General features: G+C 40.1%; 104 protein-coding genes, 1 tRNA gene and 3 pseudogenes (2 of these 108 only partly in view). 81 read left to right on the top strand and 27 right to left on the bottom strand.

Annotation, left to right across the window (positions count from 1 at the left end; translation table 11 throughout):
- A protein-coding gene (ffh, locus tag SM12261_RS05675) for a signal recognition particle protein (protein WP_000863620.1) crosses the window boundary here: on the top strand, positions 1-1,017 show its 3' portion. Its footprint begins 555 nt before the window's first position; only the last 1,017 of its 1,572 coding nucleotides appear in the window; its start codon lies beyond the left edge, outside the window; it ends in the stop codon at positions 1,015-1,017.
- Between the two features lie 201 nt (positions 1,018-1,218).
- On the opposite strand, the gene SM12261_RS05665 is transcribed toward ffh, so the two are convergent.
- Both SM12261_RS05665 and rsmG read right to left on the bottom strand, forming a co-directional pair.
- Positions 1,219-2,502 (bottom strand): uracil-xanthine permease family protein, encoded by a 1,284-nt coding sequence (locus tag SM12261_RS05665; protein WP_004239507.1) that lies wholly within the window; start codon positions 2,500-2,502, stop codon positions 1,219-1,221.
- Between the two features lie 203 nt (positions 2,503-2,705).
- Positions 2,706-3,419, bottom strand: coding sequence for a 16S rRNA (guanine(527)-N(7))-methyltransferase RsmG (rsmG, locus tag SM12261_RS05660; RefSeq protein ID WP_000801936.1), 714 nt, complete (start codon positions 3,417-3,419; stop codon positions 2,706-2,708).
- Between the two features lie 93 nt (positions 3,420-3,512).
- Here rsmG and SM12261_RS05655 point away from each other — a divergent pair, with 93 nt between their 5' ends.
- Complete coding sequence (locus tag SM12261_RS05655) at positions 3,513-4,073, top strand: LemA family protein (RefSeq protein ID WP_000219823.1); 561 nt, start codon at positions 3,513-3,515, stop codon at positions 4,071-4,073.
- Between the two features lies 1 nt (position 4,074).
- The gene (gene htpX / locus SM12261_RS05650; protein ID WP_000895765.1) at positions 4,075-4,974 is read left to right on the top strand and encodes a zinc metalloprotease HtpX; all 900 of its coding nucleotides are present in this window, start codon (positions 4,075-4,077) and stop codon (positions 4,972-4,974) included.
- Between the two features lie 45 nt (positions 4,975-5,019).
- Here the strand turns inward: htpX and SM12261_RS05645 are convergent, their stop codons facing one another.
- Positions 5,020-6,579 carry an ATP-binding cassette domain-containing protein gene (locus SM12261_RS05645; RefSeq protein ID WP_025169773.1) on the bottom strand — a complete coding sequence of 520 codons (1,560 nt, stop codon included), beginning with the start codon at positions 6,577-6,579 and terminating at the stop codon, positions 5,020-5,022.
- A gap of 330 nt (positions 6,580-6,909) precedes the next feature.
- A complete protein-coding gene (locus SM12261_RS05640; RefSeq protein WP_223339921.1) occupies positions 6,910-7,221 on the bottom strand; it encodes a helicase BlpT in 312 nt (103 codons plus the stop codon).
- Between the two features lie 186 nt (positions 7,222-7,407).
- Here SM12261_RS05640 and SM12261_RS05635 point away from each other — a divergent pair, with 186 nt between their 5' ends.
- The 6 genes from SM12261_RS05635 to carB all read left to right on the top strand — a co-directional run bounded on the left by SM12261_RS05635 (position 7,408) and on the right by carB (position 14,870).
- A complete protein-coding gene (locus SM12261_RS05635; RefSeq protein WP_000773209.1) occupies positions 7,408-7,950 on the top strand; it encodes a YceD family protein in 543 nt (180 codons plus the stop codon).
- Positions 7,950-8,579, top strand: coding sequence for an endonuclease III (gene nth / locus SM12261_RS05630; protein WP_000244445.1), 630 nt, complete (start codon positions 7,950-7,952; stop codon positions 8,577-8,579). Before SM12261_RS05635 ends, nth begins: the two co-directional genes overlap by 1 nt.
- A 210-nt stretch (positions 8,580-8,789) precedes the next feature.
- Positions 8,790-9,311: a bifunctional pyr operon transcriptional regulator/uracil phosphoribosyltransferase PyrR gene (gene pyrR / locus SM12261_RS05625; protein ID WP_000644747.1), complete on the top strand. Its 522-nt coding sequence runs from the start codon at positions 8,790-8,792 to the stop codon at positions 9,309-9,311.
- Positions 9,312-9,329: 18 nt separating this feature from the next.
- Positions 9,330-10,253 carry an aspartate carbamoyltransferase catalytic subunit gene (locus SM12261_RS05620; RefSeq protein ID WP_001293839.1) on the top strand — a complete coding sequence of 308 codons (924 nt, stop codon included), beginning with the start codon at positions 9,330-9,332 and terminating at the stop codon, positions 10,251-10,253.
- Between the two features lie 49 nt (positions 10,254-10,302).
- Entirely contained in the window at positions 10,303-11,382 is a 1,080-nt protein-coding gene (locus SM12261_RS05615; RefSeq protein ID WP_050278219.1) for a carbamoyl phosphate synthase small subunit, read from the top strand.
- A 311-nt stretch (positions 11,383-11,693) separates the two neighbouring features.
- Positions 11,694-14,870 (top strand): carbamoyl-phosphate synthase large subunit, encoded by a 3,177-nt coding sequence (carB, locus tag SM12261_RS05610; RefSeq protein ID WP_001126417.1) that lies wholly within the window; start codon positions 11,694-11,696, stop codon positions 14,868-14,870.
- 69 nt (positions 14,871-14,939) lie between these two features.
- Here carB and SM12261_RS05605 read toward each other — a convergent pair whose 3' ends face one another.
- From SM12261_RS05605 to tacF, 3 genes are read right to left on the bottom strand one after another with little or no spacing between them, the layout of a single operon-like run.
- A complete protein-coding gene (locus tag SM12261_RS05605) occupies positions 14,940-15,749 on the bottom strand; it encodes a LicD family protein (protein ID WP_001199635.1) in 810 nt (269 codons plus the stop codon).
- Position 15,750: 1 nt separating this feature from the next.
- Entirely contained in the window at positions 15,751-16,554 is an 804-nt protein-coding gene (locus SM12261_RS05600; protein WP_000811882.1) for a LicD family protein, read from the bottom strand.
- Between the two features lie 9 nt (positions 16,555-16,563).
- Positions 16,564-18,051 (bottom strand): type IV teichoic acid flippase TacF, encoded by a 1,488-nt coding sequence (tacF, locus tag SM12261_RS05595; RefSeq protein WP_000835911.1) that lies wholly within the window; start codon positions 18,049-18,051, stop codon positions 16,564-16,566.
- Between the two features lie 334 nt (positions 18,052-18,385).
- Between tacF and SM12261_RS05590 the strand changes: the two genes are divergently transcribed.
- The 23 genes from SM12261_RS05590 to ftsY all read left to right on the top strand — a co-directional run bounded on the left by SM12261_RS05590 (position 18,386) and on the right by ftsY (position 42,532).
- Positions 18,386-19,093, top strand: a complete 708-nt coding sequence (locus SM12261_RS05590) for an IspD/TarI family cytidylyltransferase (RefSeq protein WP_000638494.1) — start codon at positions 18,386-18,388, stop codon at positions 19,091-19,093.
- Between the two features lie 4 nt (positions 19,094-19,097).
- Positions 19,098-20,120 carry a ribitol-5-phosphate dehydrogenase gene (locus SM12261_RS05585; RefSeq protein WP_000609878.1) on the top strand — a complete coding sequence of 341 codons (1,023 nt, stop codon included), beginning with the start codon at positions 19,098-19,100 and terminating at the stop codon, positions 20,118-20,120.
- Positions 20,121-20,136: 16 nt separating this feature from the next.
- Complete coding sequence (licA, locus tag SM12261_RS05580) at positions 20,137-21,006, top strand: choline kinase LicA (RefSeq protein WP_000411223.1); 870 nt, start codon at positions 20,137-20,139, stop codon at positions 21,004-21,006.
- The gene (locus tag SM12261_RS05575; protein ID WP_049500425.1) at positions 20,996-21,874 is read left to right on the top strand and encodes a DMT family transporter; all 879 of its coding nucleotides are present in this window, start codon (positions 20,996-20,998) and stop codon (positions 21,872-21,874) included. Before licA ends, SM12261_RS05575 begins: the two co-directional genes overlap by 11 nt.
- Before the next feature lie 11 nt (positions 21,875-21,885).
- Positions 21,886-22,575, top strand: coding sequence for a sugar phosphate nucleotidyltransferase (locus tag SM12261_RS05570; protein WP_000643976.1), 690 nt, complete (start codon positions 21,886-21,888; stop codon positions 22,573-22,575).
- 87 nt (positions 22,576-22,662) lie between these two features.
- Positions 22,663-23,511 carry a DNA-processing protein DprA gene (gene dprA / locus SM12261_RS05565; protein ID WP_000705318.1) on the top strand — a complete coding sequence of 283 codons (849 nt, stop codon included), beginning with the start codon at positions 22,663-22,665 and terminating at the stop codon, positions 23,509-23,511.
- A gap of 269 nt (positions 23,512-23,780) precedes the next feature.
- The gene (gene topA, locus SM12261_RS05560; RefSeq protein ID WP_000179664.1) at positions 23,781-25,868 is read left to right on the top strand and encodes a type I DNA topoisomerase; all 2,088 of its coding nucleotides are present in this window, start codon (positions 23,781-23,783) and stop codon (positions 25,866-25,868) included.
- 256 nt (positions 25,869-26,124) lie between these two features.
- A complete protein-coding gene (locus tag SM12261_RS05555; RefSeq protein ID WP_001220352.1) occupies positions 26,125-26,484 on the top strand; it encodes a YbaN family protein in 360 nt (119 codons plus the stop codon).
- Positions 26,485-26,576: 92 nt separating this feature from the next.
- Positions 26,577-27,209: a copper homeostasis protein CutC gene (locus tag SM12261_RS05550; RefSeq protein ID WP_000638813.1), complete on the top strand. Its 633-nt coding sequence runs from the start codon at positions 26,577-26,579 to the stop codon at positions 27,207-27,209.
- A gap of 42 nt (positions 27,210-27,251) precedes the next feature.
- Positions 27,252-27,908, top strand: a complete 657-nt coding sequence (locus SM12261_RS05545; RefSeq protein WP_000461578.1) for an MmcQ/YjbR family DNA-binding protein — start codon at positions 27,252-27,254, stop codon at positions 27,906-27,908.
- A 314-nt stretch (positions 27,909-28,222) separates the two neighbouring features.
- On the top strand, positions 28,223-29,785 hold the full coding sequence (locus SM12261_RS05540; RefSeq protein WP_001261087.1) for a 2-isopropylmalate synthase: 1,563 nt from the start codon (positions 28,223-28,225) through the stop codon (positions 29,783-29,785).
- Positions 29,786-29,796: 11 nt separating this feature from the next.
- Positions 29,797-30,834: a 3-isopropylmalate dehydrogenase gene (gene leuB, locus SM12261_RS05535; protein WP_000162564.1), complete on the top strand. Its 1,038-nt coding sequence runs from the start codon at positions 29,797-29,799 to the stop codon at positions 30,832-30,834.
- Positions 30,831-31,100 (top strand): DUF1294 domain-containing protein, encoded by a 270-nt coding sequence (locus tag SM12261_RS05530; protein ID WP_000762433.1) that lies wholly within the window; start codon positions 30,831-30,833, stop codon positions 31,098-31,100. The genes leuB and SM12261_RS05530 overlap by 4 nt, the downstream gene beginning before the upstream one ends.
- A gap of 3 nt (positions 31,101-31,103) precedes the next feature.
- Positions 31,104-32,486, top strand: a complete 1,383-nt coding sequence (leuC, locus tag SM12261_RS05525) for a 3-isopropylmalate dehydratase large subunit (RefSeq protein ID WP_000907579.1) — start codon at positions 31,104-31,106, stop codon at positions 32,484-32,486.
- Between the two features lie 9 nt (positions 32,487-32,495).
- Positions 32,496-33,089 (top strand): 3-isopropylmalate dehydratase small subunit, encoded by a 594-nt coding sequence (gene leuD / locus SM12261_RS05520; protein WP_000410618.1) that lies wholly within the window; start codon positions 32,496-32,498, stop codon positions 33,087-33,089.
- 27 nt (positions 33,090-33,116) lie between these two features.
- The gene (locus SM12261_RS05515) at positions 33,117-33,896 is read left to right on the top strand and encodes an L-threonylcarbamoyladenylate synthase (protein WP_000160498.1); all 780 of its coding nucleotides are present in this window, start codon (positions 33,117-33,119) and stop codon (positions 33,894-33,896) included.
- A 198-nt stretch (positions 33,897-34,094) separates the two neighbouring features.
- Positions 34,095-35,081: a GMP reductase gene (locus tag SM12261_RS05510; RefSeq protein ID WP_000931177.1), complete on the top strand. Its 987-nt coding sequence runs from the start codon at positions 34,095-34,097 to the stop codon at positions 35,079-35,081.
- A gap of 66 nt (positions 35,082-35,147) precedes the next feature.
- A tRNA-Arg gene (locus tag SM12261_RS05505) sits at positions 35,148-35,219 on the top strand.
- A gap of 182 nt (positions 35,220-35,401) precedes the next feature.
- Positions 35,402-36,100 carry a ribonuclease III gene (rnc, locus tag SM12261_RS05500; protein ID WP_000661488.1) on the top strand — a complete coding sequence of 233 codons (699 nt, stop codon included), beginning with the start codon at positions 35,402-35,404 and terminating at the stop codon, positions 36,098-36,100.
- Complete coding sequence (gene smc / locus SM12261_RS05495; RefSeq protein WP_000280915.1) at positions 36,091-39,630, top strand: chromosome segregation protein SMC; 3,540 nt, start codon at positions 36,091-36,093, stop codon at positions 39,628-39,630. The genes rnc and smc overlap by 10 nt, the downstream gene beginning before the upstream one ends.
- A complete protein-coding gene (locus SM12261_RS05490; protein WP_000153043.1) occupies positions 39,627-40,421 on the top strand; it encodes a Cof-type HAD-IIB family hydrolase in 795 nt (264 codons plus the stop codon). Before smc ends, SM12261_RS05490 begins: the two co-directional genes overlap by 4 nt.
- Positions 40,421-41,239: a Cof-type HAD-IIB family hydrolase gene (locus tag SM12261_RS05485; RefSeq protein ID WP_000763411.1), complete on the top strand. Its 819-nt coding sequence runs from the start codon at positions 40,421-40,423 to the stop codon at positions 41,237-41,239. The genes SM12261_RS05490 and SM12261_RS05485 overlap by 1 nt, the downstream gene beginning before the upstream one ends.
- Positions 41,240-41,242: 3 nt before the next feature.
- Positions 41,243-42,532 carry a signal recognition particle-docking protein FtsY gene (ftsY, locus tag SM12261_RS05480; RefSeq protein WP_000522340.1) on the top strand — a complete coding sequence of 430 codons (1,290 nt, stop codon included), beginning with the start codon at positions 41,243-41,245 and terminating at the stop codon, positions 42,530-42,532.
- 44 nt (positions 42,533-42,576) lie between these two features.
- Here the strand turns inward: ftsY and zwf are convergent, their stop codons facing one another.
- From zwf to SM12261_RS05465, 3 genes are all read right to left on the bottom strand, one after another.
- The gene (gene zwf / locus SM12261_RS05475; protein WP_000096121.1) at positions 42,577-44,064 is read right to left on the bottom strand and encodes a glucose-6-phosphate dehydrogenase; all 1,488 of its coding nucleotides are present in this window, start codon (positions 44,062-44,064) and stop codon (positions 42,577-42,579) included.
- 150 nt (positions 44,065-44,214) lie between these two features.
- Positions 44,215-44,955 carry an amino acid ABC transporter ATP-binding protein gene (locus SM12261_RS05470; RefSeq protein WP_001096315.1) on the bottom strand — a complete coding sequence of 247 codons (741 nt, stop codon included), beginning with the start codon at positions 44,953-44,955 and terminating at the stop codon, positions 44,215-44,217.
- Positions 44,955-47,120 (bottom strand): ABC transporter substrate-binding protein/permease, encoded by a 2,166-nt coding sequence (locus SM12261_RS05465; RefSeq protein WP_078228414.1) that lies wholly within the window; start codon positions 47,118-47,120, stop codon positions 44,955-44,957. The genes SM12261_RS05470 and SM12261_RS05465 overlap by 1 nt, the downstream gene beginning before the upstream one ends.
- A gap of 173 nt (positions 47,121-47,293) precedes the next feature.
- On the opposite strand from SM12261_RS05465, the gene SM12261_RS05460 reads away from it, so the two are divergent.
- The 3 genes from SM12261_RS05460 to SM12261_RS05450 all read left to right on the top strand — a co-directional run bounded on the left by SM12261_RS05460 (position 47,294) and on the right by SM12261_RS05450 (position 50,802).
- The gene (locus tag SM12261_RS05460; RefSeq protein WP_000791259.1) at positions 47,294-48,247 is read left to right on the top strand and encodes a CPBP family intramembrane glutamic endopeptidase; all 954 of its coding nucleotides are present in this window, start codon (positions 47,294-47,296) and stop codon (positions 48,245-48,247) included.
- Positions 48,248-48,323: 76 nt separating this feature from the next.
- A complete protein-coding gene (gene uvrB / locus SM12261_RS05455) occupies positions 48,324-50,312 on the top strand; it encodes an excinuclease ABC subunit UvrB (RefSeq protein WP_000632944.1) in 1,989 nt (662 codons plus the stop codon).
- A 22-nt stretch (positions 50,313-50,334) separates the two neighbouring features.
- Positions 50,335-50,802, top strand: a complete 468-nt coding sequence (locus SM12261_RS05450) for an 8-oxo-dGTP diphosphatase (RefSeq protein ID WP_000091556.1) — start codon at positions 50,335-50,337, stop codon at positions 50,800-50,802.
- Here SM12261_RS05450 and SM12261_RS05445 read toward each other — a convergent pair.
- Positions 50,799-50,876, bottom strand: a pseudogene (locus tag SM12261_RS05445) (DNA-binding transcriptional regulator); the annotation flags it as partial. The gene SM12261_RS05450 and the pseudogene SM12261_RS05445 overlap by 4 nt on opposite strands.
- 135 nt (positions 50,877-51,011) lie before the next feature.
- Between SM12261_RS05445 and SM12261_RS05440 the strand changes: the two are divergent.
- The 7 genes and pseudogenes from SM12261_RS05440 to SM12261_RS05410 form a co-directional block, all read left to right on the top strand.
- Positions 51,012-51,986: a LacI family DNA-binding transcriptional regulator gene (locus SM12261_RS05440; protein WP_000207599.1), complete on the top strand. Its 975-nt coding sequence runs from the start codon at positions 51,012-51,014 to the stop codon at positions 51,984-51,986.
- Positions 51,986-52,897: a ribokinase gene (rbsK, locus tag SM12261_RS05435; protein WP_000036807.1), complete on the top strand. Its 912-nt coding sequence runs from the start codon at positions 51,986-51,988 to the stop codon at positions 52,895-52,897. The genes SM12261_RS05440 and rbsK overlap by 1 nt, the downstream gene beginning before the upstream one ends.
- Entirely contained in the window at positions 52,872-53,270 is a 399-nt protein-coding gene (gene rbsD / locus SM12261_RS05430; protein ID WP_000759833.1) for a D-ribose pyranase, read from the top strand. Before rbsK ends, rbsD begins: the two co-directional genes overlap by 26 nt.
- Positions 53,271-53,283: 13 nt before the next feature.
- Positions 53,284-54,762, top strand: a complete 1,479-nt coding sequence (locus SM12261_RS05425; protein WP_000687783.1) for a sugar ABC transporter ATP-binding protein — start codon at positions 53,284-53,286, stop codon at positions 54,760-54,762.
- A 1-nt stretch (position 54,763) separates the two neighbouring features.
- On the top strand, positions 54,764-55,708 hold the full coding sequence (locus tag SM12261_RS05420; protein WP_004248623.1) for an ABC transporter permease subunit: 945 nt from the start codon (positions 54,764-54,766) through the stop codon (positions 55,706-55,708).
- 103 nt (positions 55,709-55,811) lie between these two features.
- Entirely contained in the window at positions 55,812-56,777 is a 966-nt protein-coding gene (locus SM12261_RS05415) for a substrate-binding domain-containing protein (RefSeq protein WP_000789621.1), read from the top strand.
- Between the two features lie 77 nt (positions 56,778-56,854).
- A pseudogene (locus SM12261_RS05410) lies at positions 56,855-56,995 on the top strand (8-oxo-dGTP diphosphatase); the annotation flags it as partial.
- Here SM12261_RS05410 and SM12261_RS05405 read toward each other — a convergent pair.
- The 5 genes from SM12261_RS05405 to coaB form a co-directional block, all read right to left on the bottom strand.
- A complete protein-coding gene (locus SM12261_RS05405) occupies positions 56,992-57,507 on the bottom strand; it encodes a transcription repressor NadR (RefSeq protein WP_000159184.1) in 516 nt (171 codons plus the stop codon). The pseudogene SM12261_RS05410 and the gene SM12261_RS05405 overlap by 4 nt on opposite strands.
- A gap of 11 nt (positions 57,508-57,518) precedes the next feature.
- Positions 57,519-58,046, bottom strand: coding sequence for an ECF transporter S component (locus SM12261_RS05400; RefSeq protein WP_001097395.1), 528 nt, complete (start codon positions 58,044-58,046; stop codon positions 57,519-57,521).
- Between the two features lie 176 nt (positions 58,047-58,222).
- Positions 58,223-58,786 carry an ECF transporter S component gene (locus SM12261_RS05395; RefSeq protein ID WP_000747412.1) on the bottom strand — a complete coding sequence of 188 codons (564 nt, stop codon included), beginning with the start codon at positions 58,784-58,786 and terminating at the stop codon, positions 58,223-58,225.
- The gene (gene coaC, locus SM12261_RS05390) at positions 58,770-59,321 is read right to left on the bottom strand and encodes a phosphopantothenoylcysteine decarboxylase (RefSeq protein ID WP_001284133.1); all 552 of its coding nucleotides are present in this window, start codon (positions 59,319-59,321) and stop codon (positions 58,770-58,772) included. The genes SM12261_RS05395 and coaC overlap by 17 nt, the downstream gene beginning before the upstream one ends.
- A gap of 11 nt (positions 59,322-59,332) precedes the next feature.
- Entirely contained in the window at positions 59,333-60,022 is a 690-nt protein-coding gene (gene coaB / locus SM12261_RS05385) for a phosphopantothenate--cysteine ligase (protein WP_000699520.1), read from the bottom strand.
- 229 nt (positions 60,023-60,251) lie between these two features.
- On the opposite strand from coaB, the gene SM12261_RS05380 reads away from it, so the two are divergent.
- The 3 genes from SM12261_RS05380 (at position 60,252) to radC (ending at position 65,121) form a co-directional block, all read left to right on the top strand.
- On the top strand, positions 60,252-61,922 hold the full coding sequence (locus SM12261_RS05380; protein WP_000845262.1) for a formate--tetrahydrofolate ligase: 1,671 nt from the start codon (positions 60,252-60,254) through the stop codon (positions 61,920-61,922).
- A gap of 184 nt (positions 61,923-62,106) precedes the next feature.
- On the top strand, positions 62,107-64,398 hold the full coding sequence (gene pcrA, locus SM12261_RS05375; RefSeq protein ID WP_000992841.1) for a DNA helicase PcrA: 2,292 nt from the start codon (positions 62,107-62,109) through the stop codon (positions 64,396-64,398).
- Positions 64,399-64,440: 42 nt separating this feature from the next.
- The gene (radC, locus tag SM12261_RS05370; protein ID WP_000286931.1) at positions 64,441-65,121 is read left to right on the top strand and encodes a RadC family protein; all 681 of its coding nucleotides are present in this window, start codon (positions 64,441-64,443) and stop codon (positions 65,119-65,121) included.
- Here radC and SM12261_RS05365 read toward each other — a convergent pair.
- The 7 genes from SM12261_RS05365 to SM12261_RS05335 form a co-directional block, all read right to left on the bottom strand.
- The gene (locus tag SM12261_RS05365; RefSeq protein ID WP_000743336.1) at positions 65,118-65,807 is read right to left on the bottom strand and encodes a gamma-glutamyl-gamma-aminobutyrate hydrolase family protein; all 690 of its coding nucleotides are present in this window, start codon (positions 65,805-65,807) and stop codon (positions 65,118-65,120) included. The two genes, radC and SM12261_RS05365, sit on opposite strands and share 4 nt — an antisense overlap.
- A 17-nt stretch (positions 65,808-65,824) precedes the next feature.
- Positions 65,825-66,466 (bottom strand): redox-sensing transcriptional repressor Rex, encoded by a 642-nt coding sequence (locus tag SM12261_RS05360; RefSeq protein ID WP_000653417.1) that lies wholly within the window; start codon positions 66,464-66,466, stop codon positions 65,825-65,827.
- A gap of 82 nt (positions 66,467-66,548) precedes the next feature.
- The gene (locus SM12261_RS05355) at positions 66,549-66,764 is read right to left on the bottom strand and encodes a DUF4649 family protein (RefSeq protein WP_000462491.1); all 216 of its coding nucleotides are present in this window, start codon (positions 66,762-66,764) and stop codon (positions 66,549-66,551) included.
- A gap of 7 nt (positions 66,765-66,771) precedes the next feature.
- Positions 66,772-67,119 (bottom strand): DUF1831 domain-containing protein, encoded by a 348-nt coding sequence (locus SM12261_RS05350; protein WP_000863539.1) that lies wholly within the window; start codon positions 67,117-67,119, stop codon positions 66,772-66,774.
- Between the two features lie 4 nt (positions 67,120-67,123).
- Positions 67,124-68,239 carry a cysteine desulfurase family protein gene (locus tag SM12261_RS05345; protein WP_000639688.1) on the bottom strand — a complete coding sequence of 372 codons (1,116 nt, stop codon included), beginning with the start codon at positions 68,237-68,239 and terminating at the stop codon, positions 67,124-67,126.
- 9 nt (positions 68,240-68,248) lie between these two features.
- A complete protein-coding gene (locus SM12261_RS05340) occupies positions 68,249-69,208 on the bottom strand; it encodes a ribose-phosphate diphosphokinase (RefSeq protein WP_001283818.1) in 960 nt (319 codons plus the stop codon).
- Between the two features lie 111 nt (positions 69,209-69,319).
- Positions 69,320-69,889 (bottom strand): CYTH domain-containing protein, encoded by a 570-nt coding sequence (locus tag SM12261_RS05335; protein ID WP_000681279.1) that lies wholly within the window; start codon positions 69,887-69,889, stop codon positions 69,320-69,322.
- Between the two features lie 128 nt (positions 69,890-70,017).
- Here SM12261_RS05335 and yjbM point away from each other — a divergent pair, with 128 nt between their 5' ends.
- The 11 genes from yjbM to SM12261_RS05275 all read left to right on the top strand — a co-directional run bounded on the left by yjbM (position 70,018) and on the right by SM12261_RS05275 (position 78,991).
- Positions 70,018-70,689 (top strand): GTP diphosphokinase, encoded by a 672-nt coding sequence (gene yjbM / locus SM12261_RS05330; RefSeq protein WP_000171692.1) that lies wholly within the window; start codon positions 70,018-70,020, stop codon positions 70,687-70,689.
- On the top strand, positions 70,673-71,491 hold the full coding sequence (locus tag SM12261_RS05325) for an NAD kinase (RefSeq protein ID WP_000799056.1): 819 nt from the start codon (positions 70,673-70,675) through the stop codon (positions 71,489-71,491). The genes yjbM and SM12261_RS05325 overlap by 17 nt, the downstream gene beginning before the upstream one ends.
- A complete protein-coding gene (locus SM12261_RS05320) occupies positions 71,488-72,384 on the top strand; it encodes an RluA family pseudouridine synthase (RefSeq protein ID WP_001209983.1) in 897 nt (298 codons plus the stop codon). Before SM12261_RS05325 ends, SM12261_RS05320 begins: the two co-directional genes overlap by 4 nt.
- A 43-nt stretch (positions 72,385-72,427) precedes the next feature.
- The gene (gene pta / locus SM12261_RS05315; protein ID WP_000451571.1) at positions 72,428-73,402 is read left to right on the top strand and encodes a phosphate acetyltransferase; all 975 of its coding nucleotides are present in this window, start codon (positions 72,428-72,430) and stop codon (positions 73,400-73,402) included.
- Positions 73,403-73,590: 188 nt separating this feature from the next.
- Positions 73,591-74,766, top strand: a complete 1,176-nt coding sequence (mutY, locus tag SM12261_RS05305) for an A/G-specific adenine glycosylase (protein ID WP_000886130.1) — start codon at positions 73,591-73,593, stop codon at positions 74,764-74,766.
- 55 nt (positions 74,767-74,821) lie between these two features.
- Positions 74,822-75,529: a response regulator YycF gene (gene yycF, locus SM12261_RS05300; RefSeq protein ID WP_000722072.1), complete on the top strand. Its 708-nt coding sequence runs from the start codon at positions 74,822-74,824 to the stop codon at positions 75,527-75,529.
- Positions 75,522-76,880 (top strand): cell wall metabolism sensor histidine kinase VicK, encoded by a 1,359-nt coding sequence (gene vicK / locus SM12261_RS05295; RefSeq protein ID WP_000571163.1) that lies wholly within the window; start codon positions 75,522-75,524, stop codon positions 76,878-76,880. Before yycF ends, vicK begins: the two co-directional genes overlap by 8 nt.
- Positions 76,873-77,682: an MBL fold metallo-hydrolase gene (locus SM12261_RS05290; RefSeq protein ID WP_000004960.1), complete on the top strand. Its 810-nt coding sequence runs from the start codon at positions 76,873-76,875 to the stop codon at positions 77,680-77,682. Before vicK ends, SM12261_RS05290 begins: the two co-directional genes overlap by 8 nt.
- A 90-nt stretch (positions 77,683-77,772) precedes the next feature.
- Entirely contained in the window at positions 77,773-78,015 is a 243-nt protein-coding gene (gene relB, locus SM12261_RS05285) for a type II toxin-antitoxin system RelB family antitoxin (RefSeq protein WP_000208079.1), read from the top strand.
- A gap of 1 nt (position 78,016) precedes the next feature.
- Positions 78,017-78,271 (top strand): type II toxin-antitoxin system RelE family toxin, encoded by a 255-nt coding sequence (locus SM12261_RS05280; protein WP_004239453.1) that lies wholly within the window; start codon positions 78,017-78,019, stop codon positions 78,269-78,271.
- Between the two features lie 42 nt (positions 78,272-78,313).
- On the top strand, positions 78,314-78,991 hold the full coding sequence (locus SM12261_RS05275) for a potassium channel family protein (RefSeq protein WP_000566125.1): 678 nt from the start codon (positions 78,314-78,316) through the stop codon (positions 78,989-78,991).
- 37 nt (positions 78,992-79,028) lie between these two features.
- On the opposite strand, the gene SM12261_RS05270 is transcribed toward SM12261_RS05275, so the two are convergent.
- Both SM12261_RS05270 and SM12261_RS05265 read right to left on the bottom strand, forming a co-directional pair.
- Positions 79,029-79,376 (bottom strand): DUF6568 family protein, encoded by a 348-nt coding sequence (locus tag SM12261_RS05270; protein WP_000434630.1) that lies wholly within the window; start codon positions 79,374-79,376, stop codon positions 79,029-79,031.
- 111 nt (positions 79,377-79,487) lie between these two features.
- Complete coding sequence (locus tag SM12261_RS05265) at positions 79,488-81,206, bottom strand: phospho-sugar mutase (protein ID WP_000121686.1); 1,719 nt, start codon at positions 81,204-81,206, stop codon at positions 79,488-79,490.
- A 153-nt stretch (positions 81,207-81,359) separates the two neighbouring features.
- Here SM12261_RS05265 and SM12261_RS05260 point away from each other — a divergent pair, with 153 nt between their 5' ends.
- From SM12261_RS05260 to SM12261_RS05205, 12 genes are all read left to right on the top strand, one after another.
- Positions 81,360-83,261, top strand: a complete 1,902-nt coding sequence (locus SM12261_RS05260; RefSeq protein WP_000584858.1) for an ABC transporter ATP-binding protein — start codon at positions 81,360-81,362, stop codon at positions 83,259-83,261.
- A 1-nt stretch (position 83,262) separates the two neighbouring features.
- A complete protein-coding gene (locus SM12261_RS05255) occupies positions 83,263-84,126 on the top strand; it encodes an Rgg family transcriptional regulator (protein WP_000400541.1) in 864 nt (287 codons plus the stop codon).
- Between the two features lie 76 nt (positions 84,127-84,202).
- Positions 84,203-85,381 carry an MFS transporter gene (locus SM12261_RS05250; protein ID WP_001083047.1) on the top strand — a complete coding sequence of 393 codons (1,179 nt, stop codon included), beginning with the start codon at positions 84,203-84,205 and terminating at the stop codon, positions 85,379-85,381.
- 92 nt (positions 85,382-85,473) lie between these two features.
- On the top strand, positions 85,474-87,432 hold the full coding sequence (gene ligA, locus SM12261_RS05245; protein ID WP_004239449.1) for an NAD-dependent DNA ligase LigA: 1,959 nt from the start codon (positions 85,474-85,476) through the stop codon (positions 87,430-87,432).
- A gap of 153 nt (positions 87,433-87,585) precedes the next feature.
- Entirely contained in the window at positions 87,586-89,871 is a 2,286-nt protein-coding gene (gene pulA / locus SM12261_RS05240; protein WP_000483702.1) for a type I pullulanase, read from the top strand.
- Between the two features lie 195 nt (positions 89,872-90,066).
- Positions 90,067-91,491 (top strand): NADP-dependent glyceraldehyde-3-phosphate dehydrogenase, encoded by a 1,425-nt coding sequence (locus SM12261_RS05235; RefSeq protein ID WP_000199366.1) that lies wholly within the window; start codon positions 90,067-90,069, stop codon positions 91,489-91,491.
- A 272-nt stretch (positions 91,492-91,763) separates the two neighbouring features.
- Positions 91,764-93,692 (top strand): 1,4-alpha-glucan branching protein GlgB, encoded by a 1,929-nt coding sequence (gene glgB / locus SM12261_RS05230; RefSeq protein WP_000360137.1) that lies wholly within the window; start codon positions 91,764-91,766, stop codon positions 93,690-93,692.
- Positions 93,682-94,824, top strand: coding sequence for a glucose-1-phosphate adenylyltransferase (locus SM12261_RS05225; RefSeq protein ID WP_000787285.1), 1,143 nt, complete (start codon positions 93,682-93,684; stop codon positions 94,822-94,824). Before glgB ends, SM12261_RS05225 begins: the two co-directional genes overlap by 11 nt.
- Positions 94,814-95,953: a glucose-1-phosphate adenylyltransferase subunit GlgD gene (gene glgD / locus SM12261_RS05220; protein ID WP_000687028.1), complete on the top strand. Its 1,140-nt coding sequence runs from the start codon at positions 94,814-94,816 to the stop codon at positions 95,951-95,953. The genes SM12261_RS05225 and glgD overlap by 11 nt, the downstream gene beginning before the upstream one ends.
- A complete protein-coding gene (glgA, locus tag SM12261_RS05215; RefSeq protein WP_000697311.1) occupies positions 95,950-97,383 on the top strand; it encodes a glycogen synthase GlgA in 1,434 nt (477 codons plus the stop codon). The genes glgD and glgA overlap by 4 nt, the downstream gene beginning before the upstream one ends.
- A 58-nt stretch (positions 97,384-97,441) precedes the next feature.
- A complete protein-coding gene (gene serB, locus SM12261_RS05210) occupies positions 97,442-98,086 on the top strand; it encodes a phosphoserine phosphatase SerB (protein WP_000084503.1) in 645 nt (214 codons plus the stop codon).
- A gap of 8 nt (positions 98,087-98,094) precedes the next feature.
- A complete protein-coding gene (locus SM12261_RS05205) occupies positions 98,095-99,210 on the top strand; it encodes a glycerate kinase (protein WP_000706386.1) in 1,116 nt (371 codons plus the stop codon).
- On the opposite strand, the gene SM12261_RS05200 is transcribed toward SM12261_RS05205, so the two are convergent.
- Positions 99,207-99,653, bottom strand: a complete 447-nt coding sequence (locus SM12261_RS05200; protein ID WP_000131089.1) for a DUF1694 domain-containing protein — start codon at positions 99,651-99,653, stop codon at positions 99,207-99,209. The two genes, SM12261_RS05205 and SM12261_RS05200, sit on opposite strands and share 4 nt — an antisense overlap.
- 163 nt (positions 99,654-99,816) lie before the next feature.
- On the opposite strand from SM12261_RS05200, the gene eno reads away from it, so the two are divergent.
- From eno to SM12261_RS05165, 6 genes and pseudogenes are all read left to right on the top strand, one after another.
- Positions 99,817-101,121, top strand: a complete 1,305-nt coding sequence (gene eno / locus SM12261_RS05195; protein ID WP_000022821.1) for a surface-displayed alpha-enolase — start codon at positions 99,817-99,819, stop codon at positions 101,119-101,121.
- 258 nt (positions 101,122-101,379) lie between these two features.
- Positions 101,380-102,639 (top strand): UDP-N-acetylglucosamine 1-carboxyvinyltransferase, encoded by a 1,260-nt coding sequence (locus SM12261_RS05185; protein WP_020902835.1) that lies wholly within the window; start codon positions 101,380-101,382, stop codon positions 102,637-102,639.
- Between the two features lie 15 nt (positions 102,640-102,654).
- Positions 102,655-103,206, top strand: a complete 552-nt coding sequence (locus SM12261_RS05180) for a GNAT family N-acetyltransferase (protein WP_078228410.1) — start codon at positions 102,655-102,657, stop codon at positions 103,204-103,206.
- Entirely contained in the window at positions 103,199-104,476 is a 1,278-nt protein-coding gene (gene spxR / locus SM12261_RS05175; protein WP_023947518.1) for a CBS-HotDog domain-containing transcription factor SpxR, read from the top strand. Before SM12261_RS05180 ends, spxR begins: the two co-directional genes overlap by 8 nt.
- 15 nt (positions 104,477-104,491) lie before the next feature.
- Entirely contained in the window at positions 104,492-105,352 is an 861-nt protein-coding gene (locus SM12261_RS05170; protein ID WP_000631544.1) for a methionyl aminopeptidase, read from the top strand.
- 254 nt (positions 105,353-105,606) lie between these two features.
- Positions 105,607-106,525: pseudogene (locus tag SM12261_RS05165) on the top strand (bifunctional riboflavin kinase/FAD synthetase).
- A gap of 86 nt (positions 106,526-106,611) precedes the next feature.
- Here the strand turns inward: SM12261_RS05165 and SM12261_RS05160 are convergent.
- Positions 106,612-107,460 (bottom strand): YitT family protein, encoded by an 849-nt coding sequence (locus tag SM12261_RS05160; protein WP_000592067.1) that lies wholly within the window; start codon positions 107,458-107,460, stop codon positions 106,612-106,614.
- A 140-nt stretch (positions 107,461-107,600) separates the two neighbouring features.
- Between SM12261_RS05160 and SM12261_RS05155 the strand changes: the two genes are divergently transcribed.
- From SM12261_RS05155 to SM12261_RS05125, 7 genes are all read left to right on the top strand, one after another.
- Positions 107,601-108,440, top strand: a complete 840-nt coding sequence (locus tag SM12261_RS05155; protein WP_000161409.1) for a DegV family protein — start codon at positions 107,601-107,603, stop codon at positions 108,438-108,440.
- A 107-nt stretch (positions 108,441-108,547) separates the two neighbouring features.
- On the top strand, positions 108,548-108,823 hold the full coding sequence (locus tag SM12261_RS05150; RefSeq protein ID WP_001284640.1) for an HU family DNA-binding protein: 276 nt from the start codon (positions 108,548-108,550) through the stop codon (positions 108,821-108,823).
- 212 nt (positions 108,824-109,035) lie between these two features.
- Positions 109,036-109,743: a thiol-disulfide oxidoreductase-associated membrane protein CcdA2 gene (gene ccdA2 / locus SM12261_RS05145; protein WP_004241755.1), complete on the top strand. Its 708-nt coding sequence runs from the start codon at positions 109,036-109,038 to the stop codon at positions 109,741-109,743.
- Between the two features lie 11 nt (positions 109,744-109,754).
- Positions 109,755-110,321, top strand: a complete 567-nt coding sequence (gene sdbB / locus SM12261_RS05140; protein WP_000757363.1) for a thiol-disulfide oxidoreductase-associated lipoprotein SdbB — start codon at positions 109,755-109,757, stop codon at positions 110,319-110,321.
- 122 nt (positions 110,322-110,443) lie between these two features.
- Complete coding sequence (locus SM12261_RS05135; RefSeq protein WP_001020317.1) at positions 110,444-111,835, top strand: APC family permease; 1,392 nt, start codon at positions 110,444-110,446, stop codon at positions 111,833-111,835.
- A gap of 296 nt (positions 111,836-112,131) precedes the next feature.
- On the top strand, positions 112,132-113,049 hold the full coding sequence (gene adcAII, locus SM12261_RS05130; RefSeq protein WP_000730403.1) for a zinc-binding lipoprotein AdcAII: 918 nt from the start codon (positions 112,132-112,134) through the stop codon (positions 113,047-113,049).
- 7 nt (positions 113,050-113,056) lie between these two features.
- A protein-coding gene (locus tag SM12261_RS05125; RefSeq protein ID WP_078228407.1) for a pneumococcal-type histidine triad protein crosses the window boundary here: on the top strand, positions 113,057-115,343 show its 5' portion. Its footprint extends 842 nt past the window's final position; the window shows 2,287 of its 3,129 coding nt (coding positions 1-2,287); the start codon lies at positions 113,057-113,059; its stop codon lies beyond the right edge, outside the window.

Here is a 115,343-nt window from a genome sequence, read left to right as displayed (position 1 = left end):
GACTATGTCTTGATTGATACTGCAGGTCGTTTGCAGATTGATGAGCTTTTGATGAATGAACTTCGTGACGTGAAAGCATTGGCTCAACCAAACGAAATTCTGCTCGTCGTTGATGCCATGATTGGTCAAGAAGCGGCCAATGTTGCGCGTGAGTTTAATACTCAGTTAGAAGTAACTGGGGTTATCCTTACCAAGATTGATGGCGATACTCGTGGTGGTGCTGCTCTATCTGTTCGTCACATTACTGGAAAACCAATCAAGTTCACTGGTACAGGTGAAAAGATTACGGACATTGAAACCTTCCACCCAGACCGCATGTCTAGCCGTATCCTTGGTATGGGGGATATGCTCACTTTGATTGAGAAAGCTTCTCAAGAATACGATGAGCAAAAAGCCCTTGAAATGGCTGAGAAAATGCGTGAGAATACCTTTGATTTCAATGATTTCATCGATCAGTTGGATCAGGTGCAAAATATGGGGCCGATGGAAGACTTGCTCAAGATGATTCCAGGTATGGCCAACAATCCAGCACTTCAAAACATGAAGGTAGATGAACGCCAGATTGCGCGCAAACGTGCCATTGTGTCTTCCATGACACCTGAAGAACGTGAAAATCCAGATTTGTTAAATCCAAGCCGTCGACGTCGTATCGCAGCTGGTTCTGGAAATACATTTGTCGAAGTCAATAAATTCATTAAAGATTTTAACCAGGCTAAACAACTCATGCAGGGTGTTATGTCTGGAGATATGAATAAGATGATGAAGCAAATGGGGATCAATCCAAACAACCTTCCTAAAAATATGCCAAATATGGGAGGGATGGACATGTCTGCCCTTGAAGGAATGATGGGACAAGGTGGTATGCCTGACTTATCAGCTCTCGGAGGAGCAGGAATGCCAGATATGAGCCAGATGTTTGGTGGTGGACTCAAAGGTAAAATCGGTGAATTTGCCATGAAACAGTCTATGAAACGCATGGCTAATAAAATGAAGAAAGCGAAGAAGAAACGCAAGTAAGACAAAGGAAGGCCGCAGGGCTTTCCTTTTTTAGAAAGAAGAAAAATGAGCACTTCCGTAATTGGAAATGCTCGTTTTTTGATGTATTTAGACTCTCATACTCAATGAAAATCAAAGAACAAACTAGGAAACTAGCCGCAGGCTGTACTTGAGTACGGCAAGGCGACGTTGACGTGGTTTGAATTTGATTTTCGAAGAGTATTAGTCTTTATTTTCGTATGGCAAGATCAAGTTCAAGATGATTCCTGTCATGGCTGATAGGGCAGTTCCTGAAAGGGTAACTGGACCAAGTTTAAGGATAGCTCCTCCAAGCCCAAGGACCAACATAGCACTTGCGATGATTAGGTTACGCATTTGAGCGAAATCAACACGTTCTTTGATCAAAACTTTCAAACCGTTGCTGGCGATAACCCCATAGAGAAGGATTGACATACCACCAAGTACAGCATTTGGAATGGTTGAAATCAAGGCAGTGAATTTACCAAGGAAGCTAAGGGCAATCGCGATGAAGGCAGCGTTACGGATAACTGATACAGAAGCGATACGAGTCATACCGATAACCCCTGTATTTTCTCCATAAGTTGTATTGGCTGGTCCACCAAGGAAGGCAGAAACAGAAGTTGCGATACCGTCACCAAGAAGAGTACGGTGAAGACCTGGTTCTTTCAAGAACTGACGTCCACAGATTTGACCCAAAACAGTATGGTCTCCGATATGTTCAGAAATTGTTACGATAGCGATTGGCAAGATAGCGATGGTTTCTGGACCGAAGTAAAGATTGTATTCTTTAAAGGCACCACCTGTGCTAAATGGCAAGTAGAAACCAGGGATTTCAAACCAGTTAGCTTTCAGAACTGGTGTAAAGTCAACCAAGCCAAGGGTTAGTGCGAAGAGGTAACCACCAATAATGGCAAAGAGGAATGGAATGATTCGTAGGAAGCCTTTTCCTTTTGTATTGATAAAGGCAGCAATCAAGAAAGTAACAACTGCTACAAGAGCATTTTTCCAATTTCCATCAGCTACAAGACCAGCGTTAGTAACAGCTGAACCTGCAAGTCCAAGACCGATAACGATGATCATAGGTCCGATGATGATTGGTGGCAAGAGTTTATCAATCCATTTTGTACCCGCAAAACGAACACTTGCAGCCACAAGGACATAGATAAAACCTGTAAGGATAACCCCTGTTTGTGCAGCTGATACATCCCCTCCTAGTTCCTTCATAGCTAGGGACATAGCTGTGATAAAGGCGAATGATGATCCTAGATAAACTGGAACTCTAAAACCAGTTGCGATCATGTAGATGAGTGTTCCAACACCTGAAGCAAAAAGGGCAACAGATACAGGCATTCCCAAAATCAAGGGTACCAAGATGGTCGCACCAAACATGGCGAAAACGTGTTGGAAGCTAAGGAGAATTCCTTTTCCCGCCGAAGGACGTTGGTCAACGTCTAGTAACAAATCAACAGTTGATTCTTGTTTCATATAAACCTCACTTTTGGGCATCAAAAAAGAGCCCATTATTTTACAGCAATAGGCCCTCAGAGTAAGACTTCTCTAAAATCTAGACTTTAAAGAGTTTCAAGTATTTCTGCGTCTTCGTCACCTCACGGGATGACATTAAAAACCTTTGCTTGTGATAGTATAGCAGAAATTCCGAACTTTGTAAATATTTTTTACTAAAAAATTTAAAGCGGGCGTTTGTTGGGCATGCCAGCCTTTCTTGGATATTTATTTGGTGTTTCTTTTTTCTTTTCCACCACTGTAATATAACGCGGATCTCCATTCGGTAGGGCGTAGCTGAGATTGTCTCCGACCTTACTAAAAAGGAGGTTGAGAGCATTCTTAGCTTCTAATAATTCCTCAGGCGCATTGCTGGCCTTTAGTGCCAATAGTTTTCCGCCAACTTTAAGGTAGGGAATAGTTAATTCAGATAAAACCTGCATGCGGGCAACCGCACGAGCTGTTACAAAATCATATTGAGCACGGAAGTTCTTGTCTTGTGCAAAATCTTCGGCACGTCCATGGTAGAAATGAACACCATCCAAATCCAGTTCTTGAGCCAAAAGTTGCAGGAAGTTGATACGCTTATTGAGTGAATCAATGATAGTTACATCTAACTGAGGATAGAGAATTTTCATCGGTAGACTAGGAAATCCTGCCCCGGCCCCGATATCAAGCAGTTTGATAGTTTCATTAGGAATCAAACCTTGAAGGATGGGTGCAATCGAATCGTAAAAATGTTTGAGATAAACTTCATCCTTGTCTGTAATAGCTGTTAGATTGATTTTTTCATTCCACTCGACCAAGAGTTCAAAATAACGTTCAAATTGTTTTTTTTGCTGGTCCGAAAGTGGAAGATTCTGCTCGGCAAGCAGGTTGTAAAATGTTTCTGGTTTCATAGTTATTTCCTTCTTTAGTATTATCTTATTTTACCACAATCATTAAAAATTTGATATACTGGTACTAATCTAAAAGTAGAAAGGACTTATATAATGACTTGGATTATTCTTGGAGTTATCGCTCTTATTGTTATTTTTGTAATTGTTAGCTATAACGGTTTGGTTAAGAATCGTATGCAAACAAAGGAGGCTTGGAGTCAGATTGATGTTCAGTTGAAACGTCGAAATGATCTCTTGCCAAACTTGATTGAGACTGTAAAAGGTTATGCCAAATATGAAGGTTCTACCCTTGAAAAGGTGGCAGAACTGCGTAACCAAGTGGCAGCAGCGACTTCACCAGCAGAAGCTATGAAAGCTAGTGATGCCCTCACTCGTCAGGTTTCAGGTATTTTTGCAGTTGCAGAAAGCTATCCAGATTTGAAAGCTAGTGCCAACTTTGTTAAATTGCAAGAGGAGTTGACAAACACAGAAAATAAAATTTCTTACTCCCGTCAACTCTACAACAGTGTTGTCAGCAACTACAATGTAAAATTAGAAACTTTCCCAAGCAATATTATCGCTGGAATGTTTGGATTTAAAGCAGCAGATTTCCTTCAAACACCAGAAGAGGAAAAGTCAGTTCCTAAAGTTGATTTTAGCGGTTTAGGTGACTAAGATGTTGTTTGATCAAATTGCAAGCAATAAACGAAGAACCTGGATTTTATTGTTGGTATTTTTCCTACTCTTAGCTCTTGTTGGCTATGCGGTTGGCTACCTCTTTATGCGATCTGGGCTTGGTGGTTTGGTTATCGCACTGATTATCGGCTTTATCTATGCCTTGTCCATGATTTTTCAATCGACAGAGATCGTCATGTCCATGAATGGAGCGCGTGAGGTGGATGAACAAACGGCACCAGACCTCTACCATGTAGTGGAAGATATGGCTATGGTGGCTCAGATTCCTATGCCTCGTGTTTTCATCATTGATGATCCAGCCTTAAATGCCTTTGCGACAGGTTCTAACCCTCAAAACGCAGCGGTTGCTGCGACGTCAGGTCTCCTCGCTATCATGAATCGTGAAGAACTAGAAGCTGTTATGGGACATGAAGTCAGTCATATTCGTAATTACGATATCCGTATTTCGACTATTGCTGTTGCCCTTGCTAGTGCTATCACCATGCTTTCTAGTATGGCCGGTCGTATGATGTGGTGGGGTGGAGCAGGTCGCAGACGAAGTGATGATGACCGAGATGGAAATGGCTTAGAAATCATTATGCTCGTAGTTTCTCTACTAGCTATTGTGCTGGCACCTCTTGCTGCCACCTTGGTACAACTAGCTATTTCTCGTCAGAGGGAATTCCTTGCTGATGCTTCCAGTGTCGAGTTGACTCGTAATCCTCAAGGGATGATTAATGCTCTATGTAAGTTGGATAATAGTAAACCGATGAGTCGTCCTGTCGATGATGCCAGCAGTGCACTTTATATCAATGATCCCAAGAAAGGGGGAGGGTTCCAAAAACTCTTTTATACCCACCCACCTATCTCAGAACGGATTGAACGTTTAAAACATATGTAAAAAAGAATCCAGAGGTTGTCTCTGGATTTTTGCTATGTTGCAAATTTATAAATCTTCTAAATTAACTACCTCTAAACCGTGTTCTGTTAAGCGATAGATGCTTGAACAGACCTCTTTTAAGAAACGACGGTCATGCGAAACAGTGATGAGACCACCAGGATAAGTGGCAAAGAGTTTTCTGAGTTCGGGTTGAGAAGTTGGAGAAAAGTTTCGTGTGGGTTCATCTAGCAGGAGAAAGTCTGGTTTGCGCAAGACTAAATCCAAAAGCAGAAGTTTCCCCTGTTGCCCGCCAGATAAGGAGCGAATTTGATGCTGCATTTCTTGATAACTGAAATTGAGACTGGCTAAGCGAGATTGGATTTTCTGCAGTTCCTCTTTTTCCCCAGTTTTGCTGAGATAGGCGATTGGGGATAACTCCAATTGCAGTTTTTGCTGGTAATCTTGTGGCATAAAACCAAGGGAAATCTCTTTTTTATCATTAAGAAGTTGCTGTAACTTGGCTAGCAGAGTTGATTTACCAACACCATTTTGGCCGATGATACCGATTTTTTCTTGGCCACGGACAGTTAGTTGTAGTTTTTGAACCAAAACTCGGCCGCCAATGGCCAAATTTTCCTTTTCCAGTTGGATTAAGACTTTAGAGGCCGGTAATGGTTGGATATCTGAGAAGAAAAGTCTGATTTCTTCCTCTTCAAGTGGCTTTTGGGTCATGGACTGAGCTGCCCTTTCGTAGCGTTTTTCTTGTGAGAGGACAGTTTTCATCTTTTTAGCCAATAGGCGACCGGCAGTACTGTCTTTGGTAGCTCGAAGCGTAGTTTCTACATTTTGCTTGACTCGCCGATGTTTTTCCATGGTTTTATCGTAGGCTCTTTGGTCGTTAGCAGCTTGCTGGCTTTGTCTGACAAAATTAGCCTTTCTCTGCTCACTATAGCGATCATAGTCTAAATGCTCTACTAGCGTTTCTGCTTCTTTCCGGTGCTTGACCAGTCGCAAGTGGACAATGGTATCAGCCGTTTCAGAAAGAAAGTCTTCATCATGGGAAATGAAAATAACGGTTTGCTGAATCTTTCGAATCTGACCTTTTAGCCAATCAACCGTCTCAAGGTCTAGGTCATTTGAAGGTTCATCTAAAAATAAAATCTCAAAGGGTTTGGCTAACTCATGGATGAGCTGAATTTTCAAAGCTTCGCCACCGGAGAGGCTCCCGATCTCTTGGTCGCTTGCGAAACGATCACTATCAAAATGCAACTCTTCAGCTAAGCGATAAAGGATACTGTAGTCTAAATCAATAGAATCTAAAAAGAAGTAGTCGTGTAGAGATTGTTTTTTCAGCTCCTCGGGGACTTTTTGAGGAATATAGGCCAGTGACTGATAGTCAGACTGGACGTCTCCCTTTATAGTGAAATCATACAAAGCTTCTCCCATTACAATTTTAAGTAAGGTTGATTTGCCATTTCCTTCTTCACCAATAATAGCAACCTTTTCCCCGTCTTGGATAGTGATGGTTAGGTCAGATACAAGATCTCGTAGATCTTTGTTTTGCGTGATGGTCAGGTGATTGATTTTTATCATATTGTTGCCCTTTCTAGAATGTCGATAGTGCATAACAAAAAGCTCTACTTTATCTAGTAGAGCCCAAAGTCACTGTCGAAACTCTATTATCCTCGTTGAAAAACTCGTCAAACTAGCTTGGAGCTGCCTACCCCAACCCAAGAGGAGCATAGCTTTCTAGTTTTTTTATTTTCAATGAGGACAAGATACTAGAAACCTAGTATAAAAAGAGCACACAAAAAGAGACAAAAACAAGATCTACTAAATAAAGTTTCTTTACTTGATAGACTTAGTTGTTCATGTCTCCCTTACCTCCGAGTATTAGTACCTCTATCCTATACCTTTCAGGATATTTTGTCAACAGAAAACCGACAATTCTAATCTCTAGAATCCAAAAACAGGTCCATAAAGAGTTAGTACGTGTTTGACATGATCGTAATGGAACTTGTCATAGTTGCGCCAAGCGGTACGTGCTTGGTCGTTCAGTTTTAGGCTACCGAGGCCTATCAGAAGACTGGTACGTTGGTAAAATTTCTCAAGGTCAATTAAGATACTGTTGTTCAACTTTTCCGCTTTTTTGAGCTCTTTTATAGTAGTGTTTAGCAGCTCTTGTAGTCGAGTATCATCTGCAGTACCCTGTTTGCAGCTTTGGAAACTTTTATTTAACTCGGATAAGAGTTGGGTTGCATTAGTAATGAGTTATTTATCTTCCATGTGAACATCCTCCTTGCTCGGATGTATTATTGCCTATAGTATAGCACTAAAAAACAAAAATGTCATAGTGAATATGTTAAAAAATTGAATTTCAATTATAAAGTTTGCTGTGCTGATTTGTAGCCTTTTCATGGTATAATCAAGAGAGTAAATCTTTATGGAGGAAGTATGAAATTAAATATTCAAGAAATTCGTAAGCAGTCTGAAGGCTTGCATTTTGAACAAACGTTAGACCTAGCCGCAGACCTGCGTGCACGCAATCAAGAAATTTTAGATGTAAAAGATATCCTTGCAGTTGGGAAAGTACAGTACGAAGACCGGATGTATTTTTTAGACTATCAGTTGTCATATACCATTGTTCTTGCTTCCAGCCGCAGTATGGAGCCAGTTGAGTTGGCTGAGTCTTATCCAGTCACAGAAGTTTTCATGGAAGGCGCAACCAACCAACTAGATCAGGAAGTTTTAGACGATGATTTGGTTTTGCCTATCGAAAATGGGGAACTTGATCTTGCTGAGAGCGTATCAGACAATATCCTACTAAACATTCCTATCAAGGTCTTGACGGCTGAAGAAGAAGCTGGTCAAGGATTTGTTTCAGGAAATGACTGGCAAATCATGACAGAAGAAGAATACCAAGCTCAACAAGCAGTCAAAAAAGAAGAAAACAGTCCTTTTGCTGGCTTACAAGGACTATTTGATGGAGACGAATAATGGTCTTGTCAAAAAAACGAGCACGAAAGGTGCTAGAAGAAATCATTGCTCTTTTTCCAGATGCCAAGCCCAGTCTTGATTTCACTAATCATTTTGAACTCTTGGTTGCGGTCATGTTGTCAGCTCAGACAACGGATGCAGCGGTAAATAAGGCCACACCAGGTCTCTTTGCTGCCTTTCCAACGCCACAAGCCATGTCTGTTGCAACAGAAAGTGAAATTGCCTCACACATTTCTCGCCTAGGACTGTATCGAAATAAGGCTAAATTTCTAAAAAAATGTGCCCAACAGTTACTAGACGATTTCGATGGTCAAGTCCCTCAAACACGAGAGGAATTGGAGAGTTTGTCAGGTGTTGGTCGCAAGACAGCCAATGTTGTCATGAGTGTGGGCTTTGGGATTCCAGCCTTTGCAGTGGACACTCATGTTGAGCGTATCTGCAAGCATCATGATATTGTCAAGAAATCTGCTACACCGCTTGAGGTGGAAAAGAGGGTTATGGATATCTTGCCGCCTGAGCAGTGGTTAGCAGCTCATCAGGCTATGATTTATTTTGGAAGAGCCATTTGTCATCCTAAAAATCCAGAGTGTGACCAGTACCCACAATTATATGATTTTAGCAATTTGTAAGATGGAACATCGAAAGTTTTTGCTTGATTTTAAGCATGCTTTGTGCTATAGTATTTGATAACTAAATATTCCTTTAAACCTGTCCCGTGAGGCAGGCAAGGAGAACGATTAAGTAGTAGGGTGAAGTCTATACTGTTTGCAGTAGGGCTCGCTTGGCTATACATTTCAAGTCTCCTTGTTTAAGGAGACTTTTCTTTTTGGAGGTTTGTCATGAAGGCAAAAGAAGTTGTAGACGAATTGACTGTCAAACGAGCGATTACGCGTATTACTTATGAGATTATCGAACGCAACAAAGATTTGAATAAAATCGTCTTGGCTGGTATTAAAACTCGTGGTGTCTTTATCGCCCACCGAATCCAAGAACGTTTGGAGCAACTAGAAAATCTTTCAGTTCCTGTTGTGGAATTGGATACTAAACCTTTCCGTGATGATGTAAAAAGTGGAGAAGATACTTCTTTGGTTTCTGTCGATGTGACAGACCGCGAAGTTATCTTGGTGGATGATGTGCTCTATACAGGTCGTACCATCCGTGCTGCTATTGATAATATTGTAGGTCATGGTCGTCCTGCGCGCGTGAGTTTAGCAGTTCTAGTCGATCGTGGACATAGAGAATTGCCAATCCGTCCAGATTACGTTGGAAAAAACATACCAACTAGTCGTTCTGAAGAAATCATCGTAGAGATGGCAGAACTTGATGGCCAAGATAGAGTTCTGATTACTGAAGAAGCTTAGAAAGCTAAAGGAGTAGCCATGTCAGAAAATCAACAAGCATTAAACCATGTGGTGTCCATGGAAGACCTCACTGTCGATCAAGTGATGAAATTGATCAAGCGAGGAATTGAGTTTAAAAATGGAGCTCAGCTTCCCTATGAGGACCATCCGATTGTTTCCAATCTTTTCTTTGAGGATTCTACACGAACGCATAAGTCCTTTGAAGTGGCAGAGATTAAACTGGGATTGGAGCGACTTGACTTTGATGTGAAGACTAGTTCAGTCAATAAGGGTGAGACACTTTATGATACCATTTTGACTCTGTCTGCTTTAGGAGTGGATGTTTGTGTGATTCGTCACCCAGAGGTTGACTACTACAGAGAGTTAATTGCAAGTCCGACGATTACGACTTCCATCATCAATGGTGGAGATGGTTCGGGACAACACCCTAGTCAGAGCTTGCTTGATTTGATGACTATTTATGAGGAATTTGGTCACTTTGAGGGTCTCAAGGTTGCGATTGCAGGTGACTTGGACCATTCACGTGTTGCCAAATCCAATATGCAGATTTTGAAACGCTTGGGAGCTGAACTCTTTTTTGCTGGACCTGAGGAATGGAGAAGTCAAGAGTTTGCAAACTATGGACAGTTTGTAACTATTGATGAAATCATTGATCAGGTGGATGTCATGATGTTTCTCCGTGTGCAACATGAACGCCATGATAGCGGTGCAGTCTTTTCCAAAGAAGACTACCATGCCCAACATGGCTTGACTCAAGAACGTTATGACCGTTTGAAAGAAACAGCAATCCTCATGCATCCAGCTCCAGTCAATCGTGATGTGGAAATCGCAGACCACTTGGTTGAAGCACCAAAATCACGGATTGTCCAACAAATGACCAATGGTGTCTTTGTTCGAATGGCAATCTTAGAATCCGTACTGGCGAGTAGAAACGCCAACTAAAACACAAGACGTTAAAAGACGCCAGTGAGCGTCCACGAGAGGTGAAAATATGACAAAAAGACTTCTAGTATTAGAAGATGGCACAGTTTTTGAAGGCAAGGCCTTCGGAGCAGATATTGATGTAACAGGCGAAATCGTCTTTAATACAGGTATGACTGGCTACCAAGAATCCATTACAGACCAGTCTTATAATGGACAAATCTTGACCTTTACTTATCCTTTGGTAGGAAATTACGGAATTAACCGTGATGACTATGAATCCATTATTCCTACTTGTAAGGGGGTTGTTGTTTTCGAAGAAGCACGTAGAGCAAGCAACTGGCGAAATCAAATGACCTTGGATGAATTTTTGAAAGCCAAGAAAATTCCTGGTATTTCAGGGATTGATACGCGTGCCCTTACCAAGATTATCCGTAAGCATGGTACTATGCGTGCAACTCTGACCCATGTTGGAGATAGCATGGATCATGTGACTGACCAGCTCCAGGCAACGGTATTGCCGACAGACAATATTAAGCAGGTTTCTACTAAAACATCCTATCCAGCTCCAGGAGTTGGTTTGAGCGTGGTGTTAGTGGACTTTGGCCTCAAGCACTCAATCCTACGTGAACTTTCGAAGCGCAACTGTAATGTGACCGTGGTTCCATACACGACAACGGCAGAAGAAATTCTTCATCTTAATCCTGACGGAGTTATGTTGTCAAATGGGCCAGGTAACCCAGAAGACGTTCCCCAAGCACTTGACATGATTCGCGGTGTGCAAGGAAAAATTCCAATCTTTGGTATTTGTATGGGGCATCAACTCTTTGCAATGGCAAATGGTGCTAAGACCTACAAGATGAAATTTGGACACCGTGGATTCAACCATGCGGTACGCGAAATTGCTACAGGACGTGTGGATTTTACAAGTCAAAACCATGGTTATGCAGTTAGCCGTGAGGATTTGCCAGAACACTTGATTATCACCCACGAAGAAATCAATGACAAGTCAGTTGAAGGCGTGCGTCACAGATACCAACCTGCTTTCTCTGTCCAATACCATCCAGATGCGGCCCCTGGTCCACACGACGCTAGCTACCTATTTGATGAGTTTATAGAGATGATGGAAGCTTTTAAACAATCAAACTAAGAACGAGTAAAAGCTCGTCGGAGAATTTATGTAACTGAACACGGACGGAAAGCTCGGAATTTAGATAAACCAACTGGGATTGTCAATCCTTCCTTGGTTTCCTAAAATTCAATCGCTTTCTATTCGTCCTTTGTATCTTATTTAATGTCGCCCTGTGAGGCGACGAATAGAAAGGAGAAGATACATTGTTCGCGGAAGTGAACACGCCCTAAGAACTGTGTGAAAAAGATAATCATCGTCTTGACGCTGAAGGCGTCTGCACCGAGTTTCCTATTTTCACTGTGTTCTTTATGGGCTTTGTATCATAAACTATGCCTAAACGTACTGATATTCAAAAAATTATGGTGATTGGTTCTGGTCCGATTATTATTGGTCAGGCTGCTGAGTTTGACTACGCTGGGACCCAGGCTTGCTTGTCTTTGAAAGAGGAAGGTTATGAGGTTGTCTTGGTTAACTCAAACCCTGCAACTATCATGACGGATAAGGAAATTGCTGATAAGGTTTATATTGAACCAATTACACTTGAGTTTGTGACACGTATTCTTCGTAAGGAGCGTCCAGATGCCTTGCTACCAACACTCGGTGGGCAAACTGGTCTTAATATGGCCATGGAATTGTCTAAAAATGGTATCCTTGATGAGCTTGGTGTTGAGCTTCTGGGAACTAAATTATCTGCCATTGACCAAGCGGAGGACCGTGACCTCTTTAAACAATTGATGGAAGAATTGGAGCAACCAATTCCAGAATCTGAAATTGTAAACACTGTTGAAGAAGCTGTTGCCTTTGCAGCGACAATTGGTTACCCAGTTATCGTTCGTCCAGCCTTTACACTTGGTGGTACTGGTGGTGGTATGTGTGCCAACGAGGAAGAATTGCGTGAAATCGCTGAAAATGGATTGAAATTGTCACCTGTGACCCAATGTTTGATTGAGCGTTCAATCGCAGGTTTCAAGGAAATCGAATACGAAGTGATGCGTGACTCAGCTGACAATGCTTTGGTTGTTTGTAACATGGAAAACTTTGACCCAGTTGGGATTCACACAGGAGATTCCATTGTATTTGCCCCTGCGCAAACCATGTCAGACTATGAAAACCAAATGCTACGTGATGCGAGCTTGAGCATTATTCGCGCCCTTAAGATTGAAGGGGGATGTAACGTTCAGCTAGCCCTTGATCCGCATAGCTTCAAATACTATGTCATCGAAGTAAACCCCCGTGTATCACGTTCTTCAGCCCTTGCTTCTAAGGCGACAGGTTACCCAATTGCCAAATTGGCTGCCAAGATTGCAGTTGGTTTGACTTTGGATGAGGTCATCAACCCAGTTACGGGTTCAACCTATGCCATGTTTGAACCAGCTCTTGACTACGTTGTTGCCAAGATTCCTCGTTTCCCATTTGACAAGTTTGAAAAGGGTGAGCGCCGTCTTGGGACACAGATGAAGGCCACTGGAGAAGTCATGGCAATCGGTCGAAACATCGAAGAATCACTTCTTAAGGCCTGTCGCTCACTTGAAATCGGTGTTCATCATAACGAGATTCCAGAACTTGCCAGTGTTTTAGATGATGACTTGATTGAAAAAGTAGTCAAAGCCCAAGACGATCGTCTTTTCTATGTCTCAGAAGCCATTCGCCGTGGCTACACACCAGAAGAAATTGCTGAATTGACCAAGATTGATATCTTTTATCTTGATAAACTCTTACATATCTTTGAAATTGAGCAAGAGTTAGGTGCCCATCCACAAGATCTAGAAGTCTTGAAAACTGCAAAATTGAATGGATTTTCAGACCGTAAGATTGCTGAACTCTGGAATACTACAGCTGACCAAGTTCGCCAGCTTCGTTTGGAAAACAAGATTGTTCCAGTTTATAAGATGGTAGATACTTGTGCGGCAGAATTTGACTCTGAAACACCATACTTCTATTCAACCTATGGTTGGGAAAACGAGTCTATCAAGTCTGATAAGGAATCCGTTCTAGTTCTAGGTTCTGGTCCAATCCGTATCGGTCAAGGGGTCGAGTTTGACTACGCAACTGTTCATTCAGTTAAGGCTATTCAGGCGGCTGGCTATGAAGCCATCATCATGAATTCAAACCCAGAGACCGTTTCTACAGACTTCTCTGTATCAGATAAGCTTTACTTTGAGCCATTGACATTTGAAGATGTTATGAACGTCATTGACTTGGAGCAACCAAAAGGTGTTATTGTTCAGTTCGGTGGTCAAACAGCTATCAACCTAGCTGAGCCATTGGCTAAAGCAGGTGTGACTATTCTTGGTACGCAAGTAGCTGACCTAGACCGTGCGGAAGACCGTGACCTCTTCGAGCAAGCTCTAAAAGATTTGGATATTCCACAGCCACCAGGACAAACGGCTACCAATGAAGAAGAAGCAGTTCTTGCAGCTCGCAAGATTGGCTTCCCAGTTCTTGTCCGCCCATCTTATGTACTTGGTGGACGTGCCATGGAAATCGTTGAAAACGAAGAAGACCTTCGCTCTTATATGCGTACTGCGGTTAAGGCTAGTCCAGACCACCCAGTTCTTGTTGACTCTTATATCGTCGGACAAGAGTGTGAAGTCGATGCCATTTCAGACGGACAAAATGTCCTCATCCCAGGTATCATGGAGCATATTGAACGTGCTGGTGTCCACTCAGGTGACTCAATGGCCGTTTACCCACCACAAACCTTGTCGCAAAAGGTGCAAGAAACAATCGCAGACTATACTAAACGCCTAGCAATCGGTCTTAACTGCCTTGGAATGATGAACATCCAGTTTGTCATCAAGGATGAAAAAGTCTACGTTATTGAGGTCAATCCACGTGCCAGCCGTACGGTTCCATTTCTTTCTAAAGTAACCAATATCCCTATGGCTCAAGTAGCAACCAAGCTCATTCTTGGTCAAAAACTTGAAGAACTTGGCTACCAAGATGGACTTTACCCTGAAAGTACCCGCGTTCATATCAAGGCACCTGTCTTCTCCTTTACCAAACTAGCTAAGGTAGACAGCTTACTTGGTCCTGAAATGAAGTCAACAGGGGAAGTTATGGGTTCTGATACGACTTTGGAAAAAGCTCTCTATAAGGCTTTTGAAGCTTCTTACTTACACTTGCCAACTTTTGGTAACGTTGTATTTACCATCGCTGATGATGCCAAAGAAGAAGCCTTGGACTTGGCTCGTCGTTTCCAAAATATTGGCTATGGAATCCTCGCGACAGAAGGAACAGCAGCCTTCTTTGCCAGTCATGGATTGCAAGCCCAACCTGTTGGTAAGATTGGTGATGACGATAAGGATATTCCAAGTTTTGTTCGCAAAGGAAGAATTCAAGCTATCATTAATACAGTTGGAACAAAACGAACTGCTGACGAAGATGGAGAGCAAATTCGCCGTTCAGCTATTGAACACGGAGTGCCCCTCTTCACAGCCCTAGATACAGCTAACGCCATGCTCAAAGTATTGGAAAGCCGTAGTTTTGTCACAGAAGCGATTTAAATAGAAAAAAGAGAAGGTATAACGATCTTCTCTTTTTTGTTATATTTTTTCTTGTAAACTACTGCTTAATCAGTTTTTGCGATAAGCTTTAATACTGTGGCTATACCACTCTTGCATTTCTTTTGATGGTGGTGTCATATAATCCCCATACATCTGGGTTAAAAATTGATCATATTTTTTAGGGACGGGCAGCATACGACCTTCAAACTCTGTTAAAATCAGTTCTTTAAAGGTATCAATTGGAAAGACTTCTTTCATTCCTTCCTTACCAATCCCAATTCCTCCTTCATATTGAGGAGTGTTAGTTGTGGCATTTTTGACTAGCTGATCAATTTTCTTGTAAAAGTAACGAGGATTGACAAATCTGAGAGCGTACCAGCTACATAATCTGAGAAAATCTTTTAATTTGCTATCACCGTGAACAGCGCGTGATTTTTTGATATAAGCTAGTTGACGAAGGGCTACATACTTATAACTCTTGTCGACAATGCTCAAGTCTGTAAAGCGATCAATTGGGAAGACATCTATGAAGAGACTGGTGTCATGACGCTTGTACTTAACATGGTCTTCGATAACAGTAGAAGTATCCAAAATCGATGCGAAATTATGGAAGTACCAAGAAGAAGTGTCGTAGGATAGAACCTTATAACGTGGATGGTCTTCTTCCTCAATAATTTTCAATAAGCGCTCATAATCTTCACGATAAAGGGAAATATCGATATCATCGTCCCAGGGAATCATACCTTTGTGGCGGATAGCTCCAAGCATGGTTCCATAACTTAGAAAATAAGGAATATCATGTTTCTTACAAGTCTCATCAATATAGTCTAGCAGAGCTAGTTGAATTTCTTTAATTTCTTCTTTTTCTAAATACTGCATCCTAATCCTCCAATTTATAAGCGTGAAATTCATGACTGTAGAAGCGTTTTTCTTCTGGTGGTAGGGTCATATAATCTCCATAAAATTGTGTCAAAATAGTATCAAATTTTTCAGGTGCTGGAAGGCTTAAATTTTCAAAGGGTAAATCAATTGTTTTATCGAAGGTACCACTTGGGAAGACTTCCTTCTCCTTAAATTTAGAAGGGATAAAAGCCATATACTGCCCATTATCACGACTATATTTTTGAATTTCTTTTTCGATTTTATGTGCAAAATAACGAGGAGAAACAGGTCGAAGGAGCAACCAAAAGGCTGTTCGTATCCAATCTTTTAAAAGGCTATCCTTATAGACAATATTTTTGTGTTTACTGAAAGACAGAAGTTTGAAGCTTTCCAGTTTATAACAAGTATCAATGACATTAGGATCATCAAAGCGATCCATAGGGAAAATATCGATAAAAACACCAGACTCATAGGTTTTTGTATTCCGAGTATCAATAATTTTAGTCGTACTGTCGGTTATTTTGATAAAGTTGTTAAAGTAATTTTTATCTGTTTCTAAGGATAAAAGTTTGTATTTACTTTCTTCCTTTTGAAAAATGTTAATAAATCGTTGGTAATCTTCTCGAGGCATGGACAGATCAATATCGTCGTCCCAAGGAATAAAGCCCTGATGTCGAACTGCCCCAATCAGAGTACCGTAGTTAATAATATAGTTGATATTGTGCTTTTTACAGAGAGTATCAATATAATCCAAAATTTCTAATTCAATCTGTTTGGCATCTTCAATGGTTAGTTGTTTCATTTTAAACTCCTATGATCTTTTGAATTTATTTTTTAAGGCTAGGACATGGTTTAAAAATTCATAGAAAATGCTATCTTTGGTGAAGGCAAGTAGACCAATATAAGAGATGGCTGATAGCAATACAATCAAACCAGTATTAATCAAAAATGGCAAATTAATGACCATATCCACAGGATACAAGAAATTAATCAGGAAATAAATTCCTACAAAGGAAAGTGAAAAGAGCGAGTATCGAACAGTATAGCTAAAGATATGTCCTAAGTGGATGAGTTGTTTTCTATGGATGAAAATGATATAGAAAACAAGTAGAGAGGCCTCTGATAGCATAGTTGTCAGTAAGTAGGATTCAGGAGCCACGATGTGGTTGAAAAAGAGGAGACTATTTAAGCCCAAATTGAGTAGCCCAGCAAAGACTGTGTAAACTGTGATACGTTTTTCATAGCCATTTGTAAAGAGAATTTGGGAACCAAGAATGGTATCTAAGGCCAGGATAATCGTACGAAAAGCGAAGAGAGAGGTTAAGATACCACCTCCGATATATTTTTCACTACCGTAAAGTAGAATGGCATTTGGTCCTAAAACCATGAGTCCAAAACTGAGTGGGATGATAAAGAAGTTAAAGATTCGACTTCCTCTGTTAACCAGAGAAACATAGGCTTCTTTGTCTCCTTTACCCAAATAGTAACTGAGACGAGGCACACTCACTCCGATAGCTCCTGTTACAACACCAGCTATAACGGTCACAATTCGTTGAGCCATGGTATAGTAACTAACGTTGACATCAATCCCTGTTTTAACGAGGAAGAGGCGATCCAAAAAAGTGAAGAGCATATTGGCATTGGCAAAGACCAACATGGCTGTTAGAGGGAGAAAGAGCGGTTTAAAATCACTTATGTGAATCTTAACAAGCTTAATGTCTCTTTTAATCCAAAAATAACTAATCAGATAGTTAATCAGTGTCGATAAACTCATCACAAGTGTATAGACAACAATATCATGTTCATTTTTGACAAACAGGAAAATAGAGACCAGCATCAGGATGCGGATGAAGGCAGTCTTGTAAAAAAGAAAACTGTAATTTTCCAGAGCTTCATTAACCCATTCGATTGAAAAAATCTGGGCAATGAGTTGAATCCCCATAACAAGGTAGACTTTTTTGACGATTGGATTATCTGTAAAGAAGAGAGGATAGGCAAGGATATAGACAGCGGTGGTCAAAATCGTACAAGCTATGCACAAATAAAAAAGACTGGAGAAGGTTCTATTCAGATCTTTTTTGTTATCCTTGACATTACTGATGGCCCGTAAACCGTAGTTATAGACTCCATAAGTTGCAAAGGGTAAGAAAAATGACAAAATTGTGTCGACAGAGTTGAAGTAACCATAGTCAGTTCGGTCTAAGACACGCGCGACGTAGGTACCAGTTAAGATGGGAAAAATAATATTCAAGACACGAATTCCCATATAAGATAGAGCATTTAATTTTATACTTTTCATTCAATTTACCTCGTTTTTCATTATATCATAAAGTTAGCTAATAAGAAATGAAGGGCAGTAAGTCAAGTAATCACTTTGAAGTTTCAAAGTTTGATTTTAAGCTTTCTTTAAGAAAACTATATTATTCTGAAGAACTCTAAAATTTCACAGCTATTTATTGGTAATGACTACAGAATTCCTAGTCATTACTAGAAATGGACTAGTTTCTTTGAATAATGGAACTGCATAATCCTCCTATTCTAGAACGGGACGACTAGTATTTCTTTTATGATAGGACTAGATTGTGGTATAATAGAGAGAATAAGTTTTTTTAGTAAGACAAAGGAGAAAATAGATGATTTATGCAGGAATTCTTGCTGGTGGAACTGGCACACGCATGGGAATCAGTAACTTGCCAAAACAATTTTTAGAGTTAGGTGATCGACCTATCTTGATTCATACAATTGAAAAATTTGTCTTGGAACCAAGTATCGAAAAAATTGTAGTTGGGGTTCATGGAGACTGGGTTTCTCATGCAGAAGATCTTGTAGATAAATATCTTCCTCTTCATAAGGAACGTATCATCATTACAAAAGGTGGTGCTGACCGCAATACAAGTATTGAGAAAATCATTGAAGCCATTGATGCTTATCGTCCGCTTACTCCAGAGGATATCGTTGTTACCCACGATTCTGTTCGTCCATTTATTACACTTCGCATGATTCAAGACAATATCCAACTTGCCCAAAATCATGATGCAGTGGACACAGTGGTAGAAGCGGTTGATACTATCGTTGAAAGTACCAATGGTCAATTTATTACAGATATTCCAAATCGTGCTCACCTTTATCAAGGACAAACACCTCAAACATTCCGTTGCAAGGATTTCCTGGACCTTTATGGCTCTCTTTCTGCTGAAGAGAAAGAAATCTTGACAGATGCATGTAAAATCTTTGTCATTAAAGGAAAAGATGTGGCCTTGGCCAAGGGTGAATATTCAAATCTGAAAATTACAACCGTAACAGATTTGAAGATTGCAAAAAGTATGATTGAGAAAGACTAGTAAAATGATTAATCAAATTTATCAACTAACTAAGCCTAAGTTTATCAATGTAAAATATCAAGAAGAGGCTATTGACCAAGAAAATCATATCCTTATCCGTCCCAACTACATGGCTGTCTGTCATGCGGATCAGCGTTACTACCAGGGAAAACGTGATCCAAAGATTTTGAATAAAAAACTTCCAATGGCAATGATTCACGAGTCATGTGGAACCGTTATTTCTGATCCGACAGGAACCTATGAAGTTGGACAAAAAGTTGTCATGATTCCTAATCAGCCACCTATGCAGAGTGATGAAGAATTCTATGAAAACTACATGACAGGGACCCATTTCTTGTCTAGTGGCTTTGATGGCTTTATGAGAGAGTTTGTTTCTCTCCCTAAAGATCGTGTGGTGGCTTATGATGCTATCGAAGATACGGTTGCAGCCATTACAGAGTTTGTCAGTGTCGGTATGCATGCCATGAATCGCCTATTGACCCTTGCTCATAGCAAGCGGGACCGAATCGCCGTTATCGGAGATGGAAGTTTAGCATTTGTGGTTGCCAATATTATCAACTATACTTTGCCAGAAGCAGAGATCGTGGTTATTGGTCGTCATTGGGAAAAGTTGGAACTCTTCTCTTTTGCCAAAGAATGCTATATTACTGATAATATTCCTGAAGATTTGGCCTTTGACCATGCTTTTGAGTGTTGTGGTGGTGATGGTACTGGACCAGCTATTAATGATTTGGTTCGCTATATTCGTCCTCAGGGAACGATTCTTATGATGGGAGTTAGTGAGTATAAAGTCAATCTCAATACACGCGATGCCTTAGAAAAAGGCTTGCTCTTGGTTGGTTCCTCTCGTTCTGGTCGCATTGATTTTGAAAATGCAATCCAAATGATGGAAGTCAAGAAATTTGCCAATCGTCTTAAAAATATCCTTTATCTAGAAGAACCTGTAAGAGAAATTAAAGATATTCACCGTGTCTTTGCAACCGATTTAAACACAGCCTTTAAAACCGTGTTTAAATGGGAAGTATAAGAACTGGAGGTTAATTGTGGAGAAAATCATTAAAGAGAAAATTTCTTCCTTACTTAGTCAAGAAGAGGAAGTCCTCAGTGTTGAACAATTGGGGGGAATGACCAATCAAAACTATTTGGTCAAAACAACAAATAAGCAATACATTGTTAAGTTCTTTGGTAAAGGGACAGAAAAGCTTATCAATCGTCAAGATGAAAAGTACAATCTTGAACTACTAAAGGATTTAGACTTAGATGTAAAAAATTATCTTTTTGATATTGAAGCTGGTATCAAAGTAAATGAGTATATCGAATCTGCGATTACGCTTGATTCAACGTCAATCAAGACTAAATTTGACAAAATTGCTCTAATATTACAAACCATTCATGCATCTGGTAAGGAATTAAGGGGAGAATTTGCTCCTTTTGAAGAAATCAAAAAATACGAATCCTTAATTGAAGAAAAAATCCCGTATGCTAACTATGAAGCAGTTCGAGAAGAAGTCTTCTCCTTAGAGAAAAGACTGGCTGACTTAGGTGTTGACAGAAAATCTTGTCACATCGATTTGGTGCCTGAAAACTTTATCGAATCACCTCAAGGACGTCTATATCTGATTGACTGGGAATATTCATCAATGAACGATCCAATGTGGGATTTAGCTGCCCTCTTTTTAGAGTCTGAATTCACTCCCCAAGAGGAAGAAGTCTTCTTGTCACATTATGAAAGTGACAAAACACCTGTCTCTCGAGAAAAGATTACTATTTATAAAATTTTACAAGATACTATTTGGAGTTTATGGACTGTCTATAAGGAAGAGCAAGGTGCAGATTTTGGTGACTATGGTGTAAGTCGTTACCAAAGAGCTGTTAAAGGTTTAGCTTATTATGGAGGTTCAGATGAAAAATAAAAATGGAGTTTCTTTTGGTCTACTCTCAGGTATTTTCTGGGGGTTGGGTCTAACGATTAGTGCTTATATCTTTTCGATTTTTACAGATTTGTCGCCCTTTGTGGTGGCTGCTGCTCACGATTTCTTGAGTATCTTTATCTTACTAGCTTTTCTTTTGATAAAAGAAGGGAAAGTTCGTCTCTCAATTTTCTTAAATATTCGCAATGTTAGTGTTATTATCGGAGCCTTATTAGCAGGCCCTATCGGTATGCAGGCCAATCTTTATGCGGTTAAGTATATCGGAAGTTCCTTAGCTTCATCTGTGTCGGCTATTTACCCTGCGATTTCGGTTTTATTGGCTTTCTTCTTTTTGAAGCACAAGATTTCAAAAAATACTGTATTTGGGATTGTCTTGATTATTGCAGGGATTATTGCTCAGACCTATAAGGTTGAACAGGTCAATTCCTTCTACATTGGGATTCTCTGTGCTTTGGTTTGTGCTATTGCATGGGGAAGTGAGAGTGTTCTTAGCTCTTTTGCCATGGAAAGTGAATTGAGTGAAATCGAAGCCCTCTTAATCCGTCAAGTAACTTCATTCTTGTCCTATCTTGTGATTGTGCTCTTCTCTCATCAGTCATTTGCAGAAGTGGCCAATGGACAATTGCTAGGTCTTATGATTGTCTTTGCAGCCTTTGATATGATTTCCTATTTGGCTTATTATATCGCTATCAATCGCTTGCAACCAGCCAAGGCTACAGGCTTGAACGTGAGTTATGTAGTTTGGACAGTCTTATTTGCAGTTGTTTTCTTGGGTGCACCGCTAGATATGCTGACAATTATTACGTCACTTGTCGTCATTGCTGGAGTTTATATTATTATTAAAGAATAAAGGAGATTCGTGTGAAAGCCATTATCTTAGCAGCGGGATTGGGAACTCGCTTGCGTCCTATGACTGAAAATACCCCTAAAGCCTTGGTTCAGGTTAATCAAAAACCCTTGATTGAATACCAAATTGAGTTTTTAAAAGAAAAAGGAATCAATGAAATCATCATCATTGTTGGTTACCTTAAAGAACAATTCGATTACTTGAAAGAAAAATATGGTGTTCGCCTCGTCTTCAATGATAAATACGCTGACTACAATAACTTTTACTCTCTCTATCTTGTAAAAGAAGAATTAGCTAACAGTTATGTTATTGATGCCGATAATTATCTCTTTAAAAATATGTTCCGCAATGATTTGACACGTTCGACTTATTTTAGTGTTTATCGTGAAGATTGTACCAACGAATGGTTCTTGGTCTATGGAGATGACTACAAGGTTCAAGACATTATTGTTGATAGCAAGGCGGGTCGCATCCTTAGTGGTGTATCCTTCTGGGATGCTCCAACTGCAGAAAAGATTGTCAGCTTTATCGATAAGGCCTATGCAAGTGGTGAATTTGTTGATCTCTACTGGGATAATATGGTTAAGGATAATATCAAAGAGCTGGATGTCTATGTTGAAGAATTAGAAGGCAATAGCATCTATGAAATCGATAGTGTCCAAGATTATCATAAATTAGAAGAAATTCTTAAAAACGAAAATTAAAGATTCCAACATCTGGCTGAAATAGTCGGATGTTTTTTGATTTTTTTACGAATAAATAGATGAGTAGAAAAAGAAATGGAGTTATTTATGAAAATCACAAACTATGAAATCTATAAATTGAAAAAATCAGGTTTGACCAATCAACAGGTTTTGGCAGTTCTAGAATACGGTGAAAATGTCGATCAAGAACTTTTGTTGGGTGATATTGCAGAAATATCAGGTTGCAGAAATCCAGCTGTTTTTATGGAACGTTACTTTCAGATAGACGATGCGCATTTGGAGAAGGAGTTTCAAAAATTTCCATCTTTCTCTATTTTAGATGACTGTTACCCTTGGGATTTGAGTGAAATATATGATGCGCCTGTACTTTTATTTTACAAGGGAAATCTTGACCTCTTGAAATTCCCGAAGGTAGCAGTCGTGGGCAGTCGTGCGTGTAGCAAACAGGGAGCTAAGTCAGTTGAAAAAGTCATTCAGGGCTTGGAAAATGAACTGGTTATCGTCAGTGGCTTAGCCAAGGGCATTGACACAGCAGCTCATATGGCAGCTCTTCAGAATGGCGGAAAAACCATTGCAGTGATTGGAACAGGACTGGATGTGTTTTATCCTAAAGCCAATAAACGCTTGCAAGACTACATCGGCAATGACCATCTGGTTCTAAGTGAATACGGACCTGGTGAACAACCTCTGAAATTTCATTTTCCTGCCCGTAATCGTATCATTGCTGGACTTTGTCGTGGTGTGATTGTAGCAGAGGCTAAGATGCGTTCAGGTAGTCTCATTACCTGTGAGAGAGCAATGGAAGAAGGGCGCGATGTCTTTGCTATTCCTGGTAGCATTTTAGATGGACTATCAGACGGTTGCCATCATTTGATTCAAGAAGGGGCAAAATTGGTCACCAGCGGGCAGGATGTTCTTGCGGAATTTGAATTTTAATACTCTTCGAAAATCTCTTCAAACCACGTCAGCATCACCTTGCCGTAGGTATGGTTACTGACTTCGTCAGTCTCATCTGCAACCTCAAAGCAGTGCTTTGAGCAACCTGCGGTTAGTTTCCTAGTTTGCTCTTTGATTTTCATTGAGTATAAGAAGAAAGTCCGCTTACTAGATAAACTTTTCTTCTATATATAGTAGCTAAGTCTTGACAGTTATGGCAAAATGGTTTACACTTTATAAAGTTTATTACTTTGAAAAGGTGTGATACTGTGGCTACGGCAACAAAAAAGAAAAAATCAACAGTTAAAAAAAATCTAGTAATCGTGGAGTCGCCTGCTAAGGCCAAGACGATTGAAAAATATCTAGGCAGAAACTACAAGGTTTTAGCCAGTGTCGGGCATATCCGTGATTTGAAGAAATCCAGTATGTCTGTCGATATTGAAAATAATTATGAACCGCAATATATCAATATTCGAGGAAAGGGCCCTCTCATCAATGACTTAAAAAAAGAAGCCAAAAAAGCTAATAAAGTCTTCCTGGCGAGTGACCCGGACCGTGAAGGAGAAGCGATTTCTTGGCATTTGGCCCATATTCTCAACTTAGATGAAAATGATGCCAACCGTGTGGTCTTCAATGAAATCACCAAGGATGCGGTCAAAAATGCTTTTAAAGAACCTCGTAAGATTGATATGGACTTGGTCGATGCCCAACAGGCTCGTCGTGTCCTAGACCGTTTGGTAGGCTATTCGATTTCGCCTATTTTGTGGAAGAAGGTCAAGAAGGGCTTATCAGCAGGGCGCGTTCAATCTATTGCGCTTAAGTTAATCATTGACCGTGAGAATGAAATTAATGTCTTTCAGCCTGAAGAATACTGGACAATTGATGGTGTCTTTAAAAAGGGAACCAAGCAATTTCAGGCATCCTTCTATGGAGTAGATGGCAAAAAGCTGAAACTGACTAGCAATGATGAGGTCAAGGAAGTCTTGTCTCGTCTGACTAGTAAAGACTTTTCAGTGGATCAGGTGGATAAGAAAGAGCGCAAACGCAATGCTCCATTACCTTATACTACTTCATCTATGCAGATGGATGCTGCCAATAAAATCAATTTCCGTACTCGAAAGACCATGATGGTTGCCCAACAGCTCTATGAAGGGATTAATATTGGTTCTGGTGTCCAAGGTTTGATTACTTATATGCGTACTGATTCGACCCGTATCAGTCCTGTAGCCCAAAATGAAGCTGCAAGTTTCATTACGGATCGTTTTGGTAGCAAGTATTCTAAGCATGGTAGCAAGGTTAAAAATGCTTCAGGTGCTCAGGATGCCCATGAGGCTATTCGCCCGTCTAGCGTTTTTAATACACCTGAAAGTATTGCTAAGTATCTGGACAAGGACCAGCTCAAGCTCTATACCCTTATCTGGAATCGTTTTGTGGCTAGCCAGATGACAGCTGCTGTCTTTGATACTATGGCTGTTAAATTGTCGCAAAATGGAGTTCAATTTGCTGCCAATGGTAGTCAGGTTAAGTTTGATGGTTATCTTGCCATTTATAATGATTCTGACAAGAATAAGATGTTACCGGACATGGCTGTTGGAGATGTAGTCAAGCAGGTAAATAGCAAACCAGAGCAACATTTCACTCAACCGCCTGCTCGCTATTCTGAAGCGACACTGATCAAGACCTTGGAGGAAAATGGGGTTGGCCGTCCGTCAACCTACGCACCAACAATTGAAACCATTCAGAAACGTTATTATGTTCGCCTTGCAGCCAAACGCTTTGAACCGACAGAGTTGGGAGAAATTGTTAATAAGCTCATCGTTGAATATTTCCCAGATATCGTAAACGTGACCTTTACAGCTGAAATGGAAGGCAAACTGGATGATGTCGAAGTCGGAAAAGAGCAGTGGCAACGTGTCATTGATGCCTTTTACAAACCATTCTCTAAAGAGGTTGCCAAGGCTGAAGAAGAAATGGAGAAAATCCAGATTAAGGATGAACCAGCTGGATTTGACTGTGAAGTGTGTGGCAGTCCAATGGTCATTAAACTTGGTCGTTTTGGTAAGTTCTACGCTTGTAGCAATTTCCCAGATTGCCGTCATACCCAAGCAATCGTGAAAGAGATTGGTGTTGAGTGTCCAAGTTGTCATCAGGGACAAATTATTGAACGTAAAACAAAACGTAACCGCCTCTTCTATGGTTGCAATCGCTATCCAGACTGTGAATTTACCTCTTGGGATAAGCCTGTTGGTCGTGACTGTCCAAAATGTGGCAACTTCCTTATGGAGAAAAAAGTCCGTGGTGGTGGTAAGCAGGTTGTATGTAGTAATGGCGACTACGAAGAAGAAAAGATTAAATAAGAGGAGGAGCCCGAAAGTAAATTTCAGGCTCTTTTGGTTAGAACTTGACAAAATTCACCATTGTATGCGAAACTAGAAGAAGATTATTTTATACTCAATGAAAATCAAAGAACAAACTAGGAAACTAGCTGCAGGTTGCTCAAAGCACTGCTTTGAGATTGCAGATAAGACTGACGAAGTCAGGAACCATACCTACGTCAAGGCGACGTTGACGCGGTTTGAAGAGATTTTCGAAGAGTATTAACTAGGAGTAGTTATGCGTATTATTTATCTTATTATTGGTTTTTTATCGCTGGCCTTGGCTATTGTTGGGGTCGTTTTACCCTTGTTGCCTACAACGCCTTTTCTTTTGTTGTCTATTGCTTGTTTCTCCAGAAGTTCTAAGCGCTTCGAAGATTGGCTTTACCATACCAAGCTCTATCAAGCATATGTTGCTGATTTTCGCGAGACTAAGTCTATTGCGCGTGAACGAAAGAAAAAAATCATCGTATCTATCTACATCTTAATGGGAATTTCCATTTATTTTGCCCCTCTTTTACCAGTCAAAATCGGTCTTGGTGCTTTGACCATCTTTATCACCTATTATCTTTTCAAGGTCATTCCAGACAAAGAATAGTTAAAATAGTAGTTATTTGCCTTGATAAAATTGAAAGCATATTCACAACAATATGATATAATAAATTCAAAGTAATACTCAAGGAGAATCAAATGATTTACGAATTTTGTGCTGAAAATGTGACCTTGCTTGAAAAAGCGATGCAGGCTGGAGCTCGTCGAATCGAACTCTGTGATAATCTTGCAGTTGGTGGGACAACACCAAGCTATGGAGTAACCAAGGCAGCGGTTGAATTGGCAGCTAACTACAATACGACCATCATGACCATGATTCGTCCACGTGGTGGCGACTTTGTCTATAATGACCTAGAAATTGCTATTATGCTAGAAGATATTCGTTTGACTGCTCAGTCTGGAAGTCAAGGAGTTGTATTTGGGGTTTTAACTGCTGATAAGAAGTTGGATAAACCTAATCTTGAAAAGTTAATTACTGCATCAAAAGGGATGGAAATTGTCTTTCACATGGCCTTTGATGAATTGAGCGATGAAGATCAACTGGAAGCTATTGACTGGCTCAGTCAAGCTGGAATCACTCGAATCCTGACTCGTGCGGGTGTGTCTGGAGACTCGCTAGAGAAACGCTTTGCTCGCTATCACAGAATTTTGGAGCGTGCTAAAGGTAAAATTGAAATTCTACCTGGTGGGGGGATTGACCTTGACAACCGTCAAACCTTTATCGATCAGCTAGGTGTGACACAATTGCACGGAACTAAGGTTGTCTTTTAAAAAATAGAAAGGAACTGCTGCTTAGGGTAGCAGTTTTCACTTATGTTTGAAATTTTTAAATCCTATCAGTTTAATCAAGAAAAAGCTCATGCTTATGGTTTTGTAGAAAATAGTGGAGTCTGGACCTATAGTTGCCAGATTTTGCAAGGTGACTTTGTCATGGTTTTGTCCATCACTGCTGATAATGTGAGTTTTCAAGTCTTTGACCAGGAGACTGGTGACCTCTATCCTCAAGTCTATATGGAAAGTTTTAAAGGAAGTTTTGTTGCAAGTGTCCGTGAGGCTTGTCTGGAGATTCTCTACCAGATTCGGAAGGCTTGTTTTGATGTGCAGGATTATATCTGTCCTCAGACTAAACGAATCATGACTCAAGTTCAGGAAAAGTATGGTAATCAGTTGGAGTATTTGTGGGAGAAATCGCCTGATACGGCAGTGTTAAGACATGAAGGCAATCAAAAGTGGTATGCCGTTTTGATGAAAATCTCTTGGGATAAGCTGGAAAAAGGAAGAGAGGGACAAATGGAAGCAGTCAACCTCAAGCATGACCAAGTAGCTGATTTGCTTTCACACAAGGGCATTTATCCAGCTTTTCATATGAATAAACGTTACTGGATTAGTGTGGCGCTTGATGATACTTTATCAGATGAAGAAGTACTGGAATTGATGGAAAAAAGTTGGAACTTAACCACTAAAAAATGAAACATTTCAAGATTTTTCAAGAACTTTCAATTAGCAAAATATTCTCTACTGAAGAAATTTTCAGAAAATATTGAATTTTTTTCTTGACAAGTACTTTTGCCTATGCTAAAATACTAAACAAGATATCAAACGAAGGAGAAAGTCAAACATGAAAACAGCTAAGTTTAATCAATTTGCTTTGTTGTTGAGGTACTCGGGCTAGTGCAAAAAGCATTAGTCCTGTTTGGCTTACCAAGCGGGAGTGAATCAACATCTCGCTTGGACTTCTGAGCGAGATGTTTTTTTAAAACCACATTTGGAAAAGGGGAAATCTTATGAGAACAGTTGAATTTCTAGATACCAGCCTTCGGGATGGAGAACAGACACCGGGTGTTAACTTTTCAATCAAGGAAAAAATTGCCATTGCAAGACAGCTGGAGAAATGGGGTATTTCAGCCATCGAAGCTGGTTTTCCAGCGGCGAGTCCTGATTCATTCACAGCAGTTCAGGAGATTGCCAAAGTCTTGAAGAAAACAGCGGTAACTGGTCTGGCACGCTCTGTCAAATCTGATATTGATGCTTGTTATGAAGCTCTCAAGGATGCCAAGTATCCACAGGTTCACGTCTTTATCGCTACCAGTCCGATTCACCGTAAGTATAAGCTCAATAAGAGCAAGGAAGAGATTTTGGAAGCAATCAGTGAGCATGTCTCTTATGCACGTTCCAAGTTTGAAGTGGTCGAATTCTCTCCTGAAGATGCGACCAGAACGGAGTTGGATTTCCTCCTGCAAGTTGTTCAAACAGCGGTCGATGCAGGTGCATCTTATATCAATATCCCTGATACGGTAGGATTTACCACACCAGAGGAATACGGAGCTATCTTCAAATACTTGATTGAGAATGTCAAGACGGAACGTCAGATTATCTATTCGCCTCACTGTCATGATGACCTTGGAATGGCAGTAGCTAATAGCCTTGCTGCTGTCAAGAACGGAGCAGGACGTGTTGAAGGGACTATCAATGGTATCGGGGAGCGAGCTGGTAATGCTGCTTTGGAAGAAATTGCAGTGGCCCTCAGTATTCGTCAAGATTACTATCAAGCAGAAACTAGTATTGTTTTAAATGAAACCATCAATACGTCAGAAATGGTTTCTCGCTTCTCAGGTATCCCAGTTCCTAAAAACAAGGCCGTTGTTGGTGGCAATGCCTTTTCTCATGAATCTGGTATTCACCAAGACGGAGTCCTTAAAAATCCTCTTACTTATGAGATTATCACCCCTGAATTGGTCGGTGTCAAGAGTAACAGCCTCCCACTTGGAAAATTGTCAGGTCGCCATGCCTTTGTTGAAAAACTAAGAGAACTGGCCTTAGACTTTACAGAAGAGGATATCAAACCACTCTTTGCTAAGTTCAAGGCATTGGCCGACAAGAAACAAGAAATCACAGATGCAGATATTCGTGCTCTGGTAGCTGGAACCATGGTTGAAAATCCAGAAGGCTTCCACTTTGATGATTTACAACTTCAAACTCATGCAGATAATGACATTGAAGCACTCGTTAGCCTAGCCAATATGGATGGTGAGAAAGTTGATTTCAATGCGTCAGGGCAAGGTTCTGTTGAAGCAATCTTTAACGCTATCGATAAGTTCTTTAACCAATCCGTCCGCTTGGTGTCCTATACTATTGACGCTGTGACAGATGGAATTGATGCCCAAGCTCGGGTTTTGGTCACTGTTGAAAACAGAGATACAGAAACCATCTTTAATGCAGCAGGGCTTGATTTCGATGTACTGAAAGCATCTGCTATTGCCTACATCAATGCTAATACCTTTGTTCAAAAAGAGAATGCTGGTGAGATGGGACGCAGTGTTTCCTATCGTGATATGCCTAGTGTGTAAAGGAGAAAGCTATGACAAAGAAAATAGTAGTTCTGGCAGGGGATGGAATCGGCCCAGAAATCATGGAGGCTGGTTTAGAAGTTTTGGAAGCTCTAGCTGAAAAAACAGGCTTTGACTATGAAATAGACAAACGACCTTTTGGAGGTGCAGGAATTGATGCAGCAGGCCATCCTTTACCTAGTGAAACCCTCAAAGCATGTAGAGAAACAGATGCCATTCTCCTAGCGGCTATCGGTAGTCCTCAGTATGATGGAGCAGCGGTTCGCCCTGAACAAGGCTTGCTAGCTCTCCGTAAGGAACTCAATCTCTATGCCAATATTCGCCCTGTAAAAATCTTTGACAGTCTCAAGCATTTGTCACCACTCAAACCGGAACGAATTGCTGGTGTAGACTTTGTTGTGGTACGGGAGTTGACAGGTGGGATTTATTTTGGGGATCATATTCTTGAAGAAAGAAAAGCGCGTGATATCAACGACTATAGCTATGAGGAAGTGGAGCGGATTATTCGCAAAGCCTTTGAAATCGCAAGAAGTCGGAGAAAAATCCTTACCAGTATTGATAAGCAAAACGTGTTGGCAACATCAAAACTCTGGCGGAAAGTAGCTGAGAAGGTCGCAAAGGATTTCCAAGATGTGACCTTGGAACACCAGCTAGTCGACTCAGCTTCCATGCTTATGATTACTAATCCTGCTAAGTTTGATGTCATCGTGACGGAGAATCTTTTCGGAGATATTCTATCTGATGAATCAAGCGTTCTATCTGGCACACTTGGGGTTATGCCATCAGCCAGTCATTCTGAAAATGGACCAAGTCTCTATGAACCTATTCACGGTTCAGCACCTGATATTGCAGGTCAAGGAATTGCCAATCCTATTTCCATGATTTTATCAGTGGCCATGATGCTGAGAGACAGCTTTGGACGTTATGAGGATGCAGAGCGTGTCGAGCGTGCTGTTGAGGCAAGTTTGGCAGCTGGTACATTAACGAGAGATATAGGAGGACAGGCTTCGACCAAGGAAATGACGGAAGCTATTATCGCAAGGTTATGAAGTTAGACGAAAAAATTACTCTAGTCCTTTTGATTTGGAATGTCATCATTTTCTTGATTTATGGCATTGACAAATCCAAGGCGAGGAGAAGAGCTTGGCGCATCCCTGAGAAAATCTTACTTATTTTAGCCTTTACTTGTGGTGGTTTTGGTGCTTGGTTAGCAGGAATCATCTTTCATCACAAGACTCGAAAATGGTACTTTAAAACAGTTTGGTTTCTTGGGATGGTGACCACACTAGTAGCCTTATATTTTATTTGGAGGTAATGGATGGCAGGAAAATCGATTTTTGATAAATTGTGGGACCGTCATGTCATCACAGGAGAAGAGGGGCAACCCCAACTCATGTATGTGGACCAGCACTATATTCATGAAGTGACCAGCCCTCAGGCATTTCAAGGATTACGAGACGCAGGTCGTAGATTGAGACGACCAGACTTGACATTTGGAACCTTTGACCACAATGTCCCGACAGTCAATATCTACGATATTCGAGATGTGATTTCTAAGGTACAAATTGATAAGCTTGCTGAAAATGTTGAGGAATTTGGGATCGAACATGCTGCCCACGGTTCTGAAAAGCAAGGAATCGTTCACATGGTTGGTCCAGAAACAGGAAGAACTCAACCAGGGAAATTCATCGTCTGTGGGGATAGCCATACAGCAACCCACGGGGCTTTCGGAGCAATCGCTTTTGGAATTGGGACCAGTGAGGTCGAACATGTCTTTGCGACACAGACCCTCTGGCAGGTCAAACCCAAGAAAATGCTGGTGGAATTCACTGGTGTTCCTCAAAAAGGAGTTTATTCCAAGGATTTCATTTTAGCTTTGATTGCCAAGTACGGCGTTGCTTGCGGCGTTGGCTACGTGGTGGAATATCGTGGACAAGCTATTGATGCACTGAGCATGGAAGAACGAATGACCATCTGCAATATGTCCATCGAGTTTGGATCCAAGATGGGAATCATGAATCCAGATCAAACCACCTATGATTATCTCAAAGGACGGGAATGTGTTCCAGAGGACTTTGAAGAGGCTGTGGCAGATTGGAAGACCCTTGTCAGTGATGAGAATGTCGTTTACGATAAGGTTATCCAGATGGATGTTTCAGACTTGGCTCCTATGGTGACCTGGGGAACCAACCCTGCTATGGGGGTTGACTTTGACAGTAGATTCCCAGAAATTAAGGATATGAATGATGAGCGAGCCTACAATTACATGGACTTGGAGCCTGGTCAAAAGCCAGCTGATATTGAACTAGGCTATATCTTTATCGGTTCTTGTACTAATGCTCGTCTCAGCGACTTGCAACTGGCTGCGCGATTTGTTAAAGGGAAGAAGATTGCTCCTAACTTAACGGCTATCGTAGTCCCAGGCTCTCGTCCTGTCAAACGAGCTGCTGAGAAGTTGGGCTTGGACAAGGTTTTCCTAGACGCTGGTTTTGAGTGGAGAGATCCAGGTTGTTCTATGTGCCTAGGGATGAATCCAGACAAGGTCCCTGATGGTGTTCACTGCGCCTCAACCAGCAATCGAAACTTTGAAGACAGACAAGGCTTTGGCGCTAAGACTCATCTCTGTAGTCCAGCTATGGCAGCTGCGGCAGCTATTGCAGGGCGTTTCGTAGATGTTCGGCAAATGCCAGAAGCCCAGTAAGGAGAGGATATGGAGAAATTTACAGTTTATACGGGAACGACCGTTCCTCTCATGAATGATAATATCGACACCGACCAAATCCTACCCAAGCAGTTTCTCAAGTTGATTGATAAAAAAGGCTTTGGTAAGTACCTCATGTATGCTTGGCGTTATCTGGACGACAAGTATACTGAGGATCCTGACTTTGTCTTTAATCAGCCTGAATATCGTAAAGCCAGTATTCTTATCTCAGGGGATAACTTTGGGGCAGGTTCTTCGAGGGAACATGCAGCTTGGGCCTTAGCAGACTATGGTTTTAAGGTCGTGATTGCAGGATCTTTTGGGGATATTCATTACAATAATGAACTCAATAATGGCATGTTGCCTATTGTTCAGCCTAGAGAGGTTAGAGAAAAGCTAGCCCAGCTCAAACCGACTGACCAGGTAACTGTGGACTTGGAACAACAGAAAATCATCTCACCGGTTGGAGAGTTCACTTTTGAAATTGATAGCGAGTGGAAACACAAGCTCTCAAATGGTTTGGATGATATCGGAATTACCTTGCAGTATGAAGATTTGATTGCTGCCTATGAAAAACAACGACCAGCCTACTGGCAGGATTAGAAGAAAATTAGAAAAGGAAATAGAACTATGACAAAACACATTCAATGGAACGGAACACTTTCACAAGAAGGCTATGACATTTTAAAAGGTGAGGGCGGATGTATCGTTTGCCCTACTAAAGTTGGTTACATTATCATGACCAGCGATAAGGCAGGACTTGAGCGTAAGTTCGCAGCCAAAGAGCGTAACCGTAACAAACCAGGTGTTGTTCTCTGCGGTAGCATGGATGAGCTTCGTGCTTTAGCACAACTTAACCCAGAAATTGAAGCCTTCTACCAAAAACATTGGGATGAAGATATTCTTCTTGGTTGTATCCTTCCTTGGAAACCAGAAGCTTTTGAAAAACTCAAAGCATACGGTGATGGTCGTGAAGAGCTGATGACTGACGTGCGTGGAACGAGCTGTTTTGTTATCAAATTTGGTAAAGCTGGTGAACAATTGGCTGCCAAACTTTGGGAAGAAGGCAAGATGGTTTATGCCTCATCAGCTAACCCATCTGGAAAAGGAAACCGTGGTAAAGTAGAAGGTATTGGAGAACGTATCGAAGGAGCAGTGGACCTTGTTATCGAGGCAGATGACTACGTTGCTTCTATCCAGCCTGACAAAACGATTGAAACTCGCTATGAGCAAGGTGTGATGGTGTCTATGGTCGATAAGGACGGCAAACTCATCCCAGAACAAGGAGGAGCTCGCTCAACTTCACCAGCACCAGTTGTGATTCGTAAAGGACTTGACATTGATAAAATCATGATGCACCTTTCAGACACCTTTAACTCATGGGACTACCGCCAGGGTGAGTATTATTAGAATAGAGAAGGAGTGGGGAGAAAACAATTTCCCCTCTTTTTTCTATTTACGCAAGAAAAATCCGAACATTATATTTTAATTTATAAAATTATTTGACAAAATCTGTACTTTGATTTATAATTAATTAAGGAAACGTCGGAAAAGGCGTAGAGATGCGCAAGCATAGGTAGGTCATTACAAAAGAAACGAGACATCGATATGTTAAATGAATTTCCAATTTTTGATTACGAAGATATTCAATTGATTCCAAATAAATGTGTCATTAAAAGCCGTGCAGAAGCGGATACAAGTGTCACTTTAGGAAATCACACCTTTAAACTACCTGTTGTGCCAGCTAATATGCAAACGATTTTGGATGAAAATGTAGCAGAGCAACTGGCTAAAGGTGGTTACTTCTACATTATGCACCGTTTTGATGAGGCAGGACGTATTCCTTTTATTAAGCGCATGCATGAGCAAGGGCTTATTGCTTCTATCTCTGTCGGTGTTAAGGATTATGAGTATGATTTCGTTAGCCAGCTCAAATCTGATGCTCCTGAGTACATCACGATTGACATTGCCCACGGTCATGCGGATAGCGTGATTTCTATGATTCAACACATCAAGAAAGAATTGCCAGATACCTTTGTCATTGCAGGAAATGTGGGAACACCAGAAGCTGTGCGTGAATTGGAAAATGCTGGTGCGGATGCTACTAAGGTCGGAATCGGTCCAGGTAAGGTTTGTATCACCAAGGTCAAGACAGGTTTTGGTACAGGTGGTTGGCAATTGGCTGCCCTTCGTTGGTGTGCCAAGGCTGCACGTAAACCGATTATTGCTGATGGAGGAATTCGTACTCACGGTGATATTGCCAAGTCTATCCGCTTCGGTGCTAGCATGGTCATGATTGGTTCCCTCTTTGCAGGACATATTGAAAGTCCAGGGAAAACGATTGAAGTCGATGGTGAACAGTTCAAAGAATATTATGGTTCAGCCTCACAATATCAAAAAGGTGCTTACAAAAATGTGGAAGGCAAACGTATCTTGCTTCCTGCTAAAGGTCATCTGCAAGACACTTTAACTGAGATGGAACAAGACCTTCAAAGTGCTATTTCTTATGCAGGTGGACGTCAGGTTGCTGACCTTAAACACGTTGATTATGTTATCGTGAAAAACTCCATCTGGAATGGGGATGCTTCCCACTAAGACGGGCTATCTCACTAGAAAAAAACTTGTTATTAGAGCAAATTTCTGTTATAATAAAACAAGTTTCCACCCTTAGTGTAATGGATATCACGTAAGATTCCGGTTCTTGAGATGGGGGTTCGATTCCCTCAGGGTGGATGTAAACATCCTAAAAAGCCTTTAATAGGGCTTTTTTCTTTACACAGCCCTAAATTGGCCCTTAAAACTGAAAATCTCTTTTTAAAGAATTCCCAAATGCTCTCCAGTCCCGTTTTAAAGTGACTCAGGGGGCTTTTTTTGATATAATAAAAAGGACTGTTATCAGTTAGAAAGAGGTTGGTATGAAAGAATTACAAACTGTACTAAAGAACCATTTTGCAATCGAATTTGCAGACAAAAATTTACTGGAGACTGCCTTTACTCATACGAGTTATGCCAATGAGCACCGCCTCTTAAAAATTTCACACAATGAACGCTTGGAATTTTTAGGAGACGCTGTTCTACAGCTATTGATTTCAGAATATCTGTATAAAAAATATCCTAAAAAGCCTGAGGGTGACTTATCTAAACTCCGTGCTATGATTGTCCGTGAGGAGAGTTTGGCTGGTTTTGCGCGTGATTGTCAGTTTGATCAGTTTATCAAGCTGGGTAAGGGGGAAGAAAAATCTGGTGGTCGCAATCGTGATACCATTCTTGGTGATGCCTTTGAGGCCTTTCTTGGTGCCCTCCTTTTGGACAAGGATGTGGCCAAAGTCAAGGAATTTATCTATCAAGTCATGATTCCTAAGGTTGAAGCAGGCGAATTTGAGATGATTACAGACTACAAAACCCATCTCCAAGAGTTGCTTCAGGTCAATGGGGATGTGGCTATTCGTTATCAGGTAATTTCTGAAACGGGTCCTGCCCACGATAAGGTTTTTGAAGTAGAAGTTCTTGTTGAAGGTAAGAGCATTGGTCAAGGTCAAGGTCGTTCTAAGAAACTAGCAGAGCAGGAAGCTGCCAAAAATGCCGTTGAGAAAGGGCTGGATTCATGTATTTAAAGGAAATCGAAATTCAGGGATTCAAGTCTTTTGCTGATAAGACTAAGGTAGTCTTTGACCAAGGTGTGACGGCAGTTGTTGGGCCCAATGGATCTGGAAAGTCGAATATTACAGAAAGTCTGCGTTGGGCTTTGGGGGAGTCTAGTGTCAAGAGTCTCCGTGGTGGCAAGATGCCGGATGTTATCTTTGCTGGAACAGAAAGTCGCAAACCGCTCAATTATGCTTCTGTAGTTGTGACTTTGGATAATCATGACGGATTTATCAAGGATGCAGGTCAAGAAATCAGGGTAGAACGTCATATCTATCGCAGTGGAGATAGCGAATACAAGATTGACGGCAAGAAAGTCCGTCTGCGTGATATTCATGACCTTTTCTTGGATACTGGATTGGGACGAGATTCCTTCTCTATCATTTCCCAAGGGAAGGTTGAGGAGATTTTCAACTCTAAGCCTGAGGAACGCCGAGCTATTTTTGAAGAAGCTGCTGGAGTTTTAAAATACAAGACTCGCAGAAAAGAAACTGAGAGTAAACTGCAGCAAACCCAGGATAATCTGGATCGTCTAGAAGACATTATCTATGAGTTGGACAATCAAATCAAGCCTCTTGAGAAGCAAGCTGAAAATGCTCGTAAGTTTCTAGATTTGGAAGGCCAACGTAAAGCTATTTACTTGGATGTTTTAGCTGCTCAAATCAAGGAAAATAAGGCTGAACTAGATTTGACAGAAGAAGAGTTGGCACAGGTTCAGGAACTATTGACTAGTTATTACCAAAAGCGTGAAAAATTAGAGGAAGAAAATCATACTCTTAAAAAGCAACGCCAAGATTTACAGGCTGAAATGGCCAAAGACCAAGGCAGTTTGATGGATTTGACCAGTCTGATTAGTGATTTAGAGAGAAAATTAGCCCTATCGAAATTAGAATCTGAACAAGTAGCCCTGAATCAACAGGAAGCACAAGCTCGTTTGGCTGCTTTGGAGGATAAGAGAAATTTACTCAGCCAAGAAAAATCTGATAAAGAAAGCTCATTAACTCTGTTAGAGGAAAATCTAGTCCAAAATAATCAAAAACTCAATCGTTTAGAAGCTGAATTGCTAGCTTTTTCAGATGATCCTGATCAGATGATTGAACTCTTACGTGAACGCTTTGTAGCTCTTCTACAAGAAGAAGCTGATGTCTCAAACCAACTGACTCGCATCGAGAATGAGTTGGAAAATAGTCGTCAGCTTTCTCAAAAACAAGCAGATCAATTAGAAAAGCTGAAAGAACAGCTGGCTACAGCTAAAGAGAAGGCTAGTCAGCAAAAAGACGAGCTTGAAGCTGCCAAGGAGCATGTTCAGAAATTATTGGCTGACTACCAAGCTATTGCCAAGGAGCAAGAGAATCAGAAATCTTCCTATCAGGCTCAACAAAATCAACTCTTTGCCCGTCTGGATAATCTCAAAAACAAGCAGGCTAGAGCCCAAAGTTTGGAAAATATCCTCAGAAATCATAGTAACTTTTATGCAGGTGTTAAGAGTGTTCTCCAAGAAAAAGCCCGCCTTGGTGGAATTATTGGTGCAGTTAGTGAGCATCTGACCTTTGATGTGCATTATCAAATTGCCCTAGAGATTGCGCTTGGAGCCAGCAGTCAGCATATCATCGTGGAAGATGAAAACGCGGCAACCAAGGCGATTGATTTCCTTAAACGAAACAGGGCTGGTCGTGCAACCTTCCTTCCGTTGACAACGATCAAGGCGCGTACGATTTCTAGTCAGAATCAAGATGCTATTGCTGCAAGCCCAGGTTTCCTTGGGATGGCAGATGAGTTGGTGACATTCGACACTAGACTGGAAGCTATTTTTAAGAATTTGCTAGCTACGACGGCTATTTTTGATACCGTGGAACATGCGCGTGCAGCAGCTCGTCACGTTCGTTATCAGGTTCGCATGGTGACACTGGATGGGACAGAGCTGCGCACAGGTGGTTCCTATGCAGGTGGAGCCAATCGCCAGAACAACAGTATTTTTATCAAGCCAGAACTGGAGCAATTACAAAAAGAAATTGCTGAAGAGGAAGCAAGTCTTCGTTCAGAAGAAGTGGCTTTGAAGACCTTGCAAGACCAGATGGCTAGATTGACAGAAAGATTAGAAGCTATTAAATCTCAGGGAGAACAGGCACGTATTCAGGAGCAGGGCTTATCCCTCTCTTACCAGCAGACCAGTCAGCAAGTTGATGAACTGGAAACTCTTTGGAAACTCCAAGAAGAGGAATTAAATCGTCTTTCTGAGGGAGATTGGCAAGCGGATAAGGAAAAATGCCAAGAGCGCCTTACTACAATCGCCAGTGACAAGCAAAATCTGGAAGCTGAGATTGAAGAGATTAAGTCTAACAAAAATGCCATCCAAGAACGCTATCAAAACTTGCAAGAACAGGTAGCGCAAGTTCGCTTGCTTAAGACAGAACTGCAAGGGCAAAAACGTTATGAAGTGGCTGATATTGACCGTCTAGGCAAGGAATTGAATAATCTAGATATCGAACAAGAGGAAATCCAGCGCCTTCTTCAAGAAAAGGTTGATAATCTGGAGAAGGTTGATACAGAATTGCTCAGTCAACAGGCTGAAGAAGCCAAAAACCAGAAAACAAATCTCCAACAAGGTTTGATTCGCAAGCAGTTTGAGTTGGATGATATTGAAGGTAAACTGGATGATATTGCTAGTCATTTGGACCAAGCTCGCCAACATAATGAGGAGTGGATTCGCAAGCAAACACGTGCTGAAGCTAAGAAAGAAAAGGTTAGCGAGCGCTTACGCCATTTACAAAGCCAATTAACAGATCAGTATCAGATTAGCTATACTGAAGCACTAGAAAAGGCTCATGAACTTGAAAATCTCAATCTGGCAGAGGAGGAAGTTAAGGATTTAGAGAAGGCTATTCGTTCACTGGGTCCGGTCAACTTGGAAGCTATTGACCAGTACGAAGAAGTTCACAATCGTCTGGATTTCCTAAATAGCCAGCGAGATGACATTTTGTCGGCGAAAAACTTGCTGCTTGAAACCATTACAGAGATGAATGATGAGGTCAAGGAACGCTTTAAATCAACCTTTGAAGCTATTCGTGAGTCCTTTAAAGTAACTTTCAAGCAGATGTTTGGTGGGGGTCAAGCAGACCTGATTTTGACTGAAGGAGACTTGCTGACAGCTGGGGTTGAGATTTCTGTTCAACCACCAGGCAAGAAAATCCAGTCCCTCAACCTCATGAGTGGTGGGGAAAAAGCCCTATCAGCTCTAGCCTTGCTTTTCTCTATTATTAGAGTTAAGACTATTCCATTTGTGATTTTGGATGAGGTAGAGGCTGCGCTTGACGAAGCCAATGTTAAACGTTTCGGGGATTACCTCAACCGCTTTGACAAGGACAGCCAGTTCATCGTCGTAACCCACCGTAAAGGAACCATGGCAGCGGCTGATTCTATCTATGGAGTGACCATGCAAGAATCAGGTGTCTCAAAAATTGTTTCGGTGAAGTTAAAAGATTTAGAAAGTATTGAAGGATGACAATTAAACTAGTAGCAACGGATATGGACGGAACCTTCCTAGATGGGAATGGACGCTTTGATATGGACCGCCTCAAGTCTCTCTTGGTTTCCTACAAGAAAAAAGGGATTTACTTTGCGGTAGCTTCGGGGCGCGGATTTTTATCTCTAGAAAAATTATTTGCTGATGTTCGTGATGACATCATTTTCATCGCGGAAAATGGCAGTTTGGTAGAGTATCGAGGTCAAGACTTGTATGAAGCGACCATGTCTCGTGAGTTTTATCTATCAACTTTTGAAAGGCTGAAAACGTCACCTTATGTAGATATCAATAAATTGCTCTTGACGGGTAAGAAGGGCTCTTATGTGCTAGATACGGTTGATGAGACCTATTTGAAAGAGAGCCAACATTATAATGAAAATATCCAAAAAGTAGCGAGTTTAGAAGATATCACAGATGATATTTTCAAATTTACAACCAACTTCACAGAAGAAACCCTTGAAGCTGGTGAAGCTTGGGTAAACGAAAACGTTCCTGGTGTTAAGGCCATGACAACTGGCTTTGAATCCATTGATATTGTTCTGGACTATGTCGATAAGGGAGTAGCCATTGTTGAATTAGCTAAAAAACTTAGCATCACGATGGATCAGGTCATGGCTTTTGGAGACAATCTAAATGACTTGCACATGATGCAGGTTGTGGGACATCCTGTAGCTCCTGAAAATGCACGACCAGAAATTTTAGAATTAGCAGAGACTGTGATTGGTCACCATAAAGACCAGTCGGTTATAGCTTATATGGAGGGCTTATAATGGCAGATATAAAATTGATTGCATTGGACTTGGACGGGACCTTGCTGACTACTGATAAAAAGCTGACGGATCGTACCAAGGCAACCTTGAAAGCTGCGCGTGATCGTGGTATTAAAGTTGTATTGACAACTGGTCGTCCCTTAAAAGCTATGGATTTCTTTCTCCATGAGTTGGGGACTGACGGTCATGAAGATGAGTATACCATTACCTTTAATGGTGGTTTGGTTCAGAAAAATACAGGTGAAATCCTTGATAAAACAGTCTTTTCATATGATGATGTGGCACGCTTGTATGAAGAAACAGAGAAATTGTCACTGCCTCTTGACGCCATCTCAGAAGGAACTGTTTATCAAATCCAATCGGACCAAGAAAGTCTTTATGCCAAATTCAATCCAGCTTTAACTTTTGTACCAGTTGACTTTGAAGACCTGTCTAGTCAAATGACCTACAATAAATGCGTGACTGCCTTTGCTCAAGAACCCTTGGATGCAGCCATTCAAAAGATTTCACCAGAATTGTTTGACCAATATGAAATCTTTAAATCACGTGAAATGTTGCTAGAGTGGTCACCAAAGAATGTACACAAAGCAACCGGTTTGGCTAAACTAATCAGTCATCTTGGAATTGACCAAAGCCAAGTGATGGCCTGTGGTGATGAAGCCAATGACCTTTCTATGATTGAATGGGCAGGGCTCGGTGTTGCCATGCAAAACGCTGTTCCTGAAGTCAAGGCAGTCGCAAATGTGGTGACCCCAATGACCAATGATGAGGAAGCTGTCGCCTGGGCTATCGAAGAATATGTGCTAAAGGAGAACTAAGATATGGGATTGTTTGACCGTCTATTCGGAAAAAAAGAAGAACCTAAAATCGAAGAAGTTGTAAAAGAAGCTCTGGAAAATCTTGATTTGTCTGAAGATGTTGAGCCAGCCTTAACAGAAGCTGAGGAACTTCCTCATGAAGAAGCAGAAGTTGAAAGTTCTGAAGAAGCTCTGCTCCAAGAAGAGGAAAATCAAGACACAGTTGAAGAAAGTCTGGATTCAGAACCAACTGTAGAAGTTTCTCAAGAAGAAATAGAAGAATTTCCAAACTCAGAAGAAGTCACAGAGGAAGAGAATACGGAGCTCCTAGAGACTGTAGAAGAAAATAATTCTGAAGTTCTTGAAGCAGAAACGACTCAAGTAGAAGAGACTGTTCAGGAAAAATATGACCGCAGTCTCAAGAAAACTCGTACAGGATTTGGTGCTCGTTTGAATGCCTTCTTTGCCAATTTCCGCTCTGTTGATGAAGAATTTTTCGAGGAACTGGAAGAACTGCTAATTATGAGTGATGTTGGTGTCCAGGTCGCTTCTAACTTAACAGAGGAGCTACGCTACGAAGCCAAGCTTGAAAACGCCAAGAAACCTGACGCACTTCGCCGTGTCATCATTGAGAAATTGGTTGAGCTTTATGAAAAGGATGGTAACTACGATGAAAGAATCCACTTCCAAGATGGCTTGACAGTCATGCTCTTTGTCGGGGTCAATGGTGTTGGGAAAACAACTTCTATCGGGAAACTAGCCCACCGCTACAAACAAGCTGGCAAGAAAGTCATGTTGGTTGCGGCAGATACCTTCCGTGCAGGGGCAGTAGCCCAGCTAGCAGAATGGGGCCGTCGTGTAGATGTTCCAGTAGTAACTGGAGCTGAAAAAGCTGACCCAGCCAGTGTGGTCTTTGATGGCATGGAACGTGCCGTATCTGAAGGTATCGATATTCTCATGATCGATACTGCAGGTCGTCTGCAAAATAAGGATAACCTTATGGCCGAGCTAGAAAAGATTGGTCGTATCATCAAACGTGTTGTGCCAGAAGCTCCGCATGAAACCTTCTTGGCACTTGATGCATCAACAGGTCAAAACGCTCTTGTACAGGCCAAAGAATTTTCAAAAATAACGCCATTAACTGGAATTGTCTTGACTAAGATTGATGGAACTGCTCGAGGTGGTGTTGTTTTAGCCATCCGTGAAGAACTCAATATTCCTGTAAAATTGATTGGTTTTGGTGAAAAAATCGATGATATTGGAGAGTTTAACTCAGAAAACTTTATGAAGGGTCTCTTAGAAGGCTTAATCTAATCAGAAGCAAAAATCCTGCAAGGCACAAACTTGCAGGATTTTTTTTATTCTAAACGACCATCTTGACGATAAGCGATATCTGGTTGCCAAGTCCATTTAGCACCGAATTTTTCAAGTAAGTCAAAGCTTGCTTGAGGTCCCATGCTTCCAGCTTTATAGTCATGAAGTGGGGCACCATTTTCAGCCCAGAGTTCTTCGATACGGTCAATCAATTTCCATGATGCACCAACCTCATCCCAGTGGCTAAAGTTAGTTGAGTTGTTATTTAAGACATCATAGATTAATTTCTCGTATGGTTCTGGGGAAGCACCAGTTGCAGTCGCATCTGTACGGTAATCAAGTGAGTTAGGAGCCAAGTTAAATTCTTCTCCTACTTGCTTCCCATTTAGGCTAAGAGAGAAGCCTTCTGTTGGTTGGATATAGATGGTCAAAATGTTTGGAGCAAGTGGTTCTCCAAAGATAGAATCCATTTGTTTAAAGACGATGTTGACATGAGTTCCTTTTTCAGTCAGACGTTTACCAGTACGGAAGAAGAAAGGAACGCCACGGAATCGATCGCTGTTTACAAAGAAGGCACCAGATGCAAAGGTTTCAGTTGTAGATTCTGGATTCACATTTGGTTCACTACGATAAGAGATATATTTCATGCCATCAATCTTACCAGAGCGGTATTGACCACGGATAAAGTATTCTTTAAGTTCTTCATCAGTTGGGTGATAGAGGTTTTTAAAGACCTTAATCTTCTCAGCACGAATCTCGTCTTTTGTGAAGCTTGCTGGCTTGTCCATGGCAAGGAGAGAAAGCAGTTGTAGTGTATGGTTTTGTACCATGTCGCGGAGGGCACCAGATTGGTCATAGTAGCCACCACGTTCTTCTACACCCAAGCGCTCTGCAAAAGTAATTTGAACATTGTCGATAAAATCCTTGTTCCAAACATTTTCAAAAATCAAGTTTGCAAAGCGAACTGCAAAGATACTTTGGATCATTTCCTTACCAAGATAATGGTCAATACGGAAAATTTGTTCTTCGTCAAATGTTGCTAGGAGCTCGTCATTCAACTTGCTTGCAGTTGCGTAATCTGTACCAAATGGTTTTTCAACGATTAAGCGCTCAAAACCTTTACCATCCACAATGTTTTCAGACTTGAGGTGTTTGGCGATAGTTCCAAAGAACTGAGGTGCCATAGACAAGAAGAAGAGCTTGTTGTGTTCAGCTTGGTATTTGTCATTTAGTTCAGCCTGCAATTGACGCAAAGCAATGTAGTGCTCTGTATCATTGACATCATGACTTTGATAGTAGAAGTGGCTAGCGAACTCCTGAGCCTGTTCGGTACTATCTGCCAAATCAAGGATCGATTCGACTACAACAGATTCAAAATATTCCTTGCTCCAAGAACGACGAGCAGTTCCAATGACTGCAAAGTGCTCGGAAAGATTGCCGGATTTATAAAGTCTAAAAAGGGAAGGGTAGAGCTTGCGTTTAGCCAGGTCTCCACTCGCACCGAAAATTGTAACAATAACCTTAGATGACATCTAGCTACCTAATTTCTATTTTTATTCCTAGTCTTGCTAGGTATGAGGAAACCTCATTTCATAAACTTAATTCTAACATAATTTTCCGAAAAATCAAAAAATCCAATACGAGATAGAAAAAAACTGTAAGGAAATCCTTACAGTTTGAGTTTAGACGTTTAAGACCTTGTCCAAGAACTCTTTCAGACGTGGGTGTTGTGGGTTATCAAAGATTTGATCAGGTGTTCCGTCTTCTAGGAATTCACCGTCTGCAGTAAAGATAACGCGGTTGGCAACTTGACGGGCAAATCCCATTTCATGGGTTACGATAATCATGGTCATACCTTGCTCAGCCAATTCCTTCATAACGTTCAGTACGTCTCCGACCATCTCAGGGTCAAGGGCTGAAGTTGGTTCATCAAAGAGCATGATATCTGGGTTCATTGCAAGTCCACGAGCGATGGCCACACGTTGTTTTTGACCACCTGATAGGCTATCTGGATTAGCATTAGCTTTATCTGCTAGCCCAACCTTGTCAAGCAACTCCATTCCCAATTTCTCAGCTTCTTCCTTAGTCATCAACTTGTGCTCGATAGGAGCAAAAGTAATGTTATCCAATACAGACATGTGTGGGAAGAGGTTGAAGTGTTGGAAAACCATTCCGATATTTTCACGGACGTGGTCAACGTTGGTTGTTTTTTCAGTTAAGTCATAACCGTTCACAGTGATGTGACCGCTAGTAACTTCTTCTAGAAGGTTGAGGCTACGAAGGAAGGTCGATTTACCAGAACCTGAAGGACCAATGATACAAACAACATCTCCTTCATAGAATTTAGTCGTAATTCCTTTTAAAACTTCATTTTTTCCATAGTGCTTGTGTAAATCATTTACATCAATTTTTAGTTTTGCCATTAACGAATCCTCTTTTCTAAGCGTTTCGCTAGTCTAGTCAAAAGTGTGATAATTACAAGATAGAAGATAGCAAGGATTGCATACATCTTGAAACTTTGGTAGTTACGGGCAATGATAATCTTACCAGTTTGGAAGAGTTCAACCAAACCGATAGCAGATACGATTGTTGTATCTTTAAGAGCGATAACGAATTGGTTAACAAAGTTTGGCAACATCAATTTAGTTGCTTGTGGCAAGATAATCTTACGCATGGTTTTTCCATAAGAGATACCCAAGCTTCGGCTGGCTTCCATTTGGCCAACTGGAACGGCCTGAATACCACCACGAACGATTTCAGCGATATAAGCCGCTGCATTGAGCGATAGGGCAATAGTACCAGCTACAAAGTCGTTAATTGGGCTTTGTTGGCCTGTGATAGACTCGATGAAGTTTGGAATTCCCCAGAAGATGAAGGCTGCAAGAATCATCAATGGAATACCACGAATAACGTCAACGAAAATCTCAGAGATCACACGAAGAGATTTGTAGGGGCTAACGCTAAACATACCGAAGATAATCCCGATGACAATGGCAATAGCAAACGAGATAAGAGCTAGAGCAAGAGTGATACCAAGACCACTAAGGAGTTGTTTGTAGTTGTTTTGAAGCAAGCCCCAGATAGTTGTTTCGTCAACAGTGCTTGTTGAAGCAGTTGATGATTCACTAGCTAGGTATTTATCAAGAATCTTTTGGAATTCACCGTTTGCTTTAAGGTTTGCAAGTCCGTTATTGAACATTTCAATCAATTCTGGATTTGCTCCTTTTTTAACAGCAAAGGCTGTTTCACCGATTGGAGTTCCAGCGATTGGAGTTTTCAATTTTTGTCCTTGGCTGATAGAATATTTGAGGACAGGCTCATCATCCATAACAGCATCGATGGCTCCAGTATTTAAACTGTCATACATTGAAGAACCATCAGCAAAGGTTTTAATTTTGTAACCGTATTTGCTTTGATTTTCTGTTAGGAAGGTTTGAGAAGCAGTTCCGTTTTTAACACCAACTGTCTTCCCTTTCAAGTCTTCATAGGAAGCAATGGTGCTTGATTCTTTGACACCAAGGATAGTATTAGCAGTGTAGTATGATTCTGAGAAGTCAAAAGTTGCCTTACGAGCATCTGTGACAGACATACCAGCAATGATACCATCGGCTTGACCAGCTTGAACAGCACTGATAGCGGCATCGAAACCAGGGTTGGTGATTTCAATTTCAAAACCTTGGTCTTTAGCGATTGCCTTAATCAATTCCATATCAATACCAGTAAATTGGTTACTTGAGTTTTGGAAAACAAAAGGTGCAAAAGAAGAATCGCTGGCAATGATATATTTAGCTTTAACAGGAATGGCTTTTAAGCCTGCTAGAGTAGTTGTAGTTGGCACTGCTGAAGATGATGAAGCAGTCCATTTCTTGATGATTTTATCAAGACTACCATCTTTTTTCATTTCAGCCAAGGCTTGGTTAAATTCAGTAACTAGGTGCTCGTATTTGCTACCTTTTTTAACACCGAAAGCAAAGCTACCTACAGCTTCACCATCCATTTCAATATGGAGGTCTTGCCCTTGGTTAATGGCATATTCGATAACAGGTTTGTCATCCATCATGGCATCGATGGCACCAGCACTCAAGCTGTTGTTCATCAAATCACTAGTGTCAAATGTTTTAATAGTAAAGCCGTATTTATCTTTGATTGTTTCAAGAAAACGTTGAGCAGCAGTTCCGTTTTTAACACCAACGGTTTTGCCAGTTAATTGGTCATATTTACTAATCTTGTGTGCCTTTGTAGTAGCAATGACAACTTTTGTATCATAGTAAGTATCAGACATGGTGAAGACTTTTTCACGTTCTTTAGTCTTTGTCATCCCTGCCATGATAGCGTCAGCTTGACCAGCTTGAACCGCATTTACCGCTGCGTCAAAACCAGGATAAGACATCTGAATGTTCCATCCTTTAATCTCAGCGACTTTGTTGATAATGTCAACATCAATTCCTTTATAAGTTTGATCTGAATCTTTAAACTCAAAAGGTGCATAGGCGGTATCAGACACAATCTTAATCGTTTCAGCTTTCGCGATACCTAATGAGAAAATTGGGAATAAAATTAGCAAAAATGCTAGAAATTTTTTCTTCATTTTTAGTCTCCTTTTCCGAATATTTTCCCATTATATCAGAAAAAACAAAAAAATGCAAATCTAGGGACTTTTATGTTAGAAGATATAACATAAAAGCTCTTTATTTCTTTCTTGAACTGCTACCACAAAGTGCTATAATAATAGTATATAATAGAAGGAAAGAGGACAGGGATATGAAGAACAAAAAAATATTTAAAGACTTCCAAGCTTCAAAAATGAGTTTATACATTTACACAAGTCTCTTGTTAGCCTTTGTTTTTGTCTTCGTAGGAGAGTTTGTGGCTTATACTTTGTATGGTATTAGTTTGTTAGCACTCATCGGACTTGCTAGAAATTTTGGAGAGAGTGGTCAAGCTTTTGCTGCCTTCTTACAAACCTTGCTTCAGAGCTTGACGGATAAAACAAGTGACTTTCGTTTAATTTTAGAATTGCTGTCCTTTGGTTTCGTTCTCAACACTGTGTTCAGATGGACTAGAAAAGTTGAGAAAAGACCTATTCGAACCTTGGGATTTTATAGAGAGAATTTCTTCAGCAATCTTCTTAAAGGATTTGGTATAGGTCTGGCACTTTTTCTTCTGACCTTGTTAGGTTTAGTAGCATTAGGGCAATATCGTTTTGAGTCCATTCACTTGAATCCTTATTCGCTAGCCTTTGTCATTTTTACCGTTCCATTTTGGATTTTACAGGGGACAACAGAAGAAGTGGTGGCCCGTGCTTGGCTCCTTCCTCAATTGGCCTCAAGAACCAATCTAAAACTAGCTGTTCTTATATCTAGCCTGTTCTTTACCCTGCTTCATGCGGGAAATTCTGGTCTCACCCCTCTATCTCTAGTGAATCTCTTTTTATTCGGAGTTGCCATGTCACTTTACCTCCTCAAAACAGATACAGTTTGGGGTGTAGCAGGTATTCATGGGGCTTGGAATTTTGCTCAGGGAAATCTTTTTGGGATTTTAGTTAGTGGTCAGCCGTCAGGAACGTCTTTGATGACCTTTTTACCACAAGGTAATCAAGATTGGCTATCAGGTGGCTCTTTTGGGATAGAAGGATCTATCATGACAAGTCTGATCTTGCTACTGCTGATTGTCTATCTCGCTTATCAATTAAAGAAAGAAAATGAAAGGATGTGACTTCGGTCCGTCCTTTTCTTCGTGAAAATGTTACAAGTATGCTAAAATAGGAATAGCACATCAAGAGAGGATTCTTATGATTACCCGCATTACTGACAATCAATTTAAACTAGTATCAAAATATGAACCATCAGGAGACCAACCCCAAGCTATCGAGCAGTTGGTTGATAATATCGAGGGGGGCGAAAAAGCTCAGATTCTGATGGGGGCGACTGGTACAGGGAAGACCTATACCATGAGTCAGGTCATTTCCAAAGTCAATAAACCCACTCTGGTCATCGCCCACAATAAGACTCTGGCAGGACAGCTCTATGGGGAGTTTAAGGAATTTTTCCCTGAGAATGCTGTTGAGTATTTTGTGTCTTACTATGATTATTACCAGCCAGAGGCCTATGTTCCTTCTAGTGATACCTATATTGAGAAGGACAGCTCTGTCAATGACGAGATTGATAAACTCCGCCACTCAGCGACTTCGGCTCTTTTGGAGCGTAATGATGTCATTGTTGTGGCTTCTGTCTCTTGTATCTATGGTTTGGGTTCGCCCAAGGAATACGCTGATAGTGTCGTTAGTCTCCGTCCAGGTCTTGAAATTTCTCGTGATAAACTCTTGAATGACTTGGTTGATATCCAGTTTGAACGTAATGATATTGATTTCCAACGGGGAAGATTTCGTGTGCGTGGGGATGTAGTGGAGATTTTCCCTGCTTCCCGTGATGAACATGCCTTTCGAGTGGAGTTTTTCGGAGACGAGATTGACCGTATCCGTGAGGTTGAGGCTCTGACAGGCCAGGTATTGGGAGAAGTGGATCATTTGGCGATTTTCCCAGCTACTCACTTTGTGACCAATGACGACCATATGGAAGTGGCTATTGCCAAGATTCAGGCAGAGTTGGAGGAGCAGTTAGCTGTCTTTGAGAAGGAAGGCAAATTACTTGAAGCTCAGCGTTTGAAGCAGCGGACAGAGTACGATATCGAAATGCTGCGCGAGATGGGCTATACAAATGGGGTTGAAAACTATTCACGCCATATGGATGGCCGTAGCGAAGGTGAGCCACCTTATACGCTTCTCGACTTCTTTCCAGATGATTTCTTGATTATGATTGACGAGAGTCATATGACTATGGGACAAATCAAAGGTATGTACAATGGTGACCGTTCGCGTAAGGAAATGCTGGTTAATTATGGTTTCCGTTTGCCATCAGCTTTGGACAATCGTCCTCTCCGTCGGGAGGAGTTTGAGAGTCACGTTCATCAGATTGTTTACGTTTCAGCGACACCTGGTGACTATGAAAATGAACAGACCGAGACAGTGATTGAGCAAATCATTCGTCCAACAGGACTCTTGGATCCAGAGGTAGAAGTCCGTCCGACTATGGGACAGATTGATGACCTTTTGGGTGAAATCAATGCCCGTGTTGAAAAGAATGAACGAACCTTTATCACCACTTTGACTAAGAAAATGGCAGAGGACTTGACCGACTACTTCAAGGAAATGGGTATCAAGGTCAAGTACATGCACTCGGATATCAAGACCTTGGAACGGACGGAGATTATCCGTGATCTGCGCTTGGGTGTCTTTGATGTCTTGGTCGGAATTAACCTGCTCCGTGAAGGGATTGACGTACCTGAAGTGAGTCTCGTAGCCATTCTAGATGCTGACAAGGAAGGCTTCCTCCGTAACGAACGTGGCTTAATCCAAACTATTGGACGTGCTGCCCGTAACAGCGAAGGACATGTCATCATGTATGCGGACACGATGACTCAGTCTATGCAACGTGCCATTGATGAAACTGCCCGCCGTCGGAAAATCCAGATGGCTTATAATGAAGAGCATGGTATCGTACCTCAAACCATCAAGAAAGAAATCCGTGATCTTATTGCCGTGACCAAGGCAGTTGCTAAGGAAGAGGACAAGGAAGTCGATATTAATAGCCTTAATAAACAAGAACGCAAAGACCTCGTCAAGAAACTAGAAAAACAAATGCAAGAAGCTGTCGAAGTGCTTGACTTTGAACTCGCAGCTCAGATTCGTGATATGATGCTGGAAGTCAAGGCGTTGGATTAGAATAGTATCTAAAGGAGAAAATATGTCCCGTTCCCAATTAACAATTTTAACAAACATTTGTCTGATTGAAGACCCCGAAACTCAGCGCGTGGTTATGCAGTATCGCTCTCCTGAAACAAATCGCTGGTCTGGTTATGCCTTTCCTGGAGGTCATGTTGAAAATGGTGAGGCTTTTGCGGAGTCTGTCATTCGTGAAATCTACGAAGAAACAGGATTGACTATCCAAAATCCTCAACTTGTCGGCATTAAAAATTGGCCACTAGATACAGGTGGGCGCTATATTGTCATTTGTTATAAGGCGACTGAGTTCTCTGGTAGCCTTCGCTCTTCAGATGAAGGAGAAGTTTCTTGGGTGCAAAAAGACCAGATTCCAAACTTGGATCTGGCCTATGATATGTTACCCTTGATGGAGATGATGGAAGCTCCTGACAAATCAGAGTTTTTCTACCCTCGCCGTACAGAAGATGATTGGGAGAAGAAAATCTTCTAGTCTTTTACTAAATAACCTAGCTGATCCAAGGCCTCCTCAATATAGTGGAGGTCTTGTTGTGTTTCGTATCTAATAGTAATAGGATATTAGTAAAAACATGTGTACTCTGAAATAAATTTAAAATATTTCTAAAAAAGTATTGACAAAATAAAAGAAAACGCTTACTATATAAATAAGGGAACGGTTCCACAACGTAAGAAGGAGGAGTGATGACTACAATAAAACAGGTTGCTGAAGAAGCTGGAGTATCAAAATCAACAGTTTCAAGATATATTTCGAAAAAAGGCTATGTCGGAGATGATGCTAGAGAAAAGATAAAAAATGCTATCAAGAAATTAAATTACACGCCGAATGTATTAGCACAATCTTTGAAAACTAAAAAAAATCAAATGGTAGGACTCTTATTGCCAGATATTTCTAATCCCTTCTTCCCAAGATTGGTTCGAGGAGCTGAATCATATTTGAAAGATAAAGGTTATAGGATTATGGTTGGTACTATTTCAGATCATGATTCGTTAGAAGAATATATAAACCTTTTGTTAAAAACAAATGCAGCTGGTATTATAACGACACTTGACTTTACAAAGGAATTTCCAAATCTGACGTTACCTGTCGTTGTGGTTGACCGGATTAGTAAAGATACAGGTTACGGTGTCTTTTCTGATAATCAGTTGGGTGGACGTTTGGCTGCTAAAGCAATTTGGAATGCTGGCGCTAAGCAAGTTATGATTATTAAAGTTTTAGATGATAAAGCTGAGAACATTGCGGAACGATTTGAAGCAAGTTTAAACTATTTGAGGAATAAATCTTTAGAGATTCGTATTGAAGAAAGTGAAACATTTGAGTTTGAAAAAATTCAAACAGAAGCTAAAGAGAATCTAAAAAGAAATCCAAATATTGATAGTATTATAGCGCCTTCTGATATTCATGCGATAGCTTATATTCATGAAATTTTAGCAATTGGTAAAAAAATCCCAGATGATATTCAAATCATTGGTTATGATGATATTGTACTTAGTCAATTTATTTATCCTTCTTTATCAACTATTCACCAATCATCATATAAAATGGGAGAACAGGCTGCAAAGCTAATCTATAATATGGCAAATAAGTTCTCTATAGATGAAGCTAAAATTAAACTACCTGTTAGATACGTAGAAAGAAATACATTAAGGAGAAAGTAATGAGTAAAATTGTTGTTGTTGGAAGTATTTCAATGGACTTAGTTATGAGAACAAAAAGGATTCCAGAAGGAGGTGAAACGATTTTTGGGGATTCATTTAATATAGTTCCGGGTGGAAAAGGTGCAAATCAAGCTGTAGCTATTGGTAGATTATCCAGTGTAGAAGATAATATTTACATATTTGGAAACGTCGGAGAAGATATTTTTTCAGCAGATTTACTAAGTAATCTGCAAAATAATAATATTTCTACAGAACATGTGGGAACGGTACCACAATCTACAGGAGTTGCACAAATTACTTTATATGGAGGTGATAATAGAATTATTTATTATCCCGGAGCGAATAATTTAGTTAAAACAAATGATTGGAAAAATGAGTGGGAATTGATTAGTGATGCAAGTATTGTTGTATTACAGAATGAAATACCACATGAAGCCAACCTATCTATAGCTAAATTTTGTCAAGAAAATAAAGTTAAGGTACTTTACAATCCTGCACCAGCTAGAGAAACAGATATAGAGATGATTCCTTTTTGTGATTTTATTACTCCTAATGAGCATGAATGTTCAGAGCTTTTTCCAGATAAGAAATTAGAAGAAATTATTAAAATTTATCCTAATAAAATGATTGTGACATTAGGAGTTGAAGGTTCTATTTATTATGATGGGGCAGCAGTTCAGAAGATTCCTGCTATAAAAGCAGAAGTAGTTGATACTACAGGAGCAGGAGATACGTTTAATGGTGCTTTTGCTTATGCTGTCTCAAAAGGAAAAGAGATGAATGTTGCATTGTCCTTTGCAACGATTGCTTCACATCTTTCTGTTCAAAGATTTGGAGCGCAAGGTGGCATGCCGAGTTTGAAAGAAATAAAGGAGCATCCAGGATATGAAGAAATATGGGATTTTAAATAGTAATATAGCAAAACTAGCTGATGATTTAGGTCATATGGATTTGGTTTGTATTGGAGATTTAGGATTGCCAGTTCCAAAAGGTATTGATAAAATTGATTTAGCATTAAGAAAAGGTAGTCCAAGTTTTTTAGAAGTTTTAAAAGAATATTCAGATCATGTACTTATTGAAAAAATTTTCTTAGCAGAAGAAATTAAGGAAAAAAACAAAGAACAGTGGCAAGCAGTTCTAGATCTTTTAGGATCGAATATAATTATTGAATATATTAGTCATGAAGAATTGAAAGCTATGAATACTACAGTTAAGGCAGTTATTCGCACTGGGGAAGATACACCATATTCGAATATAATCTTGCAATCAGGAGTTATTATTTAGAAGGGAGTTGCCTATGAAAATTGAAATGAAGAACATTTCAAAATCTTTTGGGAATAATCGTGTTTTAGAAAGTATTGATTTGGTTCTTAATTCAGGAGAAGTTCATGCTTTAATGGGAGAGAATGGTGCAGGCAAATCAACCTTAATGAATATTTTAACTGGACTTTTTCCAGCTACTTCAGGAACTATTTTTATTGATGGAAAAGAAAAAACATTTTCTAATCCTCAAGAGGCAGAACGGTTTGGACTGAGTTTTATTCATCAAGAAATGAATACTTGGCCAGATATGACTGTACTTGATAATCTTTTTTTAGGAAGAGAAATTAAAAATTCGATTGGGTTTCTAGATAAAGCTAGTATGGAAAGGAAAGCTAAAGAAGCATTTAAACGTCTTAATATCTCTATTCCTCTCGATGCAATCATTGGTCAATTATCAGTCGGACAACAACAAATGATAGAAATAGCAAAATGTTTATTATCAGAAGTTTCCTTGTTAATTATGGATGAACCCACAGCAGCTTTAACTGATCGTGAAACTGAAACACTTTTTAAAGTGATAGAAGGATTAAAATCTGATGGTGTAGGTATTGTGTATATTTCACATCGGATGGAAGAAATCTTTAAGATTACAGATCTTATAACTGTTATGAGGGATGGGTTTGTAATTGATACCAAGAGAACGAAGTTAACTAATGCGGATGAATTAGTTCAAAAGATGGTGGGGCGTGAATTAGAAGATTATTATCCAGAAAAAAAGGCTGAGATTGGGAATATTGTTTTTCAAGCTAAGAATCTTTCTGGTGATGCTTTTACGGATATTTCTTTCTATGTACGTCAAGGGGAAATTCTTGGTTTTTCTGGTTTGATGGGTGCTGGTCGTACTGAAATAATGAGAGCAATTTTTGGAATTGATTCTTTAAAATCTGGTCAAATTATAATAAATGAAGAAGAACTGATAATTAAAAATCCTTTTGAAGCAATTAAGCATGGAATTGGTTTCTTAACAGAAGATCGTAAAGATGAGGGATTGATTTTAGATTTTTCTATTAAAGATAATATGACTTTACCTAGTACTCGTGATTTTGTTAAAAATGGCATTTTTGATAATAAAACAAGTGATATATTTGTACAACGTTTAATTGATAGGCTACGAATTAAATCAGGTTATCCAGATAAGGAAGTTGGGACACTTTCTGGTGGTAATCAACAGAAAGTAGTTTTAGCAAAATGGATAGGTATTGCTCCAAAAGTACTGATTCTAGATGAGCCAACTCGTGGGGTAGATGTTGGTGCTAAGCGTGAAATTTACCAATTAATGAATGAATTGGCTGAACGAGGTGTGCCGATTATTATGGTATCTTCAGATTTACCAGAAGTGATCGGAGTCAGTGATCGCATTATGGTCATGCATGAAGGAAGAATTAGTGGAGAATTAACACGTCAAGAAGCTACACAAGAAAAAGTTATGCAACTAGCCACAGGAGGACAATAGTGTGAAAAATACTATGAAGTATATGTCAGAATTGACAACAGTAATAGCATTGATAATTTTAATGGCTGTCATCACTATTATCAATTCAAATTTTTTAACAGCAAATAATCTGTTAAATTTACTATTGCAAGTAACATCAAATGCACTGATCGCTTTTGGAATGACCTTTGTTATTCTAACAGGTGGAATTGATTTATCAGTTGGATCAATTTTAGCCTTATCCAGTGCGCTAACCGCTGGCCTATTAGGATCTGGAATGCCTGTTACGTTAGCAATTCTCATCTCTTTAATTTTGGGTTGCATTCTGGGGATGATGAATGGTTTATTGATTTCCTACGGGAAATTAGCTCCATTTATCGTTACTTTAGCAACTATGACTATTTTTAGAGGCGCAACACTTGTTTATACAAATGGGAATCCTATCACAAAAGGATTAAGTGATACATTCTTATTTCAATTTTTGGGGCAAGGTTATATAGTCGGAATTCCATTTCCTGTAATTATTATGTTTATTGTATTTATTGTTTTATATGTTTTACTTCATAAAACAGCATTTGGTAAATCTGTGTATGCTATAGGGGGGAATGAAAAAGCAGCATATATATCAGGTGTGAAACTAAATAAAGTGAAAATTATCATTTATTCAATTTCAGGTATTATGGCTTCAATTTCTGGATTGATTATAACATCACGCTTAAGTTCTGCTCAACCAACAGCAGGTGCTAGTTATGAAATGGATGCTATTGCAGCTGTTGTTCTTGGGGGAACCTCTTTATCAGGAGGTAAAGGTCGCATACTGGGGACCTTAATAGGTGCTTTAATTATTGGGGTTTTGAATAATGGACTTAATATTATCGGTGTTTCAGCATTTTGGCAACAAGTAGTAAAAGGAGTTGTAATCTTAATTGCTGTTCTGATTGATCGTTTTAAAGTTGTAAAACAGTAGAATAATTTTCAATTTTTTTGGAAATAGTAACAATTTATTAGATGACGTACAATAATCGGGATTGAAACTATCCCTATAGATATATATTACGAGGAGTAATAACATGAAAAATATTAAAAAAATTAGCATTTTTGCTTTGTTTGTAACATTTATTTTTGCTTTAGTAGCTTGTGGAAAAACTGGTTTAGGAAATTCATCAAATGATAATAAATCTACGATTCAAAAGTCGGCAAAAGAATTAAAATTAGGAGTTTCTATTTCGACTACTAACAATCCCTATTTTGTAGCTATGAAAGATGGTCTTGAAAAAGCCGCAAGAGAAAAAGAAGTAACTTTGAAGATAGCAGATGCACAAGATGATGCTGCTAGACAAGCAGATGATATTCAAAATTTTATTAGTCAAAATGTTGATGCTTTACTAATTAATCCAGTTGATTCTGATGCAATTGTTACATCTATTAAAGCTGCTAATAATGCAAATATTCCGGTAATCTTAATTGACCGCGGTAGTAATGGAGGTGAAGTCTTGACAACTGTTGCTTCTGATAACGTAGAAGCAGGTAAAATGGCTGCAGAATTTATTACCAAGCAATTGGGAGAAAAAGCAAAAACTTTTGAATTATCAGGAGTCCCTGGCGCTTCTGCAACTGTAGATAGAGGTAAAGGATTTGAACAAATTTCAAAGACAAATTTAGATGTTCTTTCTAGTCAATCCGCTAATTTTGACCGCGCAAAAGCTTTGAATACAGCGCAAAATATGATTCAAGGAAACAAAGAAGTGCAAGCAATCTTTGCACAGAATGATGAGATGGCGTTAGGAGCTGCACAAGCAGTAAAAGCAGCTGGTCTTAGCAATGTATTAATTGTTGGTATTGATGGTCAACCAGATGCACATGATGCTATTGCAAAAGGTGATATTACTGCCACTATTGCTCAGCAACCAGCTAAGATGGGTGAAATTGCTATTCAATCAGCAATAGATCATTATCAAGGGAAAAAACTGGAAAAAGAAACAGTTTCTCCAATTTATCTTGTGACTAAGGATAATGTTGATCAACATAACTGGTGATATATTTTTAGTAAGCAAGTAGTTGTTAATTTTCATTCAATGTGGTTTTTAAATATCATTGTTACTATTTGAGCTATTGGATTCAAAAAGACCAGATTCCAAACTTGGATCTGGCCTATGATATGCTACCTTTGATGGAGATGATGGAAGCTCCGGACAAATCTGAATTTTTCTACCGTCATCGTATAGAAGATGGCTGGGAGAAGAAAATCTTCTAGTCTTTTACTAAATAACCTAGCTGATCCAAGGCCTCCTCGATATAGCGGAGGTCTTGCTGTGTTTCAGCTTCGACTAGGTGGTAATGGATGCCATCTGTCAATTCAGACAGAGGTCTAAAATCTGAATGCTCGACTTGTTCTAGAAAATGTTGCACATCTCTGCGACAAGACAGTTTCAGCAAGGTTTCGATTTCTCCATAAACGGGATGGTCAATCAAGGTATTTTGAACACGTCCACCATTATCAACGATAGCAAGGAGTTCTTGACCGATTTCTTCAACTTCATGTTTCACTTTGAAAAGTTTGTGAACATAAGGATTGGTTTCAATTTGCTTATAGATGTAGCCACGATTAGTGGATAGGATAGGAGCGCCATCGGCTCTTAAAATTGCAATGTCCTGTACAATGACCTGGCGTGTAACATGAAAATGTTCAGCTAAACTTTGGCCATTGAGGGCTTTAGGAGCTTCTTTCAAGAGTTGGAGAAGGGCTTGTTTGCGATCTTTTGTCATAGTTCTTCCTTTTAACGGCGTTTTCGAAGCACTTTATAGACAGCTAGTGCCAATGTATAGTCTACCATACTATGGATAATTGTGCCAAATCCAACTAGTACAAATAGAACATAAAACATATTTTCTACATTGGTACCGGAAGTGGCGTAAAAAACGACACAGGCTAATACTTCAGCAAGGGCATGAATGATAGCTAAAACAAAGTTGAAAATCCAGGAAGATTTTGGTTTATCAAGAGTATCGGGGAATTTTTGTAAGTAAAGAGCTCCTAGAGTACCAAAAAAGATATGGGAAAAAGCTCGAAAAACGATAACCATGGGATAGCCAGCCATCAAGAATCCAAAACTAGAGGCTAGGATGACAAAAACTGCCATCAAGGGCGACAAGAACATGGCAATAAAAATAGCGATGTGGCTCCCCAAAGTGTAAGAAGCAGGTGGAATGACAATCTTGAAAGGCATCACAATCGGAATCAAAATTGCAATAGCCGTTAAGAGGGCAGTCATTGTCATAAATTGTGTCTTTTTCCGTGTATTCATAAGAATCTCCTTTTTAACTGTATATACACTAGTATAGTACAACAAACAAGACAATAAAGCAAGGATTTACTTGGGTTTATTGGTCGTTTTTTAGTTAAAAGTTGGTAAAGATTTCACTAAAAAGAAACGACTTCAAACAAAATCTCCACCTTCAAGTATGAAAGCGGAGATTGTTTTTATTTCTTCAAAGTTTGTAGTCTTGGAACAATAGCTAGGGTCAGAACCGCGGAAATAACTAATTCGGCAATGGAGTTTGTTGAGATAACGGTTGCTAGGAGTTTTTGGATATTACCATCAAAGACATTTCCAAAAAGGTAGAAAATTCCACCAAGTACAAAGACAGTGTTGGTAAGTGAACCGAGGGCACCAGCTAGAATCAGACCAGTTTTATTTTTCATCAGTTTATAAACTAGATACGGAGTCAAACCAATCAAAATACGTGGGACGATGGCAATGATAGCTGAGTAGATGTTTCCGTTTGGTACAAATGGGGAGAAGAGGTAACTTGTCGGTAGAATTGTAATCGTGTTAACCGTTAAGCTAAGCAGCCCCATCAAAAATCCAAGTGTAACCCCAACTCGTGGACCGTAGATAATGCTGGCAATAATGACAGGAATATGAACGATAGTCGGTTTGATTGGAAATGGAAAAAGGTTAAAGATAAGTGAGCTCAGAAAGTGTATCACGAGCATGGTTGCAAAAAAGATAGCAATGGGTGCAATATTAGAGCGTTTTTTCATCGAGAGTTTCCTTTATTCTTTCTAAAATAATTGTGAGGTCGGCTAAAGCTCCTCGTCCGTGGTCTCCACAAGCTAGTAGGGATTCCTTAGGAGCAATCAGCTGATAGCCGTAGGCTTCTAATGTTTTCAGATTAGCCTGAGTTGCTGGATGGTCATACATTTTTGTATTCATAGCAGGAGCTATTAGTTTGGGAATATGACTTGGCAGGGCTAGAGCTGTACAGGTCACCATATTGTCCGCAAAGCCAAGGGCTAGTTTTGCAATAGTGTTAGCAGTTGCAGGGGCTACGATGAATAAATCTGCTTTTTTTCCAAGTTCGATATGATTGACTTGATCAGGATAGGGTTCCTTCATGGCATCCAAGTGGACGGAATTCCGTGAGAGTACCTGTAGTGTCAAAGGTTGGATAAACTCTGTAGCAGCCTGGGTCATTAAGACAGTGACTTGATGACCTTGTTTTTTTAGAGAACTGACTAAATCTGCCGACTTGTAAGAGGCGATTGAGCCCGTTACAGCCAAGAGAATGTTTGCCATAGCTTTCCTTTCTATGAATGATAGGCTTGAATTTTTTCAAGGAGGAGTTCTGCAATTTCTTCTTTAGTCTGGACTGTTTGAAGCTGATCTTTTTCAACAAAGATTGCACGATGCTGGTTTGGTGAGATTTGAGTCAGGTCATTCGCAATGATTAAGTCAGCTTGGTTCTTGATAAGACTTTTTCTGGCAATCTCGATGAGATAATCCTCAGAGACATCAACCAGCAGTTTGAAACCAATCAGATGAATAGCAGGATTCCATTTCTTGACTAGAGAGATGATTTTGGGTGTTTTTTTCAGGAATAAAACCTGAACCTCATCAGTTGAAGAAATCTTAGCTTGATGATTCTGCCTGCTTAAAAATTCTTCTAGATTGGAGCTAGCCTGAACTTCCTCAAGTCCTGCCATATAAACAGGAGTGTAATCAGATACGGCCATTGAGTGAATCAAGACCTGATAATCCTGAATACGTTCTTTCATTTCAAGAAGAAGATCCTTGGTATTGTTAATTTCTCGAATACTTAGATTAGGATGGGCTACTGGCTTCACAGCTCGTTTTGTCGTTATCAAACAAACTTCATGTCCTGCAGCAAGCAGGGTTTCAGTGATGATTTTCCCCAAGCGACCTGTAGAATGGTTAGTGATAGAGCGGACGCTATCGATAGCCTCACTGGTACCGCCCGATGTAACTAAAATTTTCATAGCACTATTGTACACAAAAATAAACGGTAAGTAAAATAAAAGTGATAAATTTTTGGTAAAAACGAAGATTTACTATAGTTTCAAACTATAAAGCCATATAAAATTTAAGAAAGGGCTCTAAAATTCTTAAAAATAGAGATATTTACGAACGTTTAGAGAGTTTAAGGATGTTAAAAATCTTGTTTTGTGTTATAATGAATTATCATATAAGAGGTTAGAGGAGTTTTGAATGAAAACAGATATTGAAATCGCACAAAGTATTGAGTTGAAGCCAATCGTTGATGTTGTAGAGAAACTTGGTATTTCTTACGACGATTTGGAGTTGTACGGAAAGTATAAGGCTAAGCTCAGCTTTGATAAAATCCGTGCAGTTGAGAGCAATCCAGTTGGGAAATTGATCTTGGTTACTGCCATCAACCCAACACCAGCAGGTGAAGGAAAATCAACTATTACCATTGGTCTTGCTGATGCTTTGAACAAGATTGGCAAGAAAACTATGATTGCCATCCGCGAACCATCCCTTGGTCCAGTAATGGGGATTAAGGGTGGTGCTGCAGGCGGTGGTTACGCTCAAGTTCTGCCAATGGAAGACATCAACCTCCACTTTACTGGGGACATGCATGCTATTACAACTGCCAACAATGCGCTTTCTGCCTTGATTGACAATCACTTGCACCAAGGGAATGAGCTTGGAATTGACCAACGTCGTATCCTCTGGAAACGTGTTGTGGACTTAAACGACCGAGCTCTTCGTCATGTGACCGTTGGACTTGGTGGTCCTCTAAATGGTATTCCACGTGAGGATGGCTTTGACATTACAGTTGCTTCAGAGATCATGGCAATTCTTTGTTTGGCAACGGATATCGAGGACTTGAAACGCCGTTTGGCTAATATTGTTATCGGTTATCGCTATGACCGAACACCTGTTTCTGTTGGCGATTTACAGGTTGAAGGTGCTTTGGCATTGATTTTGAAGGATGCTATTAAGCCGAATCTGGTTCAGACAATTTACGGAACACCTGCCTTTGTACACGGTGGTCCATTTGCCAATATCGCTCACGGATGTAACTCTGTTTTGGCAACGACAACAGCTCTTCACTTAGCTGATTACACGGTTACTGAAGCTGGTTTTGGTGCCGACCTTGGTGCTGAGAAATTCCTTGATATTAAGACACCAAACTTGCCAACATCTCCAGATGCAGTAGTTATTGTTGCAACCCTTCGTGCCCTTAAGATGAATGGTGGTGTGGCTAAAGACGCTCTTACTGAAGAAAATGTAGAAGCAGTTCGTGCAGGTTTTGCTAACTTGCAACGCCACGTTGAAAATATCCGTAAATTTGGAGTACCTGCAGTCGTAGCTATTAACGAATTTGTATCTGATACTGAAGCTGAAATTGCAGCCTTGAAAGAACTCTGTGCTTCAATCGACGTACCAGTTGAGTTGGCTAGTGTCTGGGCTGATGGCGCAGAAGGTGGGGTAGCACTTGCTGAGACAGTTGTTAAGACAATTGCTGAAACCCCAGCTAATTACAAACGTTTATATGACAATGACCTTTCTGTTCAAGAAAAGATTGAAAAAATTGTTACTGAAATCTACCGTGGTAGCAAAGTCAACTTTGAGAAGAAAGCCCAAACGCAAATTGCTCAAATCGTTCAGAATGGTTGGGACAAATTGCCAATCTGTATGGCTAAAACTCAATACAGTTTCTCAGACAATCCAAATGCACTTGGAGCACCTGAAAACTTTGAAATTACCATTCGTGAATTGGTACCAAAATTAGGTGCAGGCTTCATCGTTGCTTTAACTGGTGATGTCATGACCATGCCAGGCCTTCCAAAACGACCAGCAGCTCTCAACATGGATGTTGAAAGCGACGGAACTGTTCTAGGCTTGTTCTAGTAGATTGTAATTGACTTTAAATGAGTTTGGAGATTTTAATCCAAGCTCATTTTTTATCTAGATAGAAGTAGTTGTCTTCAGTTGATGAGAGAGTTGTTTACTATACGTAACCATTCTAGTTAAAGATATTTTCCTCGAATTCTGATATAATGGAAATATTGACTTCAAGAGTAAGGAAGAGAAGATGAACGCATTATTAAATGGAATGAATGACCGTCAGGCTGAGGCGGTGCAAACGACAGAAGGTCCCTTGTTGATCATGGCGGGGGCTGGTTCTGGAAAGACCCGAGTTTTGACCCACCGCATTGCTTATCTGATTGATGAAAAGCTGGTCAATCCTTGGAATATCTTGGCCATTACCTTTACTAATAAGGCTGCGCGTGAGATGAAGGAACGTGCTTATGGCCTCAATCCAGCCACTCAGGACTGTTTGATTGCGACCTTTCACTCCATGTGTGTTCGTATCTTGCGTCGCGATGCGGACCATATTGGCTACAACCGTAATTTTACAATTGTCGATCCTGGTGAACAGCGAACTCTTATGAAACGCATTCTTAAGCAGTTGAACCTGGATCCGAAAAAATGGAATGAACGGAGCATCTTAGGAACAATTTCCAATGCTAAGAATGATCTGATTGATGATGTTGCCTATGCTGCCCAAGCTGGCGATATGTACACGCAAATCGTAGCCCAGTGTTACACAGCTTATCAAAAAGAACTTCGTCAGTCTGAATCCGTTGATTTTGATGATTTGATTATGCTGACCTTGCGTCTCTTTGATCAAAATCCTGATGTTTTGACCTACTACCAGCAGAAGTTTCAGTACATCCATGTTGATGAGTACCAAGATACCAACCACGCTCAGTATCAATTGGTCAAACTCTTGGCTTCCCGTTTTAAAAATATCTGTGTGGTTGGGGATGCGGACCAGTCTATCTACGGTTGGCGTGGTGCTGATATGCAGAATATTTTGGATTTCGAGAAAGATTATCCCCAAGCCAAGGTTGTTTTGCTGGAGGAGAATTACCGTTCAACTAAAACTATTCTCCAAGCGGCCAACGAGGTCATTAAAAACAATAAAAACCGCCGTCCTAAGAATCTCTGGACCCAGAATGCTGATGGGGAGCAAATCGTTTACTATCGTGCTGATGATGAGCTGGATGAGGCTGTATTTGTAGCCAGAACCATCGATGAACTTAGTCGCAGTCAAAACTTCCTTCACAAGGATTTTGCAGTTCTCTATCGGACTAATGCCCAGTCCCGTACTATTGAGGAAGCCTTGCTCAAGTCAAATATCCCTTATACCATGGTTGGCGGAACCAAGTTCTACAGCCGTAAGGAAATCCGAGATATTATCGCTTATCTCAACCTCATTGCTAATTTGAGTGACAATATCAGTTTTGAGCGTATTATCAACGAGCCTAAACGTGGAATTGGCCCAGGTACAGTTGAGAAAATTCGTGACTTTGCGAATATGCAAAACATGTCCATGCTGGATGCTTCTGCCAATATCATGTTGTCTGGTATCAAGGGTAAAGCAGCCCAGTCTATCTGGGATTTTGCCAATATGGTTCTGGATTTGCGAGAGCAGCTAGATCAATTAAATATTACAGAGTTGGTTGAGGCGGTTCTAGAAAAAACAGGTTACGTTGATATTCTTAATGCCCAAGCAACTCTGGAAAGTAAGGCTCGGGTTGAAAATATTGAAGAGTTCCTTTCTGTGACGAAAAACTTTGATGACACCTCTGATGAGCCAGAAGAAGAAACTGGTCTGGACAAACTGAGTCGTTTCTTAAATGATTTAGCCTTGATTGCGGACACCGATTCAGGTAGTCAGGAGACATCAGAAGTTACTCTAATGACCCTGCATGCTGCCAAAGGTCTCGAGTTTCCAGTTGTCTTTTTGATTGGGATGGAAGAAAATGTCTTTCCACTTAGTCGTGCTGCTGAAGATCAAGATGAACTAGAAGAAGAGCGCCGTCTGGCCTATGTAGGAATTACGCGTGCAGAGAAAATCCTCTATCTGACAAATGCCAACTCACGCCTGCTTTTTGGTCGTACCAACTACAACCGTCCTACTCGATTTATTAACGAAATCAGTTCAGACTTGCTTGAGTATCAAGGTCTGGCTCGTCCAGCAAATACAAGCTTTAAAGCATCATATAGTAGTGGTGGCCTTGCCTTCGGTCAAGGTATGAGTTTGGCCCAGGCTCTTCAAGACCGTAAACGCAGTGCGGCCCCAAAAACTATCCAGTCAAGCGGTCTCCCATTTGGTCAATTTACAGCTGGTGCAAAATCAGCGTCTAGCGAAACAAATTGGTCCATTGGTGACATTGCCCTCCACAAGAAATGGGGAGAGGGAACTGTTCTGGAAGTTTCAGGTAGCGGTGCTACGCAGGAATTAAAAATCAATTTCCCAGAAGTTGGTTTGAAAAAACTTTTGGCCAGTGTGGCCCCAATTGAGAAAAAAATCTAATTTTTCATCCTTCTCACGAATAATAAAGTGAGGAGGATTTTTATGTACAGTATTTCATTCCAAGAAGATTCACTATTGCCAAGAGAAAGACTTGCCCAAGAAGGAGTGGAAGCGCTCAGTAACCAAGAGTTGCTAGCTATTTTACTCAGAACAGGAACACGTCAGGCCAGTGTTTTTGAAATTGCCCAGAAAGTCTTGAATAATCTTTCAAGCCTAACAGATTTGAAAAAAATGACACTGCAGGAATTGCAGAGTCTATCTGGTATCGGACGAGTTAAGGCAATAGAGTTACAAGCCATGATTGAACTGGGCCATCGTATTCATAAACACGAAACCCTTGAGATGGAAAGTATTCTCAGCAGTCAAAAGTTGGCCAAGAAGATGCAACAGGAATTGGGGGATAAAAAACAAGAGCACCTGGTGGCGCTCTATCTCAATACTCAAAATCAAATCATCCATCAACAGACCATTTTTATCGGTTCTGCCACTCGTAGTATTGCTGAACCGCGAGAGATTCTTCACTATGCTATCAAGCATATGGCGACTTCTCTCATCTTGGTTCATAATCATCCTTCAGGAGCGGTGGCCCCTAGCCGAAATGATGATCATGTCACTAAACTTGTCAAAGAAGCCTGCGATCTGATGGGAATTGTCCTCTTGGACCATTTGATTGTCTCTCACTCCAGTTACTTTAGTTATCGAGAAAAGACAGATTTAATCTAAAGTTCATTAACGATATAGTCAAAGAGGTTTTTATCTTTGGGACGATTTTCAAAAAGAAATTCTGGATGCCATTGGACACCGAGAAAGGCGACATCATCCGTACTCATGACAGCTTCAATAATGCCATCCTTAGGATCATGAGCCGCAATCTTTAAATTTGGTGCTAAATCCTTGATGCTCTGGTGGTGGAAGGAGTTGATATGGGAAATTTCTCCATAGATTTCTCGGAGAACGGTATCTGGTTCTGTCGCCAAGCGTTGGGTTGTGTACTCGGCGGAACAATCCTGCCAGTGATCTTCGATATCTTGATACAAAGTTCCACCCATGGCAACGTTAAAGAGTTGGGTACCACGGCAGACAGAGAAAATTGGCTTTTTCTGTTTAATAGCTTCCTTGATGAGGGCCAGTTCAAAGATATCCCTTTGAAGGTGGTAGTCATCGCTATCAATGGTTTTTGGTTCACCATAGAATTTTGGATCAACATTTTGCCCACCTGTCAAGATGAGCTTGTCAATCATACTGATATAGTGGCAGGCCATTTCTTGATCACCAATCGGTAGGATGATGGGAATCCCTCCAGCGTCTTTAACGCCTTCAACAAAGCCTTTTGCTGCGTAGCTCATCATGATGTCATCATCTGGATGAGTTTTTTCGTTTCCTGTAATCCCAATAACTGGTTTTTTCATAAAATGATTTTCGCTTTCTAATCCTCTTTTCGCATGAAGTAGAGGAGAGTTTGGAGTTCACTTGTCAAATCGACATACTGAACGACCACGTCTTTTGGTAAATGCAGATGGACAGGTGAAAAACTGAGAATTCCTTTCACGCCAGCATCCACCAAGAGATTAGCAACCTCTTGTGACTTAACGCTGGGAACGGTCAGGATAGCAGTCTTGACATCAGCATCCTTGATTTTATCCTTGATTTGAGAAATCCCGTAAATGGGAATTCCATCAGGAGTTTGGGTACCGACTTCGGGATGGTCATCTAGGTCAAAGGCCATGATAATCTTCATCTTGTTGCGCTCATGGAAGCGATAGTGGAGAAGGGCATGGCCCATATTTCCAATACCTACCAGCATGACATTGGTGATGGAGTTATCATTGAGCAAATCGGCAAAAAATGTCATCAGTTTTTTGACATCATAGCCAAAACCACGACGACCTAGTTCACCAAAATAGGAAAAATCACGACGTACGGTCGCGGAATCAATACCGATAGCCTCTGCAATTTGCTTAGAGTTGGCACGTTCAATCTTTTCTGCATGAAATCTCTTAAAAATTCGATAGTAGAGAGAGAGTCTTTTCGCTGTAGCTTTTGGAATAGCAGACTGTTTATCTTTCACAAAATCACAACCTTTCTATTCTTCTATTTTATAGAAACATTGTGAAAAAATCAACAAAAACAAGAAAAAACTAAGAAAAATCTTAGTTTTGATGTAAAAAATCTGCATGTGATAGAAAACGGTAGAGGTCTCCGACCAGTCCTTGGTAAACTTCCTGCCCTTTAAAGGTCAAAGAAGTTACATAAAGTGTATCTGGCAGAGTCACACATCCTGACAGAGCCAGCATGAGAGCCTCGTAATCCTCATACTTGAGAGTGCGCTCTACATGATAGCTGTCCTTATAGGTCAGTTCAAACATTTTGGCTCTATCTTTCCGCTTTTGTAAAGACACCACGTTCTACCAAGCTATCCATGAGGAAATAGAATTTTTCCTGATGAATGTGGTGGTCTTCTGATTTGAAAATATCAACTAGACGAAGACCAAACTTGTCAGTGATATTGATTTTAGCCCCTGTGAGTTCCTTGTTAATGATGATTTTTAGTTGGAAGCCTTCACCGCTGTTTGGAACCTTTTCAAGTAGGCGAGTCAGTTCATAGTTACCAACTTTTGTTTCAAAAAAAGTGTTGTCTTTGAGGGTGAATTTCTTAACAGAAGGGCTAAGAGTGTAGTCGTAACGACAATTTTTTAACTGAATGGTTTTTTCAAATGCCATATGGCTAACCTCCGATAATTTCTTTTAAGGTTTTTGCGAGGGTTTCTAGGTCTTCGATAGTATTTTGTGGAGACAAACTGATGCGAACGGATTCTTTCAAACGTTCTGAATTTTCCCCGTACATGGCTTCAAGAACATGGCTGGATTGGACAATGCCTGCAGTACAGGCCGAGCCAGTAGAGATTGAAATTCCAGCTAAGTCTAGACGAAGGAGTAGGAGGTCATTTTTCTGCCCAGGAAATCCAATATTGAGGACATAAGGTAGATGGTGTTCTCCTCTGTTCAGGTAATACTGAACTCCCTCAAGCTCCGCAAGAAAGGCAGTTTCTAGATTTTGTACATGTTGAAAATGTTCTTCTTGTTTTTCTAGGTCTTCTTTTAGGGCTGCAACCATGCTAACGATGGAAGCTAGATTTTCAGTTCCTGCTCGTTTTTTCTGTTCTTGATCTCCGCCATGAAGATAGGAATCAAAGTCCATGCTTGATGCGTAGAGAAAACCGATTCCCTTAGGACCATGGAATTTATGGGCTGAAGCAGTGAGAAAATCAATGCCCAATTCTTCTGGGTGAATAGGGATTTTACCGATAGCCTGAACTGCATCAACATGGTAGGCAGCAGGATGTTGCTTGAGTATTTGGCCAATTTCAGCAATGGGAAGTAGGTTTCCTGTCTCATTATTGGCAAACATGGTAGAAACCAAAATCGTATCGTCACGTAAGGCCTCTTGAATTTGCTGGGCGGTGATTTCCTGATTTTTTGGCTGGATAATGGTTACTTCAAAACCGAAGTGCTGAACCAAGTAATCAATTGTTTCAAGGACAGCATGGTGCTCGATGGCAGTTGTGATGATATGTTTTCCTTTTTCTTGATGACGAAGGCAGTAGCCGATGATAGCAGTATTGTTGCCTTCGGTTCCACCAGAAGTGAAAAAGATATGTTGAGGTTTTGTTCCCAGTAATTGAGCTAGTTCCTGACGGGCTTCACGCAAAAGTTTGCCAGCTTGACGACCATGACCATGGATACTAGAAGGATTGCCATGGGTTTCTTGCATAACCTTAGTCATAGCTGAAATAGCAACTGATGACATAGGAGTCGTTGCAGCATTGTCCAAATAAATCAAAGAATCACCTTATTTCTTTTTGTTGTAGGCAAAGAGTGGGCTGACTGGTTTTCTTTCGTGAATACGGACGATAGCATCACCAATTAACTCACTAGCAGTGATGTAGCATACGTTTTTAGGAGTTTTTTCTTTTGTTGCTACTGAATCAGTCACAAGAATTTCTTTAATATTAGTATTATCAAGAAGTTCAGCAGCACCTTCGACGAAGAGACCGTGGCTAGAAACAGCATAAATTTCTGTAGCCCCTTCACGTTCAACGATTTTAGCAGCTTCAGAGAAGGTACGTCCTGTATTCAGAATATCGTCAATTAAGATAGCTTTCTTACCTTCAACATCACCGATGATATAGCCTTCGTTGCGAGTTGCATCATCTTGTGGGTAATCGATAATGGCGATAGGAGCATCAAGATATTCAGCCAAGCTACGGGCACGCTTTACACCTGAATTTTTAGGGCTAACAACAACAACATCTGAGCCAAGTAAGCCCTTATCGCAATAATGTTTTGCAAATAAGGGAACTGTGAAGAGGTTGTCAACAGGAATATCAAAGAATCCTTGAACCTGAACGGCATGCAAATCAAGCGTAAGGATACGATCTACACCAGCCTTAACTAGCATATTGGCAACTAGTTTCGCTGTAAGTGGCTCACGAGGTGAAGCGATGCGGTCTTGACGTGCATAACCAAAATATGGAAGGACAACGTTGATACTGTGGGCACTTGCACGAACACAAGCGTCGACCATGATTAGCAATTCCATTAGGTGGTTGTTAACAGGGAAACTTGTTGATTGGATGATGTACACATCATAACCACGGACACTTTCTTCGATATTTACTTGGATTTCTCCGTCTGAAAATTGACGTGATGATAGTTTTCCAAGCGGTACACCAACAGCTTGTGCAATTTTCTGTGCAATCTCTTGGTTAGAGTTGAGTGCGAAAAGTTTCATGTTTTTTCTATCTGACATTATAGACCTTCCTCTGTAAACTTTTTAAATCCTAGCCATATCTGCCTAGCCTATATGAACTGGGATTTTTGTATTTTATTTTTTCTATTTTACCAAAAAATAGAGATTATTTCAGCTATTTTTCATGCTTTTGACAAATCGGACCAATTTTGAGGGAGCTTTTTGATAAGCAATCTGATTTTCCTCTAAAAATTGCTGGAAATCTTGTTTCCCTTGCTCGTGATTTTCCACTTCAAGCTCTAATTCGTAATCTGTAATATCAAAGTACTGACTTTCATCTAGTGCCATGAGGCCAATTGGTGTTTGCATTTCATAGCGAAGCGTTGTTAGACAACCAAGGACCTGCCATTTTTTACTTTGGATACCATGTTTTGCTAATTCATCAAGCACAAGCCCTTGAGGAAGTTCTTCCTTGTTCAGATAGTTTTCAGCATCTTTTAGTCGCAATTTTTGGTTGTACTCCATATTTCCAACACTTTGCGGGACTTTGAGTGTCAATTCTGCCCAGTCTTCAAAGGTTCGAATGCGCATAGCAACTTTCTTTTCTCTCAGTTCAAAATCAGGCGTGTCTATGTAGTAATTTTTTTGAAGAACAGGAGTGACGTCTGTGAACTGGTCCTTTAGACGATTGTATTCATCTTTTTTCAAGAGTGTTTTCAATTCAATTTCTAAATGTTTCATTTTTCTTACCTTTTCTTTATCGTTGAAAGCGGATTTATGGTATAATAAGCATTGTATTTATTGTATATGAATCTGGAGAAAAAATCAAAGATATTTTTGAAGGATAATATGAGAACAAGGGAGAATATATGACCTTAGAATGGGAAGAATTTCTAGATCCTTACATTCAAGCTGTTGGTGAGTTAAAGATTAAACTACGTGGTATTCGGAAGCAATATCGTAAGCAAAATAGGCATTCTCCGATTGAGTTTGTGACTGGCCGAGTCAAGCCAATTGAGAGCATCAGGGAAAAAATGGCTCGGCGTGGCATTACTTATGCGACCTTAGAGCACGATTTGCAAGATATTGCTGGTTTGCGTGTGATGGTTCAGTTTGTAGATGACGTCAAGGAAGTAGTGGAGATTTTGCGCAAGCGTCAGGATATGCGGATCATACAGGAGCGAGATTACATTACTCATCGAAAAGCATCAGGCTATCGTTCCTATCATGTGGTAGTAGAATATACGGTTGACACTATCAATGGTGCTAAAACCATTTTGGCGGAAATTCAAATACGTACCTTGGCCATGAATTTCTGGGCAACGATAGAACATTCTCTCAACTACAAGTACCAAGGGGATTTCCCAGAGGAGATAAAGAAGCGACTGGAAATTACAGCCAAGATTGCTCATCAGTTGGATGAAGAAATGGGTAAAATTCGAGATGATATCCAGGAAGCCCAGGCACTTTTTGATCCTTTGAGTAGAAAATTAAATGATGGTGTAGGAAACAGTGACGATACAGATGAAGAATACAGGTAAAAGAATTGACCTGATAGCTAATAGAAAACCGCAGAGTCAAAGGGTTTTGTATGAATTGCGAGATCGTTTGAAGAGAAATCAGTTTATACTCAATGATACCAATCCAGATATCGTTATTTCCATCGGTGGGGATGGTATGCTCTTGTCGGCCTTTCATAAGTACGAAAACCAGCTTGACAAGGTCCGCTTCATTGGTGTTCACACTGGACATTTGGGCTTCTATACGGACTACCGTGATTTTGAGTTGGATAAGCTAGTGACTAATTTGCAGCTAGATACCGGAGCAAGAGTCTCTTACCCTGTTCTAAATGTGAAGGTCTTTCTTGAAAATGGTGAAGTGAAGATTTTCAGAGCATTAAATGAAGCCAGCATCCGCAGGTCTGATCGAACCATGGTGGCGGATGTTGTGATTAACGGTGTCCACTTTGAACGTTTTCGTGGAGATGGGCTAACAGTTTCGACACCGACTGGTAGTACAGCCTATAACAAGTCGCTCGGTGGAGCTGTTTTACACCCAACCATTGAAGCTTTGCAATTAACGGAAATTGCCAGCCTTAACAATCGTGTCTATCGAACGCTGGGTTCGTCCATTATTGTTCCAAAGAAGGATAAGATTGAACTTATCCCGACGAGAAACGATTACCATACTATTTCGGTTGACAATAGCGTTTATTCCTTCCGCAATATTGAACGAATTGAGTATCAAATCGACCATCATAAGATTCACTTTGTCGCATCACCGAGCCATACCAGTTTCTGGAACCGAGTTAAGGATGCTTTTATCGGAGAGGTGGACGAATGAGGTTTGAATTTATCGCAGATGAGCATGTCAAGGTTAAGACCTTCTTAAAAAAGCACGAGGTTTCTAAGGGGCTCCTGGCTAAGATTAAGTTTCGAGGCGGAGCTATCCTGGTCAATGATCAACCACAAAATGCGACGTATCTATTGGACATTGGAGACCGCGTTGCCATTGATATTCCCGCTGAGGAAGGTTTTGAAACTCTAGAAGCTATCGAGAGACCATTAGACATTCTCTATGAGGATGACCATTTTCTAGTCTTGAATAAACCCTATGGAGTGGCTTCTATTCCTAGTGTCAACCACTCTAATACCATTGCCAATTTTATTAAGGGTTACTACGTCAAGCAAAACTATGAAAATCAGCAGGTTCACATTGTGACTAGGCTTGATAGAGATACTTCTGGCTTGATGCTCTTTGCTAAGCACGGCTATGCCCACGCACGATTAGACAAGCAGTTGCAGAAGAAGTCCATTGAAAAACGCTACTTTGCTTTGGTTAAAGGTGATGGACACTTGGAGCAAGAGGGAGAAATTATTGCTCCGATTGCGCGTGATGAAGACTCTATTATCACTAGACGGGTGGCTAAAGGTGGAAAGTATGCTCATACTTCTTACAAGATTGTAGCATCTTATGGGAATATTCATTTGGTAGACATTCGCCTGCACACTGGGCGAACCCACCAAATCCGAGTCCATTTTTCTCATATTGGTTTTCCTTTGTTGGGAGATGATTTGTACGGTGGTAGTCTAGACGATGGAATTCAGCGCCAAGCCCTGCATTGCCATTACCTATCTTTTTATCATCCATTTTTAGAGCAAGACTTGCAGTTAGAAAGTCCCTTGCCGAATGATTTTAGCAACCTTATTACCCAGTTATCAACTAATACTCTATAAAAACAGTTTCAGAGTATAATTATTATCTAAAAGGAGAAAACTCATGGAAGTTTTTGAAAGTCTCAAAGCCAACTTGGTTGGTAAAAATGCTCGTATCGTTCTCCCTGAAGGGGAAGAACCTCGTATTCTTCAAGCGACTAAACGCCTGGTAAAAGAAACAGAAGTGATTCCTGTTTTGCTTGGAAATCCTGAAAAAATTAAAATTTATCTTGAAATCGAAGGTATTGAGGACGGTTATGAAGTCATCGACCCTCAACACTACGATAAATTTGAAGAAATGGTTGCTGCTTTAGTGGAGCGTCGCAAGGGCAAAATGTCTGAAGAAGATGCACGCAAGGTTTTGGTTGAAGATGTCAACTATTTTGGTGTTATGTTGGTTTACTTGGGCTTGGTTGATGGAATGGTGTCAGGAGCGATTCACTCAACAGCTTCAACAGTTCGTCCAGCTCTTCAAATCATCAAAACTCGTCCAAATGTAACTCGTACTTCAGGTGCCTTCCTCATGGTTCGTGGTACGGAGCGTTACCTCTTTGGGGACTGTGCCATCAATATCAATCCAGACGCTGAAGCCTTGGCTGAAATTGCAATCAACTCAGCAATCACAGCTAAGATGTTTGGCATCGAACCTAAAATTGCTATGCTAAGTTATTCTACTAAGGGTTCAGGTTTTGGTGAAAGTGTTGATAAGGTTGTAGAAGCAACTAAAATTGCTCACGACTTGCGTCCTGACCTTGAAATAGATGGGGAATTGCAATTTGATGCAGCCTTTGTTCCTGAAACTGCAGCTCTGAAAGCTCCTGGAAGTACGGTAGCTGGTCAAGCAAATGTCTTCATCTTCCCAGGTATCGAGGCAGGAAATATCGGTTACAAGATGGCAGAACGCCTTGGTGGCTTTGCGGCTGTAGGACCTGTTTTGCAAGGTTTGAACAAGCCAGTTAACGACCTTTCTCGTGGATGTAATGCAGATGATGTTTACAAGTTGACCCTTATCACAGCAGCCCAAGCTGTTCATCAATAAGATTTAGTCCTCTTTCCTTTGGGAAGAGGCTTTTTATACTCAATGAAAATCAAAGAGCAAACTAGGAAACTAGCCGCAGGCTGTACTTGAGTACGGCAAGGCGACGTTGACGTGGTTTGAATTTGATTTTCGAAGAGTACTAATACTAGGAAAAGGACAGTTAGAATCTTCTGTGTTATACTAGAGATATGTTAGATTTGAAAGAATACGGTATCGTCATGTGGCCGGAGGAGAAGATCATTTCTTTCCGTGAGAAACTTCTCGCTTGGTATGATGAAAACAAAAGAGATTTACCGTGGCGTAGAAGTAAAAATCCTTATCATATCTGGGTGTCTGAAATTATGCTCCAGCAAACTAGGGTGGATACGGTTATCCCTTATTACGAACGATTCTTGGACTGGTTTCCAACAGTAGAAAGTTTGGAGAATGCGCCTGAAGAGCGTTTGTTGAAGGCTTGGGAAGGTTTGGGTTATTATTCTCGAGTTCGTAATTTACAGGCTGCAGCCCAGCAGATTATGACTGATTTTGGTGGTCAATTTCCAAACACCTATGAAGGAATTTCCAGCTTGAAAGGAATTGGACCTTACACTGCAGGAGCCATTTCCAGTATTGCTTTTAACTTGCCTGAGCCAGCTGTAGATGGTAATGTCATGCGTGTTTTGGCACGTCTATTTGAAGTTAATCACGATATTGGGATTCCAAGTAATCGTAAAATTTTTCAGGCAATGATGGAAATCTTGATTGACCCAGAAAGGCCTGGTGACTTTAATCAAGCTTTGATGGACTTAGGATCTGATATTGAGGCGCCTGTAAATCCCAGACCAGAAGAAAGCCCAGTTAAGGACTTTAGTGCGGCATATCAGAATGGCACAATGGACCGTTATCCAATTAAGGCTCCCAAGAAAAAGCCTGTTCCAATTTATCTTAAAGCCTTGGTGGTCAAAAATACTCAGGGACAATTTTTACTTGAAAAAAATGAAAGTGAAAAGCTATTGGCAGGTTTTTGGCATTTCCCCTTGATAGAAGTTGATAACTTTTCGCAAGGAGAGCAGTTTGACCTCTTTCATCAGGTTGCAGAAGAAAGCGTGAACTTTGGTCCCAGTCCAGAAGAGAGTTTCCAGCAGGACTATGACCTAGATGTTGATTGGCTTGATATTTATTTTGAGACTGTCAAGCATATCTTTAGTCATCGTAAGTGGCATGTTCAAATTGTAGCAGGTCAGGTGAGTGACTACAATGACTTTCCAGATAGGGAAGTTCGCTGGCTTTCACCAGAAGAGTTTAAGAATTACCCACTTGCCAAACCCCAACAAAAAATCTGGCAGGCTTATGCACAAGCCAACTTAGACAGTAGTAAAGACTAGCTATTGTGTCTTCTTTTTATTTTTTTGATATAATAGTAGAGAAAAAGGTGAACAAATGAAAAAAATATTAATTGTAGATGATGAAAAACCAATCTCGGATATTATCAAGTTTAATATGACCAAGGAAGGTTACGAGGTTGTAACTGCTTTTAATGGTCGTGAAGCACTAGAACAATTTGAAGCAGAGCAACCAGATATTATTATTCTGGATTTGATGCTTCCCGAAATTGATGGTTTAGAAGTTGCAAAGACTATTCGTAAGACGAGTAGTGTTCCTATTATCATGCTGTCAGCTAAAGACAGCGAATTTGATAAGGTTATTGGTTTGGAGCTTGGAGCGGATGACTATGTGACAAAACCCTTCTCAAATCGTGAGTTGCAGGCGCGTGTTAAAGCTCTTCTTCGTCGTACGGACTTGGTTTCTGTAGATAATCAAGAGTCAGATGAAAAGAAAACCCAACCTTTGCAAATTGGGGACTTGGAGATTGTACCAGATGCCTATGTGGCTAAAAAATATGGTGAAGAACTAGACTTGACCCACCGTGAATTTGAACTTTTGTACCACTTGGCTTCTCATATTGGTCAAGTGATTACCCGTGAACACTTGCTTGAAACGGTCTGGGGGTATGATTATTTCGGAGATGTTCGGACTGTTGACGTAACTATCAGACGTTTGCGTGAGAAGATTGAAGATACACCTAGTCGTCCAGAGTATATCCTAACACGTCGTGGTGTTGGTTATTATATGAGAAATAATGATTGAATTGATTAGAAAAAATATTCTTACTAGTGATTTTATCTTCATTTTAATTTTATTGGGTTTTATCTTGATTGTTACCTTGCTTTTGCTAGAAAATCGGCGAGATAATATTCGGTTGAAGCAAATTAATCAAAAAGTTAAAGACTTGATTGCAGGAGATTATTCTCAGGTATTGGATATGCAGGGAAGCTCTGAAATCACTAATATTACCAATAATCTCAATGATTTATCAGAAGTAATCCGTTTGACCCAAGAAAATCTGGAACAAGAGAGTAAACGATTGCACAGTATCCTCTCTTACATGACAGATGGAGTCCTCGCGACCAATCGTCGTGGTAAGATTACTATGATTAATGACATGGCTAAGAAACAGCTAGGTGTTCAGAAGGAAGATGTTCTCAATAAAAGTATTCTAGAATTACTTAAGATTGAAGATGAGTATGAACTTCGTGATTTGATTACCCAAGTTCCTGAACTCATGATTGATTCTCAGGATGCCAATGGTGAGTATCTGAGCCTTCGTGTACGCTTCGCCTTGGTGCGTCGTGAGTCTGGATTTATCTCAGGTTTGGTAGCTGTTTTGCATGATACGACGGAGCAGGAGAAGGAAGAACGCGAACGAAGACTCTTTGTTTCCAACGTTAGTCATGAGTTACGGACGCCTCTGACTAGTGTAAAATCCTATCTTGAAGCCTTGGATGAGGGAGCCTTGTCAGAACCTGTTGCACCAGACTTTATCAAGGTGTCTCTAGACGAAACCAACCGTATGATGCGGATGGTGACAGACCTTCTCCATCTTTCTCGAATTGATAATGCAACTAGTCACCTAGATGTGGAACTGATTAACTTCACAGCCTTTATTACCTTTATTCTTAACCGCTTTGATAAGATGAGGGGATCAGACGAAGAAAAGAAATATGAATTGGTTAGAGATTATCCGATTACGTCTGTCTGGATTGAAATTGATACAGACAAGATGACGCAGGTGATTGATAATATTCTCAACAATGCCATTAAATATTCTCCAGATGGTGGAAAAATCACAGTGACCATGAAGACGACTGATGATCAGATGATTTTATCCATCTCAGACCAAGGATTGGGTATTCCTAAGCAGGATTTGCCACGTATCTTTGACCGTTTCTACCGTGTGGATCGTGCTAGAAGCCGTGCTCAAGGTGGAACAGGGCTAGGACTGTCTATCGCTAAAGAAATTATCAAACAACATAATGGTTTTATTTGGGCCAAGAGTATATATGGTAAGGGATCAACCTTTACCATTGTGCTCCCTTATGATAAGGATGCAGTGAAGGAAGAAGTATGGGAGGACGAAATAGAAGACCAGAATGAGTGAAACAGGCTTTAAATACAGTATTTTAGCGTCGGGTTCCAGTGGAAATTCCTTTTATCTGGAAACGCCAAAAAAGAAACTTTTAGTGGATGCAGGCTTATCTGGTAAGAAAATCACCAGCCTACTTGCTGAAATAAATCGCAAGCCAGAAGACTTGGATGCCATTTTGATTACCCATGAGCATTCAGACCATATCCATGGAGTCGGTGTGTTGGCTCGCAAGTATGGTATGGATCTTTACGCCAATGAAAAGACCTGGCAGGCTATGGAAAATAGCAAGTATCTTGGCAAGGTGGATTCTTCGCAAAAGCATATCTTTGAAATGGGCAAAACAAAAACCTTTGGAGATATCGACATCGAGAGTTTTGGTGTAAGTCATGATGCAGTCGCACCGCAGTTCTATCGCTTTATGAAGGATGACAAGAGTTTTGTCCTTTTGACAGATACAGGTTATGTTAGTGACCGTATGGCAGGAATTGTCGAGAATGCAGATGGCTATCTTATCGAGTCCAACCATGATGTAGAGATTTTGCGAGCAGGTTCTTACGCTTGGCGACTCAAACAACGAATACTATCGGATCTGGGTCACCTTTCTAACGAGGACGGTGCTGAAGCTATGATTCGTACCTTGGGAAACCGCACTAAGAAAATCTACCTTGGTCATTTATCTAAGGAGAACAATATCAAGGAACTGGCTCATATGACCATGGTAAATCAGTTGGCTCAAGCTGATCTTGGAGTTGGGATAGACTTTAAGGTATATGATACCTCACCAGATACCGCAACACCATTGACAGATATATAGAAAGAACGCTAAGAAGGTGTTCTTTTTATATTGACTGAACACCTAAAAAGTAATACAATGGTGTTACTATTAAAAAAGGGAGTGCAAAAGATGACTACTATTACATTAAAAGTTTCTGAAGCTGATAAAACATTTATGAAAGCAATGGCTAAGTTTGAAGGGGTTTCCCTGTCGGAACTTATCCGCACCAAAACTCTTGAAGCTCTAGAAGATGAATACGATGCTCGTGTGGCAGATTTAGCCTATCAAGAGTATTTAGAAGACTTGGAAAAAGGAGTTGAACCCATTACTTGGGAAGAAATGATGCATGATTTAGGCTTGGAGGATGAATAATTTGTATAAATTAGTTCCAACAAGACGTTTCATCAAGCAATTGAAAAAATTGGATCGTTATACGCAGAAGATAATTACAAACTATTTACAAACCAATGTTTTGGAAGACCCAAGACGACACGGAAAGGCTTTGGTTGGTAATCGCGTTGGTCAATGGCGCTATAGAATTGGTAATTATCGAGTTATCGTACAAATTGTAGATGATGAATTAGTCATTGCTACTTTAGAAGTTGGTCATCGGAGAGATATTTATTGAATTAAAGTTGAGTATATTCTGGTATTACTTGGATTTGCTGAGATGATTGATTTAGACAGTCCTCCATACAGTATTATTGACTTGCTACTTTGGTTTGTGTTTGTGGTAGATTATAGTTGGCGGTTCTTTTCAAGTAAAGCAAAATGGAGGTTTATACTTGAAAATATCTTTGACTTGTTAGCTATCCTTCCTTTAAATGCTATTTTTACAGTATTGCGATTAGGGCGTATCTTCCGCTTAGCAAGGCTGACAAAATTACTGAAACTGACTCGTTTACTTAGAATAATTGGACTTACAGGTAAATTAGAAAGAAAAATTAGTAGATTCTTACGGACAAATGGCCTGATTTATATCTTGTATGTTAATATTTTTATTGTTCTAGTAGGAAGTTCAATTTTATCTGTAGTTGAAGAAAAATCTTTCTCAGATAGTCTTTGGTGGGCTCTTGTGACAGTAACCACTGTTGGTTATGGTGATATTGTTCCAGTTTCCCTTTTTGGGAAATGGCTAGCTTTTTTATTAATGTTGGTAGGGATTAGTACAATAGGAATGTTAACAAGTGCCTTGACGAACTTTTTTGTAAAAGATAATCCAGATGAACAGATAAAACTTGATAAACTCCAAGACGAATTATCGGGCCAAAGAATATTAATAGAGAAACAATCTGAGAAAATCGAAGAACTGCATCGGATGATACAAGATTTGCTTGAAAAAACGTAATTTTGACCATTTAAAAACCACTCGATGAGTGGCTTTTTTACAATCCAGCGAAATCTTTGATTTCTTGTGCTGACATTGAAGAGTCGCAACGGACATTGATTTGTCCATCCGCAATGTGAACAAATCCTGGTACAGTTGGGATTCCGTAGCGTGAGCGGAATGCTTGCAACTCATTGAGTTGGCTTGGTTCTTCACTGTTGATGAAGTAGATGTGAGCTTTAGTGTCAGCTACGACACCTGCCAAGGTACCAGCAAATTTACGGCAGTAAGGGCAAGTTTTGCGACCGATAAAGAAGGTTGCAGTTTCTTTTTTATCAAGAGCTTCTTCCGCACGCGCTACTGTAGTGACTTCAAGGTCTTTGATATTATCTAAAAATTGTTCCATGAGATTACCTCGCTTTCATTGATAAGTCTAGTATGCCATAAAGTTTCTAAAATTGCTTAGATTTGATACGAAAAAAAGATGAGATTGGTTGGTCTCATCTTTTATAGGGCTTTATTTTACAAAAGCATTGATTTCTGCTTCGATGTTAGCGATTTTAGCTTGTGATTCTTCGTTGGTTTCACCTACAACTGCAATGTAGAACTTGATTTTTGGTTCTGTACCTGAAGGGCGAACAGCAATCCATGAACCGTCAGCAAGTGTGTATTTCAAAACATCACTTGGAGGAGTTGTCAAATTTGTAACAGTACCGTCAGCAGCAGTGGCAGTTTGAGCCTTGAAGTCTTCTACTACAGTGATAGCTGTTGCATTCCATTCTTTTGGAGCGTTGTTACGGAATTTAGCCATAATCGCTTTGATTTGTTCAGCACCATCAACACCTGAAAGGGTAACAGAGATAGTTTTTTCTGCGTAGTAGCCGTATTCTTTGTAGATTTCTTCGATACCGTCAGCAAGTGTCAAACCACGAGAACGGTAGTAGGCAGCAAGTTCAGCAACGACAAGAACGGCTTGAATAGCGTCTTTATCACGTACGAAAGGTTTAATCAAGTAACCGAAGCTTTCTTCAAATCCCATCATGTATGTGTGATTGTGTTTTTCTTCGAATTCTTGGATTTTTTCAGCGATAAATTTGAAACCTGTCAAAACGTTGAACATGGTTGCGCCGTAGCTTTCAGCAATCTTCGTTACCAAGTCAGTTGATACGATAGATTTGCAGAGGGCTGCGTTTTCTGGAAGAGTTCCAGCGTTTTTGTGGGCTTCCAAGATGTATTTAGCCATGATAGCACCGATTTGGTTACCTGAAAGGTTGAGGTAGCTACCATCTTTTTGAAGAACTTCAACACCAACACGGTCAGCGTCTGGGTCAGTTGCCACAAGAACATCTGCACCAACTTGACGACCAAGTTCTTCAGCAAGGGCAAAGGCTGCTTGGCTTTCTGGGTTTGGAGATTTTACAGTTGAGAAGTCAGGATCGGCAGTTGCTTGCGCTTCAACGACTTGAACAGAGTCAAATCCTGCTTGGGCAAGAGCGCGACGAGCCAACATTTCACCAGTACCATGAAGTGGTGTGTAGACAATTTTCATGTCTTTACCAAATTCTTCAATCAAGGCTGGGTTGATGTTTACGTCCTTAACTTCTTTGAGGTATTCAACATCGACAGCTTCGCCGATAACTTCAATCAAGCCAGAAGCTTTTTCAGCTTCCACATCAGCAACTTCTACAGCAAATGGATTTTCGATTGCACGGATATATGTAGTCAAAGCGTCTGCGTCGTGTGGAGGCATTTGTCCACCGTCTTCACCGTAAACCTTGTATCCGTTAAATGGTGCAGGGTTATGACTGGCTGTGACCATGATACCCGCAAAACAGTTGAGGTGACGAACTGCAAATGATAGTTCTGGAGTTGGACGAAGGCTTTCAAATACGTAAGATTTGATGCCGTGTTTAGCAAGAACTGCCGCAGATTCAAAGGCAAACTCAGGTGAGAAGTGACGGCTATCGTAGGCAATTGCGACACCGCGTTCTTTTTCGTTTCCACCTTTAGACTCAATCAAACGAGCCAATCCTTCAGTAGCTTGACGCACAACGTAGATGTTGATGCGGTTTGTACCAGCACCAATCAAGCCACGCATACCTGCAGTACCAAATTCAAGATTTGTATAGAAGGCATCTTCCTTAGTTTTTTCGTCCATATTTTCCAAATCTTGACGAAGGTAATCAGGAAGCTCCGCAAAATCAACCCATTTCTGGTAATTTTCTTGGTAAGACATTGAAATTCTCCTTTTTGTAAATTGTTTTAACCGTTCACATTATAGCACTTTTTAGCGTTTTAGTAAAACGGTAGCATAATTTTCAGAAAAGTAGTGACATATGCCTGTTTATCAAGTCTTGAATGCCTTAGGGAAACATGCTATACTACTCTTATGATTATTTTACAAGCTAATAAAATTGAACGTTCTTTTGCAGGAGAGGTTCTTTTTGATAATATAAACCTGCAGGTTGATGAACGAGATCGGATAGCCCTTGTTGGGAAAAATGGTGCAGGTAAGTCTACTCTTTTGAAGATTTTGGTTGGAGAAGAGGAGCCAACTAGTGGAGAAATCAATAAGAAAAAAGATATTTCTCTGTCTTACCTAGCCCAAGATAGCCGTTTTGAGTCTGAAAATACCATCTACGATGAGATGCTTCATGTCTTTGATGATTTGCGTCGGACGGAGAAACAACTTCGTCAGATGGAGCTAGAGATGGGAGAAAAGTCTGGTGCTGATTTGGATAAACTGATGTCAGATTACGACCGCTTATCTGAGAATTTTCGCCAAGCAGGTGGCTTTACCTATGAAGCTGATATACGAGCGATTTTAAATGGATTTAAGTTTGACGAGTCTATGTGGCAGATGAAAATTGCCGAGCTTTCGGGTGGTCAAAATACTCGTCTGGCACTGGCTAAAATGCTCCTTGAAAAGCCCAATCTCTTGGTCTTGGACGAGCCAACCAACCACTTGGATATTGAAACCATTGCCTGGCTAGAGAATTACTTGGTAAACTATAGCGGCGCCCTTATTATTGTCAGCCACGACCGTTACTTCTTAGACAAGGTTGCGACAATTACGCTGGATTTGACCAAGCATTCCTTGGATCGCTATGTGGGCAACTACTCTCGTTTTGTTGAGTTAAAGGAGCAAAAGCTAGCTACTGAGGCAAAAAACTATGAAAAGCAACAAAAGGAAATCGCTGCTCTGGAAGACTTTGTCAATCGCAATCTAGTACGTGCTTCGACGACCAAACGAGCCCAATCTCGACGCAAACAACTGGAAAAAATGGAGCGTTTGGACAAACCTGAAGCTGGCAAGAAATCAGCCAACATGACCTTCCAGTCTGAAAAAACGTCGGGCAATGTTGTTTTGACTGTTGAGAATGCAGCTATTGGCTATGATGGGGAAATATTGTCAGATCCTATCAACCTAGACCTTCGTAAGATGAATGCTGTTGCTATTGTTGGACCAAATGGTATTGGCAAGTCAACCTTTATCAAGTCTATTGTGGACCAGATTCCTTTTATCAAGGGTGAGAAGCGCTTTGGCGCCAATGTTGAGGTTGGTTACTATGACCAAACCCAAAGCAAGCTGACACCAAGTAATACTGTACTGGATGAACTCTGGAATGATTTTAAACTGACACCAGAAGTTGAAATTCGTAACCGTCTAGGTGCCTTCCTTTTCTCAGGAGATGATGTTAAAAAATCAGTCGGCATGCTGTCTGGTGGCGAGAAAGCCCGTTTACTTCTGGCTAAACTTTCCATGGAAAACAACAACTTCTTGATTCTGGATGAGCCAACCAACCACTTGGATATTGATAGCAAGGAAGTGTTGGAAAATGCCTTGATTGACTTTGATGGAACTCTTCTATTCGTCAGTCACGACCGTTACTTTATCAATCGTGTGGCAACTCATGTACTGGAATTGTCTGAGAATGGATCAACTCTCTATCTTGGAGATTACGACTACTATGTCGAGAAGAAAGCAGAAGTAGAAATGATTCAAACTGAGGAAATTTCAACTACTAATCAAGCAAAAGAAGCAAGTCCAGTTAATGACTATCAAGCTCAGAAAGAAAGTCAAAAAGAAGTTCGCAAACTCATGCGACAAATCGAAAGTCTAGAAGCTGAAATTGAAGAGCTAGAAAGTCAAAGCCAGGCCATTTCTGAACAAATGTTGGAAACCAACGATGCCGACAAACTGATGGAATTACAGGCTGAACTGGACAAAATTAGCCACCGTCAGGAAGAAGCGATGCTTGAATGGGAAGAATTATCGGAGCAGGTGTAAAATGGAACATCTTGGAAAGGTATTTCGTGAATTTCGAACAAGTGGAAATTATTCTTTAAAGGAGGCGGCAGGGGAGTCCTGTTCAACTTCCCAGTTATCTCGCTTTGAGCTTGGGGAGTCTGACCTAGCAGTTTCTCGTTTCTTTGAGATTTTGGATAACATTCATGTTACAATCGAAAATTTCATGGACAAGGCAAGGAATTTTCATAATCATGAACATGTTGCCATGATGGGACAAATTGTACCCCTTTACTACTCAAATGATATTGCAGGTTTTCAAAAGCTTCAAAGAGAACAACTTGAAAAGGCTAAGAGTTCGACGAATCCCCTTTATTTTGAGCTGAACTGGATTTTGCTACAAGGTCTGATTTGTCAAAGAGATTCGAGTTATCATATGGAGCGGGATGATTTGGATAAGGTAGCAGATTATCTCTTCAAAACAGAAGAATGGACCATGTATGAGTTGATTCTTTTTGGAAACCTCTATAGTTTCTACGATGTGGACTACGTCACTCGAATTGGTAGAGAAGTGATGGAGAGGGAGGGATTTTATCAAGAAATTGGTCGCCATAGAAAACTGGTCTTGATTTTAGCCCTTAATTGTTACCAGCATTGTTTAGAGCATCTTTCTTTTGACAATGCAAGATATTTTGAGACTTATACAGAGAAGATTATTGGTAAAGGTATTAAACTTTATGAGCGTAATGTTTTCCATTATTTAAAAGGTTTTGCCTTGTATCAAAAGGGACAGTGTAAAGTAGGCTGTAAGCAGATGCAAGAGGCCATGCATATTTTTGACGTGCTAGGTCTTCCAGAGCAAGTAGCCTACTATCAGGAACACTACGAGAAATTTGTCAAAGATTAATTTTCCCAAATATGGGAAAAATGAGAAACTCCTCCAAGTTTTGATACAATAGTTTCAAAATTTGAGAGGAGTTTTTATGAATCGCTATGCCGTACAGTTGATTAGCCGTGGAGCTGTTAACAAGATAGGGAATATGCTCTATGATTATGGAAATAGTGTCTGGTTGGCTTCCATGGGGACTATCGGACAGACAGTTTTAGGAATGTATCAGATTTCTGAACTGGTCACATCTATTCTCGTAAATCCTTTTGGTGGAGTCATTTCAGACCGTTTTTCTCGTCGTAGGATTTTAATGGTGACAGACCTTGTTTGTGGGATTCTTTGTCTGGCTATTTCTTTCATAAGGAATGACAGCTGGATGATTGGCGCTTTGATTTTTGCCAATATTGTGCAGGCTATTGCTTTTGCCTTTTCTAGACCTGCAAATAAGGCCATTATCACAGAATTGGTAGAGAAGGATGAACTGGTCCTCTACAATTCTCGTTTGGAGTTGGTCTTGCAGGTTGTCAGTGTGAGTTCTCCTGTACTTTCTTTTCTGGTCTTACAATTTGCAAGTCTCCATCTGACGCTCTTACTAGATGCTTTGACTTTTTTTATAGCATTTGTTCTAGTGGCCTTACTTCCAAAAGAAGAACCAATGGTTCAAGATAAGAAACTTTTTACTGGTAAAGATATTTTTGCAGATATCAAAGATGGCTTGCACTATATCTGGCATCAAAAAGAGATTTTCTTTCTCCTGTTAGTGGCTTCCAGCGTTAATTTCTTTTTTGCGGCTTTTGAGTTTTTGCTTCCTTTTTCAAATAAACTATATGGAGTAGAAGGAGCTTATGCGACTATCTTAACCATGGGTGCGATTGGCTCAATTATAGGAGCACTGATAGCAAATAAATTTAAATCAAGTATGAATACACTTTTGTTCTTATTGATTTTAACAGGAGTAGGAGTTTTCATGATGGGTTTGCCTCTGCCCAATATTTTAACCTTTTCTGGAAACCTGATTTGTGAACTCTTTATGACGATTTTTAATATTCACTTCTTTACACAGGTACAGACCAAGATTGATGGAGAATATTTGGGTAGGGTATTGAGTACCATTTTTACACTGGCAATTCTCTTTATGCCGCTTGCGAAAGGTTTGATGACCTTTCTTCCAAGTGTCCATCTTTATTCTTTCTTGATTATTGGACTTGGAGTTGTCGCCTTATCCTTCTTAGCTCTAGGCTATGTACGAACTCATTTTGAAAAAGAGACATAAGTTTGCTTGGACTTCAAAAATAATTCCAATCTAAGTGTTTTTTCCGCCCTTCTCGTTTGTGAGAAGGGCTTAATTTATGGTAAAATAGTTTTATGAATAAAAGAATGAATGAGTTGGTCGCCTTGCTCAATCGCTATGCGACTGAGTACTATACCAGCGATAATCCCTCGGTTTCAGACAGTGAGTACGACCGTCTTTACCGTGAGTTGGTTGAGTTAGAAACTGCCTATCCAGATCAAGTGTTAGCAGATAGTCCGACCCATCGTGTTGGTGGCAAGGTTTTAGATGGTTTTGAAAAATACAGTCATCAGTATCCTCTTTATAGTTTGCAGGATGCTTTTTCACGTGAGGAGCTTGAAGCTTTTGATGCGCGTGTTCGTAAGGAAGTGGCTCATCCGACCTATATTTGTGAGCTGAAAATTGATGGCTTGTCTATATCGCTTACTTATGAAAAGGGGATTTTAGTTGTTGGTGCAACACGTGGAGATGGTTCTGTTGGGGAGAATATCACGGAAAACCTCAAGCGTGTTAAGGACATTCCTTTGACTTTGCCAGAAGAACTAGATATCACAGTTCGTGGGGAATGTTATATGCCACGCGCTTCTTTTGACCAGGTCAACCAAGCACGACAAGAAAATGGAGAGCCTGAATTTGCCAATCCTCGTAATGCGGCAGCAGGCACCCTGCGACAGTTGGATACGGCAGTAGTAGCCAAGCGCAATCTTGCTACCTTCCTCTATCAAGAAGCCAGTCTTTCAACTCGTGACAGTCAAGAAAAGGTGTTGAAGCACCTTGAACAACTAGGTTTTGTGGTTAATCCTAAGCGAATCTTGGCAGAAAACATAGATGAAATCTGGAATTTTATCCAAGAAGTAGGACAGGAACGGGAAAACCTGCCTTATGATATCGATGGAGTGGTAATCAAGGTAAACGACCTAGCAAGTCAAGAAGAACTTGGTTTTACCGTTAAGGCTCCAAAGTGGGCAGTGGCCTACAAGTTCCCAGCTGAAGAAAAAGAAGCTCAACTCTTATCAGTTGATTGGACAGTTGGCCGTACGGGTGTTGTAACCCCAACAGCCAATCTAACACCAGTACAACTAGCTGGTACAACTGTTAGCCGTGCGACTCTGCATAATGTGGATTATATTGCTGAAAAAGATATCCGCAAAGATGATACGGTTATCGTCTATAAGGCTGGTGACATTATCCCTGCCGTTTTACGTGTAGTAGAGTCCAAACGGATTTCTGAAGAAAAACTAGATATCCCTACAAACTGTCCAAGTTGTAACTCTGACTTGTTGCACTTTGAAGATGAAGTGGCCCTCCGTTGTATCAATCCGCGTTGCCCTGCCCAAATTATGGAAGGTTTGATTCACTTTGCTTCTCGAGATGCCATGAATATTACAGGACTCGGTCCATCAGTAGTTGAGAAGCTATTTGCTGCTAATCTGGTTAAGGATGTGGCAGATATTTACCGATTACAAGAAGAAGATTTCCTCCTTTTAGAGGGGGTTAAGGAAAAGTCTGCTTCTAAACTGTATCAAGCTATTCAAGCATCTAAGGAAAATTCTGCCGAGAAGCTCTTATTTGGTTTGGGAATTCGTCATGTCGGAAGCAAGGCCAGTCAGCTGTTACTTCAACATTTTCATTCAATCGAAAATCTGGCTCAGGCAGATCCAGAGGAAGTGGCTAGTATTGAGAGTTTGGGTGGTGTGATTGCCAAGAGTCTTCAGACTTATTTTGCGACAGAAGGCTCTGAAATTCTCCTAAGAGAATTGAAAGAAGCTGGGGTAAATCTGGACTATAAAGGTCAGACTGTAGTGGCAGATGCAGCCTTGTCAGGCTTGACCGTTGTATTGACTGGAAAATTGGAGCGACTCAAGCGCTCAGAAGCTAAAAGTAAACTCGAAAGTCTGGGTGCCAAAGTGACAGGCAGTGTTTCTAAAAAGACAGACCTCGTTGTTGCAGGAGCAGATGCTGGAAGTAAACTTCAAAAAGCACAAGAACTTGGTATTGAGGTTCGAGATGAAGCTTGGCTAGAAAGTTTATAAAGAATAGTAGAAGGCTAGGTGTTAGATAGTCTGAAACTGTCTTTCCTAAAGTGTTTTGACATGGATTGAGTCTATCTTGAGTAAGAAATTAAATCGCTGAATCTATCAGCACCACATAAAAAATTAAATTAAAATTAGAAATTAGGAAAAGAAATGTTTAATTACCCTGTAGTCATCCATTTTCATCGAAAAAACGGGGATTATGCAGCCTGTTCATTTAGTAGAAAACAGGCGGACAATGTTGAAAAATTGTATTATGAAAATAACTTTTTTGGAGCAAAGTTCTCCTTCACAGTTACAAGTCAAGAAAAGTTAGAAAACCTGAAGTTTTCTGTCGAGATTGATGGGACAGTTAAGGAATATTCCGTGCGTTATAACTACTATCCGCTTCTGACAGAAGTTTGGATTTTAGAGGGCGACGAGACTGTTTATTATTCTGAAAACCCAGCCATTGCTAGTCCTTACTACAAAGATCAAAATCCATTTGCTTTTGATAGAGCAATACATAGCGCTAGTTTTGATCACCACTGGGGCTACCAAGGAGAACTAGGTTACAGTCTTTCAGATTATCAGACTAGCTTTAAACTTTGGGCTCCTACGGCTACTGCTGTACAGGTGGTTGTCTACGAAAATACCAGCAACGACGCTCCGATTTGGAAAACCTTTAATCTAGAGCGTGGTAATAGCTATTCATACAGTCATAAGTACAATACCATTGGTGTTTGGAGTCTAGACTTAGATGAAAATCTTGCTGGCAAGGCTTATCAGTATCAGATTGACTTTCCTCACCACCAGACTGTGACGAGAGATCCTTACACGATTGCCACAAGTCCTGACGGCAAACGTTCCGTAATTCTTTCTCATCAAGACAGACAAGTAGAAGGATTTGTGGTCAAACATGGAACAGAAGCGCCTTGGCGTTTGGAAAATCCATGTAAAGCAGTTATCTGTGAAATGCATATCCGAGATTTAACCAAATCTCCGACCTCTGGAGTTGCAGAGCATCTCCGTGGAACCTTCCTTGGTGCTGCCCAGACTGGAACTGTAAACCAATTCGGACAAGCAACCGCCTTTGACTATATCAAAGAACTTGGCTGCAACTATGTTCAACTCCAGCCTATCTTTGATCGCCATAAGGAATACGATGAGGATGGAAATGTAACCTATAACTGGGGTTATGACCCTCAAAACTACAATGCACCAGAACCAAGTTTTTCTAGTAATCCAGATGATCCAGGGCAGGTCATTCGTGATTTGAAGACCATGGTTCAAGCCTATCACGATGCGGGGATTGGTGTCATTATGGACGTGGTTTATAATCACACCTTTTCAACGGTTGATGCACCTTTCCAAACAACTGTCCCTGATTACTACTATCGTATGAATCCAGACGGTACCTTCCAGAATGGAACAGGTGTTGGAAATGAAACAGCCAGTGAACACGAAATGTTCCGCAAGTACATGATTGATTCTCTTCTATACTGGGTACAGGAATACAATATTGACGGCTTCCGTTTTGACTTGATGGGTATTCATGATGTCAAAACCATGCAAGCGATTCGTTGGGCGCTAGATGAGGTTGATCCCTGTATTATCACTTATGGAGAAGGCTGGGATATGGGAACAGGTCTTGCAACTTATGATAAGGCCAAGAAGGATAATGCCTACCAAATGCCAAATATCGGATTCTTCAATGATAATCAGCGTGATGCGGTCAAAGGAGGAGAAGTTTATGGTGCAATCAAGTCAGGATTTGTAAGTGGTGCAGCCACTGAACCAATCATTGCCAAGGCCATTCTTGGTAGCCGAGAATTGGGTTCTTATCTCAGTCCAAACCAGGTTCTCAACTATGTTGAAGCCCATGACAATTACAATCTTCATGATTTGTTGGCGACTCTTCATCCTGATCAAAGTTCAGACCAGATTATGCGCAAGGTTGAGACAGCGACAGCAATGAACCTTCTCATGCAAGGAATGTCCTTTATGGAAATTGGCCAAGAATTTGGTCGAACCAAATTAATTCCGACGGGTGAACATGGACAACTCACTTCGGCAGACCGAGAACGTGCTATGAATAGTTACAACGCTCCTGACAGTGTTAACCAAATAAACTGGGATTTAATCAATGAAAGACAAGAAAGCATTGACTTTGTCCGTCAAATTATTCGACTGAAAACACAGACTAGCGCCTTTTCTTATCCTACATACGAAGAAGTTTACCGTCATGTCTTTGTTCACACAGCTGCAGAAAATAGCGGATGGATTGTTTACGAGATTCACGGGGGGCCAGAACATCTATTGGTAGTATTCAATGCCAAGGGAACTTCCTTATACTTTGAAAATGCAGGAAATCTAGAAATGCTTGTGACCAATAGTCGTTCGAAACAAGAAAATGTCATTGATGATACTAGTGTCGCAGTGCTAAAAGTACTCTCTTAAATGCATAAACTAAAAAGGGTTAGATTGTCTAATCCTTTTTATCATTTATAAGTTTTCAATGAAGATTAGAATCAAGTTTCAAATAGTTTGAAAAACCAAGCTTGTGAAAATAATCTCAAAAAAATTGCAAAAAGGGTTGTAATTTTCTGAAAATTTGGTAAAATATATCTTAATCATTTTCAGGAGGACGAGAATTTGACAAGATATCAGAATTTAGTAAATGGAAAATGGAAATCAGCTGAAAAAGAAATTACGATTTATTCACCAATAAACCAAGAAGAATTAGGGACTGTTCCAGCTATGACTCAGGCAGAAGTAGATGAGGCTATGAAAGCTGCGCGTGCAGCCCTGCCAGCTTGGCGAGCTTTATCAGCAGTTGAACGTGCGGCTTATTTGCACAAAACAGCAGCTATTTTAGAACGTGATAAGGAAGAAATTGGTACTATACTTGCCAAAGAAGTGGCAAAGGGAATTAAAGCAGCTATTGGAGAAGTGGTGCGTACCGCAGACTTGATTCGCTATGCTGCTGAGGAAGGTCTCCGTATCACTGGACAAGCAATGGAAGGTGGCGGTTTTGAAGCAGCAAGTAAAAATAAATTGGCCGTTGTTCGTCGCGAGCCAGTTGGTGTCGTGCTGGCTATCGCTCCCTTTAATTATCCAGTTAATTTATCTGCTTCTAAAATTGCACCTGCCTTGATTGCAGGGAATGTAGTCATGTTTAAGCCACCAACACAAGGTTCTATTTCTGGGCTCTTGTTGGCTAAAGCGTTTGAAGAAGCAGGGATTCCGGCTGGTGTTTTCAATACCATTACGGGTCGTGGTTCAGAAATTGGGGATTATATCATTGAACACAAAGAAGTCAACTTCATCAACTTTACAGGTTCAACTCCTATCGGAGAACGTATTGGTCGTTTAGCTGGTATGCGTCCAATCATGTTGGAGCTTGGTGGGAAAGATGCAGCCTTAGTACTAGAAGATGCAGATTTGGAACATGCTGCCAAGCAAATTGTTGCGGGTGCCTTTAGCTATTCAGGTCAACGTTGCACAGCCATTAAACGTGTTATTGTTATCGAAAGTGTAGCAGATACACTAGCTGCTTTGCTTCAAGCAGAGGTTACTAAATTAACAGTTGGCGATCCATTCGACAATGCTGATATCACACCAGTTATCGACAATGCTTCAGCAGACTTTATTTGGGGCTTGATTGATGATGCACAAGAAAAAGGTGCTCAGGCTCTTACACCAATCAAACGCGAAGGCAATCTTCTATGGCCAGTGCTTTTTGACCAAGTTACAAAAGATATCAAAGTGGCATGGGAAGAGCCATTTGGTCCTGTTTTACCAATTATCCGTGTGGCTAGTGTAGAGGAAGCCATTGCCTTTGCCAACGAATCTGAATTCGGCCTTCAATCCTCAGTCTTTACAAATGATTTCAAAAAAGCATTTGAAATTGCTGAAAAACTTGAAGTGGGTACAGTTCATATAAATAATAAAACCCAGCGTGGTCCAGATAATTTCCCATTCCTTGGTGTCAAAGGTTCTGGCGCTGGAGTGCAAGGAATTAAATATAGTATTGAAGCGATGACAAATGTCAAATCCATTGTTTTTGATGTGAAATGAAATGTAAAATCAGGAGATTCGTTTCCTGATTTATTTTTTTACTTAAAATTATATTTTTGTTAGCTAAATAACGAACTTTATGATAGTATTATAAAAAAACAATTCGTTTTCAAAGCGTTTCTGAAAATTTCTTGATTTACAAGTGAACACATCAGTGAATTTGTTGAAGACTTTCAAAAGATTTTTTTGCAAATTCCGTAATTTACTTGAATCTTCCCTAAAAAGGTAGTATAATAAATCTATAGAAAACGCTTACAGAAATAGGAGGGTGTATGGATAAGAATAATGCTTTAGAAACCTTTATGACAGGTGAAAATTTTCACCTCCAGCACTATCTGGGAGCTCATAGGGAAGAAAAAAATGGAGAGTATGGCTATACTTTTCGTGTGTGGGCGCCTAATGCTCAGGCTGTTCACTTGGTAGGGGATTTCACCAATTGGGTTGAAAATCAAATTCCGATGGAACGGAATGAATTTGGAGTCTGGGAAGTCTTTACCAGTCTTGCTCAAGAAGGCCAAATTTATAAGTACCATATCACGCGTGCAAATGGTCATCAACTGATGAAGATTGACCCTTTGGCTGTTCGATATGAGGCACGACCTGGTACTGGGGCTATTTTAACAGATATTCCAGAAAAGAAATGGAAGGATGGCCTCTGGCTAGCCCGTAGAAAACGCTTGAGCTTTGAAGAGCGTCCTGTCAATATTTATGAGGCTCATGCTGGCTCTTGGAAGAGAAATCCGGATGGCAGCCCCTATAGTTTTGCTCAATTGAAAGATGAACTTATTCCTTACTTGGTTGAGATGAATTATACTCACATTGAGTTTATGCCCCTGATGTCTCACCCACTAGGTTTGAGTTGGGGCTATCAGCTTATGGGTTACTTTGCTCTAGAGCATGCCTATGGTCGTCCTGAAGAATTTCAAGATTTTGTTGAGGAATGTCACTTAAACAATATAGGCGTTATTGTAGACTGGGTACCTGGTCACTTTACTATCAATGATGATGCCTTGGCCTATTATGATGGAACACCGACTTTTGAATACCAAGACCATAATAAGGCTCATAACTACGGTTGGGGAGCTCTCAATTTTGACCTTGGAAAGAATGAAGTCCAGTCCTTTTTGATTTCTAGTATCAAGTTTTGGATTGACTTTTACCATCTAGATGGTATTCGCGTAGATGCCGTTAGCAATATGCTCTATCTTGACTACGATGATGCTCCATGGACACCTAATAAAGATGGTGGCAATCTCAACTATGAAGGCTATTATTTCCTTCAACGCTTAAATAATGTGATTAAACTAGCTCATCCAGATGTGATGATGATTGCAGAAGAAAGTTCATCAGCTACTCAGATTACTGACACTAAGGATTCAGATGGTCTAGGATTTGACTACAAGTGGAATATGGGCTGGATGAATGATATCCTCCGATTCTACGAAGAAGATCCGATTTACCGTAAATATGACTTTAATCTGGTGACTTTCAGCTTTATGTATGTTTTCAATGAAAACTATCTCCTACCATTCTCGCACGATGAAGTGGTTCATGGCAAGAAGAGTATGATGCACAAGATGTGGGGAGATCGCTACAATCAATTTGCAGGCTTACGTAATCTCTACACTTACCAAATTTGTCACCCTGGTAAGAAATTGCTCTTTATGGGTAGCGAATACGGCCAATTCCTAGAATGGAAATCTGAAGAGCAGTTGGAATGGTCTAACCTAGAAGATCCAATGAATGCTAAGATGAAGTATTTCACTTCTCAGCTAAACCAGTTTTACAAAGACCACCGCTGTCTGTGGGAAATTGATACCAGCTATGATGGTATTGAAATCATCGATGCGGATAATCGAGACCAGAGTGTTCTTTCCTTCATCCGTAAGGGTAAGAAGGATGATATGTTAGTCTGTATCTTTAATATGGCACCTGTTGAACGAAAAGATTTTACAATCGGACTTCCTGTTGCAGGGATTTACGAAGAAGTCTGGAATACTGAGTTAGAAGAGTGGGGAGGCGTTTGGAAAGAACATAATCAAACTGTGCAAACGCAAGAAGGGCTATGGAAAGATTATGAGCAGACCTTGACCTTTACCCTACCGGCTATGGGAGCAAGTGTTTGGAAAATCAAACGTCGCTTGAAACCTACTAAAACCGTCACAAGTAAAAACCAAAAAGGAGTAGAAAATGAAGAATGAAATGTTAGCTTTGATTCTTGCTGGTGGGCAAGGAACTCGTCTCGGTAAACTTACTCAAAGCATCGCAAAACCAGCTGTGCAATTTGGTGGGCGCTACCGTATCATTGACTTTGCTCTTTCAAACTGTGCCAACTCAGGCATCAACAATGTTGGAGTCATTACACAGTACCAACCACTTGCTCTCAATAACCATATTGGTAATGGTTCAAGCTGGGGACTAGATGGTATCAATTCTGGTGTCTCTATTCTTCAACCTTATTCTGCAAGTGAAGGAAATCGTTGGTTTGAGGGGACTAGCCACGCCATTTACCAAAATATTGATTATATCGACAGTGTAAACCCTGAGTATGTTTTGATTCTATCTGGGGACCATATCTACAAAATGGATTATGATGATATGCTCCAGTCTCACAAGGATAATAATGCTAGTTTGACAGTAGCAGTTCTTGATGTTCCTCTTAAGGAAGCTAGCCGTTTTGGTATCATGAATACAGATGCAAACAATCGTATTGTTGAATTTGAAGAAAAACCAGCTCAACCTAAATCTACCAAAGCTTCTATGGGAATCTATATCTTTGATTGGCAACGTCTCCGCAATATGCTTATTGTTGCTGAAAAGAGCAAAGTCGATATGTCAGACTTCGGTAAAAATGTTATTCCAAACTACCTTGAGTCAGGTGAAAGTGTCTATGCCTATGAATTTAATGGTTACTGGAAAGACGTTGGTACAATTGAGTCTCTTTGGGAAGCGAACATGGAGTATATTTCTCCAGAAAATGCCTTAGATAGCCGTAACCGTCAATGGAAGATTTACTCAAGAAACTTAATTTCACCACCAAACTTCCTTGGGGCAAATGCTCATGTGGAAGATTCCTTGGTTGTCGATGGCTGTTTCGTAGATGGAACTGTTAAACATTCTATCCTCTCAACAGGTGCGCAAGTTCGCGAAGGGGCAGAAGTAGTAGATTCAGTTATCATGAGTGGTGCAATTGTCGGTCAGGGAGCTAAAATCAAACGTGCCATTATTGGTGAAGGTGCAGTTATTTCTGATGGTGTCGAAATTGATGGGACAGAAGAAGTACAGGTTGTAGGATATGATGAAGTAGTGGGGGTAGCAACAGATGAAGATTGATAAATATTCTGCCATTTTAGGAAACACAGTTGGTTTTCATGATATGTCAACACTGACAGACCATCGTCCAGTGGCTAGTTTGCCTTTCGGTGGTAAATATCGCTTGATCGACTTCCCACTTTCAAGTCTTGCTAATGCTGGTGTCCGTAGTATCTTTGGTATTTTCCAACAAGATAATATTAGCTCAGTCTTTGACCATATCCGTTCTGGTCGTGAGTGGGGATTGTCAACTCTTCTTAGCCACTACTATCTAGGTATTTACAATACCCGTGTGGAAAGTAGTACAGTTGGAAAAGAATACTACCAACAGCTTCTTACTTATTTGAAACGTTCTGGCTCAAACCAAACAGTTTCACTTAACTGTGATGTTTTGATTAATATTGATTTGAACCAAGTTTTCCATCTACATAGTACAACAAAAGAGCCTATCACTGTAGTTTATAAAAAACTATCTAAGAAAGACATTTCAGAAGTAAACGCAATCTTGGAAGTGGATGAAACAGACCATGTTCGTTCTCATAAACTCTTTGATAGCAAGTTACCAGATCAAATCTATAACATGTCTACAGATATCTTTGTCGTTGATACACCTTGGTTGATAGAACGCTTGGAAGAAGAAGCTAAAAAAGAACATCCAGAGAAGTTGCGCTATGTTTTACGGGATTTGGCTGCAAAAGAAGGGGCTTTTGCCTACGAGTACACAGGCTACCTAGCCAACATTCACTCTGTAGAGTCTTATTACAAAGCTAACAAAGATATGCTTGAATCACAAAAATTCTACTCTCTCTTCTCACCAAATCAAAAGATTTATACAAAGGTCAAAAACGAAGAGCCAACTTATTATGCTAATACATCCAAGGTAAGCACTTCTCAGTTTGCCTCTGGTAGTATTATTGAAGGTCAAGTGGCTAATTCTGTTTTATCACGTAATATTCATGTCCATAAGGATAGCTTGGTTAAAGATAGCATCTTATTCCCTCGTGTTGTTATTGGAGAAGGAGCTCAGGTAGAATATGCTATCTTGGACAAGGGTGTTGAAGTTGCGGATGGAGTTGTGATCCGTGGAACTGCAGAACATCCAGTCGTCGTTAAGAAAGGTGCTAAAGTAACAGAGGATATTCATTCATGAAAATTTTATTTGTAGCAGCAGAGGGTGCACCCTTTTCAAAAACAGGTGGTTTGGGAGACGTCATTGGCGCTCTTCCCAAATCACTAGTAAAAGCGGGACATGAAGTTGCAGTGATTTTACCCTACTATGACATGGTAGAGGCTAAATTTGGAAATCAGATTGAAAATGTTCTTCATTTTGAGGTGAGTGTTGGTTGGCGCAGACAGTATTGTGGAATTAAGAAAACCGTTTTAAACGGTGTAACCTTCTACTTTATTGACAACCAATATTATTTCTTCCGTGGTCATGTTTACGGTGATTTTGACGACGGAGAACGCTTTGCCTTTTTCCAACTGGCTGCCATTGAGGCTATGGAAAGGATTGACTTTATTCCTGAACTTCTCCATGTTCATGACTACCATACAGCTATGATTCCTTTCTTGTTGAAGGAAAAATACCGTTGGATTCAAGCCTATGAGGGCATTAAAACAGTTTTAACCATTCATAATTTAGAATTCCAGGGACAATTTTCAGAAGGAATGTTATGGGATTTGTTTGGAGTCGGCTTTGAACGTTACGCTGATGGCACCCTTCGCTGGAACAACTGTCTGAATTGGATGAAGGCAGGTATTCTCTATGCGGACCGTGTTTCAACCGTTTCACCTAGTTATGCTCATGAAATTATGACCAGTCAGTTCGGATGTAACTTGGATCAGATTCTTCGAATGGAGTCTGGCAAGGTGTCTGGTATCGTGAATGGGATTGATGCTGACCTTTATAATCCTCAGACGGATGCTCTTTTAGATTATCATTTTAATCAGGACGATTTGTCTGGTAAAGCCCAAAACAAGGCAAAATTGCAAGAAAGAGTTGGCTTGCCAGTTAGAGCTGACGTTCCTCTGGTGGGAATTGTTTCTCGTTTGACACGTCAAAAAGGTTTTGATGTGGTGGTGGAAAGTCTTCACCATATCTTGCAAAATGATGTTCAGATTGTTCTTTTGGGAACTGGAGATCCAGCCTTTGAAGGAGCTTTCTCGTGGTTTGCTCAGATTTACCCAGACAAGCTATCAGCAAATATCACTTTTGATGTCAAACTTGCTCAAGAAATCTACGCTGCTTGCGACCTCTTCCTCATGCCGAGTCGTTTTGAACCGTGTGGTTTGTCTCAGATGATGGCTATGCGTTACGGAACCTTGCCATTGGTCCATGAAGTTGGTGGCTTGCGAGATACCGTTAAAGCCTTCAATCCAATCGAAGGAAGCGGTACTGGCTTTAGCTTTGACAATTTATCTCCTTACTGGTTAAATTGGACTTTCCAAACAGCTTTGGACTTGTATAGAAACCATCCTGATGTTTGGAGAAACCTACAAAAACAAGCTATGGAGTGTGATTTCTCGTGGGATACAGCCTGCAGGTCATACCTTGAGTTGTACCATAGTTTAGTTAATTAATAGATAAAATCGTATGATGACTTCATACGATTTTTGGGCTGTTTAGAGAGGAGAACTGATGTCTCAAGTAAAAGGTTTGTGTGTTATGGATGTTGACGGCACCTTACTCCTAGAAGAAGTAATTGATCTTTTGGGAAGAGAGGCAGGTCGTGAGGAGGAAATTTCGCTGATTACAAGTCGGGCAATGAGAGGAGAGTTAGACTTTGAAACGAGTTTACGAGAGAGAGTAGCTTTGTTAAAAGGCCTCCCTGATTCGGTCTTTGATACAGTATTCAACTCTATTCATCTATCGCCAAATGCACAGAAATTTATCTCTATTCTCCAAAAGAATGGAATCCTAGTTGGTCTGGTGTCCGGTGGATTTATACCAATAGTTGATAGATTAGCAAAATCACTTGGAATTGCCCATTTCTCTGCCAACCAACTTGAAGTCAAAGATGGTCTTTTAACTGGAAAATTGATTGGACAAATTATAAGTCCTGAGGTCAAAAAAGAGACTCTGGAAAAATGGAGAGAGGAACTAAAACTTCCTCAAGAAAGAACTGTTGCAATCGGTGACGGGGCCAATGACTTATTAATGTTGAAGTCAGCAGGACTGGGAATTGCTTTTTGTGCCAAAGAAGTACTGAAACAAGAAATACCAAACCATGTTGACAAGAGGGATTTTTTAGAAGTTCTTCCCTTGATTGACTGTTTAGAATGAGGGAAAATATGAAGATTGTAATTGCACCAGATTCGTTTAAGGAAAGCTTGTCCGCTCAACAGGTAGCTGAAGCAATAAAAAGAGGCTTCCAACAATCGATAGCAGATGTAGACTGTCTCCTCTGCCCTGTTGGGGATGGGGGAGAAGGCACTGTAGATTCCATTCGACATTCTCTTGACCTTGAAGAAAAATGGATCCAAGTTACAGGACCTTTTGGACAAAAAGAAGCCATGCGCTATTTTCAAAAAAGTCAACTGGCACTATTTGAAGTTGCCGACTTGGTTGGCCTTGGAAAAATTCCGCTAGAGAAACGAAATCCACTTCAAATCCAAACTTGTGGTATTGGAGAGTTGATTCGTCATCTCATTGCTCAAGGGATTAAAGAAATCTATATCGGCGTTGGTGGCACGGCCAGTAATGACGGAGGAATTGGGATCACTGCTGGTTTAGGTTATCGATTTTATGATAGGGATGGAAATGTCTTGCCCGCTTGCGGTCAGTCCTTATTAAACTTAGCTTCTATGTCAACAGAAAATCGCTATGAAATTCCTGAAGGTGTTCAAATCCGTATTTTAGCAGATGTCGCGAGTCCCTTATGTGGTTATCAAGGTGCGACTTACACTTTTGGCAAACAAAAAGGTTTACATCCTACTATGTTTGCAGTCGTAGATCAGGCAATCCAAGATTTTTATGAAAAAGCCTCACCTGTAACATTGGAAATTAAAGGAGCAGGAGCTGGTGGAGGCATTGCTGGCGGTTTGTGTGCCTTTGCTCAAGCAAGTATCGTATCTGGAATTGACACTTGTTTAGATTTGATTGACTTTGATAAGAAAGTTTCAGATGCTGACTTGGTTATTGTTGGAGAAGGAAGGCTAGATCGTCAAAGTTTAGCAGGGAAAGCGCCGATAGGGGTAGCAAAAAGAACCCCTGTCGGAGTTCCTGTTATTGCTATTTGCGGTAGTCTCGCTGAAGATTTACCTTCACTACCATTTGAAAATATCCAAGCTACCTTTTCTATTTTAGAGAAAAGCGAACCTTTAGAAGATAGTTTGAAAAATGCCAGTCTCTATCTGGAGCGCACGGCTAACAATATTGGGCATTTATTAAATATGCGCAATATTTAGCCAAACCATTTCTTCCAGAAGGATGTTTTGGCTGGTTCTTCCTTTTTAACTTTCCAAAGTTTTGCAAAAGCAAGTCGAAGGTTCTTTTCTTCTACTTGAACTGGTGCATTGGTGTGGATAATAAGGCCAAAAGGAGAAGAAGTATGCTCTTCAGATACAATGGTAGCTTGACTATCAGTTTCTTTTGCTTCTTTTAAGTAGAAAACTTGTTTGTCAAATTCGATATTTGGTGAAATCTTCACAAATAGTGGTTCTGCTTTTTCCTGAAGATTTTCTAAAATAGATAAAAAGCCTTTTTCTAACTGAGGGCTATTTGCTGTGTCAATATCTGCATATCCAAGAACTCTTTCCTCAAAAGTGCCAAGATAGCGTCTTTGCTCATCTGGATTTAATTTTGGTCCACCATGAGCTTTTTCAAGTAATTGTTTTGATAAATCTGTCATGAAAACAGTATATCATAAAAGTTAGAATAAAACAGACAAAAGAAAGCGATTACTTTATAAAGTTAAGGAAAATTTGCACAAAGATAACGTTTTTTCTTGAAAAAGGAGGGGTTTTAAGGTATTATAGAGGTGTAAAAAATTTAACTCATAAGGAGAGTAAAAAATGTCAATTATTACTGATGTTTACGCTCGCGAAGTCCTAGACTCACGCGGTAACCCAACACTTGAAGTAGAAGTTTACACTGAATCAGGTGCTTTCGGACGTGGTATGGTTCCATCAGGAGCTTCTACTGGTGAACACGAAGCAGTTGAACTTCGCGACGGTGACAAATCTCGTTACGGTGGTCTTGGTACACAAAAAGCTGTTGACAACGTAAACAACATCATTGCTGAAGCTATCATCGGCTACGATGTACGTGACCAACAAGCTATCGACCGTGCTATGATCGCACTTGACGGTACTCCTAACAAAGGTAAATTGGGTGCTAACGCAATCCTTGGTGTGTCTATCGCTGTAGCTCGTGCTGCTGCTGACTACCTTGAAATCCCACTTTACAGCTACCTTGGTGGATTCAACACTAAAGTTCTTCCAACTCCAATGATGAACATCATCAACGGTGGTTCTCACTCTGACGCTCCAATCGCTTTCCAAGAATTCATGATCGTACCTGCTGGTGCGCCATCATTCAAAGAAGCTCTTCGTTGGGGTGCTGAAATCTTCCACGCTCTTAAGAAAATCCTTAAATCTCGTGGTTTGGAAACAGCCGTAGGTGACGAAGGTGGATTCGCTCCTCGTTTTGAAGGAACTGAAGACGGAGTTGAAACTATCCTTGCTGCTATCGAAGCTGCTGGATATGTTCCAGGTAAAGACGTATTTATCGGATTTGACTGTGCTTCATCAGAATTCTACGATAAAGAACGTAAAGTATACGACTACACTAAATTTGAAGGTGAAGGCGCTGCTGTACGTACTGCTGCAGAACAAATCGACTACCTTGAAGAATTGGTAAACAAATACCCAATCATCACTATTGAAGATGGTATGGATGAAAACGACTGGGACGGTTGGAAAGCTCTTACTGAACGTCTTGGTGGTAAAGTTCAATTGGTTGGTGACGACTTCTTCGTAACAAACACTTCTTACCTTGAAAAAGGTATTGCAGAAGGTGCTGCTAACTCAATCCTTATCAAAGTTAACCAAATCGGTACTCTTACTGAAACATTTGACGCTATCGAAATGGCGAAAGAAGCTGGTTACACTGCCGTTGTATCACACCGTTCAGGTGAAACTGAAGATTCAACAATCGCTGACATCGCAGTTGCAACTAACGCAGGACAAATCAAGACTGGTTCACTTTCACGTACAGACCGTATCGCTAAATACAACCAATTGCTTCGCATCGAAGACCAACTTGGTGAAGTAGCAGAATACCGTGGATTGAAATCATTCTACAACCTTAAAAAATAAAATAGTTCAGTGAACTATTTTATCCCGAACCTTGAAATTCAAAAGTTCGGCCGTTGATTTAACAACGTTTCTAGCCCCTCGGATTTTATCCGAAGGGCTATTTTTGTATTTAGGGGGCAAAACATTTCAAGACAGCTCATTTACTAATAAATACGATTCAACTAATATAATTGAAAATGATGGAAAAAAGGGTGAATTTATGATATACTTTAACGTAGGACCTTTTTAGAAATTTTGAAAGAGTATTAAAAATTTAAAATGAGAAAAATTGTTATCAATGGTGGCTTGCCTCTGCAAGGTGAGATTACCATTAGTGGCGCAAAAAATAGTGTAGTAGCTTTGATTCCAGCTATTATTTTGGCAGATGATGTGGTGACTTTGGATTGTGTTCCAGATATTTCCGATGTTGCTAGTCTTGTCGAAATTATGGAGTTAATGGGGGCTACTGTTAAGCGTTATGACGATGTGTTAGAGATTGATCCAAGAGGTGTTCAAAATATTCCAATGCCTTATGGGAAAATCAATAGTCTTCGTGCATCTTATTATTTTTATGGAAGTCTTTTAGGTCGCTTTGGTGAAGCTACTGTTGGTTTACCTGGTGGATGTGATTTGGGACCTCGCCCTATTGATCTACATCTTAAGGCTTTTGAAGCTATGGGAGCTACTGTTAGCTACGAGGGTGATAACATGAAGTTATCTGCTAAAGATACAGGACTTCACGGCGCAAGTATTTACATGGATACGGTTAGTGTCGGTGCGACGATTAATACGATGATTGCTGCGGTTAAAGCAAATGGTCGTACTATTATTGAAAATGCAGCCCGAGAACCTGAGATTATTGATGTTGCCACTCTCTTAAATAATATGGGTGCTCATATCCGTGGTGCTGGAACCAATATTATCATTATTGATGGTGTTGACAGATTACACGGAACCCGTCATCAGGTGATTCCAGACCGTATTGAAGCAGGAACATATATTTCTTTAGCTGCTGCAGTCGGTAAGGGAATTCGTATTAATAATGTTCTTTATGAACACTTAGAAGGATTCATCGCTAAGTTGGAAGAAATGGGAGTGAGAATGACTGTATCGGAGGACAGTATTTTTGTCGAAGAACAGTCTAATTTGAAAGCAATCAATATTAAGACAGCTCCTTATCCTGGTTTTGCTACTGACTTGCAACAACCAATTACTCCTCTTCTATTAACAGCAGAGGGGCGTGGTACCATTATTGATACCATTTATGAAAAACGAGTAAACCATGTTTTTGAACTAGCAAAGATGGACGCAGATATTACGACTACAAACGACCATATTTTATATACTGGTGGACGTGTTTTGCGTGGTGCAAATGTAAAAGCTACTGACCTTAGAGCTGGGGCCGCACTTGTCATTGCTGGTTTAATGGCTGAAGGCAAAACTGAAATTACAAATATTGAGTTCATCTTACGTGGTTATTCAGATATTATTGAAAAATTACGTAATCTAGGAGCGGATATTACACTTGTTGAAGAATAAACCGTAGAGGTGTTTATGAATATTTGGACCAAATTAGCAATGTTTTCTTTTTTTGAAACGGATCGCTTGTATTTGCGTCCTTTCTTTTTTAGTGATAGTCAGGATTTCCATGAGATAGCTTCAAATCCAGAAAATTTACAATTTATTTTCCCAACTCAGGCAAGTCTGGAAGAAAGTCAATATGCACTGGCCAATTACTTTATGAAGTCCCCTTTGGGAGTGTGGGCAATTTGTGACCAGAAAAATCAACAAATGATTGGTTCTATTAAATTTGAGAAGTTAGATGAAATCAAAAAAGAAGCTGAACTTGGCTATTTTTTGAGAAAAGATGCTTGGTCGCAAGGATTTATGACAGAGGTTGTTAGAAAAATTTGTCAGCTTTCTTTTGAGGAATTTGGCTTAAAACAATTATCCATAATTACCCATCTTGAAAATGAAGCTAGCCAAAGAGTTGCTCTTAAGGCTGGATTTCGTTTGTCACGTCAGTTTAAAGGAAGTGATCGCTATACAAGAAAAATGCGGGATTATCTTGAATTTCGGTATGTAAAAGGAGAATTCAATGAGTAAGCATCAGGAAATTCTAAGCTATTTGGAGGAATTACCAGTAGGTAAAAGGGTCAGTGTTCGTAGTATTTCCAACCATCTGGGAGTCAGTGATGGAACGGCCTATCGCGCTATCAAGGAAGCTGAAAACCGTGGAATTGTAGAGACTCGCCCAAGAAGTGGTACTATCCGTGTTAAATCTCAGAAAGTTGCTATAGAGAGATTAACTTTTGCTGAAATTGCTGAAGTGACTTCTTCTGAGGTTCTGGCTGGTCAAGAAGGTTTAGAGAGAGAATTTAGTAAGTTCTCAATCGGTGCCATGACTGAGCAAAATATTTTGTCTTACCTTCATGATGGGGGACTTTTGATTGTCGGAGATCGGACTCGTATTCAATTGTTAGCATTGGAAAATGAAAATGCAGTCCTGGTTACAGGTGGATTTCAGGTTCATGATGATGTGCTTAAACTGGCCAATCAAAAAGGGATTCCTGTTCTGAGAAGCAGGAATGACACTTTTACCATTGCGACTATGATCAATAAAGCCCTGTCAAATGTACAAATCAAGACTGATATTCTGACAGTTGAGAAACTTTATCGCCCAAGTCATGAGTATGGTTTTCTGAGAGAAACCGACACAGTCAAAGATTATTTGGACTTGGTTCGTAAGAATCGTAGCAGCCGTTTCCCTGTTATTAATCAACATCAGGTTGTTGTTGGAGTTGTAACTATGAGAGATGCTGGTGATAAATCACCAAGCACGACAATTGATAAGGTCATGTCTCGTAGCCTATTTTTGGTTGGATTATCAACAAATATTGCCAATGTGAGTCAACGGATGATTGCAGAAGACTTTGAAATGGTACCAGTTGTTCGGAATAATCAAACCTTGCTTGGAGTTGTGACACGACGAGATGTCATGGAGAAGATGAGTCGTTCCCAAGTTTCTGCTCTACCTACTTTTTCTGAGCAAATTGGTCAAAAACTTTCTTACCACCATGATGAAGTAGTGATTACAGTGGAACCCTTTATGCTAGAGAAGAACGGTGTTTTGGCTAATGGTGTATTGGCAGAAATTCTGACCCACATGACTCAAGATTTAGTTGTGAATAGTGGTCGAAATCTCATTATTGAGCAGATGTTGATCTACTTTTTGCAAGCAGTTCAGATAGATGATATACTGCGCATTCAAGCACGCATCATCCATCATACTAGACGATCAGCTATTATTGATTACGATATTTATCATGGTCATCAGATTGTTTCAAAAGCAAATGTGACTGTTAAAATTAATTAGAAACTAGGAGAAAAAATGATAACATTAAAATCAGCTCGTGAAATCGAAGCTATGGACAAGGCTGGTGATTTTCTAGCAAGTATTCATATCGGCTTACGTGATTTGATTAAGCCAGGCGTAGATATGTGGGAAGTTGAAGAGTATGTCCGACGTCGTTGCAAGGAAGAGAATTTCCTTCCACTTCAGATTGGGGTTGATGGTGCCATGATGGACTATCCTTATGCTACCTGTTGCTCTCTTAATGATGAAGTGGCTCATGCTTTCCCTCGTCACTATATCTTGAAAGATGGTGATTTGCTCAAAGTTGATATGGTTTTGGGAGGTCCAATTGCGAAATCTGACCTGAATGTCTCAAAATTAAACTTCAACAATGTTGAACAAATGAAAAAATACACTCAGAGCTATTCTGGTGGCCTAGCAGACTCTTGTTGGGCTTATGCTGTTGGTACACCGTCCGAAGAAGTGAAAAATCTGATGGATGTAACTAAAGAAGCCATGTATAAGGGGATAGAGCAAGCCGTTGTTGGGAACCGTATTGGTGATATTGGAGCAGCTATTCAAGAATATGCTGAAAGTCGTGGATACGGTGTAGTGCGTGATTTGGTTGGTCATGGTGTTGGCCCAACCATGCACGAAGAGCCAATGGTTCCTAACTATGGTATTGCTGGTCGTGGACTCCGTCTTCGTGAAGGAATGGTCTTAACCATTGAACCAATGATCAATACAGGTGACTGGGAAATTGATACAGATATGAAGACTGGTTGGGCGCATAAGACCATTGATGGTGGATTGTCATGTCAGTATGAACACCAATTTGTCATTACGAAAGATGGACCTGTTATCTTGACTAGCCAAGGTGAAGAAAGAACTTATTAATAAAAAGTGAAAAGGCTGCTGGAAGTTGATTTTATAAAGAATTTACTAGAACTTTTCATAATAAAGCGCATTATATCAAGTTTTAAGGGTTGATGTGATGCGTTTTTCTGATTTCAAGATTCTTACGTCAATCTCTTGTTCTGTATTACGATTTCAAAAACAAAATTCTTCTAAAATGCTACACTTCAGCTTAAAAAAACGACATTTCAGATTTTCTGGTTCAGAAATAGCTATCACTATGATATAATTATTTTATGATTATTACTATTCCTATAAAAAATCAAAAAGATATTGGCACACCATCCGATTCGGTCGTTGTACTCGGCTATTTTGATGGTATACATAAGGGACATCAAGAACTATTTCGTGTTGCCAACAAGGCTGCGAGAAAGGATTTATTGCCTATCGTAGTTATGACCTTTAATGAATCTCCAAAGATCGCTTTAGAGCCTTATCATCCTGACCTATTTTTGCATATTTTGAACCCTGCTGAACGTGAGAGAAAATTAAAGCGTGAAGGCGTAGAAGAATTGTATCTCCTTGATTTTAGTAGCAAATTTGCTAGTCTCACGGCAGAAGAATTTTTTGCAACCTATATTAAGGCTATGAATGCTAAAATTATTGTTGCAGGTTTTGATTATACATTTGGTTCTGACAAAAAAACGGCAGAGGACTTAAAGGATTACTTTGATGGAGAAGTTATTATTGTTCCACCTGTAGAAGATGAGAAAGGAAAGATTAGTTCAACACGTATCCGTCAAGCTATTTTAGATGGAAATGTGAAAGAAGCAGGAGAACTTTTGGGGGCACCGCTTCCATCGAGAGGCATGGTGGTTCATGGCAATGCTCGTGGTCGTACTATTGGTTATCCAACAGCGAATTTAGTGCTTTTAGATCGTACTTATATGCCAGCAGATGGTGTTTATGTTGTTGATGTTGAGATTCAAAGACAGAAGTATCGTGCTATGGCTAGTGTTGGAAAAAATGTGACCTTTGATGGAGAAGAAGCACGTTTTGAAGTCAATATTTTTGATTTTAATCAAGATATTTATGGTGAAACCCGTTATGGTTTATTGGCTTGATCGTATTCGAGACATGACTAAATTTGACTCAGTCGTCCAATTAGTGGATCAGTTAAAGGCTGATGAAGAAGTAGCTCGGAATTGGTCTTAAGAGATTGAGTAAACAAAAAAGAGGTTGTCTGTAACCCAAAAGATAGATGATGTAGTCTAACTTTTGGGGTCCTACAAGACCTCTTTTTATTCTTTTTCAAAGGTAAATCCTTCGCCAAGGATTTCGTGGGCTTCTGTAATAGTTATAAAAGCTTGAGGATCAATTCGATGAATCATTTCCTTCATTTTCACAATTTCATTTCTTCCGACAATACAGTAGATAATCTTCAAATCTTTTTGACTATAGTAGCCTTGACCTGAGATGAAAGTAACGCCTCTACCTAGGTCATCATTAATCGCCTTAGCAAGTTGGTCAGGACGTTTTGTAATAATCATAAATCCTTTACCTGCATAGCCACCTTCGCCAATCAAATCAATGACACGCGAAACGATAAAATCAAATAAGAGCGTGTAGGAAACCAATCTCAAATCTTTGAAGATTAGGAGAATGAGCATGAGAATACAAAAATCTAAGATAAAGAGCAGTTTTCCCATTGATATATGAGTGTACTTGTTGAGAATACGAGCTACAATATCAGTACCACCAGTTGTACCTCCAGCATTAAAGATAATTCCAAGACCAATTCCCAATAGAATCCCAGCTATAAGGGCAGTGATTAGTAAATCACCTTGAAGATCAATATGAAGGGGAATACGTTCAAAAAAGGCCAACCAGGCGGACAAGGCTAAGGTTCCTAGTAAACTAGAATAGAGGGACTTTGCTCCAAAAATCTTCCAAGCTAGGATGAAAAGGGGAATATTAATCAGCAGGTTCATGAGAGAAACAGGGATTTTAAAAAGATAAAAGGTGATGAGGGTAATACCTGTCGCCCCTCCCTCAAAGAGATGATGAGGAACTACAAAATAAGTTAGACCAAAAGCATAGATAGCAGCACCTAGTAAAATGGTTAAAATGGGATAAATTTTTTTAATCATAGGGACCTCTTTTCTTATAAGTAGATTATATCAAATTTTTAAGGAAAATTTGAATGACTCCATTAGGATTTTTAATCTTTTTTTGATATAATTAAAAGTAAGAAAACCAATCTGAATCCTAAAATAGAAAGATTGATACTATGACAAAAATTAAGATTGTAACCGATTCATCTGTTACTATTGAACCTGAACTAGTAAAACAATTAGATATCACTGTTGTTCCGTTATCTGTAATGATTGATAATGTTGTTTATTCTGATGCGGATTTGAAAGAAGAAGGTAAATTTCTTCAGTTGATGCAAGAAAGTAAGAATCTTCCAAAAACAAGTCAGCCACCTGTAGGTGTCTTTGCTGAAGTTTTTGAAGACCTATGCAAAGATGGTAGCCAGATTCTTGCTATTCATATGTCTCACGCCCTTTCTGGCACTGTAGAAGCGGCACGTCAAGGTGCTAGCTTATCTACTGCCGATGTAACAGTTATTGATAGTTCCTTCACTGACCAAGCCTTGAAATTCCAAGTTGTTGAGGCTGCAAAATTAGCGCAAGAAGGCAAAGAGTTGGAGGAAATCTTATCTCATGTAGAAGAGGTTAAAAACCACACAGAACTCTATATTGGCGTTTCGACTTTGGAAAACCTTGTTAAAGGTGGACGAATTGGGCGTGTAACTGGATTGTTGAGCTCACTTCTCAATATACGTGTTGTCATGCAGATGAAGGACCATGAATTGCAGCCAATAGTTAAAGGTCGTGGAGCTAAAACTTTTAAAAAATGGTTGGATGAACTGATAACATCGCTCTCTGAACGTTCTGTAGCAGAGATTGGAATTTCATATTCTGGTAGTGCTGATTGGGCAAAAGAGATGAAAGAAAGCTTACAAGCTTATGTTGAAAAGCCTATTTCAGTTTTGGAAACGGGCTCTATTATTCAAACTCACACGGGTGAGAATGCTTGGGCTGTTTTAGTACGTTACAACTCCTAAAAAAATAAATAAAATGGGAAGAAATAGCGTTTTTAACTTGACCTAAAAGGGATTTTAGGATATGATTATATTTGTTAATTAGAAATAAAATTGGAGGAATCATTAACATGGCAAACAAACAAGATTTGATCGCTAAAGTAGCAGAAGCTACAGAATTGACTAAGAAAGACTCAGCAGCAGCAGTTGAAGCTGTATTCGCAGCAGTAACTGAGTACCTTGCAGCTGGTGAAAAAGTTCAATTGATTGGTTTTGGTAACTTTGAAGTTCGTGAGCGTGCTGCACGTAAAGGTCGCAACCCACAAACTGGTAAAGAAATCAAAATTGCAGCTTCTAAAGTTCCAGCATTCAAAGCTGGTAAAGCTCTTAAAGACGCTGTTAAATAATCAACCTTCCAAAAGCCTATTGTATCAAGCTTTCTAGCTTGGGCAGTAGGCTTTTTTTGTGTATAGGAGGCAAAAAAGGGCCAGAATCTGAATGAACTAGTACCGGAAAATATTTCAAGTACAGACTAATTCAAATTGCGTAGCAGAAATCATACAAATGAAATTGATTATAGTAAAATAGGATTAGAATTATTAAGAAAGTTGGTTTTTTATTGGAAACGATAGTATTTTCAATCTCCGTTTTTTTAGCAGGGATCTTGTCCTTCTTTTCCCCTTGCATTTTTCCTCTGTTACCTGTTTATACTGGAATTTTGCTGGATGATCAGGAAAGTGCAAAAAGTTTTTCTTTGTTTGGGAGAAAAGTTGCGTGGTCCGGCTTGATTCGAACGCTTTGCTTTATCGTAGGCATTTCACTCATTTTCTTTATTCTAGGATTTGGTGCTGGTTACTTTGGGAATATTCTCTATGCCAATTGGTTTCGCTATACCATGGGAACAATTATTATCATTTTAGGTCTTCACCAGATGGAAATTTTTCATTTTAAGAAATTAGAGGTTCAAAAAAGCTTTACTTTTAAGAAATCAGAAGCCAATCGTTATTGGTCGGCCTTTTTACTCGGTATTACCTTTAGCTTTGGTTGGACGCCTTGTATTGGTCCTGTTTTGAGTTCTGTTTTAGCGCTTGCGGCTTCTGGAGGAAATGGCGCTTGGCAAGGTGCAATCTATACCTTGATTTACACTCTGGGGATGGCAATTCCTTTCTTGCTTTTGGCTCTAGCTTCAGGTGTAGTAATGCCTTATTTTAGTAAAATTAAACGTCATATGATGCTACTGAAGAAAATTGGTGGTTTCCTCATTATTTTAATGGGAATTTTGTTACTATTAGGACAAGTAAATGTTCTAGCTGGAATTTTTGAATAAAGGAGAAAAAGATGAAAAAAGTAATGTTTGCTGCCTTAAGCCTCTTGTCATTAGTCGTATTGATAGCCTGTGGTGAGGAAGAGACTAAAAAGACTCAAGCTCCACAACAATCCCCAAAACAACAGCAACAAACGACTGTACAACAAATTGCTGTTGGAAAAGATGCGCCAGACTTCACCTTGCAATCTATGGATGGTAAAGAAGTTAAGTTATCTGATTATAAGGGGAAAAAAGTCTACTTGAAGTTTTGGGCTTCATGGTGTGGTCCATGTAAGAAAAGTATGCCTGAGTTGATGGAATTAGCGGCGAAACCAGATCGTGATTTTGAAATTCTTAGTGTCATTGCACCAGGAATTCAAGGTGAAAAAACTGTCGAGCAATTCCCACAATGGTTCCAAGATCAAGGTTATAAGGATATCCCAGTTCTTTATGACACAAAAGCAACCACATTCCAAGCTTATCAAATTCGAAGCATTCCTACAGAATACCTGATTGACAGTCAAGGAAAGATTGGGAAGATTCAATTTGGTGTTATCAGCAATGCGGATGCAGAAGCAGCCTTTAAAGAAATGAACTAGAATAGATAAAAATCTGATTACAAGAGAGTAGTCAGATTTTTTTAGGAAAACATTTTATAAATATTCACAAATATCCTATATTTATGGTAAAATAGAATCATCATTTTATTTTGGAGTCAAAGATGAATATATTTAGAACAAAGAATGTTAGTTTGGATAAAACAGAGATGCACAGGCATTTGAAGTTATGGGATTTGATTTTGCTGGGTATCGGAGCCATGGTAGGGACAGGCGTCTTTACAATTACTGGTACTGCAGCCGCAACTCTAGCGGGTCCAGCCCTAGTGATTTCAATTGTCATTTCTGCCTTATGTGTGGGATTATCAGCTCTCTTTTTTGCAGAATTTGCTTCACGAGTACCTGCTACAGGTGGTGCCTACAGTTATCTCTATGCTATTTTAGGAGAATTCCCAGCCTGGTTGGCAGGTTGGTTAACCATGATGGAGTTCATGACAGCCATATCGGGTGTGGCTTCTGGTTGGGCAGCGTATTTTAAAGGGCTTCTCTCTCAATACGGGATAGCCCTTCCTCAGGCTTTAAATGGTACCTTTAATCCTCAAGCAGGGACGTTTGTTGATTTATTACCTATTCTTGTCTTGGTCTTGGTGACCTCGCTTGTTCTACTTAATGCGAAAGCCGCCTTACGCTTTAATTCAATTCTAGTTATTTTGAAATTTTCTGCTTTAGCTCTCTTTGTTTTAGTAGGAATCTGGCATATCAAGCTTGATAACTGGAGTAATTTTGCTCCCTATGGTTTTGGACAAATCTATGGTGCCAGTACTGGTATTATGGCTGGTGCGTCCTTGATGTTCTTTGGTTTTTTGGGGTTTGAATCCATCTCTATGGCTGTAGATGAGGTCAAGACTCCTCAAAAAAATATTCCTAGAGGGATTGTCTTATCGCTTTCTATCGTAACCATTCTTTATGCCTTGGTGACGCTTGTTTTGACTGGTGTGGTTCACTATAGTCATCTAAATGTCGACGATGCCGTTGCCTTTGCCCTTCGTAGCGTTGGGATTAGTTGGGCAGCTAGTTATGTGTCATTAGTGGCTATCTTAACCTTGATTACGGTTTGTATCTCAATGACTTATGCCCTATCTCGTATGATTTACAGTTTAGCGCGTGACGGATTGATGCCTGCTGCCTTTAAAGAACTGACCAAAACAAGCAAGGTACCAAAAAATGCTACTATCTTGACAGGTCTAGCTTCAGCAGTAGCAGCAGGAATGTTCCCTCTTGCTAGTATCGCAGCCTTCTTAAATATTTGTACCTTGGCCTACTTGATCATGCTGGCTTATGGTCTGATTCGATTACGGAAAGAAAAAGGAATGCCCAAAGCAGGAGAATTTAAAACACCACTGGTACCCTTATTACCGATTTTATCAATCATCATTTGTTTATCATTTATGTTGCAGTATAATATGGAAACCTGGATTGCTTTCCTAGTTGCATTGTTAGTAGGAAGTATTATTTACTTTACTTATGGTTATAAGCATTCTACCATAGAAGAATAATACTCTTCGAAAATCTCTTCAAACCACGTCAGCTTCGCCTTGCCGTATGCATGGTTACTGACTTCGTCAGTTTCATCTACAACCTCAAAACAGTGTTTTGAGCAGCCTGCGGCTAGCTTCCTAATTTGCTCTTTGATTTTCATTGAGTATATAAAGTGAGAATCTGTTGAGTTATTGAAACTCAGCAGATTTTTATATGTGAAAGAAATTTCAAATTTTTTCTAAAAATAGCTTGACAGATTAAATTTTTAGGAGTAAACTGTTTACCAGTTAATTAAATAGTTAAGGGGTTATCTATGAAGAAAAAAAGTTTATTTTTAGTATTGTTAAGTATCTTTCTTTTGTGTTTAGGTGCTTGTGGTCAAAAGGAAAGCCAGTCAGGTAAAGGGATGAAAATTGTAACTAGTTTTTATCCTATCTATGCTATGGTCAAGGAAGTATCTGGTGATTTGAATGATGTTCGAATGATTCAGTCAAGTAGTGGAATTCACTCCTTTGAACCTTCGGCAAATGACATCGCGGCCATCTATGATGCAGATGTCTTTGTTTACCATTCGCATACGCTTGAATCTTGGGCAGGAAGTCTGGATCCCAATCTAAAAAAATCTAAAGTGAAGGTTTTAGAGGCTTCAGAGGGAATGACTTTAGACCGCGTCCCAGGGCTAGAAGATGTGGAAGCAGGGGATGGAGTTGATGAAAAAACGCTCTATGATCCTCATACTTGGCTAGATCCTGAAAAAGCTGGAGAAGAAGCCCAAATTATTGCTGATAAACTTTCAGAGGTTGATAGTGAGCATAAAGAGACTTATCAGAAAAATGCGCAAGCCTTTATCAAAAAAGCTCAAGAATTGACTAAGAAATTCCAGCCTAGATTTGAAAAAGCGAGTCAGAAAACCTTTGTAACACAACATACAGCCTTTTCTTATCTAGCGAAGCGATTTGGACTCAATCAACTTGGAATCGCTGGTATCTCTCCTGAACAGGAACCAAGTCCAAGACAACTAACAGAAATTCAGGAATTTGTTAAGACCTATAAGGTTAAGACGATTTTTACAGAAAGTAATGCTTCTTCAAAAGTAGCTGAAACTCTTGTCAAATCAACAGGTGTGGGGCTTAAAACTCTGAATCCTTTAGAGGCAGACCCACAAAATGACAAGACTTATCTCGAAAATCTTGAAGAAAATATGAGTGTTTTAGCAGAAGAATTGAAATGAGGAAAGAATGAAAATCAATAAAAAATATGTAGCGGGTTCAGTGGCAGTTCTTGCCCTAAGTGTTTGTTCCTATGAACTTGGTCGTTACCAAGCTGGTCAAGTTAAGAAAGATTCTAATCGAGTAGCTTATATAGATGGTGATCAGGCTGGTCAAAAAGCAGAGAACTTGACACCAGATGAAGTCAGTAAGAGAGAGGGAATCAACGCCGAACAAATTGTTATCAAGATTACGGATCAAGGTTATGTGACCTCTCATGGAGATCATTATCATTACTATAATGGCAAGGTTCCTTTTGACGCTATCATCAGTGAAGAACTGCTGATGAAAGATCCGAATTATCAGTTGAAGGATTCAGACATTGTCAATGAAATCAAGGGTGGTTATGTGATTAAGGTAGACGGGAAATACTATGTTTACCTCAAGGATGCCGCCCATGCGGACAATATTCGTACAAAAGAAGAGATTAAACGTCAGAAGCAGGAACATAGTAGTAATCACGGGGGTGCTTCTAATGATCAGGCAGTAGTTGCAGCCAGAGCTCAAGGACGCTATACAACGGATGATGGTTATATCTTTAATGCCTCTGATATCATTGAGGATACGGGTGATGCCTATATCGTTCCTCATGGCAATCACTTCCACTATATTCCGAAGAGTGATTTGTCTGCCAGCGAATTAGCTGCTGCCCAAGCCTTCTTATCTGGAAAAGGTGATCAATTAAGTACAGTTGAATATCGTTCAAGCAGAGCTGAAACAAGATCTAGTGTGAGAACAAGTCAATATGAGTCTCCTCAAAATCCTGCAGCAGCTCCTGAGAGTCAAAATGAGGATTTGGATAGTCTCCTCCAAGAATTGTACGCTTTGCCACTTAGCCAACGTCATGTGGAGTCTGATGGATTAGTATTTGACCCAGCACAGATTACAAAACGTACTGCCAATGGTGTGGCAGTTCCTCACGGAGATCATTTCCATTTCATTCCTTATTCGCAAATGTCTGCTTTGGAAGAAAAATTGGCTCGAAATCTACCAATTGGAGGTCAGCCAGTTCAAAGTCATTCTAATAATACGAAACCAAGCAGTCCTGAGAGAACAAGTTCAACACCAAGTTCAACCATTAAACCAAACTTTAATCTCAATACGCCGGCACCGAATCGAGGAACTGGAGGAGCTTATACAACGGATGATGGGTATGTCTTTAGTCCGACAGATGTGATTGAAGATACAGGTGACGCTTTTGTTGTACCGCATGGAAATCATTTCCACTATATTCCTAAGAGTGATTTGTCAGCAGGAGAATTGGCTGCTGCTCAAGCCTATTGGAATGGGAAGCAGGGCTCACATTCTGCCACAAGCTCAAGTAAACCAAGTAGTGATAATGCTAAACCAGCCCAACCAAGTTTGACAGAGACTCCAAACCTGACTGTCACACCAACATATCATCAAAATCATGGGGAAGACATTTCAACACTTTTAAGTGAATTGTATGCCAAACCTTTGTCAGAACGCCATGTGGAATCGGATGGACTAGTCTTTGATCCGGCACAAATCATCAAACGTACAGCTAACGGTGTAGCAGTGCCTCACGGAGACCATTATCACTTTATTCCTTATTCACAAATGTCACCGCTGGAAGAAAAATTGGCTCGTATGATAGCTGTTAAGGGACAAAATGGCAGTGTCTTGCCAAGTGTTACTCCTCTGAAGCCGGCTCCTACTACCAAACCTCAAGCACCAGTGGAAAATAAACCGACTGAACTTGATGTCAACCAGGTTGTTAGAAAAGTTGGTGATGGTTATATTTTCGAGGATAAGGGCGCTAGTCGTTATGTTCTAGCTAAAGACTTAGCCAAGGATAAGATTGACGCTATTGAAAATCTCTTGTCAAAGAAAACTCAAGAGACGCATGCCCTAGTTGCGAAGAAAGAAAATGTCGCTCCTCGTGACCAAGAATTTTATGATAAAGCATATAATTTATTGACCGAAGCTCATAAAGCCTTGTCTGAAAATAAGGGGCGTACTTCTGATTTCCAAGCCTTAAACAAATTAGCAGAACGCTTGAATAATGAATCTTCTAATAAAGGAAAATTGGTAGATGATTTATTGTCATTCTTAGCACCAATTACCCATCCAGAACGTCTCGGAAAACCAAATGCTCAAATTGCTTATACAGATGTTGAAATTAAATTAGCGAAATTAGCAGGTAAGTATACAACAGAAGATGGGTATATCTTTGACATTCGTGATATTACCAGTGATGAGGGAGATGCTTATGTAACTCCGCATATGACCCATA

The sequence above is a fragment of the Streptococcus mitis NCTC 12261 genome (genome assembly GCF_000148585.2).
GTDB classification, from domain to species: domain Bacteria; phylum Bacillota; class Bacilli; order Lactobacillales; family Streptococcaceae; genus Streptococcus; species Streptococcus mitis.
The sequence above is the reverse complement of the archived record's forward strand: the minus strand, read 5'-3'. Positions and strand labels throughout refer to the sequence as shown.

What these genes read in the sequence shown, in the direction of transcription:
- SM12261_RS05665 (WP_004239507.1), bottom strand. Translation starts at nt 2,502, where the DNA reads ATGAAACAAGAATCAACTGTTGATTTGTTACTAGACGTTGACCAACGT.
- rsmG (WP_000801936.1), bottom strand. Translation starts at nt 3,419, where the DNA reads ATGAAACCAGAAACATTTTACAACCTGCTTGCCGAGCAGAATCTTCCA.
- SM12261_RS05655 (WP_000219823.1), top strand. Translation starts at nt 3,513, where the DNA reads ATGACTTGGATTATTCTTGGAGTTATCGCTCTTATTGTTATTTTTGTA.
- htpX (WP_000895765.1), top strand. Translation starts at nt 4,075, where the DNA reads ATGTTGTTTGATCAAATTGCAAGCAATAAACGAAGAACCTGGATTTTA.
- SM12261_RS05645 (WP_025169773.1), bottom strand. Translation starts at nt 6,579, where the DNA reads ATGCACTATCGACATTCTAGAAAGGGCAACAATATGATAAAAATCAAT.
- SM12261_RS05635 (WP_000773209.1), top strand. Translation starts at nt 7,408, where the DNA reads ATGAAATTAAATATTCAAGAAATTCGTAAGCAGTCTGAAGGCTTGCAT.
- nth (WP_000244445.1), top strand. Translation starts at nt 7,950, where the DNA reads ATGGTCTTGTCAAAAAAACGAGCACGAAAGGTGCTAGAAGAAATCATT.
- pyrR (WP_000644747.1), top strand. Translation starts at nt 8,790, where the DNA reads ATGAAGGCAAAAGAAGTTGTAGACGAATTGACTGTCAAACGAGCGATT.
- SM12261_RS05620 (WP_001293839.1), top strand. Translation starts at nt 9,330, where the DNA reads ATGTCAGAAAATCAACAAGCATTAAACCATGTGGTGTCCATGGAAGAC.
- SM12261_RS05615 (WP_050278219.1), top strand. Translation starts at nt 10,303, where the DNA reads ATGACAAAAAGACTTCTAGTATTAGAAGATGGCACAGTTTTTGAAGGC.
- carB (WP_001126417.1), top strand. Translation starts at nt 11,694, where the DNA reads ATGCCTAAACGTACTGATATTCAAAAAATTATGGTGATTGGTTCTGGT.
- SM12261_RS05605 (WP_001199635.1), bottom strand. Translation starts at nt 15,749, where the DNA reads ATGCAGTATTTAGAAAAAGAAGAAATTAAAGAAATTCAACTAGCTCTG.
- SM12261_RS05600 (WP_000811882.1), bottom strand. Translation starts at nt 16,554, where the DNA reads ATGAAACAACTAACCATTGAAGATGCCAAACAGATTGAATTAGAAATT.
- tacF (WP_000835911.1), bottom strand. Translation starts at nt 18,051, where the DNA reads ATGAAAAGTATAAAATTAAATGCTCTATCTTATATGGGAATTCGTGTC.
- SM12261_RS05590 (WP_000638494.1), top strand. Translation starts at nt 18,386, where the DNA reads ATGATTTATGCAGGAATTCTTGCTGGTGGAACTGGCACACGCATGGGA.
- SM12261_RS05585 (WP_000609878.1), top strand. Translation starts at nt 19,098, where the DNA reads ATGATTAATCAAATTTATCAACTAACTAAGCCTAAGTTTATCAATGTA.
- SM12261_RS05575 (WP_049500425.1), top strand. Translation starts at nt 20,996, where the DNA reads ATGAAAAATAAAAATGGAGTTTCTTTTGGTCTACTCTCAGGTATTTTC.
- dprA (WP_000705318.1), top strand. Translation starts at nt 22,663, where the DNA reads ATGAAAATCACAAACTATGAAATCTATAAATTGAAAAAATCAGGTTTG.
- SM12261_RS05555 (WP_001220352.1), top strand. Translation starts at nt 26,125, where the DNA reads ATGCGTATTATTTATCTTATTATTGGTTTTTTATCGCTGGCCTTGGCT.
- SM12261_RS05550 (WP_000638813.1), top strand. Translation starts at nt 26,577, where the DNA reads ATGATTTACGAATTTTGTGCTGAAAATGTGACCTTGCTTGAAAAAGCG.
- SM12261_RS05545 (WP_000461578.1), top strand. Translation starts at nt 27,252, where the DNA reads ATGTTTGAAATTTTTAAATCCTATCAGTTTAATCAAGAAAAAGCTCAT.
- SM12261_RS05540 (WP_001261087.1), top strand. Translation starts at nt 28,223, where the DNA reads ATGAGAACAGTTGAATTTCTAGATACCAGCCTTCGGGATGGAGAACAG.
- leuB (WP_000162564.1), top strand. Translation starts at nt 29,797, where the DNA reads ATGACAAAGAAAATAGTAGTTCTGGCAGGGGATGGAATCGGCCCAGAA.
- SM12261_RS05530 (WP_000762433.1), top strand. Translation starts at nt 30,831, where the DNA reads ATGAAGTTAGACGAAAAAATTACTCTAGTCCTTTTGATTTGGAATGTC.
- leuC (WP_000907579.1), top strand. Translation starts at nt 31,104, where the DNA reads ATGGCAGGAAAATCGATTTTTGATAAATTGTGGGACCGTCATGTCATC.
- leuD (WP_000410618.1), top strand. Translation starts at nt 32,496, where the DNA reads ATGGAGAAATTTACAGTTTATACGGGAACGACCGTTCCTCTCATGAAT.
- SM12261_RS05515 (WP_000160498.1), top strand. Translation starts at nt 33,117, where the DNA reads ATGACAAAACACATTCAATGGAACGGAACACTTTCACAAGAAGGCTAT.
- SM12261_RS05510 (WP_000931177.1), top strand. Translation starts at nt 34,095, where the DNA reads ATGTTAAATGAATTTCCAATTTTTGATTACGAAGATATTCAATTGATT.
- rnc (WP_000661488.1), top strand. Translation starts at nt 35,402, where the DNA reads ATGAAAGAATTACAAACTGTACTAAAGAACCATTTTGCAATCGAATTT.
- smc (WP_000280915.1), top strand. Translation starts at nt 36,091, where the DNA reads ATGTATTTAAAGGAAATCGAAATTCAGGGATTCAAGTCTTTTGCTGAT.
- SM12261_RS05490 (WP_000153043.1), top strand. Translation starts at nt 39,627, where the DNA reads ATGACAATTAAACTAGTAGCAACGGATATGGACGGAACCTTCCTAGAT.
- SM12261_RS05485 (WP_000763411.1), top strand. Translation starts at nt 40,421, where the DNA reads ATGGCAGATATAAAATTGATTGCATTGGACTTGGACGGGACCTTGCTG.
- ftsY (WP_000522340.1), top strand. Translation starts at nt 41,243, where the DNA reads ATGGGATTGTTTGACCGTCTATTCGGAAAAAAAGAAGAACCTAAAATC.
- zwf (WP_000096121.1), bottom strand. Translation starts at nt 44,064, where the DNA reads ATGTCATCTAAGGTTATTGTTACAATTTTCGGTGCGAGTGGAGACCTG.
- SM12261_RS05470 (WP_001096315.1), bottom strand. Translation starts at nt 44,955, where the DNA reads ATGGCAAAACTAAAAATTGATGTAAATGATTTACACAAGCACTATGGA.
- SM12261_RS05465 (WP_078228414.1), bottom strand. Translation starts at nt 47,120, where the DNA reads ATGAAGAAAAAATTTCTAGCATTTTTGCTAATTTTATTCCCAATTTTC.
- SM12261_RS05460 (WP_000791259.1), top strand. Translation starts at nt 47,294, where the DNA reads ATGAAGAACAAAAAAATATTTAAAGACTTCCAAGCTTCAAAAATGAGT.
- uvrB (WP_000632944.1), top strand. Translation starts at nt 48,324, where the DNA reads ATGATTACCCGCATTACTGACAATCAATTTAAACTAGTATCAAAATAT.
- SM12261_RS05450 (WP_000091556.1), top strand. Translation starts at nt 50,335, where the DNA reads ATGTCCCGTTCCCAATTAACAATTTTAACAAACATTTGTCTGATTGAA.
- SM12261_RS05440 (WP_000207599.1), top strand. Translation starts at nt 51,012, where the DNA reads ATGACTACAATAAAACAGGTTGCTGAAGAAGCTGGAGTATCAAAATCA.
- rbsK (WP_000036807.1), top strand. Translation starts at nt 51,986, where the DNA reads ATGAGTAAAATTGTTGTTGTTGGAAGTATTTCAATGGACTTAGTTATG.
- rbsD (WP_000759833.1), top strand. Translation starts at nt 52,872, where the DNA reads ATGAAGAAATATGGGATTTTAAATAGTAATATAGCAAAACTAGCTGAT.
- SM12261_RS05425 (WP_000687783.1), top strand. Translation starts at nt 53,284, where the DNA reads ATGAAAATTGAAATGAAGAACATTTCAAAATCTTTTGGGAATAATCGT.
- SM12261_RS05415 (WP_000789621.1), top strand. Translation starts at nt 55,812, where the DNA reads ATGAAAAATATTAAAAAAATTAGCATTTTTGCTTTGTTTGTAACATTT.
- SM12261_RS05405 (WP_000159184.1), bottom strand. Translation starts at nt 57,507, where the DNA reads ATGACAAAAGATCGCAAACAAGCCCTTCTCCAACTCTTGAAAGAAGCT.
- SM12261_RS05400 (WP_001097395.1), bottom strand. Translation starts at nt 58,046, where the DNA reads ATGAATACACGGAAAAAGACACAATTTATGACAATGACTGCCCTCTTA.
- SM12261_RS05395 (WP_000747412.1), bottom strand. Translation starts at nt 58,786, where the DNA reads ATGAAAAAACGCTCTAATATTGCACCCATTGCTATCTTTTTTGCAACC.
- coaC (WP_001284133.1), bottom strand. Translation starts at nt 59,321, where the DNA reads ATGGCAAACATTCTCTTGGCTGTAACGGGCTCAATCGCCTCTTACAAG.
- coaB (WP_000699520.1), bottom strand. Translation starts at nt 60,022, where the DNA reads ATGAAAATTTTAGTTACATCGGGCGGTACCAGTGAGGCTATCGATAGC.
- SM12261_RS05380 (WP_000845262.1), top strand. Translation starts at nt 60,252, where the DNA reads ATGAAAACAGATATTGAAATCGCACAAAGTATTGAGTTGAAGCCAATC.
- pcrA (WP_000992841.1), top strand. Translation starts at nt 62,107, where the DNA reads ATGAACGCATTATTAAATGGAATGAATGACCGTCAGGCTGAGGCGGTG.
- radC (WP_000286931.1), top strand. Translation starts at nt 64,441, where the DNA reads ATGTACAGTATTTCATTCCAAGAAGATTCACTATTGCCAAGAGAAAGA.
- SM12261_RS05365 (WP_000743336.1), bottom strand. Translation starts at nt 65,807, where the DNA reads ATGAAAAAACCAGTTATTGGGATTACAGGAAACGAAAAAACTCATCCA.
- SM12261_RS05355 (WP_000462491.1), bottom strand. Translation starts at nt 66,764, where the DNA reads ATGTTTGAACTGACCTATAAGGACAGCTATCATGTAGAGCGCACTCTC.
- SM12261_RS05350 (WP_000863539.1), bottom strand. Translation starts at nt 67,119, where the DNA reads ATGGCATTTGAAAAAACCATTCAGTTAAAAAATTGTCGTTACGACTAC.
- SM12261_RS05340 (WP_001283818.1), bottom strand. Translation starts at nt 69,208, where the DNA reads ATGTCAGATAGAAAAAACATGAAACTTTTCGCACTCAACTCTAACCAA.
- SM12261_RS05335 (WP_000681279.1), bottom strand. Translation starts at nt 69,889, where the DNA reads ATGAAACATTTAGAAATTGAATTGAAAACACTCTTGAAAAAAGATGAA.
- yjbM (WP_000171692.1), top strand. Translation starts at nt 70,018, where the DNA reads ATGACCTTAGAATGGGAAGAATTTCTAGATCCTTACATTCAAGCTGTT.
- SM12261_RS05325 (WP_000799056.1), top strand. Translation starts at nt 70,673, where the DNA reads ATGAAGAATACAGGTAAAAGAATTGACCTGATAGCTAATAGAAAACCG.
- SM12261_RS05320 (WP_001209983.1), top strand. Translation starts at nt 71,488, where the DNA reads ATGAGGTTTGAATTTATCGCAGATGAGCATGTCAAGGTTAAGACCTTC.
- pta (WP_000451571.1), top strand. Translation starts at nt 72,428, where the DNA reads ATGGAAGTTTTTGAAAGTCTCAAAGCCAACTTGGTTGGTAAAAATGCT.
- mutY (WP_000886130.1), top strand. Translation starts at nt 73,591, where the DNA reads ATGTTAGATTTGAAAGAATACGGTATCGTCATGTGGCCGGAGGAGAAG.
- yycF (WP_000722072.1), top strand. Translation starts at nt 74,822, where the DNA reads ATGAAAAAAATATTAATTGTAGATGATGAAAAACCAATCTCGGATATT.
- vicK (WP_000571163.1), top strand. Translation starts at nt 75,522, where the DNA reads ATGATTGAATTGATTAGAAAAAATATTCTTACTAGTGATTTTATCTTC.
- SM12261_RS05290 (WP_000004960.1), top strand. Translation starts at nt 76,873, where the DNA reads ATGAGTGAAACAGGCTTTAAATACAGTATTTTAGCGTCGGGTTCCAGT.
- relB (WP_000208079.1), top strand. Translation starts at nt 77,773, where the DNA reads ATGACTACTATTACATTAAAAGTTTCTGAAGCTGATAAAACATTTATG.
- SM12261_RS05275 (WP_000566125.1), top strand. Translation starts at nt 78,314, where the DNA reads ATGATTGATTTAGACAGTCCTCCATACAGTATTATTGACTTGCTACTT.
- SM12261_RS05270 (WP_000434630.1), bottom strand. Translation starts at nt 79,376, where the DNA reads ATGGAACAATTTTTAGATAATATCAAAGACCTTGAAGTCACTACAGTA.
- SM12261_RS05265 (WP_000121686.1), bottom strand. Translation starts at nt 81,206, where the DNA reads ATGTCTTACCAAGAAAATTACCAGAAATGGGTTGATTTTGCGGAGCTT.
- SM12261_RS05260 (WP_000584858.1), top strand. Translation starts at nt 81,360, where the DNA reads ATGATTATTTTACAAGCTAATAAAATTGAACGTTCTTTTGCAGGAGAG.
- SM12261_RS05255 (WP_000400541.1), top strand. Translation starts at nt 83,263, where the DNA reads ATGGAACATCTTGGAAAGGTATTTCGTGAATTTCGAACAAGTGGAAAT.
- SM12261_RS05250 (WP_001083047.1), top strand. Translation starts at nt 84,203, where the DNA reads ATGAATCGCTATGCCGTACAGTTGATTAGCCGTGGAGCTGTTAACAAG.
- ligA (WP_004239449.1), top strand. Translation starts at nt 85,474, where the DNA reads ATGAATAAAAGAATGAATGAGTTGGTCGCCTTGCTCAATCGCTATGCG.
- pulA (WP_000483702.1), top strand. Translation starts at nt 87,586, where the DNA reads ATGTTTAATTACCCTGTAGTCATCCATTTTCATCGAAAAAACGGGGAT.
- glgB (WP_000360137.1), top strand. Translation starts at nt 91,764, where the DNA reads ATGGATAAGAATAATGCTTTAGAAACCTTTATGACAGGTGAAAATTTT.
- SM12261_RS05225 (WP_000787285.1), top strand. Translation starts at nt 93,682, where the DNA reads ATGAAGAATGAAATGTTAGCTTTGATTCTTGCTGGTGGGCAAGGAACT.
- glgD (WP_000687028.1), top strand. Translation starts at nt 94,814, where the DNA reads ATGAAGATTGATAAATATTCTGCCATTTTAGGAAACACAGTTGGTTTT.
- glgA (WP_000697311.1), top strand. Translation starts at nt 95,950, where the DNA reads ATGAAAATTTTATTTGTAGCAGCAGAGGGTGCACCCTTTTCAAAAACA.
- serB (WP_000084503.1), top strand. Translation starts at nt 97,442, where the DNA reads ATGTCTCAAGTAAAAGGTTTGTGTGTTATGGATGTTGACGGCACCTTA.
- SM12261_RS05205 (WP_000706386.1), top strand. Translation starts at nt 98,095, where the DNA reads ATGAAGATTGTAATTGCACCAGATTCGTTTAAGGAAAGCTTGTCCGCT.
- SM12261_RS05200 (WP_000131089.1), bottom strand. Translation starts at nt 99,653, where the DNA reads ATGACAGATTTATCAAAACAATTACTTGAAAAAGCTCATGGTGGACCA.
- eno (WP_000022821.1), top strand. Translation starts at nt 99,817, where the DNA reads ATGTCAATTATTACTGATGTTTACGCTCGCGAAGTCCTAGACTCACGC.
- SM12261_RS05185 (WP_020902835.1), top strand. Translation starts at nt 101,380, where the DNA reads ATGAGAAAAATTGTTATCAATGGTGGCTTGCCTCTGCAAGGTGAGATT.
- SM12261_RS05180 (WP_078228410.1), top strand. Translation starts at nt 102,655, where the DNA reads ATGAATATTTGGACCAAATTAGCAATGTTTTCTTTTTTTGAAACGGAT.
- spxR (WP_023947518.1), top strand. Translation starts at nt 103,199, where the DNA reads ATGAGTAAGCATCAGGAAATTCTAAGCTATTTGGAGGAATTACCAGTA.
- SM12261_RS05170 (WP_000631544.1), top strand. Translation starts at nt 104,492, where the DNA reads ATGATAACATTAAAATCAGCTCGTGAAATCGAAGCTATGGACAAGGCT.
- SM12261_RS05160 (WP_000592067.1), bottom strand. Translation starts at nt 107,460, where the DNA reads ATGATTAAAAAAATTTATCCCATTTTAACCATTTTACTAGGTGCTGCT.
- SM12261_RS05155 (WP_000161409.1), top strand. Translation starts at nt 107,601, where the DNA reads ATGACAAAAATTAAGATTGTAACCGATTCATCTGTTACTATTGAACCT.
- SM12261_RS05150 (WP_001284640.1), top strand. Translation starts at nt 108,548, where the DNA reads ATGGCAAACAAACAAGATTTGATCGCTAAAGTAGCAGAAGCTACAGAA.
- sdbB (WP_000757363.1), top strand. Translation starts at nt 109,755, where the DNA reads ATGAAAAAAGTAATGTTTGCTGCCTTAAGCCTCTTGTCATTAGTCGTA.
- SM12261_RS05135 (WP_001020317.1), top strand. Translation starts at nt 110,444, where the DNA reads ATGAATATATTTAGAACAAAGAATGTTAGTTTGGATAAAACAGAGATG.
- adcAII (WP_000730403.1), top strand. Translation starts at nt 112,132, where the DNA reads ATGAAGAAAAAAAGTTTATTTTTAGTATTGTTAAGTATCTTTCTTTTG.